The sequence below is a fragment of the Streptomyces sp. NPDC086080 genome (assembly GCF_044540255.1).
GTDB lineage: Bacteria > Actinomycetota > Actinomycetes > Streptomycetales > Streptomycetaceae > Streptomyces.
In genome coordinates, this window is record NZ_JBITRU010000021.1 from 57672 (window position 1) to 140128 (window position 82457).

Here is an 82457-nt window from a genome sequence, read left to right on the forward strand (position 1 = left end):
GTGGACGAGGCGCGGGAAGCGGCGGGGTGGGGGGACACGGACGCGGCGTGGCGGGTGATCCGCGCCGCGCTGCCGTCGTGGTCGCCGCCCGGGCCGGATCTGCTGGCGCCGCTCGGCCTGTTGGCCGACTCCGTCCTGGGTCCGGTGGTGACGCGGGAGCGCGGCCTGGAGTTGCTGGCCACGCCCCGGGCCGGCCGCACGGGCCCGGTGCCCGAACCGGTGCCGGACCTGGATCCGCCGGGGCTGTGCTGGCTGGCGGACGCCGCGCAGTGGAAAGCCCCGTACGCGTCCTACCGGTGCCTGTGGGTGGAGGGCGCGGAGCCGGAGGCGCTGCCCGGCCTGGTCGGGGAGGAAAGGGAGGACGGGGACGCCGGCCTGGCCGCTCCGTCCGGGCGGCCGTCGATGTGGGTCTACTGTCCGGAGGAGCGGGACGAACTGGCGCCTTGGGAGGACCGGGCCGTGATGGCGGTGGGCCATACGGGATCAGGGTGGGCGTTCGGCTTCGACATGGCTCCGCGGATGATCGAGCCCGGGAACTTCTTCGACTCCCCGGCCGGTGCCGCCTCGCGCGGCGGACGCGCGGTGGTGGTGTGGGTGCGGCGTGCGAGCGACGGCGGCCTCACGGTGTTCCACCTGTCGGTCGCCGAGGACGGCGAGCAGACGTACGCGTACACCCTGCGCGGCACGGACGTCGAACGCTCGGGTCCGGTGCCCGCGGCCCTCGACCCGGCGCGGGTCCTGGACGGCGTCGACGACACCGACCGCGAGCGGTGCCTGCTGGCCGCCGTGGAGGCGGAGTTCGGGCTGTCCCTGCCCCGGCGCGCCCTGGCCGCGGGCATCCTGCCGCAACTGACCACGCGGTCCTGGAACCGTGCGCCGCGGGAGGGGGAGGTGTACGCGTACGCCACGTTCCGTATCCAGGAGAGGTGACGTCCTGGGCCGGGCACGGGTGGGCGGCGGTGCGGCGGTGCGGTGTCACGTTCCGCGGCCCCGCCCGGCGGGTCATGCCTGCTCCGGGGCCCGCCCCCTGGTGGTGAACACGGTGTGGAGCATCGCCAGGAAGACCGTGGTCCAGGCGGTGAGAGCGACCCAGAGCCAGGCCTGGCCGATCCACTCCACGATGGGGAGGTCGTCCGCGCGGCCGAGGTACATGCCGGCGACGGCGTACATGCCGAGCGGGAAGACGATGCTCCACCAGGTGGGCTCGTAGGCGAGGGGCACCCGGTGGACGTGGTGACGCCAGACGCCGACCGCGACCAGGACGGGGATGAGCCAGGTCGCGAAGCACCACAGGACGACGGACATGCCCGCCACCAGGCCGCGCACCGCGTCGACCATGGGGGCGCTCTCCATCTCCACGATGCGCGCGCCCGCGACCACGGTGATGGCGACCGCGCCCATGGAGACCCAGTAGGGCGGGTCGAGTTCGCGCGGTTCGAGGGGGTAGAGCATCAGGCGGAGCGAGACGAAGATCGCGGAGGCGGCGTAGAGGACGCAGCCGACCGACCACGAGAAGACCGCGACGACGGCCAGGCCCTGGCGTGCGGCCTCGTAGTGGGGTTCCAGGGTCGCGGCGGCCACGGCGACCGACTGGCTGGCGACCACCCAGACGAACCAGGTGCCGTTGGCGGCGGCCACGACGGGGCGCTCGCTGCGGCCGAGGACCGCCGCCCAGGGGATGGTGTAGCCGAGGACCAGCCAGGTGAGCACGGCGATCACGAGGAGGACGGCGGCGGGGGTGAAGTGGCCCTGTCCTGCCAGGCCGACGGCGAGGACGTCGGTGCCCGCCACGAAGGTGAAGAAGAGGAACGCCTTGCGGGTGTCGTGGGCGTCGGCGGCGAGTTCGCGGCGGTACGCGGCGAAGCGCCGGACGGTGAGGACGACCAGCAGGGCGTACTCGACGGCGGTGAGGACGAGGAGGGAGCGGGCGAGCAGGTCCCAGCCGCGCAGCTGGCAGCCGACGGAGAGGATGCCGGTGGCCATGACGAGGGCGAAGTACCCGGGGGACAGACGCGCGGGTGTCAGGCCGGCGAGTCGGGAGGGCGGGGGCAGGGGCAGGGACGTGGAAAGCACTCAGGCACCGTATGCGAACAGGGCCCTGGCGTCCTGGGACCTTCGGCCCTCTCCTGCGAGGGTGTGCGGGGCGTCAGCGGGGCGGTCGAGCGCCGGCCCGGCCGGCCTCGGCGGCGCGCTCGGTGAGCCGGCTCTTCGACAGGGCGGCACCGAGCTGGGTGCTACGGGGCAACACCGCGAACGGATCGGCGTGCTGGTCGTCCGGTGGGGTGGGTGGCGGGCGGTACGGTCGGGCCGTGGCGTCAGGCGGCCTCATGGATGACGAGCTTGAACTCGGCGAGGACGATCTTCCGCGTCACGCTGTCGTCGTGGGTGGCGCGCACGGCGAGCGGGACGGCCGGGTCGACGAAGATGCCCCACTGCTTCGTCCAGCACTGCATTCCGGGGCTGGGCGGGCGGTGCTCCGTCGCCGTCGTGTCGTTGGGCGACGGGGTGAGACCGAGCGGGTCCCGGACGAACTGGTCCCGCAGTTCGTCGTAGCCTCCCGGCTCCCACTGGATCATCGCGTACAGGGTGCCCCAGCCGGCCGTGCTGGGCCATATCAGCCCGGAACGCGGGTCCGTGTCCCAGCTCGTGACCACATAGCCGTCCGGCTGGTTGACCTGGTGCATGGCAAAGCTGTCGGTGGACTCGGCGCTCCCGAACGGGAACCTGATGACCGTGTAGGGGCTGTTCGCCGGGATGGACTGCGGAGTGTCCCGCTTCAGGGAGCAGACCTGCACTCCGGGCGAGGCCGTCACATGAGTTGACATGTTCTCAGATATGCCCATCCATGAGCGCTTTGATGTCGGCAGGGCCGAAATGGGGCGGCCGTCGTACGCCCGCGGTCCGAAGGTAACGATTCGCCTGTCACGTACAACCGTTCGATGCCGTGATCCGTCTCCTCCTACGACCACACTGGTCGTTTTCACGAGGAGAACGTCATTTCCGCCATACGCAAGACCCTGACCGCCACCGCCGTCGCCACCGCGGTACTGGCCGGCTCCGCCGCCTGCGGCACCGTGGAGAACCTGTCCGCCGGGCAGAAGCTGGACAACGCCTTCACCAAGCTCAGCGAGGCACGCTCGGTCTCGTTCGAGCTGGACCTGGACACCGACGCGGCCACGCTGAAGGCGCTGGACGCCGAGTCGTCGGAGCCGGGCGAGGAAATACCCGACGAGATGGCCGAGTTGCTCAGTGACGCAACGATCTCCTTCTCCGTGCACTCGAAGAAGCCGATCGACAAGTCCGACGAGAAGGACTTCACCGCCATGGCGATGAAGTTCAGCGGCGCGGACGGCGACCTGGTCGAGTACCGGGTGATCGGTGACCACGTCTACGTCCGCGTCGACGCGGAGGCGCTCGGGAAGATGTCGGGCAGCCCCATGCCGTCGGCCGACGAACTGCCGGACAGCGCGGGCGCGTTCAAGAAGTTCCTGGCCGGTGAGTGGCTCAAGTTCTCGACGAAGGAGCTGGAGAAGACCAGCAAGGAGATGTCGGGAGCGGAGGGCATCGGGGGCGAGGAGCCTTCCGCGGAGCCCAGCCTCGACGCCAAGACGCAGAAGAAGCTGACGAAGGCGCTGCGGCAGGTCATCGCCCAGCAGGTCGACTTCACGACCTCCGGCGGATCGGACGGCACCGAGCACATCAAGGCCACGGCGCCGTTCCGTACGCTGATGACCGAGCTGTTCGATGAACTCCGGCCGCTGCAGAAGGATCTGCCGATGGGCGCCGAGCTGCCCACCGCCAAGGACTTCAAGGACGCGCCGAACAAGAAGGTCACCGCCGACTTCACGCTGAAGAACGGCGAGCTGACCGAGGTGTCCGTGGACCTCGCCAAGCTGGCGGAGAAGGCGAAGGTCAAGAAGCTCGCGCTGGTGCTGCGCATCGGCAAGGCCGAGAAGACGACAGCTCCGGCGGGAGCCACCGAGGTGCGCGTCGACGAGATCCTGGGGGGCTTCCTCGGGGGCGCCGGGGGGCCGTTCGGGGACGAGGGCTTCGAGGAGGGCGAGTTCTAGAAGGGCCGGCCTGTCGCCGTCGTCACCTGCGGCCGTCGGCGTCCCCGTGGGGGACTTCGACGGCCGACGTGGCCACCCCCATGGATCAAGTCAGTTGCCAGTTATCGGCCACCTTAACGGTGACTCAGGCGAAGCAGATTGTCAACTGATCGCTAATCTGTAAAACTTGGACTTAGCTGCAGGCAAGGTTGCCTAGGGGGTGACGGGAGGGAGAACACGATGTCCGAGACCGACGACCGGCCCGTGCTGGCCGTGCGGCTGGACGACCTCTTCAGGACGGTGCGCCCCAAGGGCAAGCACTGGACCAACGCCGACGTGGCCGAGGAACTGAAGAGGGTCAACCCCGACCTCAGGGTCGGCGGTGTGTATCTGTCCCAGTTGCGGACGGGCAAGCGCTCCAATCCCTCACCGGACCTGCTCGCTGCCCTGGCACGCTTCTTCGGCGTGTCGGTCTCCTACTTCTTCGACGACGAGGTGGCCAAGTCGGTGCTCAGCGAGGTCGCGGCCATCGAGGCGCTGCGCCAGGCGGGCGTCCGTGCCGTGGCGATGCGGGCGGCCGGGATGAAGAAGGAGAACCTCGAGGCCATCACGGTCATCATGGACCAGTACCGGCAACTGCAGGGCCTTCCGCCCGTCACCGACTCCTCCGATCCGGAGTGAAGGGCGGCGGCGAGTGATGGCCACCTGGAAGGGCCGGTCCGCGGATCACGAGCGGCGCAGCCAGCTCAAGAGACTCCGCAAGGCCGGCGCGCGCCGGATCGCCGAACTGGACCTGCCGGACGTGGCGGACGTGGCGGAACTCTGCCGCTACCTCGGCGAGGTCCGCAACCGCCCCATCACGCTGGTCCCGACGCACATGCCCGCCTCGCACCCGTGTGGTTTCTGGGTGGCCGCCCGCGACGAGGATCTCGTCTTCTACGACGCCAACACGACCAGCGCGCATCAGGAGCACATCATCTTGCACGAGCTGGGTCACATCATCTGCTGCCATCGCGGGGCGGGTTGGCTGGACGAGGCGAGTGCCCGTCTCCTCTTCCCCAACCTCGATCCCGACATCGTGCGCGACATGCTCCTGCGCGCCACGTACGACGACGTCCAGGAACAGGAGGCGGAGGTCATCGCCTATCTGCTCGCCCAGCGCCTGGGCGGCGCCGAGGAAGGGCGGGAGGTCGCCCAGGCCGAGGAGGCCGGGGAGGACCCGGAGTCCGGGAAGAACGCCGTGCTCGACCGGATCGAACGCACCCTGATCTGACGGGTGGCCCCCACCCCGCCGGTTCCTCCCGTGATGTCACGGGGGTGGGACCTTGCGGTCAGGCCGGGGTCGCGCGGGCGCCGCTGCGGGCCCATGGACCGGCCGACCGCCACAACTCCGCGACGAGGAACGCCAGGTCGAGCGGTGCGGAGCGGGTTTCACTCAGGTCGGTGGCGAGACCGGCGGGGCGGACGCCGAGGGATCGGTGGACGTCGAAGAAGGCGGTGACCTCGTCGAGGAGATCGTCGAGGTGGCGGGGGCGGTGGGAACGGTGGGGGCGGTGGGCCGCCCCGTCTCCCGCCCCCTCCCCGGAGCCGTCACGCGTGGTGAGTTCGCAGATCCAGGCCACCTTGTGATCCTCGGCCGTGACCTTCTCGATGAGCGCGGGCAGTCTCTCGTACAGGTCGTCGGCACCCATGCGCACCAGGAACGCCAGCCTGCCGGGTTCCCTGCCGGGATTCAGCCGGTCGAGGAGAGCCAGCGCGCCGTCGGGAGTCGTCCCGGGGCCCACTGCCACGCCGAGGGGATTGCGGATCGCCGCGCAGTACTCCTCGTGTTCCCCGTGCCTCCCGTCGTGGGCCGGGGTCCGGTCGCCGGTCCGCACGAAATGCCCGGAGGTGTTGTACAGGTGCCCGGTCCGTGAGTCGACGCGGGTGAGCGCGGACTCGTAGGCCTGCGGCAGTCCTTCCTGGGCGGCGAAGAACTCGACCGTGGACAGGTGCGCGGGGTCCGGTCCGCAGGCCCGCATGAACGCGAGGGCCTTGCCGATCTCGGCGACGAGCACCGCGTGCCGTTCCCGCGCGGGCGAGCGGGAGACGAACTCCCGGTTCCACTCGTGCACCTGGCGCAGGTCACCCTCTCCGCCGGAGGCGAGGGCGCGCATCAGGTTCAGGGCCGCCGCGGAGCGCTCGTATCCACCGACCGCACCGGAGGGCCCCGGGCCCCCGAGGTCGAAGCAGCCGATCTTGACCACGGGCACGGCGGTGGCGTAGGTCAGGACGGCGGCCATCTGGAGGAGTGTCCGGAACCGGGCCCGTATCGCGTCGGCCGTCATGTGGGCGGCGGTCCGCGTACGGTCCCCGACGTGCAGCACGAAGGCCTCGCCGCGGGCGGCGCGCGCCATCCGGTTCATGAGCAGGTCGCACTCCCCTGCGAACACCAGGGGCGGGTATGCGCGGAACCGCGTGAGAGCCTCGAAATCGGTCATCTCCACCATCCGGCGTCACGGGACCTGCCGGAGGTCTCACCCCGTCGGCTCCCGTTCCAGTTCCTTGATTTCCGACGGTAATTCAGTGGCTCCACGGCGGAAAGGAGCAGGAACGCCTCCTATGCTTTTCCCCAGAATCTCACGCCGCTCGGCACGGAAATGGGTGTGCGCCGAACAGGCGGGCACATGAGGGACTTCGCACCGACGCCGCGCACAGGGTAATTCCCTACTTGTCCGCAGGCACGCCGGATGACTAGGCTCGCGGCTGCGCCATCGGCCGACGACATGAACTCCGGGCGCACGGCCGGTAATGTCAGTCGAGTGCCCGGGAGACACCATGGGAATACGCGGGGGCGGCGGGTATGTGCAGCGCCACGCACAGTCCGTGCGGTGCGACCCCGGTGATCGTCACCCGGCCGCCGATGGCCGTCGCCAACTCGCGGGCAATGCTCAGCCCCAGCCCCGTACCGGGCGCTTCCCGGGCGGTGGAGCCGCGCCAGAACCGGTCGCCGGCGCACTGCAGATCGACGGCGGCGAGTCCGGGTCCCTCGTCGCGGATCTCGATGCTCGTCATGTCTCCCCGGTCCCCCAGGCGCACGGTGATCCGCCCACCGAACGGGCTGTACTTGATCGCGTTGTCCAGCAAGGTGTCCAGGATGGAGCCGGCCAGCGCGGCGTCGGTCAGGACGGGGGACGGGTGATCGGCCGCCAGTTCCAGGCGGACACAGCGGTGTTCGGCCTGCGGCCGCCATGCCTCGATCCGGCCCGCCACGAGGTCCACGGCGTCCAGGGGCTCCCGCCGCACCCCTGGCGCGCCGGGGGCGGAGGCGAGTTCGAGCAACTGGCCGAGCATGATGTCCAGCCTGTTCATCTCCTCGCGGATCAGCTCCACCTGCTCCCGGCCCTCGCCCTCCAGGCTCAGGGACAGCACCTCCATGCGCAGGCTCAGCACGGTCAGCGGGTTGCGCAGCTGGTGCGCGGCGTCGGCGGCGAACGCCGTCTGCTTCTTCATGGTGGCGCCCAGGGCGTCGGCCATGTCGTTGAACGCGCCGGCCAGCCGGCGCACCGAGACCGGTCCGCCCTCGGAGGCCGGCACCCTGATACTCAGATCTCCCTCGCCGAGCTGCCGGGCCGCCCGCTCCACCTCGCAGAGCCGGCGCCTGGACCGGCCGACCCAGGTCGCCCCCAGGACGGCTGTGATCAGGACGAGCACGTCGAGAACGCCGACCGGCCCCAGTTCGCGGCCGACCCCGCCGAGCCTCGGCCCGGCGTACGAGACGGCGCTCGCCGCCGCGAACACGGCGAGGCGGTAGCCGGGCTCCTCGGCGAGAAGGGTGAGGTGTGCCGCGGCGCCGGAACCGGTCACCAGGTGCGGCAGCTCCGGCGAGAGAGCCGTGGACGGCGGCGGGTGCGCGACACCCCGCGGGTCGGGGGAGGCGGCCGGGGACAGGGTCAGAAGAACGAGGGCACAGCACACCACGGCGACGGCCGCCCACACCCGACGGAACCCCATCGCTTACGCGGATCCGGTGATCGACAGCCGGTATCCCGCTCCGTCCACGGCTTGGAGCAGGTGGGGCAGGCCCATCCGCTCGCGCAGCGACGTGATGGAACCCGGCAGCGTGGCCCGCAACGCCGTCCGCCGGGTCCGGAGGATCTCGTCGACGAGCCGGTCGGTGTTCAGGGTCTCGTCCGGATGACGCGCCAGGGCCACCAGGATGCCGAACTCGTCGTCCGACAGCTCGGTGGGGGAACCGTTGACCAGCACGACGCGTTCCCGCAGGTCGATGCGGACCGGTCCGGCCAGCAGGAGATCCCCGGACGGGGCTTCGGCCGGCGACGGCGCGGCGGAACCCCGGCGTATCACGGCCCGTACCCGGGCGAGGACTTCGGCCAGGTTGTAGGGCTTGACGAGATAGTCGTCGGCCCCCAGCTCGAGCCCCCGCACGCACGAGGCGTGGTCCGCGCGGGCGCTGGTCACCAGAATGGGAACGGAGCTGGACGCCCGGATCGTGCTGCACAGGGTGAAGCCGTCACAGTCCGGAAGGCCCAGATCGAGCAGCACCGCGTCCGGACGGGTACGTTCCAGGAGTTCGATCGCGGCCTTTCCCGTGGCGGCGCACACCGCTTCCAGGCCCTGGTGCGTCAGTGCGGCCAGCAGGGCCGCGGACACGCGTTCGTTGTCCTCAACTACCAGTAATCTCACACTTCCCCCGTGCATGGTCCAGGTCGGCGCCAACGGGTCCGGTCACGCCCGGACATCCGGTTCACGGGCGTCATCGGCGTCTTGGCCGTAGCTCACCACACAGCGGCCGAATTAGCCAGTAGCTACCGCGCGACGGCTCACGATAACTCGCGGTATGGAGCAGCGTCTACGGCCGGCAGGCTTCCGCACGACCACCCTCGCTCCGTGTCCGGTCCGACCCCTTGCGCTCGGGGCGGATGTAGTCGGGCAGCACCCTGGGGGGCCAGCAGCCGATGCTGAACATGCCCATCGAGTACGCCTTCGCGGCGAGCGCCGTGCGGTTGGGCACCTTGAACTGCCGCAGGAGGAGGCTCACGTGGTACTCGATGCCCTGGCGGCTGAGGAACAGCTTGGCCGCGAGCCGTACCGTCGGGTCACCCGCCGCCACGCCCTCCAGCACCTTCGCGGTCAGCGGGGTCAGCCTCCACTGCGAGCCGACGAGGGTCTGCTGGACGTCGGGGGTCTCCTCGGGTGTGAACTGGACCAGGATCATCCTGACCTTGCCGGCCGCGCCCTCCACCGGGAACGCGGCGAGCTTGCCGGAGACCGCCGTGTCCTGGAACGACATCGCGATGGACCGGCTGACGAGGCGCGCGTGGTGCCCCTGAACGAGGCGGCCGAACTGGCGCAGTACGTACTGCCGCACGCTGGGGTGCAGCAGCTCCGCGAAGGCGCGGTCGCAGATCTCGTCGCGGTGCCGGCCGCACTGGGCGCTGAAGGCGCTGTTCACGGACCGCACCCGCAGGGTGGGCTCGAGGATCACCAGGCCGATACCCGAACGCTCGAACAACGACAGGACGACGTCGCCGTATTCATCGCCCCGGATCTCCGTGGGAAGCACCGGAGATTCCAGATCGTGCAATGCGTTGTCGGGCAACTCGTCAACAGATGGGGGCGAATTTCTCGGAATCAGGGTTATTCCACTGACTGACTGGTGAAGTTCACTTTCGGTACCGCTCTCCATATGGAGCATGTGCGCCACACCTCCCCGTGTGTTTTCGGCGGGCGCTGAGCAGACTAATGACGCCGGAGCGCGACGGGCAATGAACGCCGGCGCCCCCGGCGCAATCCTGTGGTACCCCCCGTTTCGGTTCGGAGTCCGGGCGGACCGGCGCGCCGAACAGTGCGGACGGTGCGGTCCCCGGACCGGCGCGGTGCGCGCCCGGGCCGCAGGCGGCCTGGCCGACGCGGTGTTGTCGCAGGTGAGCGAGCGGGGTTACCCACAAGTAGCCCGATCGGTGCACCGACCGGGTACCGAAGTCCGCCCTCCGCCCGGGGCCCGGCGGGCAGTCCGTTCGGGGAGGAAAGTCTGGTTGATCGACCGCGGAGCAGCAGGGGCCCGGGTGGGGAGCCAAGGGCCGGATGGCAACCGTCCGCCCACCCTTCGTGACAGAGGGTCAGACAGTGTCGCACAACAGGCCCGTGCGGAATGCCCTTTCGCCCGTCGTGCGGCGCATGTAGGGCACAAGACCGGAGCGGCCCGCCACTCCCAGCCGCCGGTACAGCCCGGTCAGGATCTTTTCCACTGCGCGCCGGGTGACACGGAGTTCCGCAGCCACCTCCTGATTGCTGTGCCCGAGGGAGACCAGTGCGGCCACCCGGTATTCCGCATCGCTGAGCCGTCCGCGGCCGGGCGCCACGATGCCCGGCTCGTCGGCGAAGGGAACGGCCGAGAAGCGCAGGATCGACGCTCCTGTCGCGTCGGCGATCCGCTCGGCCTCGGCGAGGAGTTCGGCGGCCCCGGACCGCCCCGCGTCACGCAGCCGGTTGCCGTACGCGGTCAGGGCCCGGCCCAGTTCCAGCGTGTCGGAGCTGTCGCGCAGGACGCCGACGGACTCGGCGAGCAGCGACAACGCGTACCGTCCATCCACCAGCGTGCCCCAGATGCGCAGGACGCGGCCCAGCGCGGCGGGCGCCCCGAACGCCCGGGCCCTGTCGCAGGCGTGGGACAGCAGTTCGAGCGCGGTCCCCCGCTCGCCGATGCGCAGCAGGGAGGGCAGGCACCACAGGTGGATCGGGAAGAGCGTCTGGTTGTGCCAGCCCGCCGCCTCGGTACGGCGCACGGTCTCCAGCAGGTCCGCCCGGGTGGGCGGTTCGCAGTACATGGCGCCCGAGATGCGCAGCACCCGGAGGGTGAGGCCGCGCATCGGCAGTCCGGTGTGCCGCGGCTCGGCCGGCAGGTCCCGCAGCCGCTCGGCCAGCCAGGGATCGCGTGTCTCCGCCGCCACGGACATCAGACCCAGTACGGCCAGCCAGTCGTTGTCGCCCAATATGCCCCGGCCCGCCGCGCAGGCGGCCCGGGCGTCCGCACGGGCCTGGGCGAGCCGGCCGGCGCGCAGGGCGGCCAGCGCCCGCCAGCCCAGCATCCGGGTCCGCTGTCGCTCGTCGCCGCGCTGCCGCGCCGCTTCGAGGGCGGTGTCCAGCCAGTCGCGCACGGGTTCGTCGGCCTCGGCCGCGATGCCCGAGGCGATCATCAGGGCGGACGCACCGTACTCGGAGGCGGCCGAGGCCGGTTCCTGGTCCAGCATCCAGCGGACCAGGGCGGCGACTTCGGCGGACCGCAGCCGTGTGCCGAGGGAGCAGGCGAAGGTGAGCACCGCCGCGAGTTCACGCCGTGCCGCGCCGCCGGGCCCGTGCATCAGCTCGCGCAGGCGCTCGACGGTGGCGGCGGAGGCGTGCGGCCCGGTGGCGGCGAGCAGACGGGCGCGGGCCTCCAGGCGCAGGGCCAGGTCGGCGGTGTCCGGGCCGGCCTCGGACAGGGCGGCCCGGGCGGACTCGATCATCCCGGACGCCTCAGGGGCGGCGACGAACAGCGTCAGCGGCGCCTCGGCCACGACCGCGGCGCGTTCGCGGGGGGAGGTCAGCAGCGGGAACGCCTGGGTGATGTGCCGCAGCATGGCGGAGGCGTCGGTGTCCTGTTCGGCGTCGGCGAGGGCGGCGAGGAAGTCACCGCGCTGCGGGCTGTCGGGCGGGAACTCCCGCAGGGCCCGGCGCAGACAGCGGATCGCGAGGTCGATGTCCCCACGGCGCCGCGCGTCGTCGGCGGCCTCGCGCAGCAGTGGGGCGGTCCCGGGCCATGCGCCGGGGCCGATTTCGAGGAGGTGGGGGGTGACCAGTTCGACCGGGGCGCCCGAGGCATGGAGGAACTCGGCGGCCCGACGGTGCACGGAGGTGCGGTCGTCGAGGGCGAGGCCGTCCTCGGCGATCTGCCGTACGCACTCCCACAGCGCGCGCGGGGCGCAGCCGTCGGCCGCCCAGCCCAGCCTGCGCAACGCGTGTTCCGCGGCTGCCGTCCCGGCCGGATCGAGGTCCGCGACGCGCGCAGCGGTGCGTACCCCGCCGGCCCCGCCGAGGAGCGCGGCGCAGTAGGCGAGCCGTCGTACCGGCTCGGCGTGGCCGTTCAGCGCCGCGGCCACCCGTCCCCGCAGGGTCCAGGGCACCGGGCGGTCGAGGGCGGTGGCGAGCGGATCGGCGGGAGGAGCGGGTGGCGGCCCGTCGGTCAGGCGGTCGAGCAACGAGTGGAGCAGGGCCGGGTTTCCGCCCGTCGCCCGGACCCAGTCCGGGGCCGGCGCGTCCGCCGGACCGAGGCCGCGCTCCTCCAGCAGGGCGCGCACACCGTCCGCGCTCAGCGGCCGGGTCCGCACCACCAGGTGGGCGGCGAGCAGCAGGTCCTGCACCGCGGGCAGGTCGGCGGCCGCTTCGCCCTCGCACACCGCGGCCACCACGAGCAGCGGGGCGGGTGCGGGGTCGGCGAGCAGAAGGGCCAGCAGGTCCAGCGACGCCTCGTCGGCCCACTGCACATCGTCCACCAGCAACGCCACGGGCCCGGCGCGGCGTTCGGCCCTCACCACCCCGTCCACGACGGTTTTCCGCCGCATTCCGGGGACGGGCTCGTCGCCGGGGAGGAGTCCGGCGATCACCCCGAGGCGACTCCCCTGGTCCGGACGGCTGCCGGCGGCACGTCGTACGAGGAAGCCGCTGCCTGCCGCCAGGTCCCCGACGGCACCGAGGAACGCCGAACGGCCCGTCCCCGGGGCGCCCGTGACCGCCACGAAAGCGGCGCGTCCGTGGCGTGCGCCTGCCATCGCCGTGCGGAGGGTGGCGAGTTCCGCCGCCCGCTCGTGGAGTGGCACGGACAACTCCCGGCTCGCGCTTCCATGTTGGTTACAACTTCAACATAAAAAACAGAACTGTCATATCGTAATCATCATGAGCTCGAACCGATCAGAGCACATACGTCTGGTGTCCCCTCACCCAGCCCTCCGGTCGAGCCGTCCCTCCGCCCGCTGTGTCGTGTCACTGAGCCCTGTCGACGAGGCCCCCGTCGACGACGTCGTGCGCCAGGTCGGCGCGGTGTGCGGCAAGGAGGCCACGGTGCGCAGCGCGGCCTGCCGGCCCGACGAGGCCCGTACGGAGCACGCCGTACTGAGGCGGCTGCTCGGCGGGGCCGCACCGGAGCCCGTCCCCCCGCACCAGGTGCATCACGCGGCCCTCGCCTACGTCAGCGGGCTGCTGGGACAGGCGCCGCTGGTCCTCTCCCTGACCGACGCGCAGTGGTGCGACGAGGGCACGCTTCGCTGGATCGACCACCTGATGCGCGGCACCTCCGGGGCCCCGCTGACGGTGCTGCTGAGCCTGCCGGAGAGCGCGCTGCCCGCCGCGGCGGGCGCCTTCCACGACCTGGTGGCGCAGGACTACTGCGCGGTCACCGACATGTCCGGGACGGCGCCGGGCGACACCGGCGGGCCGGCCCGGTCCGGCCTCGACGGCACCGCTCACACGTCACATCCGCTGCGGGTCGCCCGGGCGGCCGTCCTGTTGCGCAGCACCGACGCCGATCTCGTCGGCGCCCTGGCCGGGCTCCCCGCCGGAGTGGCCAGGCGGGCGCTGGACGCCGCACGGGATCTCGGGCTGCTCCCGACCCGCCTGCCGACGCAGGGCACCCCTGCTCAATTCGCCGCACTGTTCGCGGCGTTGCCCGCCGCCGAGGCCGAGCGCATGAGGGCACAGGCCGCCGAGATCCTCAACGACGCCGGACGGCCCCCGGGGCAGGTGGCCGACCTGCTCCTCGGACAGTCCGGCCTCGACCGGCCCTGGATGACCGCCATCCTCAAGGAGGCGGCCACCGCGGACCGCCATGACCGCCCCGCGTCGGCGGCGCGCTGGCTCCAGCGGCTCCACGACAACGATCCCGCCGATGTCGCCGTCCGCACGAGTCTCGCCACGCTGCTGGGCGACATCGACCCGACGGCCGCCCATGAGCACCTCCGGGGACTGCTCGCCGACACGGACGATCCGCGGGTCCGTGCCCGGGTGTCCGTCCCGATGCTGCTCACCGCGCTCATGACGCACCGGGCACCCGACACTCCCGGGACACTCGGCGCGCTGCTGAACAGGATGCGCGGGCCGGGCGCGCATCCGGCGTCGACGGCAGGGGCCCGTCCGACGGGGGCGGCCTGGGCGCTCTCACCGGACGACGCGCCCGACCGGACCCACGGCGGCACCCCGCTGCCGGGCGGCGGCACCAGGGAGTACCTCGCGCGCGCCGCCCTCGCCCTGCGCGACGCGCTGGTGGGTGTGGATCCCCGCACGACGGCCGCCGACGCGCGGCAGGTCCTCGCCGCGGACGTGCCGCGCGCCGCCTGGGCACGGGTCGCGGCGGCCCAGGTTCTCGGGCTGGCCGACGACACCACCGCCGCACTGGAACACCTGGACCGCATCGCCGCGGACAGCGAGCGGCGCGAGGAGGTGTGGGCCGACTGCCACGCCCGCTCGGCACGGGCACTGCTCCTCCTCGAGACGGGCCGTACCCAGGAAGCGGCCGAGGCCGCACGGGCCGCCGCCCGGATCGCCCGCGGACACGGCTGGGAGCAGGACAGCCACCTGGCGCCGGTCGTCCTGGCCCTGGCGCTGGTGGCCCGCTCCGACCTCGACGGGGCCGAGCAGGCACTGCGCCGGCTCGACGGCCGTCACCTCGGGCACTCCGTGTGGGCCCACCACCATCACCTCATGGCACAGGCCCTCGTCCGGCGCGGCCGGGGCAGGCCCGGGGAGGCTCTGCGGCTGATGGAACGGTGCGGGAGCAGCCTCGCCGAAGCCCACGTGGAGAACCCGGTGTTCACCACGTGGTGGCTGCACAGCGCCGACCTGCTCCTGGTACTGGGCCGGACGAAGGACGCGATCGAGCGCGCCGAGCACGGCCAGCAGCAGGCCGAGCGATGGCCCACGGCCCGCAGCACCGGGCTGAGTCTGCTGGCGCGGGGCATGGTGGCCACCGCCGCCTCCGAGCAGGTCGACCTGCTCACCGAGAGCGTCCACGTGCTGGCGGGCAGCTCCGACCAGCATGCTCTCGCCCTCGCCGAACTGCGCCTCGGACGGGCGCTGTTGCGGCGGGACGACAGGAAGGGGGCGCGAAGCCGTCTGCACGCGGCACGGGCGACGGCCCTGCGGTGCGGTCTGACCGCCGTGGCCGAGTCGGCGGAGGCCGACCTCGCGGCGGCGGGTGGCCGGCCCGCGCGGGTCGCGCTGAGCGCCGCCGAACGACCGGTGGTGGAGCTGGCGGCGGGGGGCGCGACGAACCGGGCCATCGCCGACGCCCTGTTCCTGACCGTGCGCACCGTCGAGTACCACCTCACGAACGCCTACCGGAAACTCGGCGTCACCGGCCGCGCCGGTCTCGCGGAGTGGCTCGCGGCCACGGACCCGGAGAGTCCCCCGGCCGGTGGGACCGGGGAATCCCGTTGAGTCCTCCGTCCCGAGCGGCCGGCGAGCGGTCCCGGCTCCTGGAGCGGGCGGCCGAGGCGGCGGCCCTGCGGTCCGCCGTGCGCGAGGTGGCGCAGGGCGGCTCGGCGACCGTCGTCGTGCACGGGCCGCCGGGGAGTGGACGCAGCGCGGTGCTCGCCGTGGCGGCCGCGACGGCCCGGCGGGCCGGGCTGCACGTCGTCGAGGTGCGAGGGGATTCCGCCGCCTCGCACGACGGCCGTGACGCCGCCGCGGCCCCCACGGCGCGCGACCGGCCGCGGGCGCCCCTGGCGGTCGTCGCCGACGACGCGCAGTGGGCCGACCTCCGCTCGGCACCGTGGCACACGCTCCTCGCACGACCCCTCGACGACCGGCCCACGCTCCGGGTGGTGGCCGGCGGCGACCCCTCGGTACTGCCCCGGGCCGAGCCGCGCCGGTACGAACTGGCGCTGCGCCCACTGAGCGGGGCGGCCGTACGGACCCTCCTCACCGACGCCTACGGCGAAGCCGCCGGCGACGCGCTGGTCCCGGCCGCCGTCGCCGCGACGGGCGGCACCCCGGCGGTCCTGTGTGCCGTCCTGCGGCGGTGGCCCGCCCCGGCACCGGACGCCGAGGACTTCATGGCCCTGGCCGAGCAGCTCGGCAGGCACCGGCTGCGGCGGGTCCTGGACCGGTTGCCCGCACATGTGGTCGCGCTGGTGCGGGCGAGCGCGGTGGCGGCCGGGGACTTCTCCCCCGGCCAGGTCCACGAGCTGGCCGAGGTGCCCCCGTCGCTCCGCGAGCAGGCCCTCGCCGAGCTCCGCCGCACCGGTCTGCTGAGCGCCGCCGCCCCGCCCCGGCCGTACCATCCGCTCGTCGCGGAACTCGTCGCGGAACAGGTGCTCGGCCTCATGGACGAAGCCGACCGCCGCGCGCTGTACGAGCGTGCCGTGCGGCTGGGCCGCCGCGAGGGGGCCCCGGAGGCGGTCCTCGGCCGGCTCGTGGCGCACACGCGTCTGGCCGAGCCGTGGGTGCCGGCGGCGCTGTACGCGGCGGGCGAGTCGGCCCGGCGGTCCGGGGACGACGCGGCCGCGTTCTTCGAACGGGCGCTGGACCGGGGGGCGTCCGGTGCGCTGCGGACCAAGGTGTTGCTGGGCCGGGCGACGGTACGGTCGCCGGGCGCGCCCGAGGCCGCCGACCGGGCGCTGCGCCGCGTCCTGGCGGAGACCGACGCCCCGGACCTGTCGGCCGACCGCCTCCTCGCCGCCGACCTGCTGACCCTGCGCGGCGGGGACCGTACGGCGGCCGCGCTCGCCTCGGCCGCGGCGCGGGACACCACGACGCCGGCGGAGAGACGGACCCTCCTCGCGCTGCGGGAGGTGGCGCTGGAGGCCGGACCGGCGACCGGGAGCACCCCCGCCGAGGCCGGACCGCCGCAGGCGGGGCCGCCCGCCGCAACCACCCCCGCCCAGGCCACCCCGCCACAGGCCGGACCCGCGACCGAGAGCACCTCCGCCGAAGCCACCCCGCCGCAGGCGGGGCCGGTCGTCCTTGCCGCCGCCCCGGCGCCCGCGCCGCCGGGACCGCGTGGGCCGGTGCCGGGCACACCGCCGGATCACGCCCCGGCTTACGAACCCCTCGCGGCCGAGGACGGTGTCGTGGCGTGGCGGAACTGTGTCGCCGGACGGGGCATTCATCAAGCGCGGCGGCTCGCGGCCGGCGTGTTCTCCCGGGCCGGTACCGGGATGCTCGCCCCCGCGCTGGCGGCGGCGCGGGCGCTCGCCGTCGCCGAGGACGTGGACGGGGCGCGGGACGGACTCGCACGGATCGAGGCCGAGGCCCGTCGGAGGGGCGTGGGGACCGCGGTCGCGCTGGCCCGGCTGAACCGGGCGGAACTGGCCCTGCGCCTCGGCGATCTGGCGACGGCCGGGGAGCAACTTGCCGAATGCGTGGCGGAGATGCCCCGAGCCCACTGGCCCCCTCGGGCCCTGCCGCGGCTGATCGCCCTGGAGGCGCTCCTCGCCCTGGAGTCGGGACGGCCGGACGCCGCCGAATCGGTACTGGCGGGGTACGTGCCGCACCGTTACGAGTACGGGCTCGGCCGGGCCCACCTGCTGTACGCGCACGGCGTCCTGGGCCTGCGCACCGGGCTGTTCCACGAGGCGCGGGCGCAGTTGCGGGAGTGCGGCCGGATGCTGCTGGCGCTCGGGTGCCGCAACCCCGCCGTCGTGCCCTGGCGTTCCCATCTGGCCATGGCGGAGGCGACCGCGGATCCCGGCGCGGCCGCCCGTCTGCTGGCCGACGACCTGGCGGCGGCCCGGGCCTGGAGCGCGCCCGGCACGATCGGCCTGGTGCACCTGTGGACCGGTCTCACCCTCACGGGACCGGGAGCGCTGCGGTCTCTGCGTACCGCGGTGCGCGTGCTCGGCGATTCGGCGGCGCGCGCACGGTATGCGCAGGCGATGGCCGAACTGGCCACGGCGCTGCTCGCCGACGGCCAGTCCGCCCACGCCCGCCGCGTCCTGGACGGAGCGCTGGCGGTGAGCCGGGCCGGGGCCCGGCCCGTTCCCCGTGTCAAGGAGGTCGCCGCCCACTTCGCCTCGCTGCCCCGGACCAGCCTCGCGCGGCTGAGTCCGGCCCAGCGGAGGGTCGCGATACTGGCCGCGGAGGGACGGTCCAACCGGGCGATCGCCGAGGCGCTGTCGGTCAGCCTGCGCATGGTCGAAGCGCATCTGACCAACACGTACCGGGCGTTGGGCGTCAAGGGCCGCACCGACCTGGCGGCGGTCCTCGGCCATGGGGGCGGCCCGGGCGAGCCGCCCGGCTCCGCGCACGCGGCCGGTACCGGCTAGCCAGGGTACGTACGTCCCGCCGCCGGACACGTACTCCCACGGCCCCGCAGCCCCGCAGCCCCGCAGCGCCGCAGCGCCGCAGCGCCCGGACGCGGACCGGAATGGCACGCCGAGCGGACCCACCCCGCACACCACCGGCCGGGCCCCGAAATGCCGTACCCGGCAGGCCGGACTCACACCGTCCACCACCCCACAGCACCCGGCACCCACCAGGACGGCGGACCGACCCGACCCACCCCCGCACACCACCAGCCGAGCCCCGAAATGCCGTACCCGGCAGGCCGGACTCACACCGTCCACCACCCCACAGCGCCTGGCGCCCACCGGGACGGCGGCCCGACCGGACCCACCCCGGACACCACCACAGCACCACAGCACCACAGCACCACAGCACCACAGCACCAGCCAGACACCCCGAACACAGGCCGCACCACCGGCCGGGCCCACCGGAGCATGGGACGGGCGTCCGCCGGGCGACATGTCCGAGGCCGACGGGGCCGACTCGGAGAAGCCCATCCGCCGCGGACGCGTGCTCGCACCGTCCGCCGCCCCGCAGCACCGGGACGGGGAACCCGCCGGGACCACCCCGGACACCACCACAGCGCCAGCCGGGCTCCCCCGAAGTGCCGGGACCGGCAGGTGGGATGCCCGCCCGGTGGGGGGCTACGTCCGGAGTCCGGAGGAGCCCGGATGCCACGCCCCGACCAGGCCCTCGCGCAGGGCGACCGCCACCGCCTGGGTGCGGTTCGGGCAGTTCAGCTTGGACAGGACGATCGCCACGAGGCGCTTGGCGGCGTGCTCGGACACGGACAGGGCGTGGCCGATCTGCCGGTTGCTCAGCCCTTCGACGAGGAGTTCCAGCACCTGCCTCTCGCGTTCGGTGAGCACACCGATCAACGATCCGCTCCGTGGCGCGGCGTCCCGGCCGACCCGCGCGGGCGGCGGCTTCCGCGGGACGGCCTGCGGGGCGAGCCGCTCACCGCGGGAGAGCCGTCCGAGCGCCACTCCCAGTTCCTCGGTGGTCAGCGCGTCCCGGTCCAGGACGGCGTCGTGGGGTACGCCGGCGCCGTACGCGGCGCGCTGCACCTCGGCGGAGGGCAGCATCAGCACGACCCTGATGCCGTTCCTGCGGGTGACCGCCGCGAGGTCGGCCACCCAGGCCTCCTCCCCCGTCCCGGCGCCGTTGTCGCACCACAGCACGAGGACGTCGCAGGAGAGGACGAGCAACTGGATGGCGTCCTCCGGAGCCGCCGCCGTGAAGTCCTCCGGCTCGAAGACGGCGTGCTGACCCACATGCCCGATGTCCGCCAGCATGCGGGCGAGCCCACCGCGGGCGACCTCGCTCCGCGCCACCACGGCGACTCTGACCGATTCCCACGCGTTCACTTACCGCTCCCCCGTCCAGCCATCCGAACGACTGCCGCACGATCCGCACGATCCGGCCGATCCACGGCCGAGTCGCGCACATCCTTGAATACCACTCGGACCGGAACGCTCTCTACCGCTCTCTCTCCTCACCGGTCACGTATTCCTCCTGGCGCGACGCGCGTAGAATGCGTGGAGCACGCGGACGGGCGAACACCACGGCCTGAGCCGGGAGTTCGCCGCGGCCCTACTCGGTGCGGGACACGATCGTCCGGCGGGCGGCCACCGCCTCCACGTAGTCCGCCGCGAGGGCCGGACCTCCACAGGCCCGCAGGTCCTCGCTCAGCGACCGGACCCGCTCCCGCGTGGCGGTGCCGGTGGCGACACGGTCCACGGCCGCGCGCAGCCGCTCGGCGGACGCCTCGGCGGGCGGCACGTGGATGCCCAGGCCGAGTGCGTCGAGCCGGGCCGCGATCAGCCGCTGCTCGGGCATGTTCGGCACGGCGACCACCGGCGTACCGAAGTACAGGGACTCCATCACACTGTTCATGCCCGCGTGCGACACGAAGGCGTCCGCCTTTTCCAGCACCGCCAGTTGGGGCGCCCAGCGGTGCAGCTGGACGTTGTCCGGGACGATGGACAGGCCGTCGTCGCCGGTCCACTGCCCCGCCGAGACGACCACCTGCCACTCGGTGTCCCCGAAGGCCTCGACGCAGCGGCGCACCAGCGCGCGCTGGTGGTCGAAGCTGAAGCTGCCCATCGACACCAGCAGCAGCGGGCGCCCGTCGCCCGGCGGGTGCCAGGGGGTCTCGTCGGCCCGGTTGCCGATACAGGGGCCGACGAAGGCGAACCGGTCGTCGAAGGTGTCCCCCGCGGGCTGGAACGGGCGGGGCAGGAACACCAGGTTGGCGTCGTCCGCGGGCGCATTGAACTCCTCCAGCGTCACGTCCTCGAGGCCGTGGTCGCGCAGCAGTCGCCCCTGCTTGACGAAGAAGTCGACGAGGGCGGGATGTTCCCGGTCGATCTCGCCCGCGTACAGGTCGCCGATCTGCTGGGTGAGCGAGTAGTGCTCGTTGGACGCGAAGGTCGCGAAGAGTTCGATCGCGGGCCGCCGCCACTTGCGGGACAGTACCCGGCCGGCGGCGAAGGTGCTGACGTCGTACAGCACCACGTCCGGGATGTCGTCCGCGAATCCGGCCTCGTAGACCGGGACGGTGGCGATGGCCTCGTCGATGGAGCGGACCGGCTCACGCACCATGTACTCCGCGTCCACCCGGTCCGGCAGCTCGCGCGAGGCGAGCCACGACTCGTACGGCAGCACCTCGGCGCCGGCCGCGGCGGCCAGCGGAGCGAAGCGCGCGTTGGTCGCGAAGGTGACCCGGTGGCCACGGCGTACGAGCTCCGCGACGACGGGCAGCGTCGTGTTGATGTGTCCGTGAGCGGGGAACGGCAGGAACGCCACGTGATACGCCGACATGGACGGCAGCATGCCAACGCCGGCGGCGGGCGGCCGAGCCCGCCGGCCGAACACTGGGGAATCCACCAGGTGTTTCCTGCGGTTCGCCGCACAGTTCGGGAGAACACCTGGACTGTGCGCCTCGTGGTGGATCCGTGCCCGGCCCCCGTGCTCCCGTGGGGCCGACAACCCGGATCCGACGGAGAGCGAGACGCCGTGAGCAAGCCAGCAGGTCGTGCCGACGCGTGGTCGCGCCGGCACGAGGAGCGCAACCCCGGCCTGGACGTGTTCTCGCGCGGCTGGCCCGACCAGGCCCCCGACACGGTCTGCGGCTGGGGCTCCAGCGAGCCGCACACCCAGCTCGTCCGCAAGGGCCTCCTCACCATCCTCGAGACGCACCGCGTGAGGACGCTGAACGACGCCGGCTGCGGCGATCTGGCCTGGATGAGCACGGTGGACCTGCGCGGGGTCGACTACGTCGGCTACGACGTCCACGAACGTGACACCTGGGCGGAGTTGCGGCAACACGGTTACCGACTGGAAGTCCTCGACATCACCGCGCAGGAGCTGCGCCCGGCCGATCTGCTGATCTGCCGTGACGTGTTCATCCATCTGCCGAACCACATGATCCTGCCCGCGCTGGAGCGGTTCCGCCGCTCCGCGCCGCTCCTGCTCACCACCGGCTACACCAGCGACCCCACCCTGGAGGGGGGTGAGTTCTCCAACTTCGCCCGGATGGAGGCGCCGAGTCTGCGGCACGCGAAGCTCGATCCGGCCCTGCCCCCCTTCGGCCTCGGGGAGCCGCTGGAACGCATTCCGGAGAACTCGCCCAACAAGTACCTCGGCCTGTGGGACCTGACCCGCTGACCGACCGACTCCAGGAGCGTCATGGCAAGCCCCACCACCCTCGCCCACTCGCCCTGCCCCAACGACACGTTCGTCTTCCACGCCTGGTCGGCCGGGCTGCTGCCCGGCGCGCCCCCGCCCGAGGTCACGATCGCCGACATCGACGTCACCAACACCCTGGCCGAGCAGGGTGGACAGGACGTCCTGAAGATCTCGTACGCGGCGCTGCCGTACGTCCTCGACCGGTACGCGCTGCTGCCCTGCGGCGGCGCGCTCGGCCACGGCTGTGGTCCGCTCCTGCTCACCCGTGACGCCCTCGAACCGGCCGACCTGGCCGGCCGGGTGGTCGCGATCCCGACCGAACGCTCCACCGCGTACCTGTTGTTCCGGCTGTGGGCGGCGCGCAACGTCGCGGGCGGTGAGGTGCGCACCGTCGTGATGCCGTTCCACCGGATCATGCCGGCGGTCCAGGAGGGTGTGGTGGACGCGGGGCTGGTGATCCACGAGGCGCGGTTCACCTTTCCCGCCTACGGCCTGCACCGCCTGGTCGACCTCGGCGAGGACTGGGAGGCCCGGACCGGCCTGCCCATCCCGCTCGGCGCGATCGTCGCCCGGCGGGATCTGGGCGAGGCGCGACTGGCCGGCATCACCGAGGCGATCCGGGCCTCGGTCCGGCACGCGTGGGCCGATCCCGGGGCGTCCGTCGACCATGTCCGGGCCCATGCCCAGGAGATGGCCCCTGACGTGCAGAGGCAGCACATCGCGCTGTACGTCAACGGGTACACCGAGGATCTGGGCCCCGAGGGCCGTACGGCGGTGCGCACCCTGCTCGGCCAGGCGGTGCGGGCCGGTGCGGTACCGCCGTTCGCGTCCGAGGCGCTGGTTCCGGCCGGCACCGGCTGATGGGTTCCGGTGCGCCCCGGCGGAGGGTTCCCGGGGCGCACCGGCGGCTACCCGGTCACGGCCCCACCCCGGCCGCCATGACCGCCTCCAGCCGGTCCGCCACCGCGGCAGCGCCCGGGGCGGTCCGCACACTGTGACTCAACTCCGCCACCCGGCGCCGCACTTCGTGGTCGGCGGCGAGGGCGTCGACCACGGTGAGCAGGAGTGTGGAGTCGAGAGCGCCGGGGTGGATCGACCGGCCCACGCCGAGGTCGACGACCCGCTGGGCGATGGCGTGCTGATCCTGTTGCTGGGGCACGACCACGACCGGAACGCCCTGGTGGAAGGCCTCCATCAGGCTTCCGGTGCCGCCCTGGCAGACGAACGCGGTGGCGTGTTCGAGCACCGCCAGATGGGGGAGCCAGGAGTGGGCCTCGACGTTGGGCGGCAACGGGCCGAGGTCCGACGGATCGACGCCGCCGCCGAGCGTCATCACCACATGCCACGGAGTGCCGGCGAAGGTCTCCGCGCACGCGCGGAAGAAGCCCGGACGGCGGTTGGCCGATGTGCCGAGCGAGACCAGCAGCAGCGGTGACCCGCCCGGCGGGGGCGACCACGGCCCGGTGAAGTCCGCCGCACGCGGGCAGGGCCCCGCGAAGAGGTACTCGTCGCCGAAGGTCTCCCCCTGGATCTGGAAGTCCCGGACGACGAAGGAGATGTTGACCGCCGCGCCGTCACCGCTCGCCAGCCCGTCGGCGAACAGCTCCGCCACCCCGGCCGCCTCGACGCGGGCGGTCAGCTGCCCGGCCAGGTCGCGCAGCCGGGGGTCGTCCGGATCGGCCGGCGCATGCGCGGGATCCGCCTCGGTGCCGTTCAGCGGTACCTGTGCGCTGGTGCCGAAACCGGCGTACGTCCGCACGGTCGGCACGCCGTGCCGCCGGCTCAGCGCCGCGGCCGTGTCCGAGGCGAGCGCGTCGTGCACGACCACGTGGGGCGGGTCGGCGGCCGCGGCGGCCAGGGCGGCCTCGAGGGGTGCGAAGCTCTCCCTGAGGAAGGCCAGCAGCATGGTCGTCGCGGTCTCGGTGCCGGAGACCGACTCCGGGAACACCGAGGTGTACGGCACCACGCGGGCGCCGGTGTCCGCGAGGTGACCGGCGAGCCGGTCGGCGACCACATAGGTGACCCGGTGCCCGCGCCGCACCAGTTCCTCGACCATGCCGAGGGTCGCCCTGATGTGCCCGTAGGAGGGGAAGCCCAGCCACAGCACGTGTCGTGCGGTCCGCTCGCCGTCGACGGCGGCGGTGGCGGTGGCGGTGGGCGTCGCGCCAACGGTCGTGAAGCCGGCCGGGTCCGGGGCCGGGGGGCTAAGCGGGGACACGGGCACTCCTCGCTCCGGCCCGGCGGCCCTCCTCGTCGCCGGAACCGCCGGCCAGGGCCACGACCGCCTCCAGCATCGTGGCCTGGCGGACGGCGGCGCGGGCGTGCGCCTCGTGGGCCGCCGGATCGGCGCAGGCTCCGGCGAAGGCGGTCACCAGATCGAGGAACTGGTCGGCGGCCGGCAGCACCAGCTCCTCGCGCCGCTCCGCTCGGTACAGCCGCAGCAGCGGCCGGGCCTCGGGCGGCGGGGTGAAGGCCCAGTCCACCTCGATACGGCCCTCGCTGCCCCACAGCGCATAGGTGTTGCGGTAGCCATGGTCCAGGCCGAAGTCGCACTGGGCGGTGACGCCCGCGCCGTCGGCGAGGAGCACCGAGCCCGCCGTGTCCACGCCGCCGTCCGGCTCGTACCGCAGGTGGGCGCCGAGGACCTGGACGTCCTCGCCGAGGAAGAGCTGGGCGGCGCGGACGGGGTAGCATCCGGTCTCCCGCAGGGCCCCGCCGGCCAGTTCACGGCTGTAGCGGATGAGTCCGGGATCGGCCCGCGGGATGCCGAAGGAGGCACTGAACACCCTGGGTGTGCCGATGGCGCCGGCGGCGACGAGTTCGCGGACCCGCGTGTGCTGGGGGTGGTGGAGGAACGCGAAGTTCTCCATGAGGACCAGGCCCCGCTCCCGGGCCGTGCGGGCCAGGCCGGTGGCCGCGGCGGTGCTGATCGTGAGCGACTTCTCCACCAGGACGTGCTTGCCGGCCCGCAGGGCGGCGTCCGCCCACCGTTCGTGCAGGGCGTTGGGCAGCGGGATGTACACCGCCCGTACGTCCTGGCGTTCCAGCAGCCGTTCGTAGCCGGTCTCGGCCTCGCAGCCGAAGTGTTCCGCGAAGGCGCGCGCCTTGCCGGGCGTACGGCTGGCCACGGCGACCAGGCGCGCCGTGGGGCAGCGCAGCAGCGCCGGGAGGGTGCGGCGCCAGGCGATGTCGGCGGCGCCCAGGACGCCGATCCCGACCGGTTCGTCGTCAGCCACGGCGGCCGCCCCGGGGCGTTCCGGACGCGCGGGTCGTCGTGGAGCCGCAGGGTGTGCGTGAGCTGCGTGGCATCGGCTGCATGGTGTCCCCCACCGGGAAGTCCAGGGGCCGGCCGCGGCGGACCGGCATCGGCGAACCCCATGTGTCTCACATCGGCTGCGGGCCGCGGCCCCGGGCCGCCGGGAATCTGCGACTTTCCCCAGACTGGCGTTCCGGGTGCCGTCCCGTCCCCTCCGGTCGTCGCCGCGATGGGGCAGGATCGCGGCGTCGCCCGTGCCCGGACCGCACCGTGGCGGCGTCATCGACGACAAGCCATCGACAGGGGTGTCCCGTGCGCGTGTTGTTCTCCGTGTCCTCCTGGCCGACGCACTACGCCTCGATGGTGCCGCTCGGCTGGGCGCTGGGGGCGGGCGGACACGAGGTGCGGGTGCTGTGCGCGCCCTCGCAGACGGACCCGGTGGTCCGGGCGGGCCTGCGGCCGGTGGCGGTCCTGGACGGCATGGACGTGGCGGTGCACAACCGGATGTCGTACGTCCGGGAGGCGTTGCGCGGCCAGTGGCCGTACCCGTGGCCGCCGCTGCACCCGCTGACCGGCGCGGTGATGTCCTCGCTCGGCGACTTCGACCTCGCGGAGTACCGGCGCACGGTCGGGCGGGAGTACGCACGCCGCGCCGCGCGGGGCCACGACCGGGCGGTGCGCTTCGCCCGTCGCTGGCGTCCGGATCTCGTCGTCCACGACCCGGTGAGCACGGAGGGGCCGCTTGCCGCCCGCGAGCTCGGGGTGCCGTCCGTGCTGTCCCTGTGGGGGCCGGTCGGCACGCACGAGGCCGACGGCCCGGACATCCTGGCCGAGGACCTGAGCGGCTCCTTCGAGCGGTACGGGCACGGCCCGTTCGGGGCCGACTCGGTCGAGTACGTCATCGATCCCTGCCCCGGCGCGCTGGAGCCGCCGGTCAGGGCCGCCCGGCTGCCGGTGCGTTTCGTCCCCTACAACGGGGGCGGCGTCGCCCCGGACTGGGTCGACGTACCGGGACGCCGCCCGCGGATCGCGGTGACCTGGTCGACGGCGCTCACCACGATGTCGGGGCCCGCGTCCCGTGTGCTGCCGCGGATCGTCTCGGCGCTGGCCGGTCTGGACGCCGAGGTGGTGCTCACCGGGACCGCGGACGACGTGGCCTCGCTCGGCAGGGTGCCGGAGCGGGTGCGGGTCCTGGAGCGCTGCCCACTGCTCGCGCTCCTCGCGCACAGCGACCTGGTCGTGCACCACGGGGGATCGGGCAGCACGATGACCGCGCTCGCCGCGGGGGTGCCCCAGCTGGCCGTCACCTTCGCCTCCGAACAGGCCCGGGTGGCCGAGCGGTTGAGCGGGACGGGCGCCGGGCGGCATCTGCCGGGGCACCTCGCCACCGGGGCGGCGATCCGTGCGGCGGCCGAGGAACTGCTGGACGGGCCCGGGCACCACCGGGCCGCCTGGCGGCTGCGCGAGGACAACCTGCGCCGGCCCACCCCGGTGCGGCTGGTGGACCGGCTGGCCCAGCTGGCCCGGCCGGCCCGGCGCTGACCGGGCCGGCCGCCGGACCGGTCAGCGGTGCCTGTCCACGAACTCCCGGACGGACGCGATCATGTAGTCGGTCATCTCGGTGGTGATGCCCGGATAGACGCCGATCCAGAACGACCGCTCGGTGATGATGTCGCTGTTGGTCAGGTCGCCGGCGACCCGGTGCTCCACGTCCCGGTAGGCGGGGTGCCGGAGCAGGTTGCCGGCGAACAGCAGCCGGGTGCCGATGCGCCGCGCGGTGAGGAAGTCGACCAGTTCGGGACGGCGGAAGGGGGCGTCCTCGGTGAGGGTGACGACGAAACCGAACCAGCTCGGGTCGCTGCCGGGTGTGGGCTCGGGCAGCAGCAGGCCGGGCACCCCGTCGAGCCCGTCCCGCAGCCGCCGCCAGTTGCGCTTGCGGGCGGCGACGAAGTCGGGGAGCCTGGCGAGCTGGCTGAGGCCGAGTGCCGCCTGGATGTCCGTCGCCTTCAGGTTGTAACCGACGTGCGAGAAGATGTACTTGTGGTCGTAGCCGTGCGGCAGGTCGCCCATCTGGTAGTCGAAGCGCTTGAGGCACTTGTTGTCCTCGCCCGGCTCGCACCAGCAGTCGCGCCCCCAGTCCCGCATCGACTCGGTGATCCGCGCCAGTTCCAGGGTGTTGGACAGGACGCAGCCGCCCTCACCCATGGTGATGTGGTGGGCGGGGTAGAAGCTCACGGTCGAGTAGTCGCCGAACGTGCCGGTCCTGCGCCCCCGGTAGGTGGACAGGACGGCGTCGCAGTTGTCCTCGACCAGGAACAGGTCCCGGTCCCTCGCCAGTTCGGCGACCTCGGCCGCCTGGAAGGGGTTGCCGAGGGTGTGGGCCATCATGATGGCCTTGGTGCGCGGACCGATCGCCGCTTCGATCCGCTCGACGGTCGTGTTGTACGTGCCGAGATCGACGTCGACGAAGACCGGCACGAGACCGCACTGGATGATCGGGTTGACGGTGGTCGGGAAGCCGGCGGCGACGGTGATGACCTCGTCGCCGGGGCGCAGCCGGCGCTCCCCCAGTTCCGGCACGGTGAGCGAGGCGAGCGCCAGGAGGTTGGCGGACGATCCCGAGTTGGTCAGGTGCGCCTTGCGGACACCGATCGTCTTGGCGAACAGCCGCTCGAAGCGCAGCGCGGCGGCGCCGGAGGCGATACGCAGTCGCAGGGCCTGCTCCACCAGCGCGGCGCGGTCGTCCTCGTCGAGGACGGCGCCCGAGGGCAGGATCGGGGTGACGCCGGGCACGAAGTCCTGCGCGGACGCCTCCTCGTCCCTGTGGAGTTTCCGCGTCAGTTCGATGATGGACTGCACGTCCGTGTCAGCCATGAATGCTCTCTCCGTCCGCTGCGATGGTCGAGGGTGATGCCGTGGTCGTGTGCCGGACGCTGTCCCACAGGGCCTGGAGCGCGTCGGCGAGGGTGCGGACCGGAACCCATCCGAGTTCCCGGCGGGCCAGGCCGATGTCGAGGGGCTGTTCGCCGATCCCGGCGTCCCGGCGCAGCGCGGGCTCGGGGCCGGGCACGATCGTGGCGGTGGCGGGGTCCGTTCCGGTGATGCGCAGGAGCGTGTCCACCGCTTCGGTGAGACGGACACCGACCCCCGATCCGACGTTGACCAGGGGCGGGACCGTATGGGCGCGTACGGCGCTCAGGACGGCGGCGGCGACGTCCCTGACGTCGACGACGTCCCGTACCCCGCCGATCACCGGAAGCCGCACGACGTCCGGGCGTTCGGCGATCCGGTGGGCGATGCCGCCCAGGAGGCTGTGCGGGGAGGCGAACGGTCCGACGGAGACGGCGATCCGCAGCACCACGGCGTCGATCCTGCCCTCGGCGACGGCGTCGGTGACGACGCGGGTGCCGGCGAGCTTGGTCCGCGCGTACCGGCCCGCCGGGCGGCCGGGCAGTGACTCGGCCAGCCGGGTCCGCCCGGGGTGGGAGCCGTACTCGTAGGCGGAACCGATGTGCACCAGACGTACCGGTCCCTCGGTCGCGGCCACGGCGGCGACGAGCCGTTCGACGAGGGTGATGTTGCCGGCGGTGAGGTCGTCGTCGCGGGTGACGCTCCACAGGGCCCCGGCCGCGTTCACCACCACGCCGGGCCGCAGGGAGGCGAGTTCGGCGGCGAGGGTGGCGGGGTCCGTGCGCACGATGTCGAGGGTCAGGGTCCGGCAGCCCTGCGGCAGGGCGCGGTCCGGCGGCCGGCGCACCACGGCGACGACCGGCCGGCCGGCCTCGCGCAGCGCGGCGCACACGGCACGGCCGACGAAACCGCCCGCGCCGAGCACGACGGCGGGCGGCCGGACCGCGCGTCCTTCTGGGTCCATCGGCGACTCTCCTGGGTCGGCTGGCCGAGCGGAGGGCGGCCCTTCCGGGCGCCCCACACCGTGCCGCCACTATTCACGTGAGCCGAGGGCGCGCCCAGCGAAGGCCCGCACCCGGCACCGAACTCTGGGTGTTTCCCCCGATCCTGCGGCCGTCTCCGTCCCGCGGGCGGGGACCGGAAGAACCTGGAGGCGCTCCGGATCACCCGCCTCTCAGGAGTCCACCGTGCGTGTGCTGTTCGCGACCATCCCCGAGAAGTCCCATCTGTTCTGCATGACGCCGCTGGCCTGGGCGATGCGTGCCGCCGGTCACGAGGTGCGGGTCGCGAGCTGTGTGGAGCTCGTCGACGTCATCGCCCGCACCGGGATGACCGCCGTGGCGACCGGCCGGAACGACGGGATCAGCGAGGCGATGACCGCCAACCGCCAGTCGCAGGAGGAGTGGGAGGCGGCCGGCTGGAACGAACTCGATCCGGCGAAGCTGACCTACGCGTCCGAGCTGGAGCGGATCCAGCTCGCGGCGTACGGCAGCGCCATGTACAACGAGCCGATGATCGACGAGATGATCGAGTTCGCCCGCTTCTGGCGGCCCGACCTCGTGGTCTGGGACCCGCTCACCTACGCCGGTCCCCTCGTCGCGGGTGCCGTCGGCGCCGCGCACGCCCGTTCCCTGTGCTTCGCCGACGTGTGGGTCATGAAGCGTCAGCTGTTCCGCAAACTTTCCGAGGAGGTGCCCGCCGACCTGCGCCGGGACCCGCTCGCCGAGTGGCTGGGCGGCCGCGCCGCCGAACTCGGCGGCGCGTACACGGAGGAGTTCGCCACCGGGCAGCTCACCCTCGATCCGCTGCCCGACAGCCTCGCCATCGACACGGAGGCGCGGCGCACACCGGTGCGGTTCGTGCCGTACAACGGTCCCGCGGTCGTACCGGACTGGCTGCGGACGCCGCCCGGGCGCACCCGGATCTGCATGAGTCTCGGCGCCTCCAACACGGAGCGCTACGGCGGTGACTACGTCCCCAAGGGGGACATCCTCGAGGTGCTGGCGGAACTCGACGCCGAGGTGGTCGCCGCGCTGCTGCCGCGGCAGGTCGCCGAGCTCGGGCCGATGCCGGACAACGTCCGGGTGGTGGAGTCGGTGCCGTTGCACGCCCTCCTGCCGAGTTGTTCCCTGCTCATCCACCACGGCGGCTTCGGCTCGTACGCCAACGCGCTCGTGTACGGGGTGCCGCAGCTCACCGTCACCACACCGGTGGCCGACCAACTCTACCGGGGTGCCGGTCTGGAGGAGCAGGGCGCGGGGCTGCTGCTGCCGCACGACCGGGCCACGCCGGAGGCGGTGTACGAACGCGTCTCGCGGATCCTGTCCGACCCCGCGTTCCGGCACCACGCCGACCGGCTGCGCGGGGAGGCGACCTCCCGACCCACTCCGGCCGAGACGGTGCCCGTACTGGAGCAACTGGTGAGGGACCGCCGCACGGCCCCGTGGCGCGCCTGACGGCCGGGGGCCGGTGACGCGGGCCCGGTGGGCGGGCTGGGTGACCCGGGTCCGCGCTCGGGCCCCCGGGCGGAGGCCGGAGGAGCGTACAGGGCGCCGCACCGCGGCCGGGAAGGCGACGGTGGCGCCCAGAGGAGGTCCGGCGGCTCAGGCCGGATGCGATCGACGGTATCCGTCCGGCTAGGCCGGGTGGAGTCCGGCGGGGCCCGGCGGGATCCGGAGAGGCCCGGAGAGGTCCGGAGAGGTCCGGCGGGATCCGGAGAGCCCGACGGGGCCCGGAGAGGCCCGGTGCGTGCAGCCGTGTGGCGGCGCGGGGCGGCGGCGACCGACGACGGCGCCGGGGATGAGGGTGCCGGACCCCACGCGCCCGGAGTGATCCGCCGGGCACCCCTACGGGTCGAGGATGCCCGCGTCGTGGGCGAGGAGTCCGGCCTGGGTGCGGTTGACGCAGCCCAGTTTGTCCAGCATGCGTGACACATAGCCCTTGACCGTGGCCTCGGAGAGGAACAGCCGGGCCGCGATCTGCGCGTTCGACAGGCCCTCGCCGACACCGGCCAGCACCTGTGTCTCCCGCTCGGTCAGGGACTCGACCAGCTCGCGGGCGCGGTCGCGGGCCCGGAGGCTGTCGGTGGAGGCGGCGATGAGCCGGCGTGCGGCGGCAGGGGACAGGACGGTGTGGCCCCGGGCGGCCGTGCGGACCAGTCCGATCAGTTCCTCCGGCGGGGTCGACTTCACCAGGAACCCGGTCGCACCGGCCCGCAGGGCGCGCAGCACGTACTGGTCGGCGTCGAAGGTCGTCAGCACCACGATGTTCGGCGGCTGCGCCAGCTCGTTGATGCGTTCGATCGCGGTCAGCCCGTCCATGCCGGGCATGCGCAGATCCATCAGCACGACGTCGGGGCGGCTGCGCCGGACCGCCTCGATGCCCGCCGCGCCGTCGTGGGCGGCGTCGACGACCTCCAGGTCCTCGGCGGAGTCGAGGATCGTGCGCAGGAACACGCACACCATGGGCTCGTCGTCCACCACCACGATCCGGGCCATGGTCACACCGCCGATTCCGCGGTCGGGACGTACGCGGGCAGCGTCGCCTCGACGCTGAACCCGCCGTCGGGGCTGGGGCCGGCCCGCAGGGTGCCGTGCACGAGTTCGATGCGCTGTCGCAGATGGGCGATGCCCAGACCGGATCCGGTGGCCGCCAGGTCACCGCTCGGCCGGCCGGCCGGGACGGTGTTGTGGACCGTCAGCCGCACCTGGGCCTCGGCGTACTGGGCCCGCACGGTCACCCGGGCGCCGGGCGCGTGTTTGCGTACGTTGGTCAGCGCCTCGCGCAGGACGCGGTAGGCGGTGCGCCCCACCACCGGTGAGGCGAGCGCCGGGTCACCGTCCTCGATCAGCTCGGCCGGCGTGCCCACGGCGGTCGACTCGGCCACCAGGTCGGCGAAGCCGTCCACCGACGGGGTGCGATCGCCCTCGGGCGCGGTGCGCAGGATGCCCACCAGGTCCCGCAGTTCGTCCAGGGCCTGGCAGCCGGCGGCGCGCAGTTCCTCCGCCGCCTGCCGGGTCGCCTCGTCCCGGGCCGTCACCCGCAGCGCCCCCGCCTGGAGCACCATGAGGCTGACCCGGTGGGTGACCACGTCGTGCATCTCCCCGGCGAGCCGGGCGCGTTCCTCGGCGCGGGCCTGCTCGGCGAGCAGATGGCGTTCCCGCTCGGCGCGTTCGGCGCGTTCGACCAGGGCGAAGACCATACGGCGGCGGGCGTCGAAGTACAGCGCCAGCAGCGGCCCGACCGCGGTGCGCAGCAGCCCGACGGTCATGACGGTGACCGACGGCTCCCACGGCCGCATGATGGCGAGGGTGAGGGCGGCGAGCACGAGGAACGCCGTGCGGCGGTCCTCCCGGTAGAAGAACGGGCCGTACGCCGCCATGATGGTCGAGTAGGGGGCCCAGGTGTTGGTGTCGCTGACGGGCGTCAGCGCGCCGGCCGGTGAGACCAGCAACGTCACCGCCAGCGTGAACGCGCCGAGCACGCCGACCACGGTGAGCGGGGCGACGCGCCGGAAGGCCAGCGAGGCGCAGGCGAGCGCCTGCACGCCCAGGAGGGTCCAGGCGAGGGTGCCCGGCCGCTCGGGCCACCAGCTCGAGCCGAGCAGCGTGGCACCGGTGTCGAGCAGCACGAAGGCCACCGCGATGGCCACGTCCACGGCCACCCGGTGACGACGGTGCCACGGTCCCTCGGTCATGACCCTTACGGTAGGGCACGCCGGCCGCCGCACCACCGTGCCGGGACGCACACCCTGCCTCCGCACGGGGAAGACCCTACGAAAGTCGTATGCCGCGCGCGACGACCAGCCGTTCGTCGCTGCCGGACCCGACGGCCCGCCCTGCCGCACGACCGTCCCGCCGTCGTGCAATGGAGGCATGGACGCGACAGACAACCCCACCACGACGACTCCCCGGCTCGGTCGCTACACGATCGACACGGCCACATCCTCCCTCACGTTCCGGACCAGACACCTCTTCGGCCTGCTGCCCGTGCGCGGCACGTTCGCGATCCGGGGCGGCACGGTCGACGTGGCCGAGCCGCTGGCCGATTCGCGGCTGCGGGTGGAGGTCGACGCGGCGAGCTTCCACACGGGCAACGACCACCGGGACAACGACATCCGGTCGGCGAAGTACCTGGACACCGACCAGCACCCGCTGTTCACGTTCGTCGCCGGGCAGGTGGACACCACCTCCGTCAGCGGCACGCTCACCGCCTGCGGTGTGTCGCGGCCCGCCCGGCTGTCGATCGTGCGCTCCGAGGTGCGCGCGGACTCCTTCACCGTGCGTGCCACCACCCGGGTCGACCGCACCGAGTTCGGTGTGACCGCGTCACGCGGGATGGCCGGACGACATCTCGATCTGACGCTGGAGGTCACATGCGTCCCCGCCTGACCCGGCCGGCCCGGTACCCCGCGGAGGGAGGCCGTCATGTCTAGCGCGGTCGTGGTCGAGAACCTGCGCAAGAGTTACGGCGCGGTCCGGGCCGTGGACGACGTGAGCTTCACCGTCGAGCACGGCGAGATCTTCGCTCTGCTCGGCCGCAACGGCGCCGGCAAGACCACCACCATGGAGATCCTCGAGGGGTTCCGCGACCGGGACGGGGGACGGGCCGAGGTACTCGGCCTCGACCCGGGCGACCGGTCCACGGCACGCGGCCTGCGCGAACGGATCGGGCTGGTGCTCCAGGACATCGCGGTCGAGCCGTATCTCACGGTCCGTGAGACCGTCGCCCGCAACGCGGGCTACTACCCCGGGCCGCGCGACGTCGACGAGGTGATCGGCCTGGTCGGCCTCGCCGGCCAGGAGGGAAAGAAGGTCCGCCAGCTCTCCGGCGGGCAGAAGCGGCGCCTGGACCTGGCGCTGGGCATGATCGGGAACCCGGGTCTGCTGTTCCTCGACGAGCCGACGACCGGATTCGACCCGAACGCGCGCCGCGGCGCCTGGCAGCTCGTGCGCGATCTGCGTGACGCGGGCACCACCATCATGCTCACCACGCACTACATGGAGGAGGCGCAGCAGCTGGCCGACCGGGTCGCGGTGATCTCCGCGGGGCGGATCGTCGCCGAGGGGACCCCCACGACCCTCGGCGGACGTGACACCGCCCGGGCCAGGATCCGCTTCGCCCTGCCGCCCGGCAGCACGGTGGCCGACCTTCCGCTGGAGGCCGTACCGGAGGACGACGGGCTGGTCCGTGTCGAGTCCGTGGAGCCCACCGGCGCGCTGAACCGGCTCACCGACTGGGCGCTGCGGCGCGGCACGGTGCTGGACCAGCTGACGGTCGACCGGCCGACCCTGGAGGACGTGTATCTGCGTCTGACCGCCGCCCCGGACCAGGAGGCGCCCGAACGCACCCCGGAAGGGAGCCTCTTGTGACCACCCTTGTTCCCCGCGCCGCGGGGAGGCCTGGCCACCGCGGTCCCGGCCTGCTGTGGCACCAGATCCGCTACGAGCAGCTGACGTTCTGGCGCAATCCGCAGAGCGCGTTCTTCACGTTCGTCTTCCCCGTCGTCATCATCGCGATCTTCGGCGGGCTGTTCGGCGGCATGGACGAGAACGAGTTCTACTACGGGAACTCCGCACTTCAGTACTATGTGTCGACGATCGCCGCGCTGTCCGTACTGGGTTCCTGCTACAGCCAGTTGGCGATCGTGCTCGCGTCCCGGCGGCAGACCGGGATCCTGAAACGGGTGCGGGCGACGCCGCTGCCCGCGTCCGTGTACTTCGTGGGTCTGCTGGCGCACTGCCTCGTGGTGAGCTTCGTCGACGTTCTGCTCATCACGATCGTCGGCCGGCTCTACGGTGTCTCGCTGCCCGCCCTCTCGCAACTGCCCGTGCTGACCGTCACGCTGGTGCTCGGCGCCGCCGCGTTCTGTGCCCTCGGGGTGGCGGTGGCCTCACTGATCCGCAACGCGGAGGCCGCGCCGTCGGTCGTGCAGTTCGTGCTGTTCCCGCTGGTGTTCGTCTCGGGCACCTATATGCCGATCCACTCCGGTCTGCTGAACGGCATCGCCGCGGCACTGCCGGTGCAGCCGTTCAACGACGCCCTCCTCGGCGCGTTCACCACCGAGCACGCCGGCCTGCCCTGGCAGGACCTCGCGGTGCTGTTCCTGTGGGGCGCGGCCGGTGCGGTGGTGGCGGTGCGGCGCTTCCGCTGGGACCCGCGTCCGGAGTGACGCGTCTCCCGCCGGGAGACCCGGCCGCCAAGTGACCGGCCCCATGACTCCGGCCGTGGAAGACGGCCGGAGAGCCGTGACCCTGCTACTTCCCCCGGGCAGGGTCACGGCTTCTTCTCGTCCTGCACGCGTCCGGGCGCCCGGTGCGCACGGAGGGCTCAGACCGGACGTTCGCGCAGCCAGGCGTCGACCGCGCCGGCGGTGGTGTCGGCCAGGTCCTCCATCATGGTGAAGTGGTTGCCGGGCACGTCGACGATGTGGTCCGCCTCGCTCCAGCCCGTCTGCCACTGCTCCGGCGCCAGTTCCTCTCCTCCCGGCATCGGCCGGTCCGCCCTGACGAGCAGCACGGGCGCCCGGAGCCTTCCGGGCCGCCAGCCGCCCAGCAGGTTGAAGTACCAGCTCATCGCGGACAGTCTGGCCGCGTCCATCCGGGCGAAGCCCGCCTCCCGTTCGAACATGCCGCCCAGCAGCTGGTCCTCGAACTGGCCGAGCGAGTTGTCGCCGGGCACATAGGTGTCGAGGAGCACGACACCCGCCGGGCCGCGGCCCTCCCGCTCCAGACGGTCCGCGGTCGCGTACGCCAGGACACCACCGGAGGAGGAGCCGAGCAGGGCGAACGGCGCGTCCCCGACCTGCTCGCGCACCATCCGCGCCAAGAGCGCGAGCAGGGCGTCCTCGGTGGCCGGCAGCGGCTCGTCCGCGCCGAATCCGGGCACCGCGAGCGCGGTCACGTTCCGTATGTCGCGGAACCCGGAGGCGAACCGCGCGTACTGGTGCACACCTGCCAGCGCCACCTGGGAACTGAAGCAGACCAGGTGAACCGGCTGTTCCCCCTTGGCCAGCCGGACCGCGGTGGGTGACGTCGCCACCTCGTCGGCGGCGGCGAAGGTCGGGCGCAACCGGGCGACGCTCTGCAGCAGTTCGAAGCCCTCGCGCAGCCGGCGCTCCTCACAGGCCCGGCGGAACAGCCGGCCGATGGTCTCATCGGTGCCCGCGTCCGCACCGGGTGCGGTGCCGGGTGCGGTGCCGGGTGCGGTGCCGGACGGCGGATCCGCCGGGGTGCCCGGCAGGCCCTGCGGCGGGCCCAGCAGGGTGTGCAGATGGCCGGCCAGGTCGTGCGGCGAGGTGTGGTCGAAGACCACGCTCGGCGGCAGCCGCAGCTCGGTCGCGGCGGCCAGCGCGTTGCGCAGTTCCACGGAGGTCAGCGAGTCGAGACCGAGTTCCAGGAACGGCTGGTCCGGCTCGATCGCCTCGGCCGAGGCGTGCCCGAGCACGGTGGCGGTGGCGGTGCGGACGAGGTCGAGCACCGCGCGCTCGCGGGCCGCCTCGTCGAGGCCGCGCAACCCTCGGGCCGTCGACCGGTCGTCGTCCCGGCGGGCGGCGGCGCGGCGTGCCGCAGGCCGGACGAGGCCGCGCAGCAGCGGTGCGGGGTCGGGGCCGAGGGCCGTGGTGTCCAGGCGCATGGGCACGAGCGAGGCGGCGTCGGCCCGCAGGGCGGTGTCGAGGAGGCGGAGCCCTTCGTCGTCGCCGAGGGCGAGCACACCGCCGCGGGCCATGCGTTCCCGGTCCGCGCCGTCGAGCCGGCCCGCCATGCCGCGTTCCCAGGCGCCCCAGGCGAGGGACCTGGCGGGCAGCCCGTCGGCCCTGCGCTGCTCGGCCAAGGCGTCGAGGAAGGCGTTGGCGGCGGCGTAGTTGGCCTGGCCCGGCGTGCCGAAGGTGGCCGCCGACGAGGAGAAGAGCACGAAGTCGGCGAGCTTGGTGTCGCGAGTCAGCTCGTGCAGGTGCAGCGCGGCGTCCGCCTTGGCGCGCAGTACCGCCTCGAACCGCTCCGGGGTGAGCGAGGTGAGCACTCCGTCGTCGAGGACCCCGGCGAGGTGGACGACGGCGGTGAGCGGGTGCGCCGGATCCAGGTCCGCCAGCGCCCGGCCCAGTGCCGGGCGGTCGGCCGCGTCGCAGGCGACCAGGGCGACCTCGGCGCCGAGCCCGGTGAGTTCGGCGCGCAGCGCCCGCGCCCCGGGGGCGCCGGCTCCCCCACGGCTGACCAGCAGCAGATGGCGTATGCCGTGGGTGGCGACGAGGTGCCGGGCGACCAGACCGCCGAGGGCTCCGGTGGCGCCGGTGACGAGCACGGTCCCGTTCGGGTCCCAGGCCGGGCCCGGCAGGTCGGGCACGGCGACGCGAGCGAGCCGGGCCGCGTGCAACCGTCCCTCGCGCACGGCCAGTTGGGGTTCTCCGGTGTCGAATGCGGCGGGCAGGGCGAGGACCGACTCGGGCCGGTCGTCGAGGTCGGCCAGGAGGAAACGTCCGGGGTTCTCCGACTGGGCGGTGCGCACCAGACCCCACAGGGGCGCGCAGGCCAGGTCGTGTGGGCGGGCGGTGCCGTCGCCGAGCGCGCCCCGGGTGACGAACGCGAGCCGGGTTCCGGCGAAGCGCTCGTCCGCGAGCCAGGATCGCACGGTGCGCAGCGCGGCGGCGGTGACGTCCCGCAGGGCACGGCCCGGTTCGGCTCCCGGTGCGGAGGCGAAGGAGACCAGCACGAGTTCGGGGAGGACCATGCCGGCGGACACGGCGGCCGACAGGGCGTCGAGGTCGGCGAAGGACTCCGTCCAGACGCCCGCCGCGGTCAGCGGTCCGCTGATGCCGAGGGTGTCCGAGCCGACGAGGACGCAGCGCCGGGTCTCCGCCCCGGTGCCACGTTCCGGCAGGGGCGTCCAGTCCACCCGGAACAGCCCGTCCGCGGGGCTGGATTCGGCCGCGGGGAGCGCCGCGTACGGGCGCAGGGTGAGCGCGCCGATCGAGACGACCGGACGTCCGAGGGGGTCCGCGGCACTGAGCGCCACCTGTCCGGGGCCCGTCGCGGTGAGACGTACGCGCAGTCGGGCGGCGCCGTGGGCGTGCAGCACGGTGTCGCCGAAGGAGAACGGCACCAGACGGCCGGCGGCATCGGGCAGCAGGTAGGCGATGGCGTGCAGGGCGGCGTCGAGGAGGGCCGCGTGCAGGCCGTGGCGGCCGGCGTCCGCGCGCAGCGGTTCGGGCAGGGCCACCTCGGCGTACAGCTCACCGTCCCGCCGCCAGGCGGCGGCCAGGCCCTGGAAGGCGGGGCCGTAGGAGACGCCGTCCCCTCCCGGCCCTTCGGCGTGGGCGACGTGGTCGTAGAGCCCGTCGAGCGCCACTTCCTCCGCGCCGTGCGGGGGCCATGCGGTGGCGTCGAACGGCTCGCCGCCGCCGTCGGCCTCCGCCAGTGTTCCGGTCGCATGGAGCGTCCATGCCTCGTCGGCGGCCGTCCCGGTGGGCGCGTCGGCCGGCCGGGAGGAGATCCGTACGGTCCGCCGCCCGGACGGGTCGGCGGGCCCGGCCACCACCTGGATCTGCCGCTCGCCCGCATCGAGACGCAGCGGCGCCGACAGCACCAGTTCCTCCACGCGTTCGTGGCCCGCGTGGTCCCCGGCGTGCACGGCCAGGTCGAGCAGGGCCGTGCCCGGCACGACCGCCGCCTGGGCGACGAGGTGGTCGGCGAGCCACGGATGGGCCGCCGTGGAAAGCCGTCCGGTGCAGACGAACCCTCCGTCGGACAGCGGCACGCAGGCGCCGAGCAGCGGATGCCCGGCACCGGTGAGACCGGCCGCCGCCAGATCGGCCGGGGCCGCGCCCGCCTCGGCCCAGTACCGCTGCCGCCGGAAGGCGTAGGTCGGCAGGTCCACCCGGATCGCCCCGGTGCCGGTGTAGGGAGCCGGACGGTCGACACGGGTGCCGTGCGCGAGCAGAGGGCCGAGCACGGCGGCGAGCGTGACGGTCTCGGGGTGGCCGCGGCGCAGGACGGCGCCCGCGAGCGGGGCGGATTCCCGGGTGCGCCGGTCCGTTTTGGCGCCGTCGGCGGCGGCTTCGGCTGTGGCGTGGGCGGCGGTGTCGGTGTCGGCGGCTTCGGCTGCGGTGTCGGCGGTGTCGGTGTCGGCGAGGCACTCCTCGACCGCGGCCATGAGGACCGGGTCCGGTCCGAGCTCGACGTAGGTGGCCACACCGGCCGCGCGCAGCCGCGCCACCGCGTCGTGGAACCGTACGGTCCCGCGCACCTGCCGCACCCAGTAGGCGGGGTCGTCGAAGCGACCCTCGTCGGCGGCGCCCGCACCGCCGGTCGCCACGACCGGGATCCGGGCCGGGTGGTACGTCACCGACTCGGCGATCCGGCGGAACTCCTCCAGCATCGGTTCCATGCGCGCCGAGTGGAAGGCGTGGCTCACCCGCAACCGTCGGCTCCGGCGGTCCTCGAAGCGGGCGCCCACCGCGAGGACGGCGTCCTCCTCGCCCGACAGCACGACCGAGACGGGTCCGTTGACGGCGGCGAGGTCCACTCCGTCGCCCAGCAACGGGGTGACCTCCGCCTCGCTCGCCCGCAGGGCCAGCATCGCGCCGCCCGCCGGCAGGGCCTGCATCAGCCGGCCGCGCGCGGCGACCAGACGGCAGGCGTCCTCCAGCGTCAGCACTCCTGCCACATGGGCGGCGGCCAGTTCACCGACGGAGTGGCCCACGAGGTGGTCGGGGGCGACTCCGTAGGAGGCGAGGAGGCGGTACAGGGCGACTTCGAGGGCGAACAGCGCGGGCTGCGCGCACTCCGTGCGGGAGAGGACCTCGGCGGCGTCTTCGGTGTCGGCGAACATCATGTCGCGCAGGGACAGGCCGAGTTCGGGATCGAGGTGCGCGCACACGGCGTCCAGGGCGTCGGCGAAGACCGGCGCGCACGCGTACAGTTCCCGGCCCATGCCCGGCCGTTGACTGCCCTGGCCGGTGAACAGGAACGCGGACCGGCGCTGTGCCGCCCGGCCCCGTGCCACACCCGGCGCCGGGGTTCCGGCCGCGACCGCGTCGAGCCCGGTCAACAGCCCGTCCCGGCCGGCGGCGAGCGCGACGGCACGGTGGTCGAAGAGGGTGCGTGTCGTGGCGAGCGAGAAGCCGACGTCGAGGGGATCCAGTCCCGGGTGCCGCGTCAAGTGGTCCCGCAGGGCCGCGGCCTGGGCACGGACGGCGCCCTCGGTACGGCCGGAGACGAGCAGGGGGACGAGGGGCGGCGCCGGCACGGGTGGCGGGGTACCCGGCCGGGCCGCGGGCACGGCGCTCCGGGGCAGGGGGACCGCATTCTGCGCCGCGGGCGCGGCGTCCTGGGCCGCGGGCGCGGCGTCCTGGGCCGCCGGGGCCTCCAGGATGACGTGGGCGTTCGTGCCGCTGATGCCGAAGGACGACACCCCGGCGCGACGGGGCCGTCCGGGCTCCTGCCACGGTACGGCCTCGGTGAGCAGGGCGACGGCCCCGGCCGACCAGTCGACCTGCTCGGTGGGCCGGTCCACGTGCAGGGTCGGGGGCAGCATGCCGTGCCGCATCGCCTGCACCATTTTGATGATGCCGCCGACGCCCGCCGCGGCCTGCGCGTGACCGATGTTCGACTTGATCGAACCGAGCCACAGCGGGCGCTCCTCGGGCCGGTCCCGGCCGTACGTGGCGAGCAGCGCCTGCGCCTCGATGGGGTCGCCGAGGACGGTCCCGGTGCCGTGTCCCTCCACGGCGTCCACCTCGGCGGGCCGCAGCCCGGCGCGGTCCAGGGCCTGGCGGATGACCCGCTGCTGGGCGGGTCCGTTGGGCGCGGTGAGCCCGTTGGACGCGCCGTCCTGGTTGACGGCCGAACCGCGCACCACGGCGAGCACGCGGTGCCCCTGCCGACGGGCGTCGGAGAGCCGCTCCAGCAGGAGCATGCCGACGCCCTCCGCCCATCCGGTGCCGTCGGCAGCGTCCGCGAAGGACTTGCAGCGGCCGTCCGGGGCGAGCCCGCGCTGCCGGCTGAAGTCGACGAACGTACCCGGTGTCGCCATCACCGTGACCCCGCCGGCCAGCGCCGTCTCGCACTCGCCCTCGCGCAGCGCCTGCGCGGCGAGATGCAGCGCCACCAGCGACGAGGAGCAGGCGGTGTCGACGGTCACCGCGGGCCCTTCGAGACCGAGGAGGTAGGCGACCCGCCCGGTGGCCACGCTGCCGGCCGAACCGGTGCCGAGGAAGCCCTCCGCCCCCTCGGGGACGGTGTGCAGCCGGGCGAGGTAGTCGTGGTACATGACTCCGGCGAACACCCCGGTGCGTCCCCCGCGCAGCGTGGCGGGGTCGATGCCGGCGGACTCGACCGCCTCCCAGGACGTCTCCAGCAGCAGCCGCTGCTGCGGATCCATGACCACGGCCTCGCGCGGCGAGATGCCGAAGAAGGCCGCGTCGAACTCGGCGGCGTCGTGCAGGAATCCGCCCTCGCGCACATAGCTGGCCCCGCCGGTGTCGGGGTCCGCGTCGTAGAGCCGCTCCAGGTCCCAGCCCCGGTCGACCGGGAACGGGGTGACGCCGTCGGCGCCGGAGGCGACCAGGTCCCACAGGTCGTCCGGAGTGCGGACGCCTCCCGGGTAGCGACAGGCCATACCGACGATCACGATCGGGTCGTCCGCGTCCGCGCCCGGGGCCCCGCGCGTGTCCGTCCCCCGCCGTACGCCCGGTGCGACGGCCCGCCGCCCCGGTTCGTCCTCGCCGAACAGCCGCTCCAGCAGGTGGCGGGCGACGGCGTCGGCGGTCGGATGGTCGAAGACGAGGGTCGCGGACAGCCGCAGGCCGCTCACGGCGTTGAGATGGTTGCGCAGTTCGACGGCGGTGAGCGAGTCGAAGCCGAGGTCACGGAAGGGCTGGTCCACGGCCACGTCGTCCGGCGCGTCATGGCCGAGCACGGTCGCCGCCTGGGTCCGGACGAGATGGCGCAGCGCGGACAGCCGCTCCTCCGCGGGCAGCGGTTCGAGCCGCTCGACGAGTGAGGCGGCCGCGGCCTCGTCGGCCCGGGCCGCCCGTCGCCGGGGCGCACGGACCAGGGCACGGAACACGGGTGGCAGATGGTCGCCGTTCTCCCGCAGCCCGGCCAGGTCGAGGCGCACCGGCAGCACCGCCGGGTGACCGGTCGAGGCCGCGAGGTCGAACAGGGCGGCGCCGTCCGAGGCGGTCAGCGGTATCACACCGCCGCGCGCCATACGGCGCCGGTCGGCCTCGCCGAGGCCGCCGGTCATCTCACCGGAGCCGTCCCACACGCCCCAGCCGAGGGAGAGCCCGGGGAGTCCTTCGGCCCGGCGGCGGGCGGCGAGCGCGTCGAGGAAGGCGTTCGCCGCGGCGTAGTTGCCCTGTCCGGGCGCACCCAGGGCGGCGGAGACGGAGGAGAAGAGCACGAACGCCGACAGGGGCGCGGTGCGCGTCAGAGCGTGGAGGTTGAGGGCGGCGTCCACCTTGGGCCGCAGCACCCGGCGGACCTGTTCGGGGTCGAGGGTGGCCACCGTGGCGTCGGCGATCACTCCGGCCGTGTGGACGACACCGGTCAGCCGATGTGCGGCCGGGATGTCGTCGAGGACGGCAGCGAGGGCGTCACGGTCCGCGGCGTCGCAGGCGACGAGGGTGACCCGCGCCCCGAGCCCGGTCAGCTCGGCGACGAGTTCGTCGGCACCCGGCGCCTCGGGGCCACGCCGGCTGAGCAGAAGGAGGTGGCGCACGCCGTGGGTGGTGACGAGGTGACGCGCGATCACCCCACCGAGCTGTCCGGTGGCACCGGTGACCAGCACCGTGCCGTCGGGCTCCCAGGCGGGGGTGCTGTCCGGGGCGGGGGGCGCGGTGTTCAGGCGGCAGGCGAACAGCTCACCGTCCCGTACGGCCACCTGCGGTTCGTCCGAACCGAGCGCCGCCTCCAGGCCGTCGTGGCCGTCGTGGCCGTCGACGAGTAGGAACCGGCCCGGATGCTCCGACTGCGCCGACCGTACGAGCCCCCAGACGGCGGCGCCCGGCAGGTCCCGCAGCTCGTCGCCGGCCCGGGCGGTCACCGCTCCGTCGGTCACGAGGACCAGGCGGCTCTCCTCGAACCGCTCATCGGACAGCCACTCCCGCACCAGACCGAGGACCCGGAGCACTTCGTCATGAGCGCCCCGCGCCGACTCGTCGCCGGGCGTCCCGCAGGCGGCCACCACGATGCCGGGCACGGGAACGCCACCGTCGACAGCGGCGCGCAGGGCCGACAGGTCCGGATGGCGCGGCCCGTCCAACGGCAGACCGTCACCGGAACCGAGAACGACGGGTTCGGGTGTCTCATCGCGCGGTGCCAGTGCCGGTGCCGATACCGGTACCGGCATCCAGTCGAGCCTGAACAGCGCGTCGCGGGGGGCGGGATCGACCGCCCCGGAGGCGAGGGCGTCCACGGACATCGGCCGCAGCGTCAGCGAGCCGACCTCCGCGACGGGTCGCCCCGACACATCGGCGACCTGGAGGGTGACGCTCTCGGCTCCGGTGGGCGTCAGCCGCGCACGCAGTCCGGTGGCACCGACCGCGTGCAGCGTCACACCGCTCCAGGAGAACGGCAGCCGCCCCGGCCCACCGGCGTCCGCACCGGAGTCCTCGTGCTCTCCGACGCCGAGGGCCATCGCGTGCAGTACCGAGTCCATGACGGCGGGGTGCAGGTGGAAGGCGTCGGCGGCGCCGGCTGCGTCCGGCGCCTGCGGAGCGACGGGCAGCGTCTCGACGAACAGGTCGTTCTCACGGCGCCATGCCTTGCGCAGCCCACGGAAGACCGTTCCGTACTGGAGGCCCGCGTCCGCCAGTTTCTCGTAGAGACCGGCCGTATCGACCTCCCGGGCGCCCTGCGGGGGCCACTGGGTGAGGTCGTACGACGTCTCGTCGTCCGGGACGGGGGCGAGGAGGCCGGTCGCATGCCGCGTCCACCGCTCGGCCGGGTCGTCGTCCCGCCGGGACGACACCTGCACGGAGCGGCAGCCGGTGTCGTCCGGGGTGCCGACCAGCACCTGCAGATGCACCACACCGGTCGCCGGAATCACCAGCGGAGCCGTCAGGGTGAGTTCCTCGACACGTTCGCAGCCGACCCGGTCGCCCGCGCACAGGGCCAGTTCGACGAACCCCGTACCCGGGAACACGATGCGGCCGGCCACCTGGTGATCGGCCAGCCACGGCTGCGACGGAACCGACAGCCCGCCCAGCAGGAGGACATCGCCGGACCCCGCCAGGCTGATCTCGGCATGGAGCAGGGGGTGCCCGGACCGAACGGAACCGAGCGGCACCGGCCCCGCGCCCAGCCGGGCCGTGGGCCAGTAGCGGCGGTGTTGGAAGGCGTAGGTGGGCAGGTCGGTGACGCGGGCGCCGGTGGGGGCGTAGAACGCGGCCCAGTCGACGTCGGCCCCGCAGGCCCAGAGTCGGCCCAGGGCGGTCACGGCGGTGAGCGGTTCGGCCTGCTTGCGGTGCAGGACCGGGGCGACGAGTACGGCCTGGTCGGCGCAGGTCTCGTCGACGGCACCGGTCAGGGTGGCGTCGGGACCGAGTTCGAGGAAGCGGGTGACGCCGAGGGAGGCCAGGCGGGTGATCGCGTCGGAGAAGCGGACGGTGCCGCGGACCTGGTCGGCGAAGTAGGCGGGGGTGAACTCCTCGACCGGCTCGCCGGTCAGCGTCGAGATGATCGGAATCTGCGGCCGGGCATACGACAACTCCCCCGCAACGGCCGCGAAGTCGTCGAGCATCGGGTCCATCAGGGCGGAATGGAAGGCGTGGCTGACCTCCAGCCAACGGCCCTGCCGGTCGGGCAGGACTGCGGCCACGGCTTCAACCGCTTCCCGGGTGCCGGACAGCACCACCTGCCCCGGCGCGTTCACCGCCGCCACCGACACACCCTCGACCAGCAGCGGAGTCACCTCGTCCACCGAGGCCCGCACCGCCCACATCACACCACCCTCGGGCAGCGCCTGCATCAGCGAGGCACGCGCCGCCACCAGACGACACGCATCCTCAAGGTCCAACACACCCGCCACATGCGCAGCCGCCAGCTCACCCACCGAATGCCCCACCAGATAGTCCGGGGTCACCCCCCACGACTCCAGCAGCCGGAACAACGCCACCTCGACCGCGAACAGCGCGGGCTGCGCCCAGCCCGTGGTGTTCAGCGCCTCCGCATCGGTGGACATCACCTCGCGCAGACCCTCGAAATGCGCGCACACCTCATCCAGCGCCGCAGCGAAGACGGGGAAGGCTTCAGCCAACTCAGCGCCCATGTCCAGGCGTTGCCCGCCCTGGCCGGAGAACACGAAAGCGGTCAGCCCACCCCGGGCCGCCACCGGCGCCACATCCCCGCCGGCCAGCGCCGCCAGCCGCATACGCAACTCGTCCGCATCCGCGCCCAGCACCACCGCCCGATGCTCCAGCCCCGCACGGGTCGTCGCGAGCGTGACACCCACATCCACCGGGTCGAGACCATCCACCGCGGACAGCAGCCGTTCCGCCTGTGCCGCCAGGCCCGTAGCCGTGTGGGCCGACACCAGCCAGGGCAGCAGGGGCAGTTGGAGATCGCTTTCCTCCGCGTCGGGTGCGGCCTCCTCGGTCGGTGCCTCCTCGACGATGACGTGGGCGTTCGTACCGCTGATACCGAAGGACGACACACCGGCCCGCCGCGGACGCTCACCGCGCGGCCATTCCCGCGCCTCGGAAAGCAACTCCACCGCACCCGCCGACCAGTCCACGTGCGAGGACGGCGTGCCGACATGCAGCGACTTGGGCAGCTGCCCGTGCCGCATCGCCTGAATCATCTTGATCACACCAGCGACACCGGCAGCCGCCTGCGTGTGCCCGATGTTCGACTTGATCGAACCCAGCCACAACGGCCGGTCCCCGGGCCGGTCCTGGCCATAGGTGGCGAGCAGCGCCTGCGCCTCGATCGGATCACCCAACGTCGTCCCCGTACCATGCGCCTCCACCACGTCCACCTCGGACGCCGACAGACCCGCGCTGGTCAGCGCCTGCCGGATCACCCGCTGCTGCGACGGACCGTTCGGCGCCGTCAGACCATTCGACGCACCGTCCTGATTGACCGCCGAACCACGCACCACCGCCAGCACCCGATGACCGTTACGCCGCGCGTCCGACAACCGCTCCAGAACGAGCACACCCACGCCCTCGCCCCACCCCGTACCGTCCGCGTCATCCGAGAACGCCTTGCACCGGCCGTCCCCGGCCAGACCACCCTGCCTCTCGAACTCCACGAACGCACCCGGCGTCGACATCACCGTCACCCCGCCGGCGAGGGCGAGGTCGCACTCCCCGGCGCCCAGCGACTGGGCCGCAAGGTGCAGGGCGACCAGGGAGGAGGAGCACGCCGTGTCCACCGTGACCGCGGGGCCTTCGAGCCCCAGCACGTACGACACCCGGCCCGACAGGACACTGCCCGCACTACCGGTCCCGCCGTAGCCGTCCCCCGACTCCCCGGCCAACGCCAGCAGGGCCGGGTAATCCTGCCCGTTCGTACCCGCGAAGACCCCGACCGGCAGCCCACGCAACGACGAAGGAGCAATACCCGCCCGCTCCAACGACTCCCACACCACTTCCAGCAACAACCGCTGCTGCGGATCCATCGCCAACGCCTCACGCGGCGAAATACCGAACAGACCGGCGTCGAAATCCGCCGCCCCCTCGACGAAGCCACCGACACCTCGGTCAACGGTCCAGCCCCGGTCCGTGGGGAACTCGCCCATGGCGTCCACGCCGTCCGCCACCAGCCGCCAGAGGTCCTCGTCCGACTCCACTCCGCCCGGGAACCGGCATCCCATGCCGACCACGGCCACGGGCTCGGCAGCGTCCGACTCGATGTCCCTCAGTCGCTGCTTGGTCTCATGGAGTTCGAGCGTGACCTTCTTCAGGTAACCGAGAAGCTTGTCCTCGTTGCTCATCAAGCTCACCGCGTCCCGATCTCGTTGTCGATAAGGTCGAAGATGTCGTCGGATGTGGCGGCTTCGATCTTTGCCGACAGGTCGACAGCACCCTCGTCGACAGCGACACCGTCCAGGCGTTTCATTAGCTGTTGCAGTCGCGAGCCCACTCGCAGCCGCGCGATGTCCCGCGCGGGCAGGGCCAGCAGGGCGGCTTCCAACCGGTCCAGCTCACCGCCGGGATCCCCGGTCTCGTCCGAGGTGCCGTCGGCCAGTTCGCCGAGCAGGAAGTCGGTGAGGGCGAGCGTGGTCGGGTGGTCGAAGACGAGCGTCGAGGGGAGCTTGAGTCCTGTCTCGGCCGCGAGTGCGTTGCGGAGTTCGACGGCGGTGAGGGAGTCGAAGCCGAGATCGCGGAACGCCTTCGACACATCCACGGCACCCGGCTCGGCGAAGCCCAGCACCGCGGCGACCCTGCCCCTGACGACGTCGGACAGCATCGAACGCCGGGCGGCGCCCGAGACACCGACCAGCCGGTCCCTCAGCCTGTTCGTCCCGACGTCCGGTTCACCGGTCGTGACGCTCTGCGGCGAGACCTCTGCCCACAGGCGGTTGGGGCGGAGGGCGGTCACGGCGGGGACGAAGCGCTCCCAGTCCACGTCGGCCACGGCGAGACAGCCCGAGGCGGTACCCAGGATGTCGAGGGCGACGTCCGGGTCCAGGGGCCGCACGCCGCCCCGGTCGATACGAGCCCGAACCGTCGCATCGTCCGCCATCCCACCCTCGGCCCACGGACCCCACGCAAACGACGAACCCACCAGCCCTTGCGCACGCCGGAACTCCACCAACGCATCCAACGCCGCATTCGCCGCCGCATACGACCCCTGACCCGCACCACCCCACACACCCGCAGCCGAAGAAAACACCACAAACGCATCCAGCTCACGCCCACCCACCGCATGATGAAGATTCCAGGCAGCACCCGCCTTCGCCGCCCACACACCCCCCACACGACCAGCCGTCAACCCATCAACCACCCCGTCATCCAGCACACCCGCCGCATGCACCACAGCCGACACATCAAACCGGGCGAACAACCCCTCCACCGCCGCCCGCGACCCCACATCACACGCCACCACATCCACCACGGCGCCCGAAGCCACCAACTCATCACGCAGCGCGAGCGCACCCTCCGCCCGGTCACCACTGCGACTCACCAGCACCACACGCTCAGCACCCCGCCCCACCACCCAGCGAGCCACCCGCGCACCCAGAACACCCGTACCACCCGTGATCAACACCGTCCCCGACGGCGACCACACACCCCCACCAGCCGACACGGCAGCAGCCGGCACCAGACGCCGCCCCAGCACCGCCCCGCCCCGCACCGCCACCTCGTCCTCAACACCCACACCACCGGCCAGCACCTCCACCAGCCGGCCCACACCACCCCCATCCGGCCGCACCGGCACATCCACCAGACCACCCCACCGGCCCGGCTCCTCCAACGCCACCACACGACCCAAACCCCACACACCCGCCCGCACCGGATGCGTCAACCCATCACCCACACCCACCGACACCGCACCCGACGTCACCACCCACACACGCCCGCCCAGACCCGCATCCCCCACCGCCTGAACCAACGCCACCGACCCCACCACACCGGCAGGCAGGCCCCCCGGACACTCGCCCTCGTCCTGCCCCAGGAACGAAACGACGTGACCACAGTCCGCGTACTCGGCGAGCCGTGAAGCCAGCACCCCACGCTCCAGCTCACCGGCCGCCACCCGCAGCCGCTCCACCCGAGCCCCACGCCCCACCAACTCACCCGCCAGCGCATCCGCCCACGGATCCACCAAACCCTCACGCTCCACCAACAGCCAACCGCCCGAGACACTCGTGCCGGACGTGAGGTCGACCGGGGTCCACGTCACCTCGTACCGCAGCCTGTCGACAGCGGCGCGCTCCTCGCGCCGACGACGCCACGCCGACAGGGCCGGCAGCGCCTCACTGAGCGGCGCTTCGCGGTCGACGCCGAACTCGGCTGCGAACTGCTCGGCGTCATAGCGCTCGACCAAGTCGAGGAACGTGGCGTCGACTCCGGACTCGGAGGCGGCGACGGCCTGTCGTTGCACGTTCGGCCAGTAGCGGCGGCGCTGGAAGACATACGTCGGCAGATCGACGACAGCCGCACCGGTCGGAGCGTAGAACGCGGACCAGTCGACCCGGCCGCCCTCCGCCCACAGCCCGGCCACCGCAGCCACCACCGCACCCGGCTCCGACCGGTCCCGCCGCAACGACGACACCACGAACACGTCGTCCTCGCACACCTCACCGACCGCACCGACCAAACTCGCGTCAGGCCCCATCTCCACAAACCGCGTGACGCCTAGAGCCTTCACGCGACTGATCGCGTCGGAGAAGCGGACGGTGCCGCGGACCTGGTCGGCGAAGTAGGCCGGGGTGAACTCCTCGACCGGCTCGCCGGTCAGCGTCGAGATGATCGGAATCTGCGGCCGGGCATACGACAACTCCCCCGCAACGGCCGCGAAGTCGTCGAGCATCGGGTCCATCAGGGCGGAATGGAAGGCGTGGCTGACCTCCAGCCAACGGCCCTGCCGGTCGGGCAGGGCGAACGCCACCGACTCGACGGCCGCACGCTCACCGGACAGCACCACCTGACCAGGCGCGTTCACCGCCGCCACCGACACACCCTCGACCAGGAACGGGGCCACCTCGTCCACCGAGGCCCGCACCGCCCACATCGCACCACCCTCGGGCAGCGCCTGCATCAGCGAGGCACGCGCCGCCACCAGACGACACGCGTCGGACAACGACAGCACACCGGCGACGTGCGCAGCCGCCAGCTCACCCACCGAATGACCCACCAGATAGTCCGGGGTCACCCCCCACGACTCCAGCAGCCGGAACAACGCCACCTCGACCGCGAACAACGCAGGCTGCGCCCAGCCCGTCGTGTTCAACGCCTCCGCATCGCCGTACACAACCTCCCGCAGACCGTCGAAATGCGCGCACACCTCGTCCAGCGCCGCAGCGAAGACGGGGAAGGCATCAGCCAACTCACGTCCCATACCGACGCGTTGTCCGCCCTGGCCGGAGAACACGAACCCGGTCAGCCCACCCCGGGCCGCCACCGGCGCCACATCCCCGCCGGCCAGCGCCGCCAGCCGCGCATACAACTCATCCGCATCCGCGCCCAGCACCACCGCCCGATGCTCCAGCCCCGCACGGGTCGTCGCCAGCGTGACACCCACATCCACCGGATCCAGACCATCCACCGCGGACAGCAACCGGCCGGCCTGCGCCACCACCGCACCGGCCGACTTCGCCGACACCACCCACGGCACCACCGGCACGACCCGATCACCCTGAGCCGGCTCCGGCAGCACGACCGCCAGCGCCTCCTCAAGGATCACGTGCGCGTTCGTACCACTCACACCGAACGACGACACACCGGAACGCCTCGGCCGCTCACCGCGCGGCCACTCCCGCGCCTCGGACAACAACTCCACCGCACCGGACGACCAGTCCACGTGCGAGGACGGCGTGCCGACATGCAGCGACTTGGGCAACTGCCCGTGCCGCATCGCCAGAATCATCTTGATCACACCAGCGACACCGGCCGCCGCCTGTGTGTGCCCGATGTTCGACTTGATCGACCCCAGCCACAACGGCCGACCCTCGGGCCGGTCCTGGCCATAGGTGGCGATCAGAGCCTGCGCCTCGATCGGGTCACCCAGCGTCGTCCCCGTACCGTGCGCCTCCACCACGTCCACCTCGGACGCGGAAACACCCGCATTGGTCAGCGCAGCCCGGATCACCCGTTGCTGGGAGGGGCCGTTCGGCGCCGTCAGACCGTTCGACGCACCGTCCTGGTTGACCGCCGAACCGCGCAGCACCGCCAGCACCCGGTGACCGTTGCGCCGCGCGTCCGACAACCGCTCCAGGACGAGCACGCCGACGCCCTCGCCCCAGCCGGTCCCATCGGCGTCGTCCGAGAACGCCTTGCACCGGCCGTCCCTGGCCAGTCCGCTCTGCCTCTCGAACTCCACGAACGCACCCGGCGTCGACATCACCGTCACGCCAGCGGCCAAAGCCAGTGAGCATTCCCCCGCCCTGAGCGAGTGCGCGGCCATGTGAAGGGTCACCAAGGAGGAGGAGCACGCCGTGTCCACCGTGACCGCGGGGCCTTCGAGCCCCAGCACGTACGACACCCGGCCCGACAGGACACTGCCCGCACTACCGGTCCCGCCGTAGCCGTCCCCCGACTCCCCGGCCAACGCCAGCAGAGCCGGGTAATCCTGCCCGTTCGTACCCGCGAAGACCCCAACCGGCAGCCCACGCAACGACGAAGGAGCAATACCCGCCCGCTCCAACGACTCCCACACCACTTCCAGCAACAACCGCTGCTGCGGATCCATCGCCAACGCCTCACGCGGCGAAATACCGAACAGACCGGCGTCGAAATCCGCCGCCCCCTCGACGAAGCCACCCACCTGGGCGAAGCCCTCACTGCCGTCGCCGATCAGACTCCAGCCCCGGTCCATGGGGAACGCGCCCATGGCGTCGATCCCGTCGGCGAGCAGTCTCCACAGTTCCTCGGGGGAGGAAACCCCTCCCGGGAAGCGGCAGCCCATGCCCACGACGACCACGGGATCGTCATCGGTGGGCGAAGACGCCAACGCGTCGCCCGGCTCCGGGGCCGCGTCGTCCGTCCCGAACAGTTCGCCTGCCACGTACGTGGTCAGCGTCTCGACCGAGGGGTAGTCGTACACCACCGTCGAGGGGAGCTTGAGTCCTGTCTCGGCCGCGAGGGCGTTGCGGAGTTCGACGGCGGTGAGGGAGTCGAAGCCGAGATCGCGGAACGCCTTCGACACATCCACGGCACCCGGCTCGGCGAAGCCCAGCACCGCGGCGACCCTGCCCCTGACGACGTCGGACAGCATCGAACGCCGGGCGGTACCCGAGACACCGGCCAGTCGGTCGCGCAGTCCGCCCACAGCCACCGGCATACGGTCGGCACTCCCCGCCGCTCCCGGCGCGACCACATCCCACAAACGACCAGCACGCAACGCCGTCATCCCGGGAACGAACCGCTCCCAGTCCACATCAACAACCGTCACACAACCCGAAACCGAACCAAGCAACTCCACCGCAACATCCGGATCCAGGGGTCGCACCCCGCCCCGGTCGATACGAGCCCGAACCGTCGCATCGTCCGCCATCCCACCCTCGGCCCACGGACCCCACGCAAACGACGAACCCACCAGCCCTTGCGCACGCCGGAACTCCACCAACGCATCCAACGCCGCATTCGCCGCCGCATACGACCCCTGACCCGCACCACCCCACACACCCGCAGCCGAAGAAAACACCACAAACGCATCCAGCTCACGCCCACCCACCGCATGATGAAGATTCCAGGCAGCACCCGCCTTCGCCGCCCACACACCCCCCACACGACCAGCCGTCAACCCATCAACCACCCCGTCATCCAGCACACCCGCCGCATGCACCACAGCCGACACATCAAACCGGGCGAACAACCCCTCCACCGCCGCCCGCGACCCCACATCACACGCCACCACATCCACCGCAGCGCCCGAAACCATCAACTCATCACGCAGCCCAACAGCCCCCTCAGCCTCCAGACCACGCCGGCTCACCAGCACCACACGCTCAGCACCCCGCCCCACCACCCAGCGAGCCACCCGCGCACCCAGAACACCCGTACCACCCGTGATCAACACCGTCCCCGACGGCGACCACACACCCCCACCAGCCGACACGGCAGCAGCCGGCACCAGACGCCGCCCCAGCACCGCCCCGCCCCGCACCGCCACCTCGTCCTCAACACCCACACCACCGGCCAGCACCTCCACCAGCCGGCCCACACCACCCCCATCCGGCCGCACCGGCACATCCACCAGACCACCCCACCGGCCCGGCTCCTCCAACGCCACCACACGACCCAAACCCCACACACCCGCCCGCACCGGATGCGTCAACCCATCACCCACACCCACCGACACCGCACCCGACGTCACCACCCACACACGCCCGCCCAGACCCGCATCCCCCACCGCCTGAACCAGCACCGCAACATCCCAAGCAGGCAACTCACTCCCACCCAGCCCAAGAAGCGACACCACACGACGGCAGCCCGCGTACTCGGCGAGCCGTGAAGCCAGCACCCCACGGTCCAGATCCTCGGCTGCCACCCGCAGCCGCTCCACCCGAGCCCCACGCCCCACCAACTCACCCGCCAGCGCATCCGCCCACGGATCCACCAAACCCTCACGCTCCACCAACAGCCAACCGCCCGAGACACTCGTGCCGGACGTGAGGTCGACCGGGGTCCACGTCACCTCGTACTGCAGCTTGTCGACAGCGGCGCGCTCCTCGCGCCGACGACGCCACGCCGACAGGGCCGGCAGCGCCTCACTGAGCGGCGCTTCGCGGTCGACGCCGATTTCGTCGGCGAACGCATGGGCATCACCGCGGTCGACGGTGTCCCACAGTTCGGCGTCCGCACCACTCGTGGCGACCGTCTCGGTCGGCTGAGGCTGCTGCGGCCAGTAGCGGCGGCGCTGGAAGACATACGTCGGCAGATCGACAACCGCCGCACCGGTCGGAGCGTAGAACGCGGACCAGTCGACCCGGCCGCCCTCCGCCCACAGCCCGGCCACCGCAGCCACCACCGCACCCGGCTCCGACCGGTCCCGCCGCAACGACGACACCACGAACACGTCGTCCTCGCACACCTCACCGACCGCACCGACCAAACTCGCGTCAGGACCGAGTTCGAGGAAACGGGTGACACCGAGGGACTTCACCCGCGTCACCGCGTCCGCGAAACGCACCGTGCCGCGGACCTGATCCGCCCAGTACGCCGGCGTGAACTCCTCGACCAACTCGCCGGTCAGCGTGGAGACCATCGGGATGCGGGGGCGAGCGTAGGTCAACTCCCCCGCAACGGCCGCGAAGTCGTCGAGCATCGGGTCCATCAGGGCGGAATGGAAGGCGTGGCTGACCTCCAGCCAACGGCCCTGCCGGTCGGGCAGGGCGAACGCCACCGACTCGACGGCCGCACGCTCACCGGACAGCACCACCTGACCAGGCGCGTTCACCGCCGCCACCGACACACCCTCGACCAGCAGCGGAGTCACCTCGTCCACCGAGGCCCGCACCGCCCACATCGCACCACCCTCGGGCAGCGCCTGCATCAGCGAGGCACGCGCCGCCACCAGACGACACGCATCCTCAAGGGGCAGCACACCGGCGACATGCGCGGCCGCGAGCTCACCCACCGAATGACCCACCAGGTAGTCCGGGGTGACGCCCCACGACTCCAGCAGCCGGAACAACGCCACCTCGACCGCGAACAACGCAGGCTGCGCCCAGCCCGTCGTGCTCAACGCCTCCGCATCGCCGTACACAACCTCCCGCAGACCCTCGAAGTGCCCGCACACCTCATCCAGCGCCGCAGCGAAGACAGGGAAGGCATCAGCCAACTCAGCGCCCATGCCCAGGCGCTGTCCGCCCTGGCCGGAGAACACGAACCCGGTCAGCCCACCCCGGGCCGCCACCGGCGACACATCCCCGCCGGCCAGCGCCGCCAGCCGCGTACGCAACTCGTCCGCATCCGCGCCCAGCACCACCGCGCGATGCTCCAGCCCCGCACGGGTCGTCGCCAGCGTGACACCCACATCCACCGGATCCAGACCATCCACCGCGGACAGCAACCGGCCGGCCTGCGCCACCACCGCACCGGCCGACTTCGCCGACACCACCCACGGCACCACCGGCACGACCCGATCACCCTGAGCCGGCTCCGGCAACGCGGCCGCCGGCGCCTCCTCAAGGATCACGTGCGCGTTCGTGCCGCTGACCCCGAAGGCGGAGACGCCTGCCCGGCGCGGGCTCTCTCCCTGCGGCCACTCCCGGGCCTCGGCGAGTACTTCCACCGCGCCCGCGGACCAGTCCACGTGCGAGGACGGCGTGCCGACATGCAGCGACTTGGGCAACTGCCCGTGCCGCATCGCCAGAATCATCTTGATCACACCAGCGACACCGGCCGCCGCCTGCGTGTGCCCGATGTTCGACTTGATCGAACCCAGCCACAACGGCCGGTCCCCGGGCCGGTCCTGGCCATAGGTGGCGATGAGAGCCTGCGCCTCGATCGGGTCACCCAACGTCGTCCCCGTACCATGCGCCTCCACCACGTCCACCTCCGACGCGGACAGGCGCGCGCTCGCCAACGCAGCCCGGATCACCCGCTGCTGCGACGGACCGTTCGGCGCCGTCAGACCGTTCGACGCACCGTCCTGATTGACCGCCGAACCACGCACCACGGCCAGCACCCGATGACCGTTACGCCGCGCGTCCGACAACCGCTCCAGAACGAGCACGCCGATGCCCTCGCCCCAGCCGGTCCCATCGGCGTCGTCGGAGAACGCCTTGCACCGGCCGTCCCCGGCCAGACCACCCTGCCGATCGAACTCGACGAAGGCGGCGGGGGTGGTCATGACGGTGACGCCGCCGGCCAGGGCGAGGGAGCACTCGCCCGAGCGGAGGGCACCCACGGCGAGGTGGAGGGCCACCAGCGAGGACGAGCAGGCGGTGTCCACGGTGACCGCCGGGCCTTCGAGACCCAGGGCGTAGGACAGGCGGCCGGAGAGGACACTGCCGGAACTGCCGGTCATGACATAGCCCTCGACGCCGTCCTGGCCGGCGAGGAGGGTGTCGTAGCCGGAGGGGGAACCGCCGATGAAGACGCCGGCCTTCTCGCCCTTCAGGGAGAGGGGGGCGATGCCCGCGCGTTCCAGGGACTCCCAGGCGACTTCCAGCAGCAGTCGCTGTTGCGGGTCCATCGCCAGGGCTTCGCGGGGGGTGATCCCGAAGAGGGCGGCGTCGAAGTCGGCGACGTCGGGGAGGAAGCCCGCCCGGGTGTCGGCGGTGATGCCGGGCAGGCCGAGGTCCCAGCCGCGGTCGGGCGGCACCGGGCCCAGGGCGTCCACGCCGTCCTCGACGAGCCGCCACAGGTCGTCCGCGGAGCGGACACCGCCCGGGAACCGGCAGTTCATGGCCACGACGGCGATGGGTTCCCGGGCCGCGTCCTCGACCTCACGGAGCCGCTGTCGCGTCTCGTGAAGGTCGGCCGTGGTCCACTTCAGGTAGTCGCGAAGCTTGTCCTCGTTCACGTACGGACCGTCTCCTGTTGGCGTCGCCACGGGAGTCGGCGCGTGCGCTTCCGCTCAGGAAGACTTACCGAACTCCCTGTGAATGAATTCGAACAGCTCGTCATCGGTGGCTGTTTCCAGCTTTCGGGTCACCGGCACGTCGTCGTTCGCGGACTGCCTGTCCCCCACCCGCGACATTAGGCTCCGCAGCCGGGCCTGAACGGCGTCGAGATCGTGGTCTGGGGAAAGAGCTGAAATTCCGGCTTCGAGCTTGTCCAGTTCCTGAAGCACTGCCTGGTCCGGCGGGACCTGCGTGGTCCGGTCCCCGTCGAATCCGGTGCGCAGCAGTCCGGACAGGTCCAGGGGCGTCGGATGGTCGAAGACCAGGGTGGCCGGCAGGGCCAGTCCGGTCGCGGCGGTGAGCCGGTTGCGCAGTTCGACGGAGGTCAGGGAGTCGAAGCCGAGATCCTTGAAGGCGCGGCCCACCTCGATGGACGCGGGGTCGTCGTGGCCGAGTACGGCCGCGACGGCGGAGCGCACCAGGTCGAGCAGGGCCGCGTCGCGCTCTGCGGCCGGCAGGGCGCGCAGCCGTTCGCCGGGGTCGGTGCCGGCCGGGTCGGTGCCGGCCGGGTGGGTGCGCTCCGGTGGCGCCTCCGCCAGGGCGGCTCGCACGGCGGGGAGTTCGGCCAGGAGGGGGCGGGGGCGGGCGGCGGTGAAGGCGGTCGCGAAGCGGGGCCAGTCGACGTCGGCGACGGTGAGGACCGTCTCGTCGTGGTCCAGGGCCTGGGTGAGGGCCGCGAGGGCCTGGTCGGGCGGCATCGGCAGGACGCCTCGGCGGCGCAGTTGTTCCTCGGCCGCCGGGTCGGCTGCCATGCCGGCGCCGGCCCATGCGCCCCAGGCCACCGAGGTCGCGACCCGGCCGCGGGCTCTGCGGGCCTCGGCGAGGGCGTCGAGGGAGGCGTTGGCCGCGGCGTAGGCGGCCTGGCCGCCGCTGCCCCAGACGCCGGCGTTGGAGGAGAACAGGACGAACGCGTCGAGTTCGTCCTCGTCGAGGAGGTCGTCGAGGAGTGCGTCGAGATGGGCGGCGCCGAGGGCCTTGGCGGACAGGACGCTCGCGCACTCGGCGATGCTCATCTCGGTCAGGGGGGTCGCCTGCACGATGCCCGCGGCGTGGACGACGGTGCGGATGCGGTCGCCGTCCGCCCGGAGGCCGCGCAGCAGAGCGTCTAGGGCGTCGCGGTCGGACACGTCGCAGGCGGCGAGGGTCACCCGGGCGCCCAGGGCGGTCAGTTCGCCGCGCAGGGCGTCGGCGCCCGGGGCGTCGGCGCCCCGGCGGCCGACGAGGACCACGTGTTCGGCGCCCGCTTCGGCGAGGCGACGGGCGACCTGGGCGCCGAGACCGCCGGTCCCGCCGGTGACCAGGGCGGTGCCCCGGGGCCGCCAGTCCCGGCTCGGCGGCGTGTCGCCGAGCGGGGCGGGCACGAGGCGCCGGACGAAGGCGCCGTGGCGGCGGACGGCGAGTTGGTCCTCGTCGCCGGGGTCGGCCAGGACCTGACGCAGCCGTTCGGCCGTGCGGTCGTCGAGCTCGGGCGGCAGGTCGAGCAGTCCGCCCCAGCGGTCCGGATGTTCGAGGCCGACGACGCGGCCGAGTCCCCAGATCTGCCGCCCCACGGTGCCGTCGAGCCGGTCGTCGGGGGTGACGAGTTCGGCGGCGCGGGTCAGCATCCACAGCGGTGCGTCGGTGTCGGTGTCGGCCATGGCCTGCGCGAGCCGCAGGGTGGCCGCGACGCCGGCGGGCAGCGCGGGGTGGGCGGGGTGCGGTCGTTCGTCGTCGCCGAGCAGGGAGAGGACACCACGGACGGCGCCGGGTTCCGCGAGGTGGGTGCGCAGGTGCCCGCTGAGCGTCTCGCGGTCGGCGTGGGCGGTGTCGAGGGTGAGCTCGCGCACCTCCACGCCGGGGGTGTCCAGGGCACGGGCGACGGCGGCACGCCACTCGGGATGTCCCGCGTCGGGTGCCTCGGGGGTGAGCAGCAGCCAGGTTCCCGCCGGCCGGGCCGACGGCCGCTCGGTGTGGGGGCGCCATGCGACGCGGTGACGCCAGTGGTCCAGGGCCGCCGCCGCGCGCCGGCCGCGGCGCCAGGCGGACAGGGCGGGCAGTACGTCGGTGAGGGCGGCGGCGTCCACGCCGAGCGTGTCGGCGAGGCCGGAGGCGTTCTCCTGCTCGACGGCCGTCCAGAAGGAGTCGTCGACCGGGTCGCCCACGGCCGGGACGGGGGCGCCGGCCACCGCGCGCGGCCAGTGGTTACGGCGCTGGAAGGCGTAGGTGGGCAGGTCGACGCGGCCGGCTCCGGTCTCGGCGAGTACGGCCGTCCAGTCGACGTCGACGCCGCTCACGTACGCCTCGGCGAGCGAGGTGGTGAAGCGGCGCGGGCCGCCGTCGTCGCGGCGCAGGGAGCCGCCCGCGAAGGTCCGGCCGGAGGTGCCGGCGAGGTCGTCCAGGGTCTCGCGCACCGGCACGGTCAGGACCGGATGAGGGCTCATCTCCAGGAAGGTGCGGTGACCGTCCCCGGCCAGGGTGCGTACCGCGGGGTCGAGTTCGACCGGGTGGCGCAGGTTGCGGAACCAGTAGTCGGCGTCGAGTTCGCCGTCGCCGATCCAGGTGCCGGTGACCGTGGAGAGCATCGGGATCGTGGGACGTGCCGGCCTGGTCGGGCCGAGCGCGGTGGTCAGTTCGTCGCGGATGCGGTCGACGTGGGCGCTGTGGGAGGCGTAGTCGACGGGGACGCGCCGTGCCCGTACGCCGCGGTCCGCGCACCCGGCGAGCAGGTCGTCCAGCGCGTCCGCGTCGCCGGAGACGACCACGGAGGCGGGGCCGTTGACGGCGGCGACCGCGAGGCGGCCGCCGTGGGCGGCGACCAGGTCCGCGGCGGCGCCGGGGGCGAGCGCCACGGACACCATGCCGCCGCTCCCGGCGAGCGTGGTCAGGGCCGCGCTGCGGAGCGCGACGACCCGGGCGGCGTCGCGCAGGGAGAGCGCGCCCGCCACGCAGGCGGCGGCGATCTCGCCCTGGGAGTGCCCGATGACGGCGTGCGGACGCACTCCGCAGGCCTGCCACAGCTCCGCCAGGGAGACCATCACCGCGAACAGGACGGGCTGTACGACGTCCACCCGGTCGTGGTCGGGTGCGCCGGGGGCGCCGCGCAGGACGTCGGTGAGCTTCCAGTCGACGAATTCGGCGAGTGCGGCCTCGCATGCGGCGATCCGCGCGGCGAACACCTCGGAGTTCGCCATGAGTTCGGCCGCCATGCCGGCCCACTGGGCGCCCTGGCCCGGGAAGACGAACACGGTCCTGCCGGGCGAGCCGGCCGAACCCGTGACCGCTCCCGCCGCCTCCCGGCCGTCGGCGACGGCGGCCAGGCCCGCGGCGAGTTCGTCGGGGGTCCGGCCGACGACGGCGGCCCGGTGGTCGAGTGCCGCGCGCGAGGTGACCAGGGACCAGGCCACGTCGGCGGGCGCGGGCGCGTCCGGTCCGGTCACGGCGGTGAGCAGCCGCGCCGCCTGCCCGGCGAGTGCCTGGGGCGTCCTGCCGGAGAGGTTCCAGACCAGGGTGTGCGGGGCGAGACCGGGACGCGGGGCGGCGGGGGTGGGTGGTTCGGCGGGCGTGGAGGGCTCTTCCCGTGCTGCCGGTGCCTCCTCGATGATGACGTGGGCGTTGGTGCCGCTGACGCCGAACGCCGACACTCCCGCGCGGCGCGGCCGGCCGTGGTCGGGCCAGGCGCGTTCGTCGGTGAGCAGCCGTACGGCGCCCTGGCTCCAGTCGACGTGCGAGCTGGGCGCGGACACGTGCAGGGTCTTCGGCAGGACGCGGTGGCGCAGGGACAGGACCGTCTTGATGACGCCGGCGAGCCCGGCGGCGGCCTGGGTGTGTCCGATGTTCGACTTCACCGAGCCGAGCCACAGGGGCCGGTCGGCGGGCCGGTCCTGTCCGTAGGTGGCGATGAGCGCCTGGGCCTCGATCGGGTCGCCGAGCGTGGTGCCCGTGCCGTGCGCCTCGACGGCGTCGACGTCCTGGGGGGCCAGTCCGGCGCCGGCGAGTGCCTGGCGGATGACGCGCTGCTGGGCGGGGCCGCTCGGCGCGGTCAGCCCGTTGGACGCACCGTCCTGGTTGACGGCGGTGCCGCGGATCACGGCCAGGACGGGGTGCCCGTTGCGGCGGGCGTCGGAGAGGCGTTCCACCATGACGACGGCGGCGCCCTCGCCCCAGCCGGTGCCGTCGGCGTCGTCGGAGAACGCCTTGCAGCGGCCGTCCGGCGACAGTGCGCGCTGGCGGCTGAACTCCACGAACGCGCCCGGTGTGCTCATCACCGAGGCGCCGCCCACCAGGGCCGCTTCGCACTCCCCCGACCGCAGCGCCTGGCAGGCCAGGTGGAGCGCCACGAGTGAGGCGGAGCAGGCGGTGTCGACGGTCATCGCGGGGCCTTCGAGGCCGAACGTGTAGGAGATCCGGCCGGAGAACACGCTGGCGGAGCTGCCGGTGGCGAGGTAGCCCGCCACGTTCTCCTCGGAGTGGTGCAGGGCGGCGGGGTAGTCCTGGCCGTTGGTGCCCGCGAAGACTCCGATGCGGGTGCCGCGCACCGACTTCGGGTCGATCCCGGCCCGTTCGAGCGCCTCCCAGGAGCATTCCAGCAGCAGCCGCTGCTGCGGGTCCATGGCGAGCGCTTCCCGTGGGTTGATGCCGAACAGGTCGGCGTCGAAGTCGCCCACCCCGTGCAGGAAGCCGCCCTCGCGTGCGTAGGACGTGTTCTCGTGGTCGGGGTCGGGGTGGTAGAGCTTCGCGGTGTCCCAGCCGCGGTCCTCGGGGAACGGGGACATCGCGTCCGCCCCGTCGGTGAGCAACTGCCAGAGGTCTTCGGGTGCCGCGAGCCCGCCGGGGAAGCGGCAGCTCATGGCGACCACGGCGATCGGCTCGTCCTCGGCCCGCCCGGCGGCGGGCACGGGCGGGCCCGCCTCCTCCTCCCGGGCGCCGGACAGTTCGCCGAGCAGATGGCGGGCGAGGGCATCGGCGGTCGGATGGTCGTAGACGAGGGTGGCCGGCAGCGCGAGCCCGGTGAGTCCGCTCAGCCGGCCGCGCAGGTCCAGGGCGAGCAGCGAGTCGAAGCCGAGCGCCGAGAAGGCGGCCTCCGGCTCGACCGGGTCGACGGAGCCGTGCCCGAGCACCTCGGCGGCCTGGGCGCGTACGGCGTCCAGGAGCGCGTCGTGCCGGGCGTCGGCCGGCAGGGCGAGTACGTCGTGCCGCAGTGTCGCCGCGGCGTCCCCCCGGCCGGTGGCGGCGGGTTCCGCGGGTGCCGACAGTTCGGCGAGCAGGGGGACGGGACCGCCCGCTGCCGTGTGCCGCCAGTCGATGTCGGCGATCACCGTGCACGGCGCGTCGTCGCCCAGGGTGCGGTCCAGGGCGGCCAGTGCGGCCTCGGCGGCCATCGGGATCAGGCCGGTGTGCCGCATCCTCTCCGCGAGACCGTGGGCGGCGGCCATGCCGTCACCGGCCCAGGGTCCCCAGGCCACGGACAGCGCCGGAAGTCCTTCGCGGTGCCGCCTCTCGGCGAGGGCGTCCAGGTAGGCGTTGGCGGCCGCGTAGCCCGCCTGGCCGACGGCGCCGAGCGTGCCGGTGAGCGAGGAGAACAGCACGAACGCGGTCAGTGCCCGTCCGCGCAGCAGTGCGTCCAGGTGTCCGGCGGCCGTCGCCTTCGCCTCCCACACGGTGGCCAGTTGGCGCGGGGTCATCGTGTGCAGCAGTCCGTCGTCGACCACGCCGGCCGCGTGGACCACGGCGTCGATGTGGACGCCGTCGTCGTCGAGTCCGGCGATCAGAGCGGCGAGCGCTGCCCGGTCGGACACGTCGCACGCCGCGACCGTCACCTGTGCGCCGGCGTCCGTCAGCTCGGCGCGCAACCGTGCCGCGCCGGGCGCGTCCGGGCCCTGCCGTCCGACGAGTACGAGGTGCCGGGTGCCGTCCCCGGCCAGCTTGCGGGCGATGTGCGCGCCCAGGGCGCCGGTACCCCCGGTGACGAGGACGGTGCCGGCGAGGTGACCCTCGGTCGCTCGCGCGGCGGTCGCCCCGGAGGTGCCGACGCGCTCCAGCCGCCGCACGGACACTCCCGCGGGCCGGATCGCGACCTCGGTCTCCCCCGTATCCCCGGCCAGCAGGCCGGTCAGCCGTGCGATGTCACGGTCCGTGGGCGCGGCCGGCAGATCGGCCAGACCGCCCCACCGGTCGGGATGTTCCAGCGCGGCGACCCGGCCGAGCCCCCAGACGGCGGCGAGTTGGGGGACCGGCGCGGTGTCGTCGGTGCCGGTGGAGACCGCACCGCTCGTGACGCACCAGAGGGGCGCGGTGACCGAGGCGTCGCCGAGCGCCCGCACCACGTCCGCGAGCCAGGCGGTGGGCTCTGCCCCGGTCCCGGTGTCCGGGGTGGGCAGGCAGATCACGCCCGCCACGTCGGTGTGGGCACCGAGCAGTTCCGCGGCTCGCGCACGGTCCAGGTCCGGGGCGACGACGACCGGTTCGGGAAGCGCACCGTGTGCGCGGAGTCCTCCGGTGAGCGACGCGATCAGGGCGCCGTCCGCGTCGGGCGTCAACAGCAGCCAGGTGCCCGCCGGTTGCCCGTTCGGGTCGGCGATCCGCCGCCAGGCGACCCGATACGTCCAGTTCTCCTCCGCCCGGGAGGACTCCGGGCCCAGCCAGTAGCGTCGGCGTTCGAAGGCCTGCGTCGGCAGGCCGGTGACCTTGGCGCCGGTCGGGCCGTAGAACGCGGCCCAGTCGACCTCGGCCCCGGACGCCCAGAGCTGGGCCAGTGCCGCGACGGCGGTCACGGGTTCCGGCTTGTCGCGGCGCAGGGCCGCGACCGCAAGGGCTTGTTCACATGTCTCACCGACGGCGGCGACCAGGCTCGTGTCCGGTCCGAGTTCGAGGAAGCGGGTGACTCCGAGGGAGGCCATGCGCGTGATCGCGTCCGCGAAACGTACGGTGCCGCGAACCTGATCCGCCCAGTACGCCGGGGTGAACTCCTCGACCTGCTCGCCGGTCAGCGTGGAGACGATCGGGATGCGGGGACGGGCGTACGCCAGCTCAGCGGCCCGCCGAGTGAACTCGTCCAGCATCGGGTCCATCAGCGCCGAGTGGAAGGCATGGCTGACCTCCAGCCACCGCCCCCGCCGGTCGGACAGGGCGGAGGCCACCGACTCGACGGCAGCACGGTCACCGGACAGGACGACCTGCCCGGGCGCGTTCACCGCCGCCACCGACACACCCTCGACCAGGAACGGGGTCACCTCGTCCACCGAGGCACGCACCGCCCACATCGCACCACCCGACGGCAGCGCCTGCATCAGCGAGGCACGGGCCGCCACCAGACGACAGGCGTCGGACAACGACAGCACACCGGCGACGTGCGCGGCGGCGACCTCACCCACCGAGTGGCCCACCAGATAGTCCGGGGTCACCCCCCACGACTCCACCAGCCGGAACAACGCCACCTCGACCGCGAACAAAGCGGGCTGCGCCCACCCCGTCGTGCTCAACGCCTCCGCGTCGGAGAACATCACCTCCCGCAGCGGCCGGTCCAGCAACGCGTCGAAGTGTGCGCACACCTCGTCCAGAGCCAGCCCGAACACGGGGAACGCCTCGGACAGCTCACGGCCCATGCCGGCCCGCTGGCCGCCCTGTCCGGAGAAGACGAACCCGGTCGGGCCCTCACCGGCCGTGCCCCGCACGGCGTCCGGCGTGGCCTCACCCGCGGCGAGCGCCGAGAGCCGCGTACCCAGCTCGTCGGTGTCGGCGCCGAGGAGGACCACCCGGTGCTCCAGGGCGGCCCGGGTCGTGGCCAGTGACAGACCCACGTCCAACGCGTCCAGCCCGGCCACGCCCGAGGCCAGGCGGCCTGCCTGAGCGGTCACGCCGTCGCGGGTCCTGGCCGACACCGGCCACGGCACCACCGGCAGCTCCACGTCCGGGGCGACGGCCTCGGGTTCGGCGGCCGGGGGCGCCTCCTCGATGATCACGTGCGCGTTCGTGCCGCTCACACCGAAGGCGGACACACCCGCCCGTCGCGGACTGTCCCCGCGCGGCCACTCCCGCGCCTCGGACAGCAACTCCACCGCACCCGCCGACCAGTCCACATGCGACGACGGCGTCCCGGCGTGCAACGTCCGGGGCATCAGCCCGTGCCGCAGCGCCAGCACCGTCTTGATCACACCGGCGACACCGGCCGCTGCCTGCGTGTGCCCGATGTTCGACTTCACCGACCCCAGCCACAACGGCCGGTCGGCGGGCCGGTCCTGCCCGTACGTGGCGAGCAGGGCCTGCGCCTCGATCGGGTCACCGAGCCTGGTGCCGGTACCGTGCGCCTCCACCACGTCCACCTCGGCGGACGACAGACCGGCGTGGGCCAGCGCCTGCCGGATCACCCGTTGCTGGGCGGGGCCGCTCGGCGCGCTGAGTCCGTTGGAGGCACCGTCCTGGTTGGTGGCGGTGCCGCGCACGACCGCCAGCACCTGGTGCCCGTTGCGCCGCGCGTCCGACAGCCGCTCCAGAACGAGCACGCCGACGCCCTCGCCCCAGCCGGTACCGTCGGCGTCCTCGGAGAACGCCTTGCAGCGGCCGTCGGACGCCAGGCCGCCCTGGCGGCTGAACTCGGTGAAGCTGTCCGGCGTCATGAGCACGGCCACACCGCCGGCGAGGGCCATCGTGGACTCACCGGAGCGCAGCGACTGGACGGCCCAGTGCAGGGCCACCAGCGAGGAGGAGCAGGCCGTGTCGAGGGTCACCGCCGGGCCCTCCAGGCCCAGGGTGTAGGCGACGCGGCCGGAGACGACGCTGGTGGCGTTGCCGACGAGGAGATGTCCCTGGAGCTCGTCCGGGACGGTCCGCAGACCGCTGCCGTACCCCATGTTGTTGCAGCCGATGAAGACGCTGGTGCGCGTACCCCGTACGGAGGTCGGGGCGATGCCCGCGTTCTCGAACGCCTCCCAGGCCGCTTCGAGGAGCAACCGCTGCTGGGGGTCGGTCGCCAGCGCCTCCCGGGGGCTCATCCCGAAGAAGCCGGCGTCGAAGTCGATGGCGTCGTAGACGAATCCGCCTTCGCTCACGCCTCCGACCGAGGACGGCCAGCCACGGTCGGTCGGCAGCGGCGACAACGCGTCGGTGCCGTCCGCGAGCAGGTTCCAGAGGTCCTCGGGCGAGCGTACGTTGCCGGGATAGCGGCAGCTCATCCCGACGATGGCGATCGGCTCGTCGTCCACCGGGCCGCTGTGCGCCGGGGTGTCGTGTCCTTCGCCGTCACCGACCAGTTCCCTGCGCAGATGGGCGGCGAGCAGCCGTGGCTGGGCGTGGTCGAAGACCAGCGTGGCCGGCAGCCGCAGTCCGGTCGCGGCCGTCAGCCGGTTGCGCAGTTCCAGGGCGGTGAGGGAGTCGAAGCCGAGGTCTCGGAAGGCGCGGCCCTGCGCGATGGCGTCGGCGCCGTCGTGGCCGAGCACGGCCGCGGCGTGGGTGCGGACGAGGTCCAGCAGTTCCCGCTGCTGCTCTGCCGGGGACCGGTCGGCCAGCCGGCGGCGCAGGTCGTCGCCGGAGGAACCTCGGCCGGTGTCCGCGGGCCCGGCCTCAAGGGCCCGCGTGACCTCGGGAAGTTCGTCGAGGAGCGGCCGGGGCCGGGCGGCGGTGAAGGTCGGCGCGAACCGCTCCCAGTCCATGTCGGCGACCACGGCGACCGCCTCGTCCCGCTCGACCGCGTCGCGCAGCGCGGCGAGCGCCGACGCGGGCGGCATCGAACGAATGCCGCGGGCACTCAGATGTCGCGCCATGCCCTCGTCGGACACCATGCCCGCACCGCCGCCCCAGGCTCCCCAGGCCACCGACGTGGCGATCCCGCCCCGGCCGCGGCGGGCCTGGGCGAGGGCGTCGAGGAAGGCGTTGGCGGCGGCGTAGGCGGACTGGCCACCGCTGCCCCAGATTCCGGCGCTGGAGGAGAACAGGACGAACGCGTCCAGCGGCCGGTCACCGAGCAGGTCGTCGAGGTGGGCCGCGCCGAGCGTCTTGGCCCGCAGGACGTCCGCGAGGTCCGTCAGGTCGTGCTCGGCGAGCGGCGCGAACTCGCCGACGCCTGCCGCGTGCACGACCGTGGTGAGCGGATGTTCCGCGGGCACAAGGGCGAGTACACCCGCCAAGGCTTCACGGTCGGCGACATCGCAGGCGGCGACGGTGACTCCGACGCCCTGCGCGCCCAACTCGTCGCGCAGTTCGGACATCCCCGGTGCTTCGGGGCCGCGGCGGCCGGTCAGGATCAGGTGGTCGACGCCCTCCGCCGCGAGCCACCGGGCGAGTTCCGCGCCGATGCCGCCGGTGCCGCCCGTGATCAGCGCGGTGCCGTGCGGACGCCAGGGCCGGACCCGGGTGCCGCCGGGCCGGGCGTGTACGAGCCGCCGTACGAAGGTGCCACTGGGGCGCAGCGCGACCTGGTCCTCGCCGCCGTCGGCGAGCACGGCGGCCAGCCGCTCCGCTCCCCGGGCATCGAGGAGTCCGGGCAGGTCGACGAGTCCGCCCCAGCGGTCGGGGTGCTCGAGCCCGATGACCCGGCCGAGTCCCCAGACGGCCGCCTGCGTGACGCTGAGCACGGGGTCCGAGGGGCCGATCCCCACCGCCCCGCGCGTGACGATCCACAGCGGTGCCGTGATGTCCGCGTCGCCGAGCGCCTGCGCCAGCGCGACGGTGGTCGCCGTCCCGACCGGCACAGCGGGCAGTTCGGGGTGCGGACGCTCGTCGAGAGCGGTCAGCGCCAGCACGCCCGCCACGGTCGGCATGTCCGCCAACAGGTCGGCGAGGGCATGCCGTTCGCACTGTTCGTCGGACAGGGTCACCACGTGGACGTCGGCCCCGTAGGCGCCGAGCGCGTCGACGACCGACGCGTTCCGCTCCGTACCCGACTCGGACGCGGGCAGGAGGACCAGCCACTCCCCTTCCAGCACGGGCCGCTCGCCGGGGCCACCGCGTGGACGCCACTTCACCTCGTAGCGCCAGGAGTCGGTGGTGTCCTGCTCCCGCTGCCGCCTGCGCCAGTCGGAGAGCACGGGCAGCAGCGGATCGAGTACAGCCTCCTCCGTGCCCAGCGTCTCCGCCAGCGCACCCGCGTCGGCCCGCTCCACAGCCGCCCAGAACGCTCCGTCGGCGGCACTCGCATCCGCTGCCGCAGGAACGTCCGTAGCGGGTTCCGGCCAGTAGGACTTGCGCTGGAAGGCGTAGGTGGGCAGGTCGACGGTCGCGGGCCGGGCACCCTCGAAGACAGCCGCCCAGTCCACCTCCACACCACGGACCCACAACTCCGCCACACTGGCCAGGAAACGCTCCAGGCCGCCGTCGTCACGACGCAGCGACCCGGTGACGACAGCCTCTTCCCCGGCCGTCTCCTCCACGATCTCCTGCACCGCGGCGGTCAGCACCGGATGCGACGACACCTCGACGAACGCGCCATACCCCTCCGACGCCAGCCTCCCCACCGCGTCGGAGAACCGCACCGTGGAGCGCAGATTGGTGAACCAGTACCCGGCATCCATCCCCGAGCCGTCCACCCACTCACCCGACACCGTCGACAGCAACGGCACCTCACCCGCACGCGGAGCGATCCCCGCCAGCGCACCGGTCACCTCATCCCGCAGCACATCCATCGCCGCCGAATGCGACGCATAATCCACCGCGATCCGCCGCGCCCGCACCCCCACACGACCACACTCGGCCACCACCTCTTCAACCCCGGCCACTTCACCGGAGATGACCACCTGCGAAGGGCCGTTCACCGCGGCCACCGACACCCGACCGGACCACGGAAGAAGCAGTTCCTCGGCCCGTTCGGCCGACACCGTCAGAGACGCCATCGTCCCGCGGCCACCGGCCAGCTCCGCGATCGCACGGCTGCGCAGACACACCACCCGCGCCGCATCCTCCAGCGACAACGCACCCGCCACACACGCCGCAGCAATCTCACCCTGCGAATGCCCCACCACCGCAGCCGGCACCACACCATACGAACGCCACAACGCCGCAAGCGCCACCATCACCGCGAACGACGCCGGCTGCACCACATCCACACGATCCAACGACGGAGCACCCTGGGCACCCCGCAACACACCCGTCAACGACCAGTCGACGAACGCCGACAGCGCGGCCTCACACTCCGCGATCCGCGCCGCGAACACCGGCGACGACTCCAGCAGAGCCGCACCCATCCCCACCCACTGCGCACCCTGACCGGGAAACACGAAGACGGTCCGCCCGACGCCACCCGCGACCCCGGACACCACCCCACCCGCAGGCTCACCCGACACCACCGCAGCCAGACCCGCCGCATGCGAACCCACCACCACGGCCCGATGCTCAAAACACGCCCGCGTCGACACCAACGACCAACCCACACCCACCGGATCGGCCACATCCACCAACGGCAGCAACGCGTCGGCCTGACCCCGCAGAGCCGCAGCACTCCGCCCCGACAACACCCAGGGAACGGCAGGGAGTTCGGCCACTGGACACGTTTCGTCCGCCTCGGACGGCGCCTCCTCCACGATCACATGCGTGTTCGTCCCGCTCATCCCGAACGCCGACACACCCGCCCGCCGCGGCTGCTCCCCACGCGGCCACTCCCGCGCCTCGGACAGCAACTCCACCGCACCCGCCGACCAGTCCACATGCGACGACGGCCGGTCCAGATGCAGCGACTTCGGCATCACACCGTGCCGCAGCGCCAGCACCATCTTCATCACACCCGCGACACCCGCCGCGCCCTGCGTGTGACCGAGGTTCGACTTCACCGAGCCCAGCCACAACGGCCGGCCCTCGGGCCGCTCCTGTCCGTACGTCGCCAGTAGGGCCCGCGCCTCGATCGGGTCACCCAGCGTCGTCCCCGTGCCGTGCGCCTCCACCACGTCCACCTCGGCGGACGACAGACCCGCGTTCGCCAGCGCTTGCCGGATCACCCGCTGCTGGGCGAGGCCGCTCGGTGCGGTGAGGCCGTTGGACGCACCGTCCTGGTTGACGGCGGTGCCCCGGATCACGGCCAGTACCCGGTGTCCGTTGCGCCGCGCGTCCGACAGCCGTTCGACCAGGAGGAGGCCGACGCCCTCGCTCCACGACGTACCGTCGGCGTCGTCGGAGAACGGCTTGCAGCGGCCGTCGGGGGCCAGCCCGCGCTGGCGGCTGAACTCGCGGAAGGTGGAGGGGCTGGCCATGAGCTGGGCGCCGCCGGCCAGGGCCAGGGAGCATTCCCCGGAGCGCAGGGACTGCACCGCCATGTGCAGGGCGACCAGGGAGGACGAGCAGGCCGTGTCGACGGTCACGGCGGGGCCCTCGAGGCCGAGGACGTAGGCGATGCGGCCGGAGGCGACGCTGCCGGCGCAGCCGGTGGCGAGGTAGCCCTCGGTGTCGATGCCGCAGTGGTCGACGTAGGGGCCGTAGTCCTGGCCGGTGGCGCCGGCGAAGACGCCGGTCGCGGTCGAGTGCAGGGATGCCGGTGAGATGCGGGCGTTCTCGAAGGTTTCCCAGGCGACTTCGAGGAGGAGCCGCTGCTGGGGGTCCATGGCGAGCGCCTCGCGGGGCGAGATGCCGAAGAAGTCCGCGTCGAAGCGGTCGGCGTCGTGCAGGAAGCCGCCCTGGCTGACGTAGGTGGTGCCGCGCCGGTCGGGGTCGTCGTCGACGAGGGTGTCCAGTTCCCAGCCCGGCCGGTCGGGGAAGGCGGTGATGGCGTCCCCGCCGTGGGCGAGCAGTTCCCACAGCCGTTCGGGGGTGTTGGCCCCGCCGGGCAGGCGGCAGCCCATGCCGATGACGGCGATGGGTTCGCGGGTGGCGTGTTCGAGGCGCTGGTTGTGCTGCTTGAGCCGTTCGTTGTCGCGCAGTGCCGCACGCAGGGCGTCGACGATCTTGCCGTTGGGTGCGGTCATGTCAGTTCTCCGCCTCGTGGTGGTCGGTGCCGAGGGCCAACTCGACGAGGTCGGCCACGTTCATGTCGTCGATGCGGTCCACCGCGTCGGTCGCGGTGTCCGGTTCGGACGCGGTCTCCTGGCCGGGTGTGGCCAGTTCCAGCAGGGCGTCGAGCAGTCCGGTCTCGCGCAGCCGGTTGAGCGGGATGGTGCGCAGGGTCGCCCAGGTGGCGGCCTCCTCCGGGCTCTGGGCGGGGTGGTCGCCGTCGGCGCCGAAGAGCCGGCCGGTGAGATGGCGGGCGAGGTCGGGGAAGGTGGGATGGTCGAAGACCAGGGTGGTGGGCAGCTTCAGGCCGGTGAGCGCGGACAGGCGGTTGCGCAGGGTCACGACGGTCAGTGAGTCGAAGCCCAGGTCGCGGAAGGAGCGGTCGGACCGGAGCTCCGCCGCCGAGTCGTGGCCGAGGGCGGCCGCGGCCTCGTGGCGCACGCGGTCGAGCATCAGCCGCTGTCGTTCGTCCGCGTCCAGCGTGGACAGTTCGCGGACCAGGGCGGTTACCTCGTCGGTGTCGGCCGGGCCGGGTTCCGCGACCGCCTGGCGGGCCTCGGGGACACCGAGGATCAGGGGGCGGGCGCGGGTGGCGGTGTAGGCGGGGGCAAAGGACTGCCAGTCGATGTCGGCGACCACGAGGTTGTGGTCGTGCCGGCCCACGGCGGTGGCCAGCGCGGCGACGGCGAGGCCGGGGTCCATCTGGCGGTTGCCCAGGCGGTGCAGATGGGCGGCGGTGTCGGTGTCGACCATGCCGCCTCCCGCCCAGGCGCCCCAGGCGATCGAGAGGAACGGCCGGCCGGCGGCGCGCCGGTGGGCGGCGAAGGCGTCGAGGTGGGCGTTGGCCGCCGCGTAGCCGATGCGTCGGGCGTCGCCCCAGGTGCCGGCTCCGGAGGAGAACAGGACGAAGGTGTCGAGTTCGAGGTCCTCGGTGAGGTCGGCGAGGTGGCGGGTGCCGGTGAGTTTGGGGGCGAGTACGGCGGCGAGTTCGGCGGTGGTGAGATCCTCGACGGGGAGTTCGCGTCCGCTGGTGCCGGCCGTGTGCAGCACCGCGCGGATCGGCGGGCCGCCGGAACCGATCTTGGCGAACAGGTCGCCGAGGGCGTCGCGGTCGGCGAGGTCGCAGGCGGCGATGACGACGTCGGCGCCCAGGTCGACGAGTTCGTCGAGGAGTTCGTGCGCTCCCTCGGCGGCGTCGCCGTGGCGGCTGACGAGGACGATCCGGTCGGCACCGGAGCGTGCGGCCCAGCGGGCCAGGTGGCCGCCGAGTGCGCCGGTGCCGCCGGTGATGACGACGGTGTCCCGGGGCTGCCACGGTGTCGTGGGGCCTTCTGCGGGCGCCCGGACCAGCCTGCGGGCCAGGGGGCCGGCCGGACGGACGGCGAGCTGTTCCTCGCCGGTCCCGCCGGCGAGGAGGCCGCACAGGTGGCGGGCGCTGTCGGCGTCGAGTTCGCCGGGCAGGTCGACGAGGCCGCCCCAGAGGCGGGGCAGGTCGAGTCCGAGCACCACGCCCGCGCCCCACAGCGTGGCCTGGGCGGGGTGGCGCGGGGGGTCCTCGGGGCCGGTGCCGACGGCGCCGGTGGTGGCGATCCAGAGCGGCGCGCCGAGGTTCAGGGTGGTGAGGGCGCGGACCACGGTGAGGCAGGTGGTGAGTCCGGTGGGTGCGTCGGGGTGGTCCGGGTCGGGTGTGTCGTCGAGGCCCGTGAGGCAGAGGACGCCCGTGAGGTGCCGGCCGGCGAGGAGGTCGGTGATGTGCCGGGCCAGCCGGACGTCGTCGGTGTGGCCGGGGTCGACGGGGAGTTCGAGTACGTCGGCTCCGGCGTCCGTCAGCACACGGGTGACGGCGTCGGCGAGGGGGTGGGGCGTCCCTGGCCGCGGCACCAGCCAGGTCCCCGTGAGGAGGCCGGGCTCGGTGTCCGGCACCGGTTCCCACCGGGTGCGGTAGCGCCAGTGGTCGATCGTGGCGCCGACCCGGCGTTGGGTGTGCCAGCGGGACAGGGCGGGGAGTACGGGTTCGAGCGCGCGGCGTTCGACGCCGATGTGTCCGGCGACGGCGTCGAGGTCCTCGTGGACCACCGCGCGCCAGAACTCGGCCTCCACCGGGTCGGTGCCGCGGGGTGCGGCCCCGGCGGTGGGCCGGTCGGGCCAGAAGCGGCGGCGCTGGAAGCCGTAGGAGGGAAGGTCGACGCGGCGGGCGCCGGTGTCGTCGAAGAGGCGGGCCCAGTCGACGCTCACGCCCGCCGTGTGGGCCTCGCCGAGGGACTGCAGGAACCGGGGCAGTCCGCCGTCGCGGCGGCGCAGGGAGCCGAGGGAGGTCACCTCGTCGTGGTCCGGGAGGGTCTCCTCGACGGCGACCGTGAGGACCGGGTGGGCGCTGACCTCGATCATCGGGCCGAAGCCCTGTTCGGCGAGGGCCCGCACGGAGTCGGCGAAGCGCACGGGGCGGCGCAGGTTCTGGAACCAGTAGGCGGCGTCGAACACCGGGCCTTCGGTCCAGTCGGCGGTCACCGTGGAGAAGAACGGCACCTCGGGTTCCGAGGGCGTGAGGGGGGCGAGGACGTTCAGGAGTTCCGCTTCGACGGCGTCGGCGTGCGGGGAGTGGGAGGCGTAGTTGATCGGCACGGTCCGGGTGCGGAGGTCGTGTCGCGCGCATACGGCGGCGAAGTCGCTCAGGGCGTCCGCGTCACCGGAGACGATGACGGCCCGGGGGCTGTTGACGGCGCCGATGTGGAGCCGGCCCTCGTAGGGGCGCAGCATCTCGGTGACCTGTTCGGTCGGGGCGGCCACCGAGAGGAGGCCGCCGAGTCCGGCGAGCGCGGTGACCACGCGGCCGCGCAGGCAGACGACGCGGGCGGCGTCGTGCAGGCTGAGTGCTCCGGCGAAGCAGGCGGCGGCGATCTCGCCCTGCGAGTGTCCGACGACGGCGGCGGGTTCGACACCGTAGGAGCGCCACAGTTCGGCGAGGGACAGGGTGACCGCGAAGGTGGCGGGCTGCACCACGTCGTCGCCTTCGAGGCCGGGAGCGCCGGGTGTGCCGCGCAGGACGTCGGTGAGACGCCAGTCCACGAACGCGGCGAGTGCGGCCTCGCAGCGGTCGATGCTCCGGGCGAACCTCGGGGAGGCGTCGATGAGTTCGGCGGCCATGCCGGCCCACTGGGAGCCCTGTCCGGGGAAGACGAACACCGGCCGGCCGACGGGACGGGCCACGCCCTGGACGACGCCGGGCCCGGGGTCGCCGGCGGCCAGGGAGCGCAGCCCCTGGAGGAGTTCGTCCCGGTCGGCTCCGACGACCACCGCCCGGTGTTCGAAGGGCGACCGGGTGGTGGCGAGGGTGAGGCCGACGTCCACGGGCCGCGGGTCCGTCACGGCCGGCAGGAGCCGGTCCGCCTGGGCGCGCAGCGCCGACATGGTGGGGGCGGACAGGGTCCAGGCGACGGCCGCGGGCGGCTCGGCGGCGCCATCGGGGGTGTCGCGGACGTCGGGGTCGGGTGCCTGTTCCAGGATCACGTGGGCGTTGGTGCCGCTGATGCCGAAGGAGGACACGGCGGCGCGGCGCGGCCGGCCGGTGCGCGGCCAGTCCTGGCGGTCCGTCAGCAGACGTACGGCGCCGGAGTCCCAGTCGGCGCGGGAGGAGGGTGCGTCGAGGTGGAGGATCTTCGGCAGGACGCCGTGGCGCATGGCCATGACGGTCTTGATGATGCCGGCGACGCCGGCGGCGGCCTGGGTGTGTCCGAGGTTCGACTTGAGGGCGCCGACCAGCAGGGGCGCGTCGGCGGGGCGCTGCCGGCCGTAGGTGGCGAGGAGTGCCTGGGCCTCGATGGGGTCGCCGAGGGGGGTTCCGGTGCCGTGTGCCTCGACGGCGTCCACGTCGGCGGCGTCGAGGCCGGAGGCCGCGAGGGCCTGGCGGATCACGCGCTGCTGGGAGGGGCCGTTGGGCGCGGTGAGACCGTTGGAGGCGCCGTCCTGGTTGACGGCGGAGCCCCGGACGAGGCCGAGCACGGTGTGCCCGTTGCGGCGGGCGTCGGAGAGCCGTTCGAGGAGGATCAGGCCGAGGCCCTCGCCCCAGCCGGTGCCGTCGGCGTCGTCGGAGAACGGCTTGCAGCGGCCGTCGGCGGCCAGGCCGCGCTGGCGGCTGAACTCGACGAACACGGTGGGGGTCGACATCACGGTCACGCCGCCCGCCAGGGCGAGCGAGCACTCGCCGGAGCGCAGGGCGCCGACCGCCATGTGCAGGGAGACGAGGGAGGAGGAGCACGCGGTGTCGACGGTGACGGCGGGGCCCTCCAGGCCGTAGGTGTAGGCGATTCGGCCGGAGGCGACGCTGCCGGCGGTGCCGGTGCCGAGATGGCCCTCCAGGTCGTGGTCGCTGCCCTGCAGCAGGGCCGGGTAGTCGGTGTACATCAGGCCGACGAAGACGCCGGTGTCGCTGCCGCGCAGGGAGCGCGGTGCGATGCCGGCCCGTTCGAAGAGCTCCCAGGACGATTCGAGCAGCAGGCGCTGCTGGGGGTCCATGGCCAGGGCCTCGCGGGGCGAGATCCCGAACGGGGCCGGGTCGAACCGGTCGGCGCCGGTGAGGAAGCCGCCCTCGCGGGCGTAACTGGTGCCGCTGTGGCCGGGGTCGGGGTGGTAGAGCGCGGCGAGGTCCCAGCCGCGATCGTCGGGCATGGGCACGATGGCGTCGTCGCCGCGCAGGACCAGGTCCCACAGCTCTTCGGGGGTTTCCACTCCGCCGGGCAGCCGGCAGGCCATGGAGACGATCGCGATCGGCTCGTCGGTAGTGGCGGCGGCGGTGGCCGGGGCGGGTGCGGTCCGGTCGCCGGGCGTCGCGTTGGCGGTGGTCGCGGCGGTGGTGAGTGTCTCCAGGTGCTCGGCCAGCGCGGCCGGGGTCGGCTGGTCGAAGATGATCGAGGGGGGCAGCCGCAGGCCGGTCTGCTCGCTGAGTGTGTTGCGCAGTTCGACCGCCATCAGCGAGTCGAAGCCGAGTTCCGAGAAGGCCTTGTCGGGGTCGACGGCGCTCGTCGAGGAGTGCCGCAGGACGGCGGCGACCCGGGCGCGGACCAGGTCGATCATCCGGGTCGGCCGGCCGGCCGTGCGGGTGCGGGGCCGCTGCCGGCGGACCAGTCCGCGCAGCAGGGCGTGCAGGGCGTCCTTGCCGTCCTGTGCGCGCAGGACGGCGAAGTCGAAGGCGGTGGGCACCAGGGTGACCTCGGGGCGGCGCAGGGCGGTGTCGAAGAGCGCGAGGCCCTCCGGTCCGCTGAGGCTGAGGACGCCGATGCCCGCGGCGCGCCGCAGGTCGACGTCGCTCAGGTTGCCGACCATGCCGTCCTGCCCCTCCCACAGGCCCCAGGCCAGGGACTGCGCGGGCAGTCCGGCGCGGCGGCGCTGTTCGGCGAGGGCGTCGAGACAGGCGTTGGCGGCGGCGTAGTTGCCCTGGCCGGGGCCGCCGAAGGTGCCGGCGGCGGAGGAGAAGAGGACGAACGCCGAGAGGTCCAGGTCGCGGGTCAGCTCGTGCAGGTGGAACGCACCGGCCACCTTGGGCGCGAGCACGGTGTCGATCCGCTCGGGGGTCAGCGACTGGATGATGGCGTCGTCGAGGACGCCGGCCAGGTGGACGACCGCGGTCAGCGGATGTGCGGCGGGAACGGTGGCGAGCAGGGCCGCGAGGGCGTCCCGGTCGGCCACGTCGCAGGCCTCGATCCGGACGTCGGCGTCCAGGGCGGCCAGTTCGGCGGCGTCCGCGGAGCGCACCCCGGACCTGCTGATGAGCAGCAGGTGCCGGATCCCGTGTTCCTCGACGAGGTGCCGGCACAGGGCACGACCCAGCCGGCCGGTGGCTCCGGTGACCAGGACGGTGCCGTCCGGGTCGGGACCGGGCGGCGGCTCCTCGTCCGGGGCGGGGAGGCGGGCGAGACGGGGCGCGTACCAGCGGCCGTGGCGCAGCAGGAGGCTGGGTTCGTCGTACGGCATGTCCTGGGTGGGGATCTCCGGGATCTCCCAGCTCTCCGGGCTCTCCCCGCTCTCCGGGGTGTCGCCGCGCGCCGGGGCGTCCCCGGTGACGTCGACGAGGACGAACCGGGAGGGGTTCTCCGACTGTGCCGAGCGGACCAGTGCCTGGACGGCGGCGGCGACCGGGTCGACGTCCTCGGTCCCGCCGGGGAGCCGGGCGGCGCCGCGGGTGCGCAGCAGGAGCGGGGCCTCGTCGTCGGCGGCGGGCGCGGCGAGCTCTCGCTGGAGGACGGCGAGCGTACGGTGCAGGGCCTCGCGCACCGCCTCGTACGGATCGTCGGGCAGCGGCTCGCCACCGGGGAGGTCGACCACCTGCGGCGTGCTGCCCGGGAGTGCGTCGGAGAGGCGGGGCGCGGTGGGGGGAACCTCCAGCCATTCGACGCGGAACAGGGCGTCGCGGTGGCGGGACCGGTCGAGCTGCCGGTCGCCCGGCAGGGGGCGTACCAGCAGTTCACCGACGGACACGACCGGTGTGCCGGTGGTGTCCGTCGCGGTCAGGGTGAGCGAGTGGCGCGCGGACCGGGCGAGGGTGACCCGCAGAGAGGTGGCGCCCGGGGTGTGCACGACGACACCGCTCCAGGTGAAGGGGACCGCCCCCGTGTCGGTGCCGGTGCCGGTGCCGGTGTCGGTGTCGAGGGCGGCCGCGTGCAGGGCCGCGTCGAGCAGGGCGGGGTGCAGTTCGAAGCGTTCGGCCTCGACATGCTGGGACTCGGGCAGTTCGATCTCGGCGTGGATGTCGTCGCCGAGCCGCCAGGCGGCCCGGAGACCGCGCAGCGCCGGACCGTACTCGAGACCGGCGCCGGCCAGCCGGTCGTAGAGGTCCTGGGTGTCCAGGGGGGTCGCACCGGCCGGGGGCCAGGTGGTGGGGGCCGGTTCGGCGGGCTCGGTGCGGGCGGCCAGGGTGCCGGTGAAGTGGCGCGTCCAGGGCCGGCCGGCGTCGTCGGTGTCCTGCCCGGCGTCGGGCCGGGAGTACCCGGTCACCGGCCGGTTCCCGGCGGTGTCGGCGGCTCCGATGACGACCTGGAGGGCGACGCGGCCGGCCGGGTCCAGGACCAGGGGTTCGGCCAGCACCAGTTCCTCGACGCGGGGGCAGCCGATCTGGGTGCCGGCGCGCACGGCGAGTTCGAGGAAGGCCGTACCGGGCACCAGGACGCGGCCGGCGACGCGGTGGTCGGCGATCCAGGGGTGGGTGGTGAGGGAGAGGTCGCCGCCGAAGACGAATCCGTCGGCGTCGGCGCGTTCCATCCGGACGCCGAGGATGGAGTGCCCGGCCGTCATGTCGTGGCGGGAGACGGTCGCGTCCAGCCAGAAGCGGCGCCGCTGGAAGGCGAAGGTCGGCAGGTCGACGCGCCGGGCGCCGGTGCCGTCGTAGAAGGCGGTCCAGTCGACGGGGACGCCGCACGCCCACAGGTGGGCGAGGGCTTCCGTCAGGGCCTCGGGTTCGGGCCGGTCGCGGGTGAGCAGGGGCCGTACGAGGCAGGTGGCGGGCACGTCCTCGGCGACGGCGGCGCTGAGCGGGCCGTCGGGGCCGAGTTCGACGAACCGGGTGGTACCGAGGTCGCGCAACCGTTCGACGCCGGCGGCGAAGCGGACCGCCTCGCGGACGTGGCGCACCCAGTGGCCGGCGGTGAACTCGTCCACGGGCCGGCCGGTCAGGTTGGAGACGACGGGGATACGCGGCCGGTGGTGCTCGACGCTCTCCGCGACGGCGCGGAACTCCTCGAGCATGCCGTCCATGTGGTGGGAGTGGAAGGCGTGGCTGACGGTGAGGCGCCGGGTGCTGGTGCCGCGGCCGGCGAACACGGCGCCGACGCGCAGTACCTCGTCCTCGTCGCCGGAGAGCACGACGGAGCCGGACGCGTTGACGGCGCCGATCCCGACCCGCTCGCCGAGCAGGGGGGTGACCTCGGCCTCGGTGGCGCGTACGGCCAGCATGGCCCCGCCGCCCGGGAGGGCCTGCATGAGGCGGGCGCGCGCGGCGACCAGGCGGCAGGCGTCCGGGAGGGTGAGGGCGCCGGCCGCGTGGGCGGCGGCCAGTTCACCGATGGAGTGGCCGATCAGCTGGTCGGGGCGCACTCCCCACGACGCGAGGAGGTGGAACAGCGCCACTTCGAGGGCGAAGAGGGCGGGCTGGGTGTACTCGGTGCGGTCCAGCAGGCCGTCGTTCGGCTCGAACATGACCGAGGTCAGGGGACGTTCGAGCACGCCGTCGAAGTGGGCGGCGATCTCGTCCAGCGCCCGCGCGAACACCGGGTAGGTGTCGTACAACTCCTTGCCCATGCCTACGCGTTGGGCGCCCTGGCCGCTGAACATGAAGGCGACGGGGCCGCCGAGGGGGCGCCCGGTCACGATGCCGGGCGCGTCGTCCGCGTCGTCCGCGCCGTCGGCGATCGCGGCGAGCGCGGCGGTCAGTTCCGTGGGGCCGGTGCCCAGGGCCACCGCCCGGTGTTCCAGGGGGGCGCGGGTCGTGGCCAGGGAGTATCCGACGTCCCACGGCCGGTGTCCGGTGACGCCGTCGCGCAGTCGCCCGGCCTGTGCGGCGAGCCCGTCGCCGCTCTTCGCCGACACCACCCAGGGCACGACGGGCAGGGTCCGGGCCGGCTCGTCCCCGGGGGCGGGCTCCTCAGGGGCCTGCTCGACGATCAGGTGCGCGTTGGTGCCGCTCACCCCGAACGCGGAGACGCCGGCCCGGCGCGGACGGTCGTCCGCGGTCCAGGGCCGGGCCTCGGTGAGCAGACGCACGCCGCCCGACGACCAGTCCACGTGCCGGGAGGGCTCCGTCACATGCAGGGTCCTGGGGAGGGTGGCGTGCCGGATCGCCTGCACCATCTTGATCACGCCGGCCACGCCGGCGGCGGCCTGGGTGTGTCCGAGGTTGGACTTGAGCGAGCCGAGCCACAGCGGCCGGTCGGCGGGCCGGTCCCGGCCGTACGTGGCGAGCAGCGCCTGGGCCTCGATCGGGTCGCCGAGCCGGGTCCCGGTGCCGTGCGCCTCCACGGCGTCCACGTCGGCCGGGGTCAGGCCCGCGTTCGCCAGGGCCTGCCGGATGACTCGCTGCTGGGAGGGGCCGTTGGGTGCGGTCAGGCCGCTGCTGGCGCCGTCCTGGTTGATGGCGCTGCCGCGGATCACCGCCAGCACCGGGTGGCCGTTGCGGCGGGCGTCGGACAGTCGCTCCAGGGCCAGCAGGCCGACGCCCTCGGACCAGCCGGTGCCGTCGGCGTCGTCGGCGAAGGACTTGCAGCGCCCGTCGGGGGCCAGGCCCCGGTGCCGGCTGAACTGCACGAAGGTGACCGGGGTGGACATCACGGTGACGCCGCCGGCGAGGGCGAGGGTGCACTCGCCGGCCCGCAGCGCCTGACAGGCCAGGTGCAGGGACACCAGCGAGGAGGAGCACGCGGTGTCGAGGGTCACCGCGGGCCCTTCCAGGCCGAGGGTGTAGGCGATGCGGCCGGAGGCGATGCTCGGCGAACTGCCGTTGCCTATGTACCCCTCAAGGCCCCGCGGGGCCTGCCGTACGCGGGCGCCGTAGTCGTTGTACATCACGCCGACGTACACACCCGTACGGCTGCCGCGCAGGGACGCGGGGCTGATCCCGCCGCGCTCCAGGGCCTCCCACGACGCCTCAAGGAGCAGCCGCTGCTGCGGGTCGGTGGCCAGCGCCTCGCGGGGGCTCAGTCCGAACAGCTCGGCGTCGAACTCGGCGGCGTCGTACAGGAAGCCACCCTGGGTGGAGTAGCAGGTGCCGGGCCGGTCGGGGTCGGGGTCGTACAGCGACTCGATGTCCCAGCCGCGGTCGGCGGGGAAGTCCGAGACGGCGTCGGTGCCGTCGGCCAGCACCTGCCACAGGTGGTCCGGCGAGGCGACCGCACCGGGCAGCCGGCAGCTCATCCCGACGATGGCGACGGGCTCCGTGCTCCGCGCCTCGTGTTCGGTGAGCTGTTGCCGGGTCCGGTGCAGGTCGGCGGTCGCCTTCCGCAGGTACTCGCGCAGCCGTTCCTCGTTCATCGGTGTCCCCCAAGTCCGGGGCACCGTGGCCCCACGCACGACCTGCTTGTCTCTTCGCCGCTCATGTGTCCAGCCCGTCGAGGAACCGGAAGAGTTCGTCGTCGGACGCCGTGTCGAGGTGATCGGCCACCGAGTCCGGCGCGGTGGGCGGGGCCGCGGCAGGCCCGGTCACCTTGGCCAGCAGTTCCCTCAGCCGGCTCTCGACGCGGCCGCGCAGTACGTCGTCGGCGGTCGTGTCGGGCAGGTTGGCGCCCAGCTTCTCCAGTGCGAGGAGGAGCGGGGCGAGGACGCGTTCCCCGTCCGACGGGAAGACCTCGTCGAGGTGGGCGGCGAGCGCGGCCGGTGTCGGGTGGTCGAAGAGCAGGGTCGCGGGCAGCGTGAGTCCGGTCGCCCTGCTGAGCCGGTTGCGCAGTTCCACGGCGCTGAGGGAGTCGAAGCCCATGTCGAGGAACCCCCGCTGCACGTCGACCAGTTCGGGGCCGGGGTAGGCGAGCACCACGGCCGCCTCGCCGCGCACCAGGTCCAGCAGGGCGCGTTCACGCTCGGGGCCGCTCAGCCCGCTGATGCGGTCGGCGGGGTCCGCGGGATCGGCGGGGCGCCGGTTGCCGCGGGCGTCGTGTCCTTCCCGTCCGCCGCGGATGTCCTGCTCGTCCCCGTCCCGTGCCCCTCGGGTCACGGTCGGCCGGCCGGCCCGCACCAGGCCGCGCAGCAGCGGGGGTACGGCACCGGGCTCGGCGTCGCGGAACCCGGCGAGTGACAGGCGTACCGGCACCAGGACCGTCTCGTCGAGGGCGCACGCGGCGTCGAACAGGCTCAGCCCCTCGTCCGACGACAGGGAGGCGATGCCCGCCCGGGCGAACCGGGCGTGGTCGGCGGCCGTGAGTTTGCCGGTCATGGCGCTGGCTTCGGACCACGGCCCCCAGCACAGGGAGAGCGCGGGCAGCCCCTGCGACCGGCGGTGCCGGGCGAGCGCGTCGAGGAAGGAGTTGCCCGCCGCGTAGCTGCCCTGCCCGCCGCCGCCCAGGGTCGAGGCGACCGAGGAGAACAGGACGAACGCGCTCAGGTCCAGGGACGCGGTGAGCTCGTGCAGATTGAGCGCGGCGTCGGCCTTCGGCGCGAGCACGCCGTCGATCCGCTCCGGTGTGAGCGAGGTGACCACTCCGTCGTCGACGACGCCCGCGACGTGCGCGACGGCGGTGAGCGGGTGTGCGGCGGGGATGCCGTCGAGCAGGCCGGCGAGCGCGGCCCGGTCCGCCGCGTCGCAGGCCGCGAGGGTGACTTCGGCGCCCAGCGCGGCGAGTTCGTCCCGCAGCGCGGCCGCTCCGGGTGCCGCGGGTCCGCTGCGGCTGATCAGCAGCAGCCGCCGTACGCCGTGCTCGGTGACGAGATGACGGGCGACGAGCCGGCCGAGGGTGCCGGTCGCTCCGGTGATCAGGGTCGTCCCGGCGGGGTTCCATACGGGGACCGTGGAGCCGGCGTCCCGGGTGCCGGCCGGTACCCGGGCGAGCCGGGCGACGCGCAGGCCGCCGGCCCGCACGGCGGCCTGCGGTTCGTCCCCGGCGACGGCGGCGGCCAGCACATGGCCGGCCACCGTGACGCCGGCGGCGGTACGGCCACCGGCGACGCCCGGGCCACCGTCCACGGTGCCGGCGCCCGCGGCGGCGGGGGCCGTGCCCGCGGTGGCCGCCTCGGCGCCCACGACAGCAGAGTCGGTACCCACAGCGGCCGGGTCGGCGCCCACGACGGCGGGTGGGGCGTCCACGGTGACGGGATCGGTGCCGACCACGGAGGTATCCGTGTCCACAACGACAGGCTCGGTGCCGACCACGGCAGGAACCGCGCCCACGGTGACGGGGGCGGCGCCCACAGCGGCCGGGTCGGCGCCCACGACGGCGGGTGGGGCGTCCACGGTGACGGGATCGGTGCCGACCACGGAGGTATCCGTGTCCACAACGACAGGCTCGGTGCCGACCACGGCAGGAACCGCGCCCACGGTGACGGGGGCGGTACCCACAGCGGCCGGGTCGGCGCCCACGACGGCGGGTGGGGCGTCCACGGTGACGGGATCGGTGCCGACCACGGAGGTATCCGTGTCCACAACGACA

Annotated in this window: 33 protein-coding genes (1 of these 33 only partly in view); 13 read left to right on the top strand and 20 right to left on the bottom strand. The window is 73.4% G+C overall.

The window, feature by feature from the left end; all coding sequences use genetic code 11:
* Nucleotides 1-930, top strand: the final stretch of a protein-coding gene (locus ACIF9R_RS23910; RefSeq protein ID WP_399983541.1) for an SMI1/KNR4 family protein. The gene continues 963 nt to the left of window position 1, outside the view; 930 of the gene's 1893 nt are visible here — the last part of the coding sequence; its start codon lies off the left edge, out of view; its stop codon occupies nucleotides 928-930.
* Nucleotides 931-1002: 72 nt separating this feature from the next.
* Here ACIF9R_RS23910 and ACIF9R_RS23915 read toward each other — a convergent pair whose 3' ends face one another.
* Both ACIF9R_RS23915 and ACIF9R_RS23920 read right to left on the bottom strand, forming a co-directional pair.
* Entirely contained in the window at nucleotides 1003-2073 is a 1071-nt protein-coding gene (locus ACIF9R_RS23915) for a tellurite resistance/C4-dicarboxylate transporter family protein (protein WP_399983543.1), read from the bottom strand.
* Nucleotides 2074-2315: 242 nt separating this feature from the next.
* A complete protein-coding gene (locus tag ACIF9R_RS23920) occupies nucleotides 2316-2825 on the bottom strand; it encodes a hypothetical protein (protein ID WP_399983546.1) in 510 nt (169 codons plus the stop codon).
* Between the two features lie 249 nt (nucleotides 2826-3074).
* On the opposite strand from ACIF9R_RS23920, the gene ACIF9R_RS23925 reads away from it, so the two are divergent.
* From ACIF9R_RS23925 to ACIF9R_RS23935, 3 genes are all read left to right on the top strand, one after another.
* Entirely contained in the window at nucleotides 3075-4070 is a 996-nt protein-coding gene (locus ACIF9R_RS23925; RefSeq protein WP_399983548.1) for a hypothetical protein, read from the top strand.
* Nucleotides 4071-4289: 219 nt separating this feature from the next.
* Nucleotides 4290-4730 carry a helix-turn-helix domain-containing protein gene (locus ACIF9R_RS23930; RefSeq protein WP_399983551.1) on the top strand — a complete coding sequence of 147 codons (441 nt, stop codon included), beginning with the start codon at nucleotides 4290-4292 and terminating at the stop codon, nucleotides 4728-4730.
* A 16-nt stretch (nucleotides 4731-4746) separates the two neighbouring features.
* Nucleotides 4747-5322: a toxin gene (locus ACIF9R_RS23935; RefSeq protein WP_399983554.1), complete on the top strand. Its 576-nt coding sequence runs from the start codon at nucleotides 4747-4749 to the stop codon at nucleotides 5320-5322.
* A 58-nt stretch (nucleotides 5323-5380) separates the two neighbouring features.
* On the opposite strand, the gene ACIF9R_RS23940 is transcribed toward ACIF9R_RS23935, so the two are convergent.
* The 5 genes from ACIF9R_RS23940 to ACIF9R_RS23960 all read right to left on the bottom strand — a co-directional run bounded on the left by ACIF9R_RS23940 (nucleotide 5381) and on the right by ACIF9R_RS23960 (nucleotide 12907).
* Nucleotides 5381-6529, bottom strand: a complete 1149-nt coding sequence (locus ACIF9R_RS23940) for a 3-deoxy-7-phosphoheptulonate synthase (RefSeq protein WP_399983557.1) — start codon at nucleotides 6527-6529, stop codon at nucleotides 5381-5383.
* Nucleotides 6530-6842: 313 nt separating this feature from the next.
* The gene (locus ACIF9R_RS23945) at nucleotides 6843-8042 is read right to left on the bottom strand and encodes a sensor histidine kinase (protein ID WP_399983560.1); all 1200 of its coding nucleotides are present in this window, start codon (nucleotides 8040-8042) and stop codon (nucleotides 6843-6845) included.
* Between the two features lie 3 nt (nucleotides 8043-8045).
* Nucleotides 8046-8750, bottom strand: coding sequence for a response regulator transcription factor (locus ACIF9R_RS23950; protein ID WP_399983563.1), 705 nt, complete (start codon nucleotides 8748-8750; stop codon nucleotides 8046-8048).
* 151 nt (nucleotides 8751-8901) lie between these two features.
* On the bottom strand, nucleotides 8902-9615 hold the full coding sequence (locus tag ACIF9R_RS23955) for a helix-turn-helix transcriptional regulator (RefSeq protein WP_399983566.1): 714 nt from the start codon (nucleotides 9613-9615) through the stop codon (nucleotides 8902-8904).
* Between the two features lie 556 nt (nucleotides 9616-10171).
* Nucleotides 10172-12907, bottom strand: a complete 2736-nt coding sequence (locus tag ACIF9R_RS23960) for an AAA family ATPase (RefSeq protein WP_399983568.1) — start codon at nucleotides 12905-12907, stop codon at nucleotides 10172-10174.
* A 160-nt stretch (nucleotides 12908-13067) separates the two neighbouring features.
* Between ACIF9R_RS23960 and ACIF9R_RS23965 the strand changes: the two genes are divergently transcribed.
* Together ACIF9R_RS23965 and ACIF9R_RS23970 are read left to right on the top strand one after the other, a co-directional pair.
* On the top strand, nucleotides 13068-15518 hold the full coding sequence (locus tag ACIF9R_RS23965; RefSeq protein ID WP_399983570.1) for a LuxR C-terminal-related transcriptional regulator: 2451 nt from the start codon (nucleotides 13068-13070) through the stop codon (nucleotides 15516-15518).
* Nucleotides 15515-18346, top strand: a complete 2832-nt coding sequence (locus ACIF9R_RS23970) for a LuxR C-terminal-related transcriptional regulator (protein WP_399983572.1) — start codon at nucleotides 15515-15517, stop codon at nucleotides 18344-18346. Before ACIF9R_RS23965 ends, ACIF9R_RS23970 begins: the two co-directional genes overlap by 4 nt.
* 663 nt (nucleotides 18347-19009) lie before the next feature.
* On the opposite strand, the gene ACIF9R_RS23975 is transcribed toward ACIF9R_RS23970, so the two are convergent.
* Complete coding sequence (locus tag ACIF9R_RS23975; protein ID WP_399983575.1) at nucleotides 19010-19732, bottom strand: LuxR C-terminal-related transcriptional regulator; 723 nt, start codon at nucleotides 19730-19732, stop codon at nucleotides 19010-19012.
* 226 nt (nucleotides 19733-19958) lie between these two features.
* Nucleotides 19959-21188, bottom strand: coding sequence for a macrolide family glycosyltransferase (locus ACIF9R_RS23980; protein WP_399983578.1), 1230 nt, complete (start codon nucleotides 21186-21188; stop codon nucleotides 19959-19961).
* 195 nt (nucleotides 21189-21383) lie between these two features.
* Between ACIF9R_RS23980 and ACIF9R_RS23985 the strand changes: the two genes are divergently transcribed.
* The gene (locus ACIF9R_RS23985; protein WP_399983581.1) at nucleotides 21384-22034 is read left to right on the top strand and encodes a class I SAM-dependent methyltransferase; all 651 of its coding nucleotides are present in this window, start codon (nucleotides 21384-21386) and stop codon (nucleotides 22032-22034) included.
* Between the two features lie 21 nt (nucleotides 22035-22055).
* On the top strand, nucleotides 22056-22916 hold the full coding sequence (locus tag ACIF9R_RS23990) for a 1,4-dihydroxy-6-naphthoate synthase (RefSeq protein WP_399983584.1): 861 nt from the start codon (nucleotides 22056-22058) through the stop codon (nucleotides 22914-22916).
* A gap of 55 nt (nucleotides 22917-22971) precedes the next feature.
* Here ACIF9R_RS23990 and ACIF9R_RS23995 read toward each other — a convergent pair whose 3' ends face one another.
* Together ACIF9R_RS23995 and ACIF9R_RS24000 are read right to left on the bottom strand one after the other, a co-directional pair.
* A complete protein-coding gene (locus tag ACIF9R_RS23995) occupies nucleotides 22972-24273 on the bottom strand; it encodes a macrolide family glycosyltransferase (protein WP_399983587.1) in 1302 nt (433 codons plus the stop codon).
* Nucleotides 24260-25291 (bottom strand): Gfo/Idh/MocA family protein, encoded by a 1032-nt coding sequence (locus ACIF9R_RS24000; protein WP_399983590.1) that lies wholly within the window; start codon nucleotides 25289-25291, stop codon nucleotides 24260-24262. Before ACIF9R_RS24000 ends, ACIF9R_RS23995 begins: the two co-directional genes overlap by 14 nt.
* Nucleotides 25292-25629: 338 nt before the next feature.
* On the opposite strand from ACIF9R_RS24000, the gene ACIF9R_RS24005 reads away from it, so the two are divergent.
* The gene (locus ACIF9R_RS24005; RefSeq protein WP_399983592.1) at nucleotides 25630-26853 is read left to right on the top strand and encodes a nucleotide disphospho-sugar-binding domain-containing protein; all 1224 of its coding nucleotides are present in this window, start codon (nucleotides 25630-25632) and stop codon (nucleotides 26851-26853) included.
* Between the two features lie 21 nt (nucleotides 26854-26874).
* On the opposite strand, the gene rfbH is transcribed toward ACIF9R_RS24005, so the two are convergent.
* Nucleotides 26875-28185: a lipopolysaccharide biosynthesis protein RfbH gene (gene rfbH / locus ACIF9R_RS24010; RefSeq protein ID WP_399983594.1), complete on the bottom strand. Its 1311-nt coding sequence runs from the start codon at nucleotides 28183-28185 to the stop codon at nucleotides 26875-26877.
* Complete coding sequence (locus ACIF9R_RS24015; RefSeq protein ID WP_399983596.1) at nucleotides 28178-29185, bottom strand: NAD-dependent epimerase/dehydratase family protein; 1008 nt, start codon at nucleotides 29183-29185, stop codon at nucleotides 28178-28180. Before ACIF9R_RS24015 ends, rfbH begins: the two co-directional genes overlap by 8 nt.
* Before the next feature lie 223 nt (nucleotides 29186-29408).
* Here ACIF9R_RS24015 and ACIF9R_RS24020 point away from each other — a divergent pair, with 223 nt between their 5' ends.
* On the top strand, nucleotides 29409-30677 hold the full coding sequence (locus ACIF9R_RS24020) for an activator-dependent family glycosyltransferase (protein ID WP_399983598.1): 1269 nt from the start codon (nucleotides 29409-29411) through the stop codon (nucleotides 30675-30677).
* A gap of 390 nt (nucleotides 30678-31067) precedes the next feature.
* Here ACIF9R_RS24020 and ACIF9R_RS24025 read toward each other — a convergent pair whose 3' ends face one another.
* Both ACIF9R_RS24025 and ACIF9R_RS24030 read right to left on the bottom strand, forming a co-directional pair.
* Entirely contained in the window at nucleotides 31068-31718 is a 651-nt protein-coding gene (locus tag ACIF9R_RS24025; RefSeq protein WP_399983600.1) for a response regulator, read from the bottom strand.
* 2 nt (nucleotides 31719-31720) lie between these two features.
* On the bottom strand, nucleotides 31721-32917 hold the full coding sequence (locus ACIF9R_RS24030; RefSeq protein WP_399983602.1) for a sensor histidine kinase: 1197 nt from the start codon (nucleotides 32915-32917) through the stop codon (nucleotides 31721-31723).
* A gap of 178 nt (nucleotides 32918-33095) precedes the next feature.
* On the opposite strand from ACIF9R_RS24030, the gene ACIF9R_RS24035 reads away from it, so the two are divergent.
* The 3 genes from ACIF9R_RS24035 to ACIF9R_RS24045 are packed head-to-tail and all read left to right on the top strand — an operon-like array spanning nucleotide 33096 to nucleotide 35392.
* Nucleotides 33096-33611: a YceI family protein gene (locus tag ACIF9R_RS24035; protein ID WP_399983605.1), complete on the top strand. Its 516-nt coding sequence runs from the start codon at nucleotides 33096-33098 to the stop codon at nucleotides 33609-33611.
* 36 nt (nucleotides 33612-33647) lie between these two features.
* On the top strand, nucleotides 33648-34592 hold the full coding sequence (locus ACIF9R_RS24040; protein WP_399983608.1) for an ABC transporter ATP-binding protein: 945 nt from the start codon (nucleotides 33648-33650) through the stop codon (nucleotides 34590-34592).
* Complete coding sequence (locus ACIF9R_RS24045; RefSeq protein ID WP_399983611.1) at nucleotides 34589-35392, top strand: ABC transporter permease; 804 nt, start codon at nucleotides 34589-34591, stop codon at nucleotides 35390-35392. The genes ACIF9R_RS24040 and ACIF9R_RS24045 overlap by 4 nt, the downstream gene beginning before the upstream one ends.
* Before the next feature lie 158 nt (nucleotides 35393-35550).
* On the opposite strand, the gene ACIF9R_RS24050 is transcribed toward ACIF9R_RS24045, so the two are convergent.
* From ACIF9R_RS24050 to ACIF9R_RS24070, 5 genes are all read right to left on the bottom strand, one after another.
* A complete protein-coding gene (locus ACIF9R_RS24050) occupies nucleotides 35551-47157 on the bottom strand; it encodes a type I polyketide synthase (RefSeq protein ID WP_399983613.1) in 11607 nt (3868 codons plus the stop codon).
* Between the two features lie 5 nt (nucleotides 47158-47162).
* Nucleotides 47163-56360: a type I polyketide synthase gene (locus ACIF9R_RS24055; protein WP_399983615.1), complete on the bottom strand. Its 9198-nt coding sequence runs from the start codon at nucleotides 56358-56360 to the stop codon at nucleotides 47163-47165.
* Between the two features lie 54 nt (nucleotides 56361-56414).
* The gene (locus tag ACIF9R_RS24060; protein ID WP_399983617.1) at nucleotides 56415-70316 is read right to left on the bottom strand and encodes a type I polyketide synthase; all 13902 of its coding nucleotides are present in this window, start codon (nucleotides 70314-70316) and stop codon (nucleotides 56415-56417) included.
* 1 nt (nucleotide 70317) lies between these two features.
* Nucleotides 70318-80352 carry a type I polyketide synthase gene (locus ACIF9R_RS24065; protein ID WP_399983620.1) on the bottom strand — a complete coding sequence of 3345 codons (10035 nt, stop codon included), beginning with the start codon at nucleotides 80350-80352 and terminating at the stop codon, nucleotides 70318-70320.
* Between the two features lie 61 nt (nucleotides 80353-80413).
* Nucleotides 80414-82457, bottom strand: a 2044-nt coding sequence (locus ACIF9R_RS24070) for an SDR family NAD(P)-dependent oxidoreductase (RefSeq protein WP_399983623.1), incomplete at its 5' end; no start/stop codon positions are given.

Coding starts and splice junctions, on each gene's coding strand:
- ACIF9R_RS23920 (WP_399983546.1), bottom strand. CDS start 2,825: ATGTCAACTCATGTGACGGCCTCGCCCGGAGTGCAGGTCTGCTCCCTG.
- ACIF9R_RS23930 (WP_399983551.1), top strand. CDS start 4,290: ATGTCCGAGACCGACGACCGGCCCGTGCTGGCCGTGCGGCTGGACGAC.
- ACIF9R_RS23935 (WP_399983554.1), top strand. CDS start 4,747: ATGGCCACCTGGAAGGGCCGGTCCGCGGATCACGAGCGGCGCAGCCAG.
- ACIF9R_RS23940 (WP_399983557.1), bottom strand. CDS start 6,529: ATGACCGATTTCGAGGCTCTCACGCGGTTCCGCGCATACCCGCCCCTG.
- ACIF9R_RS23945 (WP_399983560.1), bottom strand. CDS start 8,042: ATGGGGTTCCGTCGGGTGTGGGCGGCCGTCGCCGTGGTGTGCTGTGCC.
- ACIF9R_RS23950 (WP_399983563.1), bottom strand. CDS start 8,750: ATGCACGGGGGAAGTGTGAGATTACTGGTAGTTGAGGACAACGAACGC.
- ACIF9R_RS23980 (WP_399983578.1), bottom strand. CDS start 21,188: ATGTCGGCGTATCACGTGGCGTTCCTGCCGTTCCCCGCTCACGGACAC.
- ACIF9R_RS23990 (WP_399983584.1), top strand. CDS start 22,056: ATGGCAAGCCCCACCACCCTCGCCCACTCGCCCTGCCCCAACGACACG.
- rfbH (WP_399983594.1), bottom strand. CDS start 28,185: ATGGCTGACACGGACGTGCAGTCCATCATCGAACTGACGCGGAAACTC.
- ACIF9R_RS24015 (WP_399983596.1), bottom strand. CDS start 29,185: ATGGACCCAGAAGGACGCGCGGTCCGGCCGCCCGCCGTCGTGCTCGGC.
- ACIF9R_RS24025 (WP_399983600.1), bottom strand. CDS start 31,718: ATGGCCCGGATCGTGGTGGTGGACGACGAGCCCATGGTGTGCGTGTTC.
- ACIF9R_RS24030 (WP_399983602.1), bottom strand. CDS start 32,917: ATGACCGAGGGACCGTGGCACCGTCGTCACCGGGTGGCCGTGGACGTG.
- ACIF9R_RS24035 (WP_399983605.1), top strand. CDS start 33,096: ATGGACGCGACAGACAACCCCACCACGACGACTCCCCGGCTCGGTCGC.
- ACIF9R_RS24040 (WP_399983608.1), top strand. CDS start 33,648: ATGTCTAGCGCGGTCGTGGTCGAGAACCTGCGCAAGAGTTACGGCGCG.
- ACIF9R_RS24050 (WP_399983613.1), bottom strand. CDS start 47,157: ATGAGCAACGAGGACAAGCTTCTCGGTTACCTGAAGAAGGTCACGCTC.
- ACIF9R_RS24060 (WP_399983617.1), bottom strand. CDS start 70,316: ATGACCGCACCCAACGGCAAGATCGTCGACGCCCTGCGTGCGGCACTG.
- ACIF9R_RS24065 (WP_399983620.1), bottom strand. CDS start 80,352: ATGAACGAGGAACGGCTGCGCGAGTACCTGCGGAAGGCGACCGCCGAC.